General features: G+C 47.0%; 97 protein-coding genes and 1 tRNA gene (2 of these 98 running past the window's edge). 58 read left to right on the forward strand and 40 right to left on the reverse strand.

Annotated elements, in window-relative coordinates:
- On the reverse strand, positions 1-198 hold the start of the coding sequence (locus GCE9029_RS04900) for a carboxypeptidase M32 (RefSeq protein ID WP_062661322.1). 1296 nt of this gene lie to the left of the window's left edge; only the first 198 of its 1494 coding nucleotides appear in the window; it begins with the start codon at positions 196-198; the stop codon falls past the left edge of the window.
- 239 nt (positions 199-437) lie between these two features.
- Between GCE9029_RS04900 and GCE9029_RS04905 the strand changes: the two genes are divergently transcribed.
- The gene (locus tag GCE9029_RS04905) at positions 438-1004 is read left to right on the forward strand and encodes a gamma-glutamylcyclotransferase family protein (protein ID WP_062661323.1); all 567 of its coding nucleotides are present in this window, start codon (positions 438-440) and stop codon (positions 1002-1004) included.
- Between the two features lie 49 nt (positions 1005-1053).
- Here the strand turns inward: GCE9029_RS04905 and GCE9029_RS04910 are convergent, their stop codons facing one another.
- Positions 1054-2046 carry an OmpA family protein gene (locus GCE9029_RS04910; protein WP_062661325.1) on the reverse strand — a complete coding sequence of 331 codons (993 nt, stop codon included), beginning with the start codon at positions 2044-2046 and terminating at the stop codon, positions 1054-1056.
- A 300-nt stretch (positions 2047-2346) separates the two neighbouring features.
- Positions 2347-3036 carry a DUF2786 domain-containing protein gene (locus GCE9029_RS04915; RefSeq protein ID WP_062661326.1) on the reverse strand — a complete coding sequence of 230 codons (690 nt, stop codon included), beginning with the start codon at positions 3034-3036 and terminating at the stop codon, positions 2347-2349.
- A gap of 214 nt (positions 3037-3250) precedes the next feature.
- Here GCE9029_RS04915 and GCE9029_RS04920 point away from each other — a divergent pair, with 214 nt between their 5' ends.
- Entirely contained in the window at positions 3251-4162 is a 912-nt protein-coding gene (locus GCE9029_RS04920; protein ID WP_062661328.1) for a DMT family transporter, read from the forward strand.
- A gap of 16 nt (positions 4163-4178) precedes the next feature.
- Here the strand turns inward: GCE9029_RS04920 and GCE9029_RS04925 are convergent, their stop codons facing one another.
- The 6 genes from GCE9029_RS04925 to GCE9029_RS04950 form a co-directional block, all read right to left on the reverse strand.
- A complete protein-coding gene (locus tag GCE9029_RS04925; protein WP_231870040.1) occupies positions 4179-5051 on the reverse strand; it encodes a substrate-binding domain-containing protein in 873 nt (290 codons plus the stop codon).
- A gap of 44 nt (positions 5052-5095) precedes the next feature.
- Positions 5096-5893 carry an ATP-binding cassette domain-containing protein gene (locus GCE9029_RS04930; protein ID WP_062661331.1) on the reverse strand — a complete coding sequence of 266 codons (798 nt, stop codon included), beginning with the start codon at positions 5891-5893 and terminating at the stop codon, positions 5096-5098.
- Positions 5890-6930, reverse strand: a complete 1041-nt coding sequence (locus tag GCE9029_RS04935; RefSeq protein ID WP_002542253.1) for an ABC transporter permease — start codon at positions 6928-6930, stop codon at positions 5890-5892. Before GCE9029_RS04935 ends, GCE9029_RS04930 begins: the two co-directional genes overlap by 4 nt.
- Positions 6931-7017: 87 nt before the next feature.
- Positions 7018-8040, reverse strand: a complete 1023-nt coding sequence (locus GCE9029_RS04940) for a sugar ABC transporter substrate-binding protein (RefSeq protein WP_062661333.1) — start codon at positions 8038-8040, stop codon at positions 7018-7020.
- A 104-nt stretch (positions 8041-8144) separates the two neighbouring features.
- Positions 8145-10643 (reverse strand): PAS-domain containing protein, encoded by a 2499-nt coding sequence (locus GCE9029_RS04945; RefSeq protein WP_062661335.1) that lies wholly within the window; start codon positions 10641-10643, stop codon positions 8145-8147.
- On the reverse strand, positions 10643-11392 hold the full coding sequence (locus tag GCE9029_RS04950; RefSeq protein ID WP_231870041.1) for a winged helix-turn-helix domain-containing protein: 750 nt from the start codon (positions 11390-11392) through the stop codon (positions 10643-10645). Before GCE9029_RS04950 ends, GCE9029_RS04945 begins: the two co-directional genes overlap by 1 nt.
- Positions 11393-11550: 158 nt before the next feature.
- On the opposite strand from GCE9029_RS04950, the gene GCE9029_RS04955 reads away from it, so the two are divergent.
- Positions 11551-13908: a DNA polymerase II gene (locus GCE9029_RS04955; RefSeq protein WP_062663127.1), complete on the forward strand. Its 2358-nt coding sequence runs from the start codon at positions 11551-11553 to the stop codon at positions 13906-13908.
- A 70-nt stretch (positions 13909-13978) separates the two neighbouring features.
- Here GCE9029_RS04955 and GCE9029_RS04960 read toward each other — a convergent pair whose 3' ends face one another.
- The gene (locus GCE9029_RS04960) at positions 13979-14290 is read right to left on the reverse strand and encodes a hypothetical protein (RefSeq protein ID WP_062661337.1); all 312 of its coding nucleotides are present in this window, start codon (positions 14288-14290) and stop codon (positions 13979-13981) included.
- 264 nt (positions 14291-14554) lie between these two features.
- Between GCE9029_RS04960 and GCE9029_RS04965 the strand changes: the two genes are divergently transcribed.
- Positions 14555-14818 carry a DUF1289 domain-containing protein gene (locus tag GCE9029_RS04965; RefSeq protein ID WP_062663128.1) on the forward strand — a complete coding sequence of 88 codons (264 nt, stop codon included), beginning with the start codon at positions 14555-14557 and terminating at the stop codon, positions 14816-14818.
- Between the two features lie 73 nt (positions 14819-14891).
- Here the strand turns inward: GCE9029_RS04965 and rplY are convergent, their stop codons facing one another.
- From rplY to GCE9029_RS04980, 3 genes are all read right to left on the reverse strand, one after another.
- Positions 14892-15170: a 50S ribosomal protein L25 gene (gene rplY, locus GCE9029_RS04970; protein WP_062661339.1), complete on the reverse strand. Its 279-nt coding sequence runs from the start codon at positions 15168-15170 to the stop codon at positions 14892-14894.
- Positions 15171-15372: 202 nt separating this feature from the next.
- On the reverse strand, positions 15373-17148 hold the full coding sequence (radD, locus tag GCE9029_RS04975) for a DNA repair helicase RadD (RefSeq protein WP_062661341.1): 1776 nt from the start codon (positions 17146-17148) through the stop codon (positions 15373-15375).
- 59 nt (positions 17149-17207) lie between these two features.
- Positions 17208-17675: a GNAT family N-acetyltransferase gene (locus tag GCE9029_RS04980; protein WP_062661343.1), complete on the reverse strand. Its 468-nt coding sequence runs from the start codon at positions 17673-17675 to the stop codon at positions 17208-17210.
- 269 nt (positions 17676-17944) lie between these two features.
- On the opposite strand from GCE9029_RS04980, the gene rsuA reads away from it, so the two are divergent.
- The 3 genes from rsuA to GCE9029_RS04995 all read left to right on the forward strand — a co-directional run bounded on the left by rsuA (position 17945) and on the right by GCE9029_RS04995 (position 20762).
- The gene (rsuA, locus tag GCE9029_RS04985) at positions 17945-18649 is read left to right on the forward strand and encodes a 16S rRNA pseudouridine(516) synthase RsuA (protein ID WP_062661345.1); all 705 of its coding nucleotides are present in this window, start codon (positions 17945-17947) and stop codon (positions 18647-18649) included.
- A gap of 255 nt (positions 18650-18904) precedes the next feature.
- Complete coding sequence (locus GCE9029_RS04990; RefSeq protein WP_062661347.1) at positions 18905-20104, forward strand: Bcr/CflA family multidrug efflux MFS transporter; 1200 nt, start codon at positions 18905-18907, stop codon at positions 20102-20104.
- A 4-nt stretch (positions 20105-20108) separates the two neighbouring features.
- Positions 20109-20762, forward strand: a complete 654-nt coding sequence (locus tag GCE9029_RS04995) for a DUF2913 family protein (RefSeq protein ID WP_062661349.1) — start codon at positions 20109-20111, stop codon at positions 20760-20762.
- Between the two features lie 11 nt (positions 20763-20773).
- Here the strand turns inward: GCE9029_RS04995 and GCE9029_RS05000 are convergent, their stop codons facing one another.
- Positions 20774-22237 (reverse strand): DUF2867 domain-containing protein, encoded by a 1464-nt coding sequence (locus GCE9029_RS05000; protein WP_197475322.1) that lies wholly within the window; start codon positions 22235-22237, stop codon positions 20774-20776.
- Between the two features lie 395 nt (positions 22238-22632).
- Here GCE9029_RS05000 and GCE9029_RS05005 point away from each other — a divergent pair, with 395 nt between their 5' ends.
- The 12 genes from GCE9029_RS05005 (at position 22633) to GCE9029_RS05060 (ending at position 32777) form a co-directional block, all read left to right on the forward strand.
- A complete protein-coding gene (locus GCE9029_RS05005; RefSeq protein WP_062663129.1) occupies positions 22633-23304 on the forward strand; it encodes an ABC transporter ATP-binding protein in 672 nt (223 codons plus the stop codon).
- Entirely contained in the window at positions 23285-25744 is a 2460-nt protein-coding gene (locus GCE9029_RS05010) for an ABC transporter permease (protein ID WP_062661352.1), read from the forward strand. Before GCE9029_RS05005 ends, GCE9029_RS05010 begins: the two co-directional genes overlap by 20 nt.
- The gene (locus GCE9029_RS05015; RefSeq protein WP_062661354.1) at positions 25744-26859 is read left to right on the forward strand and encodes a lipocalin-like domain-containing protein; all 1116 of its coding nucleotides are present in this window, start codon (positions 25744-25746) and stop codon (positions 26857-26859) included. The genes GCE9029_RS05010 and GCE9029_RS05015 overlap by 1 nt, the downstream gene beginning before the upstream one ends.
- 182 nt (positions 26860-27041) lie before the next feature.
- Positions 27042-27911 (forward strand): aldo/keto reductase, encoded by an 870-nt coding sequence (locus GCE9029_RS05020; protein WP_062661356.1) that lies wholly within the window; start codon positions 27042-27044, stop codon positions 27909-27911.
- Between the two features lie 75 nt (positions 27912-27986).
- Positions 27987-28310: a hypothetical protein gene (locus GCE9029_RS05025; protein WP_062661358.1), complete on the forward strand. Its 324-nt coding sequence runs from the start codon at positions 27987-27989 to the stop codon at positions 28308-28310.
- A 12-nt stretch (positions 28311-28322) separates the two neighbouring features.
- The gene (locus tag GCE9029_RS05030) at positions 28323-28559 is read left to right on the forward strand and encodes a putative periplasmic lipoprotein (protein ID WP_002542498.1); all 237 of its coding nucleotides are present in this window, start codon (positions 28323-28325) and stop codon (positions 28557-28559) included.
- Positions 28560-29368: 809 nt separating this feature from the next.
- On the forward strand, positions 29369-29776 hold the full coding sequence (locus tag GCE9029_RS05040) for a hypothetical protein (RefSeq protein WP_157487771.1): 408 nt from the start codon (positions 29369-29371) through the stop codon (positions 29774-29776).
- A 286-nt stretch (positions 29777-30062) separates the two neighbouring features.
- Entirely contained in the window at positions 30063-30338 is a 276-nt protein-coding gene (locus tag GCE9029_RS26725) for a hypothetical protein (RefSeq protein WP_062661364.1), read from the forward strand.
- Between the two features lie 12 nt (positions 30339-30350).
- The gene (locus GCE9029_RS05050) at positions 30351-30713 is read left to right on the forward strand and encodes a hypothetical protein (protein WP_062661366.1); all 363 of its coding nucleotides are present in this window, start codon (positions 30351-30353) and stop codon (positions 30711-30713) included.
- Positions 30714-30787: 74 nt separating this feature from the next.
- Positions 30788-31150: a hypothetical protein gene (locus GCE9029_RS26490; protein WP_197475323.1), complete on the forward strand. Its 363-nt coding sequence runs from the start codon at positions 30788-30790 to the stop codon at positions 31148-31150.
- Positions 31151-31221: 71 nt separating this feature from the next.
- Positions 31222-32046, forward strand: a complete 825-nt coding sequence (locus tag GCE9029_RS05055; protein ID WP_062661368.1) for a hypothetical protein — start codon at positions 31222-31224, stop codon at positions 32044-32046.
- Positions 32047-32306: 260 nt separating this feature from the next.
- Positions 32307-32777 (forward strand): hypothetical protein, encoded by a 471-nt coding sequence (locus tag GCE9029_RS05060; protein WP_062661370.1) that lies wholly within the window; start codon positions 32307-32309, stop codon positions 32775-32777.
- A 7-nt stretch (positions 32778-32784) separates the two neighbouring features.
- Here GCE9029_RS05060 and cra read toward each other — a convergent pair whose 3' ends face one another.
- A complete protein-coding gene (gene cra, locus GCE9029_RS05065; protein WP_062661371.1) occupies positions 32785-33765 on the reverse strand; it encodes a catabolite repressor/activator in 981 nt (326 codons plus the stop codon).
- A 330-nt stretch (positions 33766-34095) separates the two neighbouring features.
- Here cra and fruB point away from each other — a divergent pair, with 330 nt between their 5' ends.
- Genes fruB through fruA form a run of 3 tightly spaced genes read left to right on the forward strand, consistent with a single transcriptional unit; the run spans position 34096 to position 37908 of the window.
- Positions 34096-35211, forward strand: coding sequence for a fused PTS fructose transporter subunit IIA/HPr protein (gene fruB / locus GCE9029_RS05070; protein WP_062663130.1), 1116 nt, complete (start codon positions 34096-34098; stop codon positions 35209-35211).
- Positions 35212-35214: 3 nt separating this feature from the next.
- Positions 35215-36162 (forward strand): 1-phosphofructokinase, encoded by a 948-nt coding sequence (gene pfkB, locus GCE9029_RS05075; RefSeq protein WP_062661373.1) that lies wholly within the window; start codon positions 35215-35217, stop codon positions 36160-36162.
- Positions 36163-36180: 18 nt separating this feature from the next.
- Positions 36181-37908, forward strand: coding sequence for a PTS fructose transporter subunit IIBC (gene fruA, locus GCE9029_RS05080; RefSeq protein WP_062661375.1), 1728 nt, complete (start codon positions 36181-36183; stop codon positions 37906-37908).
- A gap of 52 nt (positions 37909-37960) precedes the next feature.
- Here fruA and GCE9029_RS05085 read toward each other — a convergent pair whose 3' ends face one another.
- From GCE9029_RS05085 to GCE9029_RS05095, 3 genes are all read right to left on the reverse strand, one after another.
- On the reverse strand, positions 37961-38425 hold the full coding sequence (locus GCE9029_RS05085; protein ID WP_062661377.1) for a hypothetical protein: 465 nt from the start codon (positions 38423-38425) through the stop codon (positions 37961-37963).
- Between the two features lie 69 nt (positions 38426-38494).
- Positions 38495-39184 (reverse strand): DUF3334 family protein, encoded by a 690-nt coding sequence (locus tag GCE9029_RS05090; RefSeq protein WP_062661379.1) that lies wholly within the window; start codon positions 39182-39184, stop codon positions 38495-38497.
- 83 nt (positions 39185-39267) lie between these two features.
- Positions 39268-42528, reverse strand: a complete 3261-nt coding sequence (locus GCE9029_RS05095) for an ATP-binding protein (RefSeq protein ID WP_062661381.1) — start codon at positions 42526-42528, stop codon at positions 39268-39270.
- Between the two features lie 324 nt (positions 42529-42852).
- Here GCE9029_RS05095 and GCE9029_RS05100 point away from each other — a divergent pair, with 324 nt between their 5' ends.
- From GCE9029_RS05100 to GCE9029_RS05115, 4 genes are all read left to right on the forward strand, one after another.
- Complete coding sequence (locus tag GCE9029_RS05100) at positions 42853-43197, forward strand: DUF3802 family protein (RefSeq protein WP_062661382.1); 345 nt, start codon at positions 42853-42855, stop codon at positions 43195-43197.
- Between the two features lie 106 nt (positions 43198-43303).
- The gene (locus tag GCE9029_RS05105; protein WP_062661384.1) at positions 43304-44035 is read left to right on the forward strand and encodes a tRNA-uridine aminocarboxypropyltransferase; all 732 of its coding nucleotides are present in this window, start codon (positions 43304-43306) and stop codon (positions 44033-44035) included.
- A 160-nt stretch (positions 44036-44195) separates the two neighbouring features.
- Entirely contained in the window at positions 44196-45107 is a 912-nt protein-coding gene (gene nagK / locus GCE9029_RS05110) for an N-acetylglucosamine kinase (protein WP_062661386.1), read from the forward strand.
- Positions 45108-45321: 214 nt separating this feature from the next.
- Positions 45322-46575, forward strand: coding sequence for a GGDEF domain-containing protein (locus GCE9029_RS05115; protein WP_231870042.1), 1254 nt, complete (start codon positions 45322-45324; stop codon positions 46573-46575).
- A 65-nt stretch (positions 46576-46640) separates the two neighbouring features.
- On the opposite strand, the gene GCE9029_RS05120 is transcribed toward GCE9029_RS05115, so the two are convergent.
- The 4 genes from GCE9029_RS05120 to GCE9029_RS05135 all read right to left on the reverse strand — a co-directional run bounded on the left by GCE9029_RS05120 (position 46641) and on the right by GCE9029_RS05135 (position 51907).
- A complete protein-coding gene (locus GCE9029_RS05120; protein ID WP_062661388.1) occupies positions 46641-47723 on the reverse strand; it encodes a ketoacyl-ACP synthase III in 1083 nt (360 codons plus the stop codon).
- A 149-nt stretch (positions 47724-47872) separates the two neighbouring features.
- Complete coding sequence (locus GCE9029_RS05125) at positions 47873-49192, reverse strand: SLC13 family permease (protein WP_062661390.1); 1320 nt, start codon at positions 49190-49192, stop codon at positions 47873-47875.
- Positions 49193-49446: 254 nt separating this feature from the next.
- Positions 49447-50106 (reverse strand): SanA/YdcF family protein, encoded by a 660-nt coding sequence (locus GCE9029_RS05130; protein ID WP_062661392.1) that lies wholly within the window; start codon positions 50104-50106, stop codon positions 49447-49449.
- Positions 50107-50215: 109 nt separating this feature from the next.
- Positions 50216-51907, reverse strand: coding sequence for an NAD-dependent malic enzyme (locus GCE9029_RS05135; protein WP_062661394.1), 1692 nt, complete (start codon positions 51905-51907; stop codon positions 50216-50218).
- Positions 51908-52124: 217 nt separating this feature from the next.
- Between GCE9029_RS05135 and GCE9029_RS05140 the strand changes: the two genes are divergently transcribed.
- The gene (locus GCE9029_RS05140; protein WP_062661396.1) at positions 52125-54476 is read left to right on the forward strand and encodes a helicase-related protein; all 2352 of its coding nucleotides are present in this window, start codon (positions 52125-52127) and stop codon (positions 54474-54476) included.
- A gap of 55 nt (positions 54477-54531) precedes the next feature.
- Here GCE9029_RS05140 and GCE9029_RS05145 read toward each other — a convergent pair whose 3' ends face one another.
- The 3 genes from GCE9029_RS05145 to GCE9029_RS05155 form a co-directional block, all read right to left on the reverse strand.
- Complete coding sequence (locus GCE9029_RS05145; RefSeq protein ID WP_062661398.1) at positions 54532-55065, reverse strand: dihydrofolate reductase family protein; 534 nt, start codon at positions 55063-55065, stop codon at positions 54532-54534.
- A gap of 68 nt (positions 55066-55133) precedes the next feature.
- Positions 55134-55616 (reverse strand): YajQ family cyclic di-GMP-binding protein, encoded by a 483-nt coding sequence (locus GCE9029_RS05150; RefSeq protein ID WP_062661400.1) that lies wholly within the window; start codon positions 55614-55616, stop codon positions 55134-55136.
- Between the two features lie 50 nt (positions 55617-55666).
- The gene (locus GCE9029_RS05155) at positions 55667-56728 is read right to left on the reverse strand and encodes a 3-deoxy-7-phosphoheptulonate synthase (protein WP_062661401.1); all 1062 of its coding nucleotides are present in this window, start codon (positions 56726-56728) and stop codon (positions 55667-55669) included.
- 326 nt (positions 56729-57054) lie between these two features.
- Between GCE9029_RS05155 and GCE9029_RS05160 the strand changes: the two genes are divergently transcribed.
- Together GCE9029_RS05160 and GCE9029_RS05165 are read left to right on the forward strand one after the other, a co-directional pair.
- Positions 57055-57858: a putative PEP-binding protein gene (locus tag GCE9029_RS05160; RefSeq protein WP_062661403.1), complete on the forward strand. Its 804-nt coding sequence runs from the start codon at positions 57055-57057 to the stop codon at positions 57856-57858.
- Positions 57859-58036: 178 nt separating this feature from the next.
- Positions 58037-58873 (forward strand): CvfB family protein, encoded by an 837-nt coding sequence (locus GCE9029_RS05165; protein WP_062661405.1) that lies wholly within the window; start codon positions 58037-58039, stop codon positions 58871-58873.
- Between the two features lie 229 nt (positions 58874-59102).
- Here GCE9029_RS05165 and rsmF read toward each other — a convergent pair whose 3' ends face one another.
- The 3 genes from rsmF to GCE9029_RS05180 all read right to left on the reverse strand — a co-directional run bounded on the left by rsmF (position 59103) and on the right by GCE9029_RS05180 (position 64493).
- Positions 59103-60533, reverse strand: coding sequence for a 16S rRNA (cytosine(1407)-C(5))-methyltransferase RsmF (gene rsmF / locus GCE9029_RS05170; protein ID WP_062663132.1), 1431 nt, complete (start codon positions 60531-60533; stop codon positions 59103-59105).
- A gap of 134 nt (positions 60534-60667) precedes the next feature.
- Positions 60668-63292 (reverse strand): PqiB family protein, encoded by a 2625-nt coding sequence (locus tag GCE9029_RS05175; protein WP_062661407.1) that lies wholly within the window; start codon positions 63290-63292, stop codon positions 60668-60670.
- Complete coding sequence (locus GCE9029_RS05180; RefSeq protein ID WP_062661409.1) at positions 63279-64493, reverse strand: paraquat-inducible protein A; 1215 nt, start codon at positions 64491-64493, stop codon at positions 63279-63281. The genes GCE9029_RS05175 and GCE9029_RS05180 overlap by 14 nt, the downstream gene beginning before the upstream one ends.
- A 330-nt stretch (positions 64494-64823) precedes the next feature.
- On the opposite strand from GCE9029_RS05180, the gene GCE9029_RS05185 reads away from it, so the two are divergent.
- The 4 genes from GCE9029_RS05185 to GCE9029_RS05200 all read left to right on the forward strand — a co-directional run bounded on the left by GCE9029_RS05185 (position 64824) and on the right by GCE9029_RS05200 (position 69016).
- Positions 64824-65282 carry a GAF domain-containing protein gene (locus GCE9029_RS05185; RefSeq protein ID WP_062661411.1) on the forward strand — a complete coding sequence of 153 codons (459 nt, stop codon included), beginning with the start codon at positions 64824-64826 and terminating at the stop codon, positions 65280-65282.
- A 115-nt stretch (positions 65283-65397) separates the two neighbouring features.
- Positions 65398-66054 (forward strand): RNA chaperone ProQ, encoded by a 657-nt coding sequence (proQ, locus tag GCE9029_RS05190; protein WP_002539359.1) that lies wholly within the window; start codon positions 65398-65400, stop codon positions 66052-66054.
- Between the two features lie 17 nt (positions 66055-66071).
- Positions 66072-68075: a carboxy terminal-processing peptidase gene (prc, locus tag GCE9029_RS05195; protein WP_062661413.1), complete on the forward strand. Its 2004-nt coding sequence runs from the start codon at positions 66072-66074 to the stop codon at positions 68073-68075.
- Between the two features lie 275 nt (positions 68076-68350).
- Entirely contained in the window at positions 68351-69016 is a 666-nt protein-coding gene (locus tag GCE9029_RS05200) for a lipocalin family protein (protein ID WP_062661415.1), read from the forward strand.
- Positions 69017-69076: 60 nt separating this feature from the next.
- On the opposite strand, the gene pncB is transcribed toward GCE9029_RS05200, so the two are convergent.
- Complete coding sequence (pncB, locus tag GCE9029_RS05205; protein WP_062661417.1) at positions 69077-70237, reverse strand: nicotinate phosphoribosyltransferase; 1161 nt, start codon at positions 70235-70237, stop codon at positions 69077-69079.
- 703 nt (positions 70238-70940) lie between these two features.
- Here pncB and pepN point away from each other — a divergent pair.
- From pepN to rmf, 10 genes are all read left to right on the forward strand, one after another.
- Positions 70941-73550 (forward strand): aminopeptidase N, encoded by a 2610-nt coding sequence (gene pepN / locus GCE9029_RS05210; protein ID WP_062661419.1) that lies wholly within the window; start codon positions 70941-70943, stop codon positions 73548-73550.
- A 68-nt stretch (positions 73551-73618) separates the two neighbouring features.
- Positions 73619-73846: a DUF2835 domain-containing protein gene (locus tag GCE9029_RS05215; protein ID WP_062661421.1), complete on the forward strand. Its 228-nt coding sequence runs from the start codon at positions 73619-73621 to the stop codon at positions 73844-73846.
- Positions 73847-74001: 155 nt separating this feature from the next.
- Entirely contained in the window at positions 74002-78819 is a 4818-nt protein-coding gene (locus GCE9029_RS05220) for an NAD-glutamate dehydrogenase (RefSeq protein ID WP_062661423.1), read from the forward strand.
- A 58-nt stretch (positions 78820-78877) separates the two neighbouring features.
- Positions 78878-79888 (forward strand): quinone-dependent dihydroorotate dehydrogenase, encoded by a 1011-nt coding sequence (gene pyrD / locus GCE9029_RS05225; protein ID WP_062661425.1) that lies wholly within the window; start codon positions 78878-78880, stop codon positions 79886-79888.
- A gap of 141 nt (positions 79889-80029) precedes the next feature.
- Positions 80030-80578, forward strand: coding sequence for a cell division protein ZapC (locus tag GCE9029_RS05230; RefSeq protein ID WP_062661427.1), 549 nt, complete (start codon positions 80030-80032; stop codon positions 80576-80578).
- 992 nt (positions 80579-81570) lie between these two features.
- Positions 81571-83703 carry a bifunctional 23S rRNA (guanine(2069)-N(7))-methyltransferase RlmK/23S rRNA (guanine(2445)-N(2))-methyltransferase RlmL gene (gene rlmKL / locus GCE9029_RS05235; RefSeq protein ID WP_062661429.1) on the forward strand — a complete coding sequence of 711 codons (2133 nt, stop codon included), beginning with the start codon at positions 81571-81573 and terminating at the stop codon, positions 83701-83703.
- Positions 83703-83957: a glutaredoxin family protein gene (locus GCE9029_RS05240; RefSeq protein WP_062661431.1), complete on the forward strand. Its 255-nt coding sequence runs from the start codon at positions 83703-83705 to the stop codon at positions 83955-83957. Before rlmKL ends, GCE9029_RS05240 begins: the two co-directional genes overlap by 1 nt.
- Positions 83944-85863 (forward strand): ATP-binding cassette ATPase Uup, encoded by a 1920-nt coding sequence (uup, locus tag GCE9029_RS05245; RefSeq protein ID WP_062661433.1) that lies wholly within the window; start codon positions 83944-83946, stop codon positions 85861-85863. Before GCE9029_RS05240 ends, uup begins: the two co-directional genes overlap by 14 nt.
- Complete coding sequence (locus tag GCE9029_RS05250) at positions 85863-87698, forward strand: DUF3466 family protein (RefSeq protein ID WP_062661435.1); 1836 nt, start codon at positions 85863-85865, stop codon at positions 87696-87698. The genes uup and GCE9029_RS05250 overlap by 1 nt, the downstream gene beginning before the upstream one ends.
- A 165-nt stretch (positions 87699-87863) precedes the next feature.
- Entirely contained in the window at positions 87864-88034 is a 171-nt protein-coding gene (rmf, locus tag GCE9029_RS25790) for a ribosome modulation factor (RefSeq protein WP_082111327.1), read from the forward strand.
- A 218-nt stretch (positions 88035-88252) separates the two neighbouring features.
- Here rmf and fabA read toward each other — a convergent pair whose 3' ends face one another.
- Positions 88253-88771, reverse strand: coding sequence for a bifunctional 3-hydroxydecanoyl-ACP dehydratase/trans-2-decenoyl-ACP isomerase (fabA, locus tag GCE9029_RS05255; RefSeq protein WP_062661437.1), 519 nt, complete (start codon positions 88769-88771; stop codon positions 88253-88255).
- 63 nt (positions 88772-88834) lie between these two features.
- A complete protein-coding gene (locus tag GCE9029_RS05260) occupies positions 88835-90517 on the reverse strand; it encodes an AAA family ATPase (RefSeq protein WP_062661439.1) in 1683 nt (560 codons plus the stop codon).
- Between the two features lie 262 nt (positions 90518-90779).
- On the opposite strand from GCE9029_RS05260, the gene matP reads away from it, so the two are divergent.
- Genes matP through GCE9029_RS05275 form a run of 3 tightly spaced genes read left to right on the forward strand, consistent with a single transcriptional unit; the run spans position 90780 to position 91951 of the window.
- On the forward strand, positions 90780-91229 hold the full coding sequence (gene matP / locus GCE9029_RS05265) for a macrodomain Ter protein MatP (protein ID WP_062661441.1): 450 nt from the start codon (positions 90780-90782) through the stop codon (positions 91227-91229).
- A gap of 9 nt (positions 91230-91238) precedes the next feature.
- Complete coding sequence (locus GCE9029_RS05270; RefSeq protein ID WP_062661443.1) at positions 91239-91529, forward strand: DUF3634 family protein; 291 nt, start codon at positions 91239-91241, stop codon at positions 91527-91529.
- A gap of 17 nt (positions 91530-91546) precedes the next feature.
- Entirely contained in the window at positions 91547-91951 is a 405-nt protein-coding gene (locus GCE9029_RS05275; RefSeq protein ID WP_062661445.1) for a PPC domain-containing DNA-binding protein, read from the forward strand.
- A 188-nt stretch (positions 91952-92139) separates the two neighbouring features.
- Here the strand turns inward: GCE9029_RS05275 and rtcR are convergent, their stop codons facing one another.
- Complete coding sequence (gene rtcR, locus GCE9029_RS05280) at positions 92140-93747, reverse strand: RNA repair transcriptional activator RtcR (RefSeq protein WP_269449273.1); 1608 nt, start codon at positions 93745-93747, stop codon at positions 92140-92142.
- A gap of 293 nt (positions 93748-94040) precedes the next feature.
- On the opposite strand from rtcR, the gene GCE9029_RS05285 reads away from it, so the two are divergent.
- From GCE9029_RS05285 to GCE9029_RS05305, 5 genes are all read left to right on the forward strand, one after another.
- Positions 94041-94109, forward strand: a tRNA-His gene (locus GCE9029_RS05285).
- Between the two features lie 240 nt (positions 94110-94349).
- Positions 94350-95504 (forward strand): slipin family protein, encoded by a 1155-nt coding sequence (locus GCE9029_RS05290; protein WP_062661447.1) that lies wholly within the window; start codon positions 94350-94352, stop codon positions 95502-95504.
- 56 nt (positions 95505-95560) lie between these two features.
- Positions 95561-96787 carry an RtcB family protein gene (locus GCE9029_RS05295; protein ID WP_062661449.1) on the forward strand — a complete coding sequence of 409 codons (1227 nt, stop codon included), beginning with the start codon at positions 95561-95563 and terminating at the stop codon, positions 96785-96787.
- Positions 96788-96991: 204 nt separating this feature from the next.
- A complete protein-coding gene (locus tag GCE9029_RS05300) occupies positions 96992-99112 on the forward strand; it encodes a marine proteobacterial sortase target protein (protein WP_062661451.1) in 2121 nt (706 codons plus the stop codon).
- Positions 99113-99129: 17 nt separating this feature from the next.
- Positions 99130-99792 (forward strand): class GN sortase, encoded by a 663-nt coding sequence (locus GCE9029_RS05305; protein ID WP_062661454.1) that lies wholly within the window; start codon positions 99130-99132, stop codon positions 99790-99792.
- 179 nt (positions 99793-99971) lie between these two features.
- Here the strand turns inward: GCE9029_RS05305 and GCE9029_RS05310 are convergent, their stop codons facing one another.
- On the reverse strand, positions 99972-100538 hold the full coding sequence (locus GCE9029_RS05310; RefSeq protein ID WP_062661461.1) for a DJ-1/PfpI family protein: 567 nt from the start codon (positions 100536-100538) through the stop codon (positions 99972-99974).
- 338 nt (positions 100539-100876) lie between these two features.
- On the opposite strand from GCE9029_RS05310, the gene GCE9029_RS05315 reads away from it, so the two are divergent.
- The 4 genes from GCE9029_RS05315 (at position 100877) to GCE9029_RS05330 (ending at position 104260) form a co-directional block, all read left to right on the forward strand.
- Positions 100877-101410 carry a phosphotransferase-like protein gene (locus GCE9029_RS05315; RefSeq protein ID WP_062661463.1) on the forward strand — a complete coding sequence of 178 codons (534 nt, stop codon included), beginning with the start codon at positions 100877-100879 and terminating at the stop codon, positions 101408-101410.
- A gap of 38 nt (positions 101411-101448) precedes the next feature.
- On the forward strand, positions 101449-101706 hold the full coding sequence (locus tag GCE9029_RS05320; protein ID WP_062661465.1) for a hypothetical protein: 258 nt from the start codon (positions 101449-101451) through the stop codon (positions 101704-101706).
- Positions 101703-102164, forward strand: a complete 462-nt coding sequence (locus tag GCE9029_RS05325; RefSeq protein ID WP_062661467.1) for a GNAT family N-acetyltransferase — start codon at positions 101703-101705, stop codon at positions 102162-102164. The genes GCE9029_RS05320 and GCE9029_RS05325 overlap by 4 nt, the downstream gene beginning before the upstream one ends.
- A 215-nt stretch (positions 102165-102379) precedes the next feature.
- Positions 102380-104260, forward strand: coding sequence for a methyl-accepting chemotaxis protein (locus GCE9029_RS05330; RefSeq protein ID WP_082804281.1), 1881 nt, complete (start codon positions 102380-102382; stop codon positions 104258-104260).
- A 134-nt stretch (positions 104261-104394) separates the two neighbouring features.
- On the opposite strand, the gene GCE9029_RS05335 is transcribed toward GCE9029_RS05330, so the two are convergent.
- From GCE9029_RS05335 to GCE9029_RS05345, 3 genes are all read right to left on the reverse strand, one after another.
- Positions 104395-104937 carry a porin family protein gene (locus GCE9029_RS05335; RefSeq protein ID WP_062661469.1) on the reverse strand — a complete coding sequence of 181 codons (543 nt, stop codon included), beginning with the start codon at positions 104935-104937 and terminating at the stop codon, positions 104395-104397.
- 340 nt (positions 104938-105277) lie between these two features.
- Positions 105278-107479: a hypothetical protein gene (locus GCE9029_RS05340; RefSeq protein WP_062661471.1), complete on the reverse strand. Its 2202-nt coding sequence runs from the start codon at positions 107477-107479 to the stop codon at positions 105278-105280.
- A gap of 185 nt (positions 107480-107664) precedes the next feature.
- Entirely contained in the window at positions 107665-108852 is a 1188-nt protein-coding gene (locus tag GCE9029_RS05345) for an acyltransferase family protein (protein ID WP_062661473.1), read from the reverse strand.
- Between the two features lie 121 nt (positions 108853-108973).
- Between GCE9029_RS05345 and GCE9029_RS26290 the strand changes: the two genes are divergently transcribed.
- From GCE9029_RS26290 to GCE9029_RS05360, 3 genes are all read left to right on the forward strand, one after another.
- Positions 108974-109138 carry a hypothetical protein gene (locus GCE9029_RS26290; RefSeq protein ID WP_157487772.1) on the forward strand — a complete coding sequence of 55 codons (165 nt, stop codon included), beginning with the start codon at positions 108974-108976 and terminating at the stop codon, positions 109136-109138.
- Positions 109139-109546: 408 nt separating this feature from the next.
- Positions 109547-109870 (forward strand): hypothetical protein, encoded by a 324-nt coding sequence (locus GCE9029_RS05350; protein ID WP_062661475.1) that lies wholly within the window; start codon positions 109547-109549, stop codon positions 109868-109870.
- A gap of 1103 nt (positions 109871-110973) precedes the next feature.
- Entirely contained in the window at positions 110974-111888 is a 915-nt protein-coding gene (locus GCE9029_RS05360) for a LysR family transcriptional regulator (protein ID WP_062661479.1), read from the forward strand.
- Here the strand turns inward: GCE9029_RS05360 and GCE9029_RS05365 are convergent.
- The 4 genes in view from GCE9029_RS05365 to GCE9029_RS05380 are tightly spaced (at most 2 nt apart) and all read right to left on the reverse strand, a layout consistent with a single transcriptional unit that may run on beyond the window.
- Positions 111830-113326 (reverse strand): sensor histidine kinase, encoded by a 1497-nt coding sequence (locus GCE9029_RS05365; protein WP_062661481.1) that lies wholly within the window; start codon positions 113324-113326, stop codon positions 111830-111832. The genes GCE9029_RS05360 and GCE9029_RS05365 overlap by 59 nt on opposite strands.
- Positions 113323-113808: a hydrogenase maturation protease gene (locus GCE9029_RS05370; RefSeq protein WP_062661483.1), complete on the reverse strand. Its 486-nt coding sequence runs from the start codon at positions 113806-113808 to the stop codon at positions 113323-113325. Before GCE9029_RS05370 ends, GCE9029_RS05365 begins: the two co-directional genes overlap by 4 nt.
- A gap of 2 nt (positions 113809-113810) precedes the next feature.
- Positions 113811-115331, reverse strand: a complete 1521-nt coding sequence (locus tag GCE9029_RS05375; protein ID WP_062661485.1) for a nickel-dependent hydrogenase large subunit — start codon at positions 115329-115331, stop codon at positions 113811-113813.
- A protein-coding gene (locus tag GCE9029_RS05380) for an NADH-quinone oxidoreductase subunit B family protein (RefSeq protein WP_062661487.1) crosses the window boundary here: on the reverse strand, positions 115331-115343 show its 3' portion. 941 nt of this gene lie beyond the right edge of the window; only the last 13 of its 954 coding nucleotides appear in the window; the start codon falls outside the window, past its right edge; its stop codon occupies positions 115331-115333. Before GCE9029_RS05380 ends, GCE9029_RS05375 begins: the two co-directional genes overlap by 1 nt.

Below are 115343 nucleotides of genomic sequence, written 5' to 3' on the forward strand. Positions count from 1 at the left end.
TTCTGTTATCCACTGACCCATTTCAGGCGCTGTAAGGGTCTCATGGCAAAGCACGGCGAGTTCGCTCATGGCGTGAGCCCGGGCATCATTGCCACCATCAGGCATCATGGCAGCCTGATCCCAACCACAGATCGCGGCGAGGTGTTGGTAATTGGAGAGTTTCTTGAATTGCTTTTCTAAGCTTTTATAAGCAGTCATTGTTTTTATCCATGTCGTATCTTTGGAGGCACCGCAGGTAAATCCTTCGCACTGCGGTCGGCAGAATAGTGTTTTAAAAGTATTCTGAACGTAAAGAAATTTAGGAAAGATTGAGAGTTGCCATGCAGAGAACGCTGGTTTTTCTGAACAACAACCGATTCTCAGTTTACAACGTTGACAGTAGCACGTGTTGTTTGGATTAATCCAATTAACGCGTTAGGAGAATTGTTAACAAATTTATGTATATATTCGGATATGGAAGTTTAATCAATGCAGCTTCACGTCAACTCACGGGAGAGACGGGCATTGCCGTTCCTGCGGTTGTTAGTGGTCTGCAAAGACACTGGGGGCATACGGGGTCACCGGTAATGTCTCATTTGGTTGTTAAGGAAGGCGAAGGGCAATGTAACGGTGTATTGGTCCGAATAGATGATGATGCACTTGAGGTGTTTGATATCCGGGAAGCAGGTTATCAGCGCGTTCCTCTGGATTCTGAGCGAATTCAGGTGTTGGAAGTAGGCTTTGTTTTTGATGGACCTGTATTTGTGTATGTCACGGATGAAGTGATCGCACCATGCAGCAATCATCCTATCGCTCAAAGTTATGTCGACACTGTGCTTGCAGGATGTTTACGATACTCGGCTGATTTTGCAGAGAGCTTTATTACTTCAACATACGGCTGGAGTTTTCCGCGAATTGACGACCGACACTCGCCAGTCTATCAACGCGTAGCAGGTGTCGCCGACGAGGACAGGCACATGATCGACTTGATGCTGGTGGATTTACCGAATCACATAGAAAAGTAAAAGGAAAAGCCACGCAAATGCGTGGCTTTTTAGTCGATCAAGAGTGGGTTTACATTTCTTCGTAAACAAACTCTGGAGATTCGATTTCAACGCGGCGGTTTTTCGCACGGCCGTCTTCAGTATCGTTAGATGCGATAGGGTTCGTTTCACCTTCGCCCGTTACTGTTAAACGCTCAGCAGCGATACCATTGTCGATGAAGTAGTTTGCAACTGTTTGTGCACGCTCTTCAGACAGTTTTTGGTTGAATGCTTCAGAACCAACGCTGTCAGTGTGACCAATGATAACTGCAGTTGACTCTTCAAAGTCTTGCAGACGTTTCAGCATTGGCTCCAGATGTTGCGCTGCGCCATCTGAAAGTGAAGATTTACCGAATGCAAACAATTCAACTTCGTCTGCTTCAGAGAAGACGTACTTCTTGGCTTCTTCAACCACTTCTTCAACCACAACCACTTCTTCTACAACTACCGGCTCTGGCTCAGAGTGACGGCCGAAGTGGAAGGTAACACCTGCGGTAATCAGGTGGTTGTCTGCATCGAAATAATCTTTGTCCATGTCTGGAAGGTATTGGTATTCCAGTCGAACGTTAACCAGATCGTTTGCACGGTGGTCAACACCCAGTGCTGCTAAGATAGTGTAATCATCAACATCACCAGTGCCGACATTGCTGTTCCAGTTCCACCAAGCAACGCCCAGTTTACCGTAAATGTCAGTCAGGTCAGTCACACCTACGTTGAATTTTGGAGCCAGAGTCAATGCTGTCAAATCACCTGCGCCAGCGTTAACGCCAGTGAATGCCGTATCGAAACGACCCAGATAGTCGTAGGTCGATTCAATAGAAAAGTTATTACCGAAGTCATAACCAAGAATCAAACCACCAGCAACATCATCGTTGCTGCCACAGTCGCCAGCGTCACAGGCGTCTGTCAGTGTAGAAACACCGAAACGACCACCCAGATAAAAGTTTGAATCATCTTGGGCGAATACACTTGCCACTGGACTTAAGGCCACGATGAGTCCAAGGCTTGTCACTGCTTTTTTCATTTTGCTTTCTCCATTCCTTCTAGAGAGGGTTTGGAAGGTAGACTTTGGTATCTCTCATTGAGTCACCATCCTTGAGTTTGCTTTTCGCAAATCTTTTCAATCACCAACTGATATGATGATTTAATAAGCTAGGCTAGGGCTTGACACTCTGCAACACAATAGCGACATGAGAAAATCAGGCTTTTTTAATACAACAGTGTTCAAAAAGAAGTGGTTTTTCGGTGAGTTTATGTAAAGTCAGTAAGTTACAAGATTGTCAGTTACCATTCAGGGGATGGATCTCAATTGTAAAAAAAGCGCCTATCCTAGGCGCTTGACTGCTTGTGCTCCCGAAACTGGTCGGCTTACAGAGACCTGTTTTCCCTTCCGCATGCCTTTCTCGTAATCGTCAGTGATGTTTTTCATCGCTTCTTTCAACTGCTGCTTAAATGTTTCCCGATCGATATTTTCAAACTGCTTATCGATGTAGTCTTTGATTTTTTTGTCAGCATCACCGTCAGGGGCAATATTGGGCAGTTTTGCGAGTGCACCTTCAAGCCAGCCCATGGTGAAAGATTGAACGCGACGGTTTAATTCTACCTGCGACGTGCCTGAGCCCTGGAAACTGTTTCTGAACTGGCCAATGTGCTCGTTCATTTCTCGGTAGACGATATCGAAAGCAAAAGCGGCAAAGATGGCACGATCTGCATCGCCGATAAACTCTGCTTTCTTTAGACCTTTATAATTAGTCAGCACGCACTCCACGCCAAAGCGCGTATTGATGCCACGGATAATTTTGAGAATAGCGTCACTGATGGAAGTTGGCAGCAGGGTTTCTGACGTGGTTTTGCCCATACTGATAAAGTCGATGTCGTCTTGATCAAGCCCATACTTCTTCATCAACCGCTGAGCCATTTTGATGGCTTGCGCTGCTTCATTGATGTTAGAGGAATTACTTAGTTCCAGACACTTAGCAATTTTCTTTAGGGCTTTGCGTTTCGCTTCAGACATTCACTTCACCACTGAAAAAACGGGAGCAGTATTTTACCGCTTTCAGGCCGTTTTACCAAACTTCGCCGTATGCTTGAGCAAATATCAATCAGTTAAGGTAATTTGAAAAAGTTCAGGGGCATTTTGCAAAATATCCGGTTTTTCTCAAAGTTGTGAAAGTGGAAGTCGGCTAGGGCGGTCAGATTTAGCAAGTGATGAAATAAGGACGGCGAAGATGGTTCACATGACAAAGTTAACGCTGAAAAACCTGACGATGGCTTTGGTCGCGATGACCTTCTTTGCCGCCAATTCGGTATTGTGCCGAATGGCATTAGCGGAAAGCGATATAGATCCGGCGTCTTTCACTTCGATTCGTTTGGTATCGGGCGCGTTGGTGCTTTATATCCTCTCCTATATTTTTAGCTCCAAAGACAGTGAGTCATCGAAATGTGCATTGGTTCAACAACCGATGGAACATTGGCTCGCAGCAGCCATGCTATTTCTGTATGCAGCGACATTCTCCTTTGCCTATATGTATCTGGAAACCGGTATTGGCGCGCTCATTCTGTTCGCTTTCGTTCAACTTACCATGTTCGCATACAGCCACCACAAGGAAGGTGGCGCGAGTGGATTAGAGTATATCGGGGCATTAATTGCTGTCGCAGGACTCGGTTACATGGTTTCTCCTGGAATGAACGCGCCAGATACTTGGGGTGCAGGCTTGATGGCGATTTCTGGCGTGGCATGGGGCATTTACAGCGTGCTTGGAAAGGAAATGAAAGTGCCGCAGCTCCCAGCTAACTGTATTAACTTCCGTTTGAGTATCTTTTTCGTAGTCCCATTCTTTTTGCTCAACATTCCAATGAATACTGTGTCTTCGGCGGGTATTTGGTTGGCGGTTCTATCTGGTGCAGGGGCGTCTGCGATTGGTTATGCAATTTGGTATGGTGTCGTTCAGCAGTTCAAAGCGACTCAAGCTGGCGTTATGCAGTTATCAGTACCAATCATTGCGGCGATTGCTGGTTACATGCTGATGGATGAAACGCTGACATTGAGAATGGTCATCTCTGCTGCAGTGATTCTGTTCGGTATAACCGTGACCTTTCTGGGCAAAGAGAATAAGCAATCGTCATTGGCAAGGGACTAAGGTTAACGGGACTTGGTTACCACTCCTTAAAACTGGACGCATTTTCGGACGTCATCAATCGAGTGGGAATAAGCACGTTTACTTCTTCGATTTGTCCTTCTTTAAGCCACTTTGCAGCTATCTGAACGGCCTCACGACTCATCGTTTCCGGCGATTGAATAGAGGAGCCAATCCAGTTTGGTCTGCGTTCAAGAAAAGCGGTTTTTGCATCTGGACTGCCATCAACAGAAATAATCACTGCTTTGGAGTTAGCCTGAAGTAGCGCGCTTTCAGCCCCCAAAGCTGTACGATCATTGATGGCAAAAATGCCGTCAATATCATCATAAAGCTGCAAGGCATAAGCCATTTTCTCCAGTCCACCTTCAACACTGCCAGTGCCATTCAGTGAGTCTCCCAGTAAATGGAGTTTCGGATGTTTGGATAGTGCCTCTTTACAGCCCTGAACACGCTCTACAGCCGCAGACACCTGCGGCCCGTTAATGATAAGTACATTTCCTTGTCCGTCAAGAACACGAGCTAAGCCATCGCAGGCGACCTGTCCCGCACGGATGTTATCGGTCGTTACAGTGGCAGTTGCTCCATCAGCTCGCACGTCAATTGCGAACACCGGAATACCGGCATTGGAAAGTTTTTGAACGGTGGGACCAATTTTGTGTTCGTCTGAGGCAACAAGAAATACCACATCTACTTCTTCAGCCATAAATTCATCAAGTTGGCGAACTTGCCTTGGGTGGTCATAGGCACTTGAGCGAACAAGAAGGACGCTGTCATCACCAAAGCGATTGGAAACTTCCTCTTTGATCGTACGCACCACAGTAATGAAATAGGGATTAGTGAGATCAGTGACGCTGACTCCGGCTTTGATGGCAGCCGCGGCGGGCGGCTGCATCAAAATGAAAAGAATAACTATAAGTAGCGCTTTCGGCATGCAAGCTAAGCCTCAGACGTTTCGATGGTTTGCCCCGGTTCCATTGCCCCCGTCATGATTGCGACGGCATCATTCATAGTGTGGGTCTGCGGAGTGATGATGTCCACCCGCTTGCCCAGGCGGTGAATGTGGACACGATCAGCCACTTCAAAAACGTGAGGCATGTTATGGCTGATCAGCACCACAGGAAGCCCACGGTTTTTCACTTCGAGGATCAAATCCAACACCCGCCGGGATTCCTTCACGCCCAAAGCGGCGGTGGGTTCATCCATAATCACAACTTTTGAGCCAAACAGAGCAGAACGGGCCACGGCAACCCCTTGGCGTTGCCCTCCTGAGAGCGTTTCTACGGCCTGAGTGATGTCCTGAATCGTCATTAAACCAAGCTCTGTGAGCTTTTCCTTGGCTTTATCTCGCATCGCTTTCTTGTCCAGCATGCGGAACCATTTGCCGCGCCAGTCGGAATGACGAATTTCCCGACCCAAAAAGAGGTTGTCTGCGATATTGAGGGCAGGGGAAACCGCCAGGTTCTGGTAAACCGTTTCGATACCGGCTTCACGGGCTTGCATTGGGTTGGAGAACTTAACGCGCTCTCCATCCAAAATGATTTCCCCAGCGTCGGGGATCAGTGCGCCAGAAAGTGCTTTGATCAAACTGGATTTCCCGGCGCCGTTGTCGCCGATAACAGCCAGAATTTCTCCGGGCATCAAGTCGAAATCGGCGCCATCTAGCGCGGTAACGCGACCATAGCGCTTAACCAGCCCTCTGGCTTGAAGTACAGGCGTATTGTTTTCACTACTCATGATGCCACCCTCCGGATCCATTGGTCGATACTGACTGCCACGATGATGAGAATGCCGACAGTGAACTCCTGCCAGAGTACGTCAACACCCAGTAACGCCAGCCCGTTTCTAAATACGCCAACAATCAGCGCCCCAATTAAAGTGCCAAAGATAGAGCCTCGACCGCCAAAGAGACTGGTTCCGCCGATCACTACGGCGGTAATGGAGTCCAGATTGGCGGTGAAACCAGCTTGTGGACTGACTGAGCCGATTCGTCCAATCAGTACCCAGGCCGCAAGACCACATATCACGCCAGCGAGTATGTAAACTGACAGCAGAATTTTGCGTGTTCGGATACCGGCAAGTCGAGCCGCATCGGGGTCATCGCCCGTTGCGTAAACGTGCCGCCCCCAAGCTGTCCAGTTGAGGGCATACCAGATGATCACAAATAGCAGCAGCATAAAGATGGAACTGTAGGCGATGCGAGCACCAAAGAACTCAATAGTATTGCCAAGCCACTGTAACAGTGGAGCTTGCTGGTCAATGACTTGAGAGCGGATTGTCTGGCTGTTCGAATACCAAAGGTTCAAAGCAAAAAAGATGTTCCACGTACCCAATGTGGCAATAAACGGCGGGAGCTTAATCCGTGAGACTAAAAGGCCGTTGATTAAGCCGCATATTGCGCCGACGGATAATCCTGCCAACAAAGCAACGGGGGCGGAAAAGCCATAGTCTATGGCTGATCTTCCCATCACCACAGAAGTGAGGACCATGATGGCACCGACCGACAAATCAATGCCCGCGGTCAGAATAATCAGGGTTTGCGCGATTCCAATGACACCAATGATAGTAACTTGCTGTAGCACCAGAGAAAGATTAAACGGGTGGAAGAAACGATCGCCAACCAAGGTGGAAAATACCGCAACAGCAATGATCAGAACGAGAAAAGGGGCGGCTGTTGGGTGATTATGTAAATAGAGTTGAATACGCTGTCCAACGCTAAAACCTTGATGGAGTTGGTCTCCAAGGGTGCGGTTTTGTTCAGATGAAGATGACATTTATTGCTCCTGAGTGCGTCCGTGTCCAGACAGGAAATGTCCGAGATAAGAAAAGAGAGGGAATGGCTCCCTCTCGAAACAAAGGGGTTAGCCCCAGCACTTGCCTTTACCTTCTTTCGAGGTAGATGAAGACACACCGTTAACAGGCTCATCAGTGATAAGTTCTACGCCGGTATCAAAGAACGATTTGCCCGGTGTCGCACCCGGTTTTACGCCAGATTTCGCGTATTCCACCACCGCTTCGACACCCAGTGATGCCATCTTGAGAGGGAACTGCATAGACGTCGCGCCGATCACCCCTGCTTCGACGTTATCCACACCTGGGCAGCCGCCATCGACAGAAACAATAATTACGTCATCTTCACGGCCTACCGCTTTGAGGGCTTCATAAGCGCCAGCTGCAGCAGGTTCATTGATGGTGTAGACGAGGTTTACGCTGGGATCTTTCTGGAGCAGGTTTTCCATTGCGCGGCGGCCGCCTTCCTCTGAACCTTGGGTCACGTCGTTACCCACGATGCGAGAGTCATCTTCGTCGCGGTTAATATCGGGATTTTTAGTATCGATACCAAATCCTGTGAGAAATCCCTGATTACGCGCAACATCGACAGTGATGTTGGCGGTGCTCAAATCCAGCAGCGCGATTCGGGCGTCTTTTGCGTTGTCACCCAACTTTGCCTTCGCCCACTGTCCGATCATTTCGCCAGCCTTGAAATTGTCTGTTGCAAAGGTGGCATCAGCGACGCTGGCAGGGGAGAACGGGGTGTCCAGCGCGATAACAAGCACGCCTGCGTCACGGGCGCGTTTGACAACCGGTGCGAGTGCCTGTGGATCGCTAGGGGTGATGAGAATCCCTTTTGCACCGGCGGCAACCAGATTCTCAATTGCCTGAACCTGAGAGTCAGTATCACCGTCGAAACGGCCTGCGAATGAACTGACTTTTGCGCCCAAGTCACTTGCTTTTGCTTCAGCGCCTTCCTTCATTTTCACGAAAAATGGATTGGTATTGGTTTTGGTAATAAGACCAATTAGCACTTCTTCTGCGGAAGCCTGTGCCAGCGGCAAGGCTGCAAACATAGCGGCAATAGCGGTTTTGCGTAACAGCGTTTTCATAGCAGATCTCCTTGTGTCTTTGTCTTTTCAAATACACTGGCAAATGAAAACGAATGAACGGTTTCAATTCGTGAATCTTGCTGTTCACAATTGAAATAAAGCGGCTAACTGTTTGAATGTGTTGGAAAGAGAGATAAGTGAAGCTGACGATAACTTATTGGTTTTGTGATCAAAGGCCAGTCAGGTTGGTAGCCAAATTGCTCAGAAAGCTGGCTGGCAGGGAGTCCAGACATCAGAACAAAGTGAAGGTCAGGGAATAGATTAAGCGCTTTGCTGCGCAGCCAAATCCCGGTTTCTTTGCTGCCAAGATTGATGTCACTGAGTACACAATCGAAGGAGATATCTTGAAGTGTTGTCAGCGCTTCGCTCGCTGAATGAACCACTGTGACTTTTGCGCCGTCGTTTTCCAGAAGGGCTTTGATGGGTAGGGATACATCATCATCATCATCCACCAACAAAACCCTACGGTTGCCAACACGGGTAACGGTTTCAGGGAGCAATTCTGAAGCGTTATCGCTACGTTTTTCCTGCGTGAGGGGAAACATAATGCTGATTTGAGTGCCAACGCCCAACCGCGAGCTGATAGCAATTTCACCATGGGATTGCTCGACAAAGCCATACACCATGCTCAAGCCAAGGCCGCTGCCTTGCCCCTTTTCTTTGGTGGTGAAAAAGGGCTCCATCACTTTGGTCATCACATCCGCTGCAATGCCATTGCCGGTATCAGAAATCTCCAACAATACCGCTTCCTGATTACCATCGAGCATCTGACAGGCACGGCTAGAAAGGGTGACGATGCCACCTTCTGGCATCGCGGTATTGGCATTGAGAAGCATGTTGATCAACGCGTTCTCCAATCCACTTTTATCCAGGTAAACCCAGCTTTCATGTTCAGAAAGATCCAGTGACAGTCGGCTTGTGCCATCCAGCGTGTATTCCAGAAGATCGGCAAGTTCCCACAACGTTTGTTCTAGGTTTACGGGTTCTGGATGAAGCGGCTGTCGGCGGCTGAAAGCCAGTAGCCTGTCGACTAATTGTGTGCCTTTCTCTGTAACCGATAGGGCGCGGTTTAGATAGGTTCTGTTGTTTCCCTCAAGCGGGGCATTCATATCCAACAGTTCAAGGTTGCCACCAAGGGCTGAGAGCAGATTATTGAAGTCATGTGCGATGCCGCCAGTCAGCTGTCCCAGCGTTTCCATTTTCTGCGCCTGACGTAATTTCAGATCTATCTGACGGCTTTCGGTTAAATCTCGGTACAGGGTGATAAAGCCGCCCGAAGGAAGGGGTTGGCTTCGGTATTCGACGATTCTGCCGTCCTTGAATTGACGTTCAAACACCTGTGGCTCCATGTGGCGCTGTGCAATGGTCTCTTTTTCATCGAGAGATTCCTGATCACTTTGCAACAGTGAAGGCGTTATCAATGCCTGAACATCTTCAATATGCATGCCTTCATTTAACTTTTGGGGATTAATCCCCAGCAATGCAACATACTTGCGGTTCCAGACCAACAGGCGGTTGTCTTTGTCAAAGGCACTTAGTCCATCCTGCATATCGTGGAACAAGGTTTCTAACAGAAGCTTCTGGCGAGACAAGTCGCCTGTGACACGAGCTTTTTCGATTGCATTGTATTGGAACGCTTTGAAAGCACTCGCGAGCTTACCGATTTCATCCTGACGGGGAATGTTGATAGGTTCATGTTCTGTGTTACCACTGGCGAGGCTAATCATTTCATCAGTGACTCGTTGAAGGTCTTTTGCCATGCGATCATTAAAACGATAGAGGTAGAACACGCCAACGGTGAGAGAGAGTAGGATGAATGCCATAAGCAGCGCAACATGATTGATGGCTTTTCTTGCGAGGAGTTGCTGTTCGTTGACATCATTCTGATGGGTTTGAACAATCTCCGTCACGTAGTCAGCCATTCTCTCTGACTGCGCGCGAATAGAGGCCAGTAAGAAGGCGTTTTCTGAACGCAATGCGTTGATTTGTTCGTTACTGCGGGACAGGGTTGCCAGCACTGGTGAAACACTACGAGACAAAGTGGGATTGTTAACGGCTGCTTTTTCAATGCTGACCATCACCTGTTCTATCCATCCTGACTGGATCCGGGTGGGATCCTTGCGGAAAGCATCGACAAATCCTTTGCCAAATGAATAGGTTTCAAGTTCATCCAGCGAGAACTGCTGGGCCATCAAGTCTTCGCGAATAAACAATTCACTTTCGACGTTGGCCATCAGTTTGGTGAGCGTGTTTTCTACTTCTTGATAACGTTTCCCAAGCTCTAGGGCATAATCTGGATTTGTCAGTTTGGCGGCATTCTCCCGCAATGCTTTTGCTCTGGCGTAGAGCTGGGCTTTTTCGTTTTGTACCTGAAAAGGGCGAGCAGAGGAAGCGGTATAAGGCGCCATTGCTGCAATTTGAGCAACACCTTCAGAGAGATTCAATGCCGTTTGCGTATCGGTCAGAGTAGTTTCCGTGACGCGATCGAGCAGGTATTGATTCTGCCATAACGTAAACAGGGAAAAGCCCGCCATTAGTGTGGTGAGAAGCAATAACACCGACAGTGTTAGCATTAAATGCGGGCGAATACTTTGGCTTCGCATTACTGATCGCTTAATGCCGAATTCATGACTTGGACAACGGAGCAGTCAAAGCGATAACCGAGACCCCGCTCAGTTTTAATTAAGGAGGGAATTCGAGGGTTTGGTTCGATTTTCCGCCTGAGCCTAACCACTAATACATCTATAGTTCTGTCCATCGAATCACTGTCGAATCCATGTGTTTTCTCCATCAGTTGCTCACGGGTCAAGACTCGCTGGGGGGAGGAAATGAAGGCCTCGAGGAGAGAAAACTCACCATAAGTCAGGTCGGCTTGATACCCATTGGTATGAATGAGTTGGCGTCGGGAAAGGTTGAGCGTCCAATTAGAAAATTGATAGAGGGTTTCGTCACTCTCGACCGGTTTGGATTCAATCGCCTGTGATTTTTTGCTTCGACGAAGCAACGCATTCACCCGGGCGGTGAACTCGCGCAGGTTGAAGGGCTTCATCATGTAATCATCGGCGGCGACTTCCAGTCCAATAATCAAATCGGTAGCATCGCCTTTGCCAGTGAGCATCATAATGGGAATATCGCTGCTTTCCCTGAGTTGACGCGCTAATTGGAGACCATCTTCGTTGTTTAGACGGAGATCTATCACAGCCAAATCGATATCGCTGGCTGCCCTAAGCTGGTCACCATTACTTGCTTTAGTGACGTTGTAACCTACCTGAGTTAAGGCATCGGCTAGGACGTCTCTCACTTCCTGCTCGTCATCGACGACGACGATATGTGAGACCTGACTGCTCATCATACTTCCTCCATTGACTTAGGAACTATAGCAGTAGGCTACTGAATTGAATGGAGGAATTCTGAGAATGAATCAAATACTGTTTGTACGTACAGATAAAATCAACGATAGGCGACGAGCTGGGGTATACTGCACGTGAGATTGCTATTTCTGAGGCTAACTTGCAGTATCAAGACGGTTTTTTAATCAGTCGACACAGTCGTGATATCGGTGAACAGACTGAGCTGACATTCTGGGTTCAGACCGATAATGGGCCCGCGAAATTGATTGTCACGGGCGAAAAGCCAGTGTTTTTTGTTGCGTCCGTTCATGTGAATCAGGCTCAGACAATACTCAATACCGCAGGTATCGCCTTCACTTGCCGCGAACTGCCTTTGAAAGACTTTGCTCTTCAAACGGTATCTGGTTTTTACTTCAATACGATCAACGCTGCCAATCGTGCAAGCCGTCTTCTTCAGATGGAAGAGATTGATACCCTCGAATCAGATGTCCGTTTGCCTGATCGCTATCTGATGGAGAGGTTTATCTGCGGCGGCTTAACTTTCGCTGGTAAGGCGACCCAACGCAGAGGCTTTGTGGAATATCGCGAAGCCAAAACAAAATCATCGGATTATTCCACTGCACTTTCCCGCGTGTCACTCGATATCGAGTGCTCTGAGAAGGGCGTACTTTACTCAATAGGCCTGGATAGCGAGCGTGATAGCCGTGTCATCATGATTGGCGACAAGCCAGCCAATGCTGATGAATATCCTTGGATTCAGTGGGTACCATCAGAATATTACTTGCTGAAAGCCTTGAATGATTGGTTTGTCACCTTTGATCCCGATGTCATCGTGGGATGGAGTGTGATTGATTTTGACTTCAGGCTTCTGGTCAAACGCGCTGCATTCCACAAGCTGGATTTACGATTAGGACGCGGTGGCGAAAAGGCACATTGGCGAGATTCTTCAAACAGTCGACAAGGCTTTATCACTCTGCCAGGGCGTGTGGTGATTGATGGCATTGATGCGCTGAAAACGGCGACATACAGCTTTCGTTCCTGGTCGCTTGAATCTGTATCCCGTGAAATGTTCGGCGAAGGCAAAGCGATTGATAATCCCTACGATCGCATGGACTCCATCAACCGGATGTTCCGAGATGACAAACCAGCGCTTGCCAAATACAACCTACAGGACTGTGTGCTGGTAAACCGCATTTTTGAGCAAACCCACTTATTGGAATTTCTTATCCAGCGCAGCCGTTTAACGGGTATTGAACTGGACCGTATTGGTGGTTCAGTCGCTGCGTTTACCAATCTCTACATGCCAAGGTTGCATCGTGCTGGTTATATCGCGCCAACGCTAGCCAGCGAAAATTGGATTGCCAGCCCTGGTGGTTATGTGATGGACAGTAAGCCTGGCTTGTATGATTCAGTGCTGGTGTTGGATTTTAAATCTCTGTATCCCTCCATCATCCGTACATTCCTGATCGATCCACTAGGTTTGATTGAAGGGCTTCAAGCTCAGGAAACCAGTGTTCCAGGTTTCCGAGGTGGCGTTTTTCACCGCGAAAAACACTTCCTGCCGTCATTGATCGAAAACCTTTGGAAAGCCCGCGACGAAGCCAAGCAAAAAGGCGAAAAGGCGTTCTCACAGGCGATTAAGATCATCATGAACTCTTTTTACGGCGTCTTGGGTTCATCGGGCTGCCGCTTCTTTGATCATCGATTGGCTTCGTCGATCACCATGCGTGGTCATGAAATTATGAAGACCACCCGTGAGCTAATTGAAGCGAAAGGGTATGAAGTCATTTATGGTGATACTGACTCGACCTTTGTTTCGCTAGGAAGGCTCTATTCAAACGAAGAGGCGGATGAAGTAGGTCAAGCGCTGGTGGAACATATTAACGCGTGGTGGATTAACCACTTAACCGAAAACTATGAAATTAACTCCGCGCTTGAGATTGAGTACGAAACTCACTACCAGAAGTTCCTGATGCCAACGATTCGCGGACAGGATACGGGCAGTAAAAAGCGCTATGCGGGTTTGGTCAATAAAGATGGTGAGCGACGTATTGTCTATAAAGGATTGGAAACGGTTCGGACAGACTGGACGCCCTTGGCGCAGGCATTCCAACAAACCTTGTATCAGAAAGTTTTCGACGGGGAAGAGGTGGAAGAATACGTGCGAAATACGGTTGAAGATACATTACGTGGTAACAATGATTCGCAACTTATCTATCGTAAACGCCTTCGCCGTAAGCTTTCGGACTATGAGAAGAATGTGCCACCGCATGTGAAAGCGGCACGCAAAGCCGATGAAGCGAATAAGAAGTTAGGGCGTAATCTTCAGTACCAGCACGGGGGCTGGATTGAGTATGTGATCACAGTTAACGGCGCCGAGCCGTTAGAAGCATTGGACAGTCCTTATGACTATCAACATTACGTCGACAAGCAACTGAAGCCGATTGCAGACGGCATATTGCCCTTTATTGGTAAGAACTTTGATGATTTGGCGATGCCGCAGTTGGGGTTGTTCTAGTTTCATCAACGAATAAAAACAAAGAGCCGGGCAATAAATACCCGGCTCTTTGTATTCAAAATACTTCGTACTAGAAGAAATCGACGCTTGAAACGTAAGTGCGAGAGGCGACAACCGGGTCAAAGCAGACTGCACCACGGTTTGGTGTGCATACTTTATACACATCTCCACAATCAAAAATCGCGAGAATAACTTCATCGTCAGTGCCAAAGCAAGCTGGTAGTTTATCGCCAACTTTAGCCATCACTTCCTGACCTTCATGTTCCCACGTCAGGCTCTCAATGCGTGAATCGTTTACTGGGGCATCAACGTGTTTAGCAATGGCTAGGTAAATAGATTCTGCGTGATCTTGGGACTCAGCGGACGGGACGAAAAACGACATAACTCCTCCTAAATAACAATCATCCTTGCGCCTTCCAGAGTTGGAGCTCTGTACTGCAAAAAGGCGTTAACCCAAAAGGTTATGTGGTCAACTTAACAAATTTAGACCACTAAACGCAATGGAATTTTATTTCACTAGTAGAAATCACCTAAGCGGAAATGATTGGGTTTAAAGTTAATATCAGCGTGTTACAGAAGGAAATTTGCTTTTCGAGTGAAAACTCGCTTGAATGAAAACACAGACACAAACGACATCGGAGGGTGTATGGAACAACTCGATTTCTTTACCGTGCCCAGCCCTTGCATTGGTGTGTGTCAGGTGAATAACAAAGGCTATTGCAAAGGTTGCTTTCGAAGCAGGGAAGAGCGCTTTCACTGGAATGATTTTACCGGTGAGCAAAGACGCAACGTGATTCGACTTTGTAAGCAGCGTTACGTGCGTGTGATGCGGGCTAAATTGGCGAAAGAGGCTGAAGGAAATGTAGAAGAGGCCAGCCCACAACGGTCCCTGTTTGGTGATGAAGACTAATTAGCTGACGACAAACAGCGAATACAAAAAAAGCGCCTCGAGAGGCGCTTTTTCAATTCAAGCTCAAACGCAATTAGATGCGGATGAAATCCATGTGCATAACTTTTGGCTTGAACGGGTGACGTTGGATGTCCTGAGGCTTAACGTTAACTTCAGCACCGTCGATAACCAGAGTAATCGCTTCGTAGAACTCAGGCTTGTCCATTTGAGTGATCACTTTTTTGTGGTCCAGAGCGATTGCTACAGGAGCTGCTTCGCCACCGTAAACTACTGCTGGGAATTGATCAGTGTGACGCAGGCGGCGGCTCGCACCTTTACCCTGCTCAGTACGTACTACTGCTTCGAATTTCATAATAAATACTCTTAAATAGAGAGTTGAAAATAAGTACCTAGATTTGCGACCAAACTAAGTACCAAGTAAATCGAGCGCGGATACTAACATTGAGACTAGGTAATAACAAGCGTTACCAGTGATTTAATGCATGAATGCTGAGTACTTGTGCGTATTGAGTTTTTAATCATCAAGTTTGAGTTAGGTTTTGTGATTTTCCTGCCTAAGCCACGCTGGTTAGCATGGTCCTGATTTCCTGTTGCGAGGCAAACTGATTCAGGTCGAAGATTTTATCCCTAATCGCCCAAAACCGCCCATTCTTTCTCGCCACAATAAAGTCTGGAAATCTCAGCCTGTGCTCTGCACGCGCAACTTTAGATGGCGCAGTGTCGGTAAAAGGTCTGTGTCGGTCAACCAAATGTGGGTTAATGAACTTAGCGAGAAATTCGTCTTTTTGGCGTTTGGTCGAAAGGGGCCAGACTTCATGAATTTCCGCGCCATCCTGCCCGACGTAGGTGACTTTTAACTGTGGTTTATCGAACTTGTTTTTACCTGCCGTTAACCGCATATCAGCACAGGCCATGATCATGGCATCTTTGAGCTTTAAGGCGTCTCTCAGCTTTTTGTCAGGATCGACCAAAGCGTGGTCGCACTGATGACAGCGTCTCGCTGCGATGTCATTGTCTGCGCCACACTCGCTGCAGAACTTGGCGCGAAAACGATAGCCACAGATTTCACGTTCGCCATCATCGTCTTCAAAGAAGCCCTGACAGCGACGGCCATAGTGTTCAATGAGAAAACCATTGTTATCCAACTTGCCCCAGAAATTGTTGTTAAAGCCACAGGCGGGGCAGGGAACAGTAACGATTTCGCTGTCGCTATCCGGCTTAGGATCACCAATTTCAGGTTGGTATAGGTCGTAGACATTGCCTGCATAATCCAGAATCAAACAGTCAGTCTTACCGGGAGAGAGGCGTAATCCCCGTCCTGCGATTTGCTGATACAAGCTGACAGATTCTGTCGGACGCAAGATGGCAATGAGATCGACATGTGGCGCATCGAAGCCGGTTGTCAGCACTGAAACGTTGACCAGATACTTAATTTCCCGCTTTTTAAAGCGCTGAATTATGTTGTCACGTTCATCTTGCGCTGTATCACCGATGACGAGCGCCGATTCGTTCTCAGGCAATAGAGTGAGAATTTCTTGAGCGTGTTTTACCGTGGCGGCAAAGATCATCACACCATGCCGTTCTTTGGCGTAATCTAGAACCTGATTAATGATTTGAGGCGTTGCTCTTGGTGCGTTTTCTATCACGCGGTCCAAATCCGCTTCTTTATAGAATCCGGTTGGTGACGCTTTGAGTGATGAAAAATCGTAGCTCAATACAGGTGCATCGAGGATCTTTGCTTCCGTTAAAAAGCCTTCATCCAACAAGAACCGGATTGGAAGCTCGAAGATACAATCGCGGAAGAATCTGGGTTTCTCGCTGCGAACACGTCCAGCGGTGTGATATTGATAAATCCAGCCCATACCGAGTCGATATGGCGTAGCAGTTAGCCCCAATACCTTGATGCCAGGGTTAACGGTTTGAAGGTGGGAAATGACTTTGCGATAACTGCTGTCTTCGTTATCTGGTACGCGGTGGCATTCATCAATAACCAATAAAGAAAACTGGTCTTTGAAAGCGTCGAGATTTCGCACCACGGATTGCACAGAAGCAAACACGACTTTATCACCACTTTCTTTTCTGCCGAGGCCCGCAGAGAAAATCCCACCTTTCAGCCCATACCCTTCATACTTTTCGTGGTTTTGCTCGACGAGTTCTTTTACGTGGGCAAGCACCAAAACGCGACCACGTGCCAACTTCGCCAGTTCTGCGATAACCAGACTTTTCCCTGCACCGGTAGGAAGCACCGCAACGGCTGGGGTGGTGTTGTTTCGAAAGTAGTGGACGACTGCTTTAACAGCGTCAGCCTGATAGGGGCGGAGGGTATACATGGAATCAAAAAGGCAGCCAATTCAAGGCTGCCCAGTGTATCTGTCACACGATATAAAGGCTAGCGTGATAAACGCTTGGACATGATGCAATGCTGGCGACGGGCAATGTAGTCAAACTGCTCGTAAAACTCTCGGGCACCGCTGTTACCGATATTCACTTCGAGGATAACAGCCCTACATTCTTTCTCTTCAGCATGAGCCTCGATTTTTGGTAGCACATGGGAGCCAACACCTTGGCGACGCCAATCCTGTTGAAGGAATATTTGGTCAATCACCGCAATCTGACCGCCCAGCTCAATACTGAAGCTGTAACAAAGAACGACGAATCCGATCACTTCCTGTTCGTTTTCCTGATCAACGCTGATAAGGAAAACGTCGCCATGGTTAGGGTGTCCAATGAGGAAACTGAATGCGGAAGTCACATGTTCGACATCAAAAGTCAGTGCTTCGTGGTCGTGCATAAACTTTGAAAGTTCAAGTAGACGTGGCATTGACTCTACGGAAGGCGACTGCAGCGTAATTTTCATAAATGCTTCCCTGATCAATAAGTTAGTCGATGGGAGATTATAATCATATTTTAGAAGTCACGAGTTTAGACTGTGGCGTTTTTGTTAAGTTCGGCATCTCTTAGTTATAGACAGTGAATCCGAGAGTGCAATTTCAACAATTAGGAATGGGAACAGATATAGGGTTACGTCTTTTACTGACAAAACACTCGGTGCGCCGCTTTAAACGCTGCCTATAAAGAAAGTTTAAGTATATAATCCGCGCCCTAAGAAATATGTGGTGAGAAGCAATGATCAGGCTAGATAAATTCCTGTGCGAAACGGTAGGCGTAACGCGCAAACAAGCAGCTAAAGTTCTCAAAGAAGAACGTGTTACGGTTGACGGTGAAGTGATTAAAAACGGCGCCGTCAAAATTGCCGAAGATGCAGATGTAGAATTTGATGGTATGTTGCTGCGCCTGTCAGGTCCTCGTTACTACATGATGAACAAACCAGAGGGCTATGTTTGTTCTCACGACGACCCTTACAATCCAACGGTTTTTATCCTGCTGGATGAAATTGGCGCTGAGAAACTGCACATTGCTGGCCGTTTGGATTGTGATACCACAGGCCTCTTGCTGTTGACTGATGACGGCCAATGGTCGCACCGCGTGACGTCACCAAAGCATAAATGCGATAAAGTTTACCGTGTATGGTTAGATGATGCGGTGGAAGAGGGCGTAGCTGTGACTTTTGCCGAAGGCATTAAGCTTCGCGGAGAGAAGACTGAAACCTTACCTGCCCAGATGGAGCAGATTGACGAAAAAGAAGTACTTCTGACCATTCACGAAGGTAAATACCACCAGGTAAAACGTATGTTTGCGGCAGTAGGCAACAAGGTAGTTGGTCTTCATCGCGAATCCATTGGTGACCTCATTCTTGATGAAGAGCTTGAGCCAGGTGAGTACCGCGAGCTGACCGAAGAAGAGATTGCCCTGTTCTTACCTAAGCAGTAATAGTCCTATTCAAATAAAGCGCTGCAAAGTCAACTTTGCAGCGCTTTTTGATCTGAATAATAAATTGCTAATTCAGTAGATTAAGGTGTAATCGACTACATCCAGATAGAAAGGCATCATTTCCTCACTGGAATGAATCTTGATGTTAATATGTGATCTATACCCATTCACGCTGTGACGATTGGGTATAGGCGAATCTCTGAATCCGTTAGGGTAAGCAACTTTTTCTCTACCTCCTCTTTTACCAAGGCATACATGACGACGAATGCAGTAAACCAACAGCAGCAACAGCTGACTTTTCTCTTGATCCTTGTGCTCGGTGCCATTGCCGCGCTCACGCCTTTAGCTATTGATATGTACCTGCCGGCAATGCCCGAAATTGCCCGTGACTTGTCCGTCACCCCAGGGCAAGTTCAGCAGACATTGGCGGCATATACAGCAGGCTTTGCAGTTGGTCAGTTGATTCACGGCCCTATTTCTGACAGCTATGGCCGACGCCCTGTCCTGATTGGCGGTGTCGCATTTTTCTTGGTTGGTGCGGTTGTCAGTGCATTGGCGGTTGATATTGAAACCTTAACCTATGTTCGGGCTGCTCAAGGATTCTGTGGGGCAGCAGCCGCGGTTGTTATCCAAGCATTGGTACGCGATATGTTTGACCGCGAAGAATTTGCGCGCACCATGTCGTTTATCACCCTGGTGATGACGGTGGCTCCGCTGGCAGCGCCGATGATAGGTGGTTACCTGGCAGTTTGGTTTGGCTGGCGTTCGATTTTCTGGGTGTTAGCGGGCTTTGCTGCGTTGGTTATTGTTTTGGTGATTTCCTTGATTCCAGAAACTTTGCCTGTGCAGGGTAGGCCACCACTTCGTCTAGGTTCAACACTGCGCAATTATTTGAAAATCCTACGTTCAAGAAAGTCTGTCGGCTATATCTTTGCTTCCGGTTTTTCTTTCGCGGGCATGTTCTCATTCCTGACTGCCGGTGCATTCGTGTACATCGACTACTATGGCGTAAGTACCCAGAACTTTGGTTATCTGTTCGGCTTGAACGTCGTCTGTCTGATTGTGATGACCTCTTTTAATGGTAAGTTTGTGCGCAAAATCGGCAGTGAGAAGATGTTGCAAATCGGCCTGACGATTCAACTTCTGTCTGGTATCGCTCTGATTGCGGGACAAGCTTTTGAATGGGGCTTATGGGGAACAGTGATTCCCGTTATGTTCTTTGTCGGCACCATCTCTATTGTTGGCAGCAACTCCATGGCTTGTGTATTGAGTGCGTATCCCGAGCTTGCGGGCACTGCGTCCTCGCTGGCGGGAACATTGAGATTTGGTACGGGCACCATAGTTGGTGGTACAGTTGCGGTCATTCACGTGAATTCAGCCTGGCCGATGACTGGTGCTATGGCGGCGTGTGCGTTTTTATCCGCCCTGTTTTACTGGGGCTTAGCGAAAAAATAAGAAAATGAGCTACATCGAAGATATTAAATCCGTCGTGGATTCTGCCCTTGCTGAACTCGAAGAAGCAAAGGCCAACGGTAAATTACAAAGCAACCCAGTGAGTGAAGAGTCTTTCCTTTGCCGTTGGGTTGCCCAAGCAGTAAAAAAACAGCGCTTTGGAAATTCTGTTTCTAAAGAAATGACGGCCTGGGTGCAGCAGGGTCGTAGTATGGGCAAACACGCCAACATTAAAGGCCAAATGCAACATATCGCGAGCGTTTATCATCACCACTTCCCGCAAGGTGATGAGCACAGTGCGATTACTAAAAGCCAGTTTGACGCCTTAGTAGCCACGCTCGAAGGTGAGGATTGGATGATTCACATCGAATACGAGATCAACCGTAAGGTGCGTGTGATTTCAGACGGTCAGCATTCCTTTGCAGTTTGCAGTCTTGCTTTGGACAAAAGCTTCAATGAAGAAGGCGAGCTGATAAAACCAATGAGCCTTTATGTTCGTGGTCCAGAGCCTTGGTTTATTGAAACTGTTCGCGAGCACGGCATGCTGATGACCAAAGTAACTGACTACAAATCCATCGTGAAATACCACGGTGAATACCAGATTTGGCCAAAGAACCAGGCAGACCGACTACTTGTGTTGCCGGACAGCCTGAAGCCTTAAAGGCTGGCAGGTTAAGTGTGGCGCGAAGGAAGAGTTTTCTTTGCGCCACTACTTTTTGCCAGGGCGAAAGCCATGCCTTTAAAGATAAAAAGGTGAGCGGGCATCATCGCAAACCAATACAGCAGTCCGCTGAAACCCGCAGGGTGCCACCAGGCGCGGATATCCAACAAACGCGTTTCTCCCAAGTCCTTCACCGTAAATTCCAGACGGCCTAATCCCGGCGCTTTCATTCCAAACAAAAGGGAAAGGTGTTTATTAGGAGCGCACTGGATAACTTTCCAGCTATCGATATAGTCGCCGGTTTGAAGTGATTGCCTTTGCGGTCGGCGCTTTTTCAGCGCATTTCCACCAATTGCTGCATCCATGTAAGCCCGTATTTTCCAGAGCCAGTTCCCGAAGAAATAGCCTTCATCACCGCCGACTTTCTGAATGCTCGTCCATAGAGCTTCGGCAGAAGCATCCGTTTCAACGGTAAAGCCAGCGTGTTTAGGGTAGTAACCATAGTTGCGATGCCATCTGGCAATGGCATCGGGATCGAAGCCCCAGATATCATTTTTGACGACATCACTTTCATTACTGAGCGCGGATTCAACGGCTTGTTCAAAACCAAGTTGAGGCTCAGGAATAAGAGTGCTGATGTCTTTTCCGGTAGGGAGCAAGTCATACATAAGTCCATCAATCAGTGAGCTGGCAATGGGTTTGGGGACGGTCGTAACAAGTGTTAACCACATTGAGGAAATCTTGGGTGTTAACAAAGGCATCTTAACAATAAAGATCCGCTTGTTGATAATGCGCGCAAATCGGCGCATTTGGTCTTCGTAGCTGATGATTTCTGGGCCGCTCACATCAAAAATCGGTGAGCCTTCGATGGGCAGTTCAATGAGTTTAGTGAGGTAGCCAATCATGGTATCAAGCGCAACCGGGCTGGATTTGGAACGGACCCAGACTGGCGTGGTGATGACAGGAAGGTGGGAGACGATATCCCGCATCACTTCGAACGCCGCGGAGCCACTGCCAATAATGATGCCAGCGCGCAGTTCAATAACCTGCTTTCCGCAATCGCGCAGGATATTCCCAGTGACTTTTCTTGCGGCGAGGTGGGTGGAGCAGACGTTGCTCGGCTGCGTAGCACCCAGGTAGATAAGCCGAGACACATTACTTTTGGCTACCTGATTGGAAACATGCCGAGCCATGTTGAGCTCATGTTGATAGAAATCAGAACCTGATGCCATACCATGCACGAGATAAAATACCTCGGAAACGCTTTCTAGAATTGAGGAAAGATCGCCCTCATCCATAAGGTCTACTTCAGCGAGGGTGGCATGCGGGTGAGAATGCCAAGCGTGATGTTTTAGTGTCTCTAATGAGCGGCTGGTCGCGATAACCTGATAGCCCAAGGCTAACAAGTTTGGCACTAAATGACTGCCCACATAGCCCGTTGCACCGATCACTAGAATCTTTTTACTGGGCGTCATACTTTGAATCTCATCGCAAACTACTTCATTCCTATTGAGCGATCTCTGCGAGAGAGTTGCTCGTATTCTTTGTCATTGTCACAGATCTTCATCGCATTGAGCTTATTGAGAAATAAGACAATTTAGAAACCAAAAGCGTGACTGTCCGTTGTCAGCACTGTGTCAAGGAATCAAGGCTATCTGAAAAAAAGCGAAAAAACTGTGATTTACCGTGCCTTTAAAGCTGGATATTGATTGCATGAATTGATGGTTAAATAGGCGATTGTGATTAATTGTCAAAATGTGCTGTGGATTCAAACACCTTTCTTGACGCAGAAGATTGCGGTAAATTGCTTCACCTATCACAAAATCGCGCGACCTTTTTCGACGCTCGTTGGAAAAACCAAGGGGAAAAAATGCTAGAGCTGGTTGGACTTTGCAAAGGCTATCTTGATGGAGGGGAATTCCATCCAGTTTTGCAAGGCGCAGAGCTATCCTTGGCTAAGCATGACCAAGTGGCGTTGATGGGGGAGAGTGGTTCAGGCAAAAGTACGCTGCTCAACCTGATTGGTGGCCTGGATAATCCCGATTCGGGTGAGATCATTGTTGCCGGTACGCCTATCCATGACTTGAAAGAGCGGGATCGAACGCGTTTTCGCCGCCACAACATCGGCATGGTCTTCCAGCAATTCAACCTTCTCCCAACGCTCACTATTGCAGACAACATCCGTTTTTGCCGCCAACTGAAAGGGCTTCATGATGATGATGGCTTGTGGCGACAAATCCTCTCCGCTCTTGATTTGATGCCACTGCTGGGTAGGTATCCAGAGGAAGTGTCAGGTGGGCAGCAACAGCGCGCGGCAATTGCCCGCTCTCTTTATATGGAACCAAAGATCTTGCTAGCCGACGAACCTACGGGCAGCTTGGATGAACGCAATGCTGATGCGGTAATGCGACTTCTGACGACACTGACCAATTCGCTCGATTGCACTTTGCTTGTTGTCACGCACAGTGAAAAAGTGGCGGACTACCTCGGTCATCGTGTCACGCTACAAGGGGGCGTTCTAAATGTACGTACCCGTAGCTAAAGCGCTATTCGGGCACTACCGCCGACATCCGTTTCAGGTTCTTCTTGTCTGGCTGGGATTAACACTCGGCGTGGCCTTGTTGGTCGGCGTTATGTCGATCAATCAACATGCGCAGGACAGCTATCAAAAAGGCGCTAGCTTATTTACCAATCCGTTTCCTTATGTGCTGCATCACCGCGAGCGCGGCAAACGTATTGATGAACCTCTCTACATCTCTATGCGGCGGGCAGGGTTTAATCAGTGCGTGCCAGTAGATATTTACCGAACCTCGACACAGGATGGACACGACATTCAACTGATGGGTGTTGATACCGTTGCGATGTTCGCCTTTAACGTTGCCAACCCGGATTCTGCTGCGGCAAAACAGCCCTTACGGGATGGATTTTCTACCCAGTGGGTCAGCACAGAACTTGCGAGTCACCTTGGATGGGTTGATGGACAAAAAATCCGCCTCCAAGATGGCAGGGAAATTGGTCCAATCAAATTGGTTGAGGGCGGTCAGATTGGCTCAGGTACCCGTATTTTCGGCGACATGTCGGTAATTCGTGGTTTGTCAGATCATGACGGTTTCAAACTGATCTATTGTGGTGCGATGGACAAAGCTGAGAGAGACGCGTTGCGTGACGTTCTTCCATCAACTATCACACTATCCCGAACCGAAACAGCACAGCTGGGTCCTTTAACCCGCGCTTTCCACCTAAACCTGTTTGCCATGGGTTTGCTGGCTTTCGTTGTGGGTCTGTTCATTTTCTATCAGGCGATTTCCCTTTCAATGGCGCAACGCCAGCCGCTGGTCGGCTTGATGCGGGAATTAGGCGTTGGACGAAAATCGTTGGCTTGGGTTGTTAGCCTGGAAATGCTGGTTTGGCTCTTTATGGGTTTGATTGGCGGTAACATTGCAGGGCTAGTACTGGCGCAAAAACTCATGCCGACCGTAGCAACAACGCTGAGTGATCTTTATGGCGCCAACGTCGATCTTACCTTGCATTGGCAGTGGGAGTGGGGATTCTACAGCTTCCTTTTAGGCGTATGCGGTTTTGCTTTGGCATCAGGCTGGCCTTTGTACCGATTGCTGACAACGCCACCTGCGCGGTTATCAAAACGCATGTCACTTGTTAGCTTCTCTGGACGAGAATTCAGTTGGCAGGCCATCGTTGCGTCAATCTTAATTGTTATCGCGCTGTTGGTTTACAGTGCGCCCCAGAGCCAGGCTCAGGGTTTTACACTTATTGCGCTTATCCTTATCAGCGGTGGTTTATTGCTGCCATTTATGATGTGGAAATGCTTTCTGCTGCTTTCCGATAAAATCAAAATAGCGCGCCTTCGTTGGTTCTTATCCGATGCATCCGCGAGCCTGAGCTATCGTGGTATAGCGGCCATGGCATTTATGATGGCTATTGCTACGAACATTGGCATGGAAACCATGGTGGGTAGCTTTAGGACTACAACGGAAAGTTGGTTACAACAAAGACTCGCGGCAGACATCTATGTGAAGCCGGAAAAAGAAGTTGCCCAACAGCTTTCAGATTGGCTAGAAAATCAGGAAGAGGTGAAACGCAGTCTGGTCCAATGGCGACATGAAATAGACACCGCTCAGGGCATTGTTGAAATTCACAGTATTGGTACCAGCGCTGAAGAGCGTGAAGCTTTGGCGATTAAAGTGGCTGCGCCAGACTATTGGAACCATCTTCACCAAGGTAAATCCATGATGCTGAGCGAGTCTCTTGCGCTTAAATTTGACGCGCAGCCGGGAGACAGCATTTCACTGCCAGCACCTCTTGGAGATGGCTGGAAAGTCGCTGGCATTTACTTTGACTACGGCAACCCCTACAGTCAGGTCATCATTTCTAATCGCTCGTCATTAATTCCCTGGATTCAAGACTCAGGGCGGGTTGGCGTGGCGGCACTCTTTAATCAAGATGCGGATGAAAGCGTTCTGGTTGATCAGATGCGTAAGCAGTTTAACCTGCAGGAGACGCAGGTCAGCAATCAAAGAGATATTCTAGCAACGGCAATGCGTATCTTTGATCGCACATTCCTCGTCACAGACACACTTTGTACCCTAACTTTGATCATTGCGATTTGCGGGCTGTTTTTCTCGACGCTAGCAACGGAGTTATCTCGTCAACGTCAATACGCATTGCTCCGCTATATGGGAATATCTGGCAGAGAGCTGGCTTTCTTAGGTGGCGGTCAGCTAATGCTGATTGGCTTATTCTCCGCGCTCTTTGCCTTGCCACTTGGTCTTATCATTGCCGAAGTCTTGATCAACATTGTGCTGAAATATTCGTTTGGCTGGACGATGTCGGTGTCCTATTTCCCGACCAGTTATCTCATCACCTTGGGTGGCTCTTTGCTCACGTTGCTATTGGCAGGGTGTTGGCCTGTGTGGCGTTTGATTAAACGCTCAGCAATTCTCTCCTTGCGGGAAGCTCAGTAATGCGCGACATGAAACCACAACCCTTTATGCTGACAGTCATTGGCTGGAGCTTCGCCGTTTTGCTGTGTCTACTGGCGCTGTTTGGTTCCGTGCTTTTGAAAGACGATCCGCCGAATAGAAGCGCAGTTGCAGCTTTAGTCGCAGCCAATGCCGATGAGTTTGCGAAAGTTGTTCCCGGAACAGATATTCAGTTTCCAATAGATTACGGGTCACATGACGACTTTCGTCAGGAGTGGTGGTATGTCACCGGCAATCTTCAGGATGAATCCGGAAACCAATATGGCATACAGTGGACATTGTTCCGTTCAGCGCTTTCCCCAGCAATGGGAGAAGGCTGGGAAAACAATCAGATATTTATGGCACATGCTGTCGTGACCAGCAAAGAAGGCGTTTATTCTGCTGAACGCTTTTCACGAGGTGGTATTGGACAAGCGGGTGTTGCTGATAAGCCATTCAACGTATGGCTTGATAACTGGCAGTGGCGTGGAAAAGGCGATAAGCCATTTCCTGCAAAACTCCAAGCCGCGGACAAAGATTTCTCGTTTAAATTGGCAATGTCCCAGACCCTGCCGGAGATCCTTCAAGGCGACAATGGGTACAGCCAAAAACATGCAGAAAAAGGTGTTGCTTCTTACTACTTCAGCGTTCCTGCAGTCGCGATGGAAGGAGTGCTCGAATTAGGCGGTAAATCTGTTAAGGTTTCCGGAAAAGGCTGGGTTGACCGTGAATGGAGTACTGAGGCACTGAGCGAAGATCAGTTAGGCTGGGATTGGTTTTCTATCCACCTTGATGACGGACGATCATTAATGGTGGTCCAGGTTCGAGGGGAGCAAGCGCCTTATCGCTTCGGATCAATCACCAGTTCAACAGGACTCTCTACAACGCTTAATAACAGTGACATCGACTTGGTACCTATTGCATTTGCCAAAATGCCTACAGGACGTCATTTACCCATCAAATGGCAGGTCAAAGTTCCTTCGCATGATATTCTGTTGACCACTAAACCCGTTCATGAACAGAACTGGTTGCCGTTTACTTTTCCTTATTGGGAAGGGCCAATTTTGATCAATGGTTCTGCTAGTGGCATAGGATTTATGGAAGCAACCGGTTATTAGTTCCTAGCGGTTATCTACTTCACTATTCATCACGATGCTGTACAAGTTCTGAATCACCACAGTGATTTGAACTCCCGTGTATTGTTCTCTTTCCCCTCAAAGTCTATGGTTAATATGACTATTAACATAATTGCAACCTGTTGAGTTTGCTCGATAGGTTCGCGAACGCGAGGCGAGCGCATATGTTCCCCATCATTTTGGGTACAGCCAAGTTCGGTACATACACCAGTCGTGAAGAGAGCTTTTCGGTTCTTGATGGTTATCTGGAAATGGGGGGAAGGCGTCTGGACACCGCAAATAATTACGCTGTCTGGCACCCCGATGGAAAAGGTGGTGAAAGTGAAACGGTGATCGGAGAGTGGCTAAAATCCAAAAACCGTAATGATGTTGAAATCATGACAAAAATCGGTGCCCAGTCGGTGGACGGTTTCACTTATGATAAGCTGGATGGACTCTCGCCAAGCAATATTATGCAATCAATCGATGATTGCTTATCTCGCCTTCAAACTGACTACATTGATGTTCTCTACGCCCACGTTGATGATGAAAACACGCCGCTGATTGAAACCTGGAAAACGATGTCATCGCTTGTCGAACAGGGGACAGTCAAGGCGCTTGGCATTTCGAACTTTAAAGAGCCCCGAGTGTTGGAACTGCTCGACGTGATTAATCAAAACAGCCTTGAGCCATTCAAATACGTTCAGTATCGCTATACCTTGTTGTCTCCCAACATCGACGCCAAGTTTAGCCCGCAGATAGTGATGAATGAACACTTGTTCGGTGTGTTGAAGCACCTCGAATGTAAACCCGAAATCATTGGATACAGCCCTTTACTTGACGGCTGCTACGAGGTTTCTCCCGACGAACTGCCCAATGAATATGATAACTTGCTTAACGCTATCATGGTTGAAGAGCTACAAATGCAGGCAGAGGAGAGCGAAACGACAACCTCAGCTTTAGTGTTAAAAACCATTTCAGATTATGGCGTCACGCCCGTGACAGCCGCGTCCTCCATTGAACGCCTAAAAGATAACCTCAAACTTTTGATTTGAACCAAATCGCAATATGTCTTCACTATCCAGTCTGTGCTAATGTGTTGGAAGTGTTAAGTTTTGGGATTGAAACAGATGATGAAAAAGTTACTTGTGGCTTCTGGCGTTTTTCTGCTCGCAGCTTGTTCGTCTGCACCGGATCCTATGGACGAACGTATCGATGCGGCTATCAAGCTTTGTCAAAGCGACAGTGCCAAAGCCTATTCCCATACGGTTGATGGACTTCGTGTGATGTGTGATAGCGGTAGTTCATACATTATCCGTGGTGACATTTCTCTGGAACAAATATTCGAGATGGACAGGGTATATTGCTCTAGCATGGGCATCCGCGACTTCATCTCAAGTAAGAGCGGCGAAATTAAGCTCGCCTGCAATGATGGCTCTAACTACGTTTTATAAAGGCAGATGACAATGAAAAAAGTACTGATTTCTCTCACCGCAGCGGCTTTGATGGCGGGTTGCTCTTCAATTGAAACGGCGGAGTCAATGCCAAACCCAGATCAGCGTGTGGTTGATAGCCGTTTGAACATTTCTTCTGACTTGAACGCGACATATTGTGAAGGTAAAGGCTTTGAGAAGTACATGGAGCGTGAAAAGTACTACACGTTTACCTGTAAAGACGGTGCCTTCTTCAATATTGCGAAGTAAAAAGCCAATTTTGGGTAAGGTTTTGTGAAGCGCAGGGGTATCCCGGCGCTTTTTTGTTGAAATGAATAAAAATCTCCATTTTTTCCATTAATATTAGGAATTTATCACTTTTATTTTTTGTCTTTTTGATGGGTTTTTTGGGGCTTCTGAAACAGGTAAATACCTTTTTATCTCTACTTTTTCACTACTTTGGTGAGGCGCAATAAAAAGTTCCCTCCAAAATTCCTCCAAAACGATAGTGATGATCCGGTGGTATTGTCCCTTCATCCCTAGAAACGGGTTTTGGGTAACAACGTCTCAGTTTCGAAGGTGCTTTGACATAGACATATTCACTTCCACGTTCATCATGGTACTTGTCCGTCATTTTCCGGCTTTTATGCCCCCAGCAATACCTGCGTGTCATAACCGATGGCTACGGGAAATACATTCCATGTATCACCAAATTCATCCGGCAAAGGTATTGGCTTACGCCGTTCCCCCGGAGCGCCAAAACCACTGATGGATTGCTTTATGACGACGATATCAGCGTGTGCTCAGGGAGAAGACTTGTCATTCGATCTCCCCGCTGCGGTAACACTGAGGCAGGTCATGTGTGGAGCGAGGGTGTACGTGCCCCAGACGCCAAACCCGATTATCCCCTGGTACTGGGGCGCGAAACCGGCCCGATATTCTCGCGAGGGAGTACGGGATATCCTGGCGGCATGTGATGAATATTGTGAGGGTCTAATTTTCTTTACAGAGTGTTTGGCAGATTAGTCTTTAAGAGATAGGGTATTAATATGATGATTAATGCTTAAAGGAGTAAGCCTGTGAATATGCCACCAAATATCCCATCAGCCGAAAAACCAAGTTCTTTCTGGAACAAAGTCCCAACGATTGTGGGTTGGCTGTGCATTGTCAGCTCGGTTTTAGCGTCAGGCATGCTTTTTCTACTTCCGGTGGCCGTGGACAGACTTGAGGCGCCACAAGGTGTACTGGGCATTGACATCATCATTCATGCGGTCAACCTAGTGAAGGTTGTATTGGGAGTTTTCCTAATCAAAAAACAGCTTTGGGCTGCTGCAGCACTGTTCTTTCTTCATGCCGTCGATGTGGGTTATTCGTACTATTCAACTGGGACAGCTGGCAGTTTTGGATTAACGTTCCTCGCAATTTATTTCTTGGCAGCAAGGTGTGTTTATGACTATCACATGTCCCCTCAGTTAACTGCTAAATAGCGCTCAGAAACTGTAGCATTTCACCTGAATACATTGAACAATGCCGTGCCACAGGGAAAATACATCTAGGACCCGTTGCCATCCAATCAGTCGACGTCAGTTTCACGAACTCTCGCACTTGCCCATAAGGCTGCCCCGCGCAGCCTTTTGCGCAACATCTCTTGTTCGCTTGCGCTGATTCTTTGGCAGGGAAATGTCTATCACCACTACATGATTTTGTTGAGGAGGGGTTTTTGTGAACTACCTAGCTTATTGAATTCCAAATTGCTCGCATTATATTTCACACATGGTTTATGACATTGATAAGCGCACTTTTACCATTGAGTTGGTAGACAATGTGGAAGACTTCAATCCTCATACTAGGCTCGTATGCGAATCTGCTCGTACTTACAAGGAGAATATCGAGGATGAAGACTACGATGACGATCTTATCGATGGACTCATCGATTTTAATTGGAGTGAAGAGATGAAATCTGTATATGTTTTAACTGAACAGAAAGAGATTTTGCTTGAAGTTGAAAGGCAACCATATACTAAGAATGTTTCGCATGAATCTCTCTGAGAATTCTCAGCCATGAAATATAAAAACATAAAGTCGGCAATACACAACTTTGGCTATAGCTATCTGAGCTATGAAAACTATGTAGATGGAGACTTTGTTTTTAGGGAGCTGAAGGCCATTCATGCGAAAGGATATGATATCTCAATTGACTGGCTCTCAAGAACATTTGAACCTCGTCAGTTTTATAGCACTAGGATTGAGAAGTCTATAGGCTACTGGACTGATTCACTCAGGCAGCATCTTTTAAATCAGAATGTCAGCATAGAGTCTCTAACAGATCTGCATCTTAAATGGCCAGCCAAGCAAGGCCCATTTATCCACGCGCTTGATGACCGTAATGTTGAACACAAGAAAGAGATTAAATATCCAAGTTAACTCATACGCTGCGTAGGTTACTTCAGGACACATCACACTCCACACAGATAATCTCAAGTTATTGTTTCTATTCCTTGTGTTCAGTTGAGCGCTTCACACGTTCTTGTGTTTACAATGTAGCTGTTGATATCGAAACCAGTACCGTTGAGATAGAGTTCGGTTGGTACCTTGATAAGACTGAAGGTTTCAGACTCATAGGTTTGCTATCAATAACATATCTACCTGACTTCACAGATGAGCCGCCATGGGCTTGCCTTGACTTTAGTATTGAACTTATCAACTCGATGGATGAACTCGACCAAAGTGAAGTACTCTGGGAAAAGGGGGCAAATGCGTTAAAAGACCTCAGTTTTCCTTTATACCGTCTCCATGCAGGCTCTGCTGACTTTGTACTTTTTGCGGTTTGCCAAGAAATAGAACTGTCTCGGGATAGCTAATATTGTTATCTCTCCAGTCTTAGGATGCCCAACGCGGCCTGCCTACTACTAACAAACGCAAGGGAATGCAGATGAAAATTAAATCTTGGCTAGGCGTTCTGTTTTTAGCATGTATTTCGTCGGAGACGAGAGCAGAAGAGAGGGATGTTTATCGGGAGTATGTGGATAGAAGTATTGATCGCAGTATACCGCTGGCGGTAGAGAGCTGGGAAAAGAAACTCTTTGCCGAACAACCTGAAAAGAAGTTTTTACCTGTGATAGAAAATTTTATCGAAAGTGTTTACTCAGACTCTTTTCGTGAAAGAACTGCAACGACATATCGGAGGGTATTCAGCAAATCGGAGATGAAAATACTGGCTGATAACCTCCTGACTGAAACCTGTGCGTCGCTTTTTAACCGTGATTTTATTGAACGTATGGAAAGTGGCGCCAAAATGTCCAACGAAGACAAAGTATCTGCTGATAGGTGTTTCGATGGTCTAGAGGGCATTGATAATGTTGAAGAAAAGCTAAACAAGCTTGCGGTGGTGAATGGCGAATTATATGAAGCGTCTTTTACCGTTCACTTAGAAGAGTTTCTAGAGAAGCTCAAACAGCAAAAATTGATCTTCGATACGGCAGAAACAGTAAAAAAGACGTTGCCCAGAACGTTAGAGGATGGCTTTGATTGGGTCGATATTGTTGGAGAACATATGGTGTTGGAATTCCGATATTCGGTGAATGACTTCTTCGAAGAAGATGAAATCTATGAACTGGATACTGAAAGCATGTTTAAAGTTGCATGCGAACAATTCAAAGACCGATTTCAAGGCTATGTGTCCGTGCGCTATGCTGTGTTCGATTTGCATGACAGACTCGTCGGAGAAGCTACTGTTACCATCAGCGACTGTCATTGATATCTGATTGTTGCCTCAAATCTATTCGCTTGGAGGCGTAGGTGAATACAATGGCTCGAGTTAGTTTCAATTTTTCTGGTGAACCTATCATCGGTGATTAGTGAAAGAGATAAGGATGTCTATCGACGGTTTGTGGATGGTGATTACGATAAGATAATTCCAATACTACTTACTGACTCTAGCAATGAAATACTGAAAAACGGCGGAACTGGCGCTTCTTAGTTTTCGTATGGAATAGAAAATATATAGAGGGATCTATTATGCAAAAAGTGATTGTTTCGATACTTGCAGTCTTGATAGTGGGTTGCGCTTCTTCTCCAAAAGAGAGTGATTCCCAAATCGAAGCGAGAATTGTTGGTGAATGGGACTGTCACTCAGTTGCTCCCAGCGAAAACTACGTTAAATCTATTCAATCCAACTACCGTGAAAACAAGACTGCTTCCATTGTGATGAAATTGGATTTCCCCGCTCCAACTAATGAGCGGTTGCTTTCATATACCATTGAATCTGATTCAAGTTGGCGTGTCGGTAAAGGTAGACTTTATGAGTCCGACCAAGAGTTCTACATCGCTGCCAATAATGCTTTCTCGCTTGAGCACCTAGAGAGATTTAAAAAGGGGTTTAAATGGATCGGGACCGCAAAATGGCAACTATCATGGAAGTCCGATAACAACTTCATCAAGCGTGAAAATGACACTTCAATCGAGTGCTTAAGAAAGAGCAGTGAATAACGTGTTTTCAAACCCGCCACTTAGGCTCTCTCGGCACCACTTCAACACCGGTTTGATACCTTCCTGCAATGGCGTTTAGAGTGAGTTCCAGTGCATGTTCACTGATCAATTCAAACTGCTGAGGCAGTGATTGCACCTTCATTGGAATGAAGTCCAGCATGCGATTGTCACCAAACGTGGCAAACTTCACTTGCTCGCCAATCTCTGGTTCTTCCAAAATGGCATCAAGGACACCTTCAAACAACGCGTATGATGTCGTGAGTATGGCCTCGGGCATCATGCCGGCGTGATACCATTGCAGAATAAGCCGCTTGGCTTCTTTCTGGCTGAAATGGTCACCGTACGCAATTTGCGTACCTGCGGTCGCTTTTCTGGCAGCAGACAAAAATCCCTGCTCCCGCTCTTTTGATATACCCAATTCGGGTACCGCGCCAATCAGTCCGATGGTATTTGCGCCCATTTCAGCTAACTGAGTAGTCAATGAAAATGCGCCTTCCAGGTCTTCACTTATCACACAGGCGAAGTGTTCATCATCTAATGCACGGTCGATGGCGATCACTGGTGTACCGGAAGCTTGAATGGCAGGGTAGAAGTCATTCTCTGCAGGCAGTGAAGAGGCAACTATCAGCGCGTCAATCTTGCGTGCGACTAACATATTGACGACCTGCTTCTCTGTCTCAGGATTGTCGTCAGAACAACTAATGATCAATTGATAACCAGCCTGACGTGCATCCCGTTCCAATAACTTAGCGATTTTTGCGTAACTGCTGTTTTCCAAATCGGGGATCAGAAGGCCAAACGATCGCGTTGTACCTGCGCGAAGGGCGCTGGCTGCATGGTCTGGACGGTAGTTATACTTCTCGACAACTTCCATCACTTTCTGCTGGGTGCGCTCACTGATACGGTATTTAGCTGACTTGCCGTTAATTACGTAGCTCGCCGTTGTGCGTGAAACCCCAGCTAAGCGGGCTATCTCGTCCAGTTTCATTGAAATCTTTCCCCTTAAACCGAATCCGATTTGCTCATCAGATTGGGAACACTCTGTGCGCGTGATCATAAAAAGCGCAAAGGATCTTATCGATTCTTTGCATTATACGCTGAATGGATTCAGCATTGATAGCTGAAAGGTTTCAGCAAAGATAAAAACTGTGCGTGAAGCCTGTTTTTTGATTTAAATGCTGAAACGATTCAGTAAAGTTAAAGAGTACGCTTGAAGGTGCTTTACTGACTATGAATATTACGGCTTGGCTGCAGCAATGAATGTGTGGCGGGGCAAATGAAAAGTGGGCTCAGCCCACTGAAATCTGAGGTAAGAATGATGCTTGAACTCACGCAAAACGACGTGCAACTCGGCAAGAGCGCTGCAACAAAAGAAGAAGCGATACAACAGATTGCTAATGATTTGGTCGCTAACGGGCTTGTAGTTGAAGGGTATGGTTCAGGCATGCTTGCACGAGAAAACCAGAATTCAACGTATCTGGGGAATGGTATTGCGATTCCCCATGGCACCACTGACACCCGCGATTTGGTGAAGCAAACTGGCGTGCAAATTCATCACTTTGCTAACGGTGTGGACTGGGGAGACGGAAACACGGTTTACCTTGCAATTGGCATCGCGGCGAAATCTGATGAACACCTCGGCATATTGAAGCAACTCACCCATGTTCTTTCTGCTGACTCTGTGGAAGAAGCATTAAAGGCCGCGACCAGCGCAGAGCAGGTCCTTGCTGTGTTAACCGGTGCAAACCAGAAAGGTCTGCTTTTCGATGAAAGCACGATCACCCTGGGTTTTCCTTCAACAGATCTAGTTTCCATGAGTGCGGTATGTGCGGGCAAATTGAAAGCGGCGGATGCCGTTGGTCCGGGATTTGTCTCTTCACTTGTTGGTCAGTCACCGGTGTGTCTGGGGCAGGGATTGTGGCTGAATACTTCATCGGAGTCGGTAAATCAAACAGCAATAGCTTTTCTGTCTGTAGACCAAGTTTTCGAAGTCGATGGTCAAGCCGTGAAAGGGTTAATTGTTGTTGCGGCTAACAGCGCAGAGCACACCGACATCATGAACAACATCAGTGAGTTGGCGTTTGATGGAAAAATCGCAGAGGTATTTGCTTCTTCCCCAGAAGCTGTTGTTAAGGCTTTTTCCGAGGTCCGACAGGGCGGTCTAAGCCAAATCTTCAAAATTAAAAACGCCCATGGTCTTCATGCCCGACCTGGCGCCATGCTGGTAAGTGTTGCCAAGAAGTTCGACTCACAAATCTGGGTATCAAACCTGAATGGTGATGGTAAGCAAGTGAATGCCAAGAGCTTGATGAAGGTGATTGCGTTGGGTGTTAAGCAAGGCCATGAACTGGAATTTACCGCCGAAGGTGCTGATGCCCAAGTCGCCATTGATGCCATCGGTCAAGCCATTGAAGCTGGTCTGGGTGAGGGTTAAATCATGACGAATTTTCGTGTAGTCACAGTCACGCTCAATCCTGCGCTCGATATGACGGGCGGTATGACAGAGCTCAAAGCAGGTACCGTCAACCTTATTCAGTCTTCCAACCTGAATCCGGGCGGTAAGGGGATTAACGTTGCGAAGGTGCTCGCTGAATTGGGTGCAGAAGTGACGGTAACCGGCTTTTTGGGTGATGAAAATCAGGATCCGTTCGCACACCTTTTCGAGCAAAAAGGCATTCATGATGCCTTCATTCGTGTAGTAGGCGCATCGCGCATTAACGTCAAACTGGTGGAAGAATCAGGTCGTGTCACAGACCTGAATTTCCCGGGTGTTGCAGTATCTGAAGAGGATGTTCAACAGCTTGAAAGAAGCCTCAAGACATTGGCAGAGACGCACGATGTATTCGTAATTGCCGGAAGCTTACCATCAGGTATATCACCAGAAAAACTCGCATCTTGGATTTCCACGCTTCGGGAGCAAGGTAAAAAAGTTTTTTTTGACAGCAGTAACGCGGCACTGGCTGCCGGTTTGAAAGCCGCTCCTTGGTTGGTTAAGCCTAACGACGAAGAGCTCTCCCAATGGGCGGGTGAGCATCTTTCCAATGAATCTGAACTCCTCGAGGCGGGTAAAACCCTGAGTCAGACGGGTATCGATAATGTAGTGATTTCCCGCGGCTCAGAAGGTGTGTTGTGGCTGAAAGATGGCGTTTGGTTTGCCAGCCAGCCACCAAAAATAAAAGTGGTTAGCACAGTTGGGGCCGGCGATACGTTGGTTGCTGGCATGTGTTGGGCAGAACTGAATCAGTGGGATCGCGAAACCTCTCTGAGATTCGCTACCGCACTTTCTGCCCTGGCAGTCACCCAGGTCAATGTGGGTGTTGAAGATATTGCTCAATTAGAAGCGCTTCAGCATCAAGTCAACGTGAAGCAAATTAAAGATAGATAAAGGAACAGGGGTAGAGAGATGAAAGCAGTTATCGTGACATCGTGCCCAAGTGGTATTGCGAATACTATTATCGCCGCGGGGATGCTTGAAAAAGCAGTCGCAGCACTCCAATGGCAAGCGGTTATTGAATGCCAAAGCATAGTAAAACCATCGAAACCCGCCTCAGCATCTGACATCGAGTCAGCGGACCTCATTCTCACTGTCGGGCCAGTCGCTGATATGGAGCGATTCAATGGCAAAACTGTCTATCAGGCCTCTTTGGAAGCTTGCTACGCCGACGTTAAACAATTGCTGGTTGATGCGACCTCAAAAGCTAAGACCTTCAACTATGTTTCCTCTTCTGAAGTTATTGAACCGTCGGCCCAAAAACGAATTGTCGGTATTACGGCTTGTCCAACTGGCGTAGCCCACACATTTATGGCGGCTGAAGCTGTTGAAGAAGAAGCCAAGGCCCAGGGCATGTGGGTAAAAATTGAAACCCGTGGTTCTGTTGGGGCGAAAAACCAACTGACTGATGAAGAGGTTGCTGCGGCTGACTTGGTCTTTATTGGTGCGGATATTGAAGTCGACATGGCTCGTTTTGATGGCAAGCGCGTATATCGAACCAGTACCGGAGCTGCACTTAAGAAAACCAAGCAAGAGTTAGCCAATGCGTTTGAGCAAGCTGAGGTTTACAAACATGGCGTTGCAAAAGCGGATAACAGTGGGAAGAAAGAGCGTACCGGTGCATATAAACACTTGATGACGGGTGTTTCACACATGTTGCCATTGGTTGTTGCTGGTGGTCTGTGTATCGCTTTGTCTTTCGTCTTTGGAATTGAAGCGTTCAAGGAAGAGGGCACATTAGCGGCTGCACTCATGGAAATAGGTGGCGCGAGCGCGTTTGCGTTGATGGTACCAGTGTTGGCTGGCTTTATCGCATTTTCGATCGCTGACCGTCCGGGTCTTGCTCCTGGCCTTATTGGCGGTATGCTGGCAAGTTCTACTGGTGCTGGCTTCCTGGGCGGTATCGTTGCAGGTTTCCTGGCAGGTTATTCCGCAAAACTGATCGCTGATAAAGTCCAACTGCCGGACTCAATGGCAGCGCTTAAGCCAATCCTAATCATTCCACTACTGGCGAGCTTGGTGACGGGTCTAGTCATGATTTTCGTAGTAGGTGGTCCTGTCGCAGGGGTGATGAATAGTCTGACCGAGTTCCTGAACAGCATGGGTTCGACCAATGCTGTTCTACTGGGTGTCATCCTTGGTGCCATGATGTGCTTTGACTTGGGTGGCCCTGTCAACAAAGCTGCTTATACATTTGGTGTTGGCTTATTGGCGTCGCAAACTTACACACCAATGGCAGCAGTGATGGCTGCGGGTATGGTTCCGGCAATGGGTATGGGCCTGGCAACCTTGTTAGCACGCAGCAAGTTTAACCCTCAGGAACGTGAAGCGGGCAAGGCGTCGTTTGTGCTTGGACTGTGTTTTATCTCTGAGGGTGCGATTCCTTTCGCAGCTCGTGACCCAATGCGTGTCATTCCCGCCTGTATGGTGGGCGGTGCATTGACTGGTGCGTTTTCTATGTTGATTGGCGCGAAACTGATGGCTCCGCACGGTGGTATCTTTGTTCTGTTTATTCCAAATGCTATCACGCCAGTGCTGCTTTACCTCGGCGCAATTGCGGCAGGTACCTTGGTGACAGGGTTTATGTATGCGGCATTGAAGCAAAGCGAGGAATCGCAAGCTGTTGCTCAGCACGCATAGATGAAGTCTATGCAAGAGAAGAGAAAGCCGACCTAGGGTCGGCTTTTTGCGTTCAGTAGGGGCTAGCGGGTGCGCGTAAATTCAGGTCGTTCTGACCCATCATAAAGGTCACATGAAGCTCGACTAATTGTTCGCTCTCCCTTTGCCACGCTGCGTCTTTCTGTTGTTGGCAGAATTCCATCATGGCCACAATCAACATATCAAGCTTCTTAAGACTCCAACGCTTAATGTCAGGTTCCATGTCAGATCGCGAAGCCAACGCCTGAAGTTTTGCATAGCAAAACTGCAAATAGCTAAATGCTTCCTCAGTCTTACCCTCAAACTGATAGTGACGCTGCAGCTTAGTGCAGCCATCAACAAAATAAGCAATCGCGTCACTGCGTTTTAGGTCAATCGGCGGGTCAAATATCATAGCGGGGGTTTGCGAGACGATGGCAGCGAGTGATTCAACATTTCGGTGTTCAGTGTCTTCGTACCAATTTTGAATTTTCTTCATCCACGATTCGACGACGTCCACAGTATTCTCCCTGGCTATTTATTGTTTTTATGGCGGCATTGTGCCGCCATTGGGACTTAGGAAGGGGGGTTAGATGCCAAGATCATCCATTAAAGAATCAGCTTCTGCGGCTTTTTTTGAACGGCCCTTTTTCTTATCTTTACCTTCTAAGCTTTTGGCCACTTCTTCTTCCAGAATCTCATCTGGATTGATTTCCTCACCTTCTTCAAACTCTTCTAATTGAATGAACTCGGTGCGTTCCATGGAAAGCTCAAGATAGAAAATATTGTTGCCTTCAGTACTAAAACTAACGCGACGCGCTTGAGGACGATCAATATTGCTGTCCACTGTCACGTTAATATTCTTGTTGATTGCCATCATCTTCGGTTGGTTTTGCGTGATGTTGGTTTGTAGCGAGCGTTTAACTTTGCCAGTGAAATCTCCAACAATCTGGTTCATTAACTCGCCGAGTACATCTGCTACTTCATCTGAAGTATGAAGGGTTGCAAGCTCTTCTTTTGGAATCCCCATGTGGGACATGTATTTTTGATAGACTTCGAGCGCAGCTTTGGCTTCAAAATTAATGACCACCAACCCTGAAAAACCACCATCAAAAAGGACAAAACACCCAAAGTCGGGTTTCAAACTTGTTTTGGTGATTTTCTGAACCATCGCAGAATGATGGACTTGTGAGTCTGTGGCTTTGGAAAGTACCGCGGTAACTGACTGACAAAGTTTTAGCAGAATGTCTTCAGTAGTGATGATTTTTGTTTTTCTCATGACTGGCTCACTCGTTCTGATGTTGATTGAATCTTTACAAGTGTGGCACTAAATCCGGCATTCTGCTGAAATCTCTCTCGGTATTAGTTTTCTGCCGCGCGCTCTCCAAGTGATTGTAATAAATCAGCATGCTTACTGTGCACAGCGAGCAGGGTGGCATTCAAAACTGGTCTGAGGTCGTCTATCAATCCACCCGTATCTTGATTTTCAGCAGCCGCTGATTTTTCTATTTGCATACAAAGGTCTGAAAGCTCAATCGCGCCTATGCTTCGGGAGGAGGTTTTCAGTTTGTGGGAGAGCATTTTTACTTCAGTGAAATCATAGGGCGCCTGGAAGTCTGCCAAGGTGTTCAACTCTGGCTCGCAGTGTTTGATGAACTCTCCGAGCACTTCCGCATAGGTCTCCGTATCACCCCAGAAGAGCTTCTTTAGTACCTCGGGGTCCAATTCGATTATTGTGTGAGGAAGGATCGCTGGTACCTCCAGCTTTGTTGATGTTTCAACGCTGGACGCACTGTTTATAGCCGTTAGTGGCTCTTCTTTAGGTTCTTCGAAAGGCTTGCTTTGCGCACACCATTTTGCGAGTACCTTTTGGATAACGTCGATTTCTACCGGTTTGGCGATAAAGTCATTCATGCCGGTGTCAATGCAGCGCTCTGCTTCCCCGACCAAAGCATTGGCAGTAAGCGCAACAATAGGGACAAATTCAGCACGTTCTTTTTGGATCTCACGAATCGCTTTTGTGAGCTCATAGCCATCCATGTTAGGCATATGACAATCGGTTAGGACCAAAGTGAAGGCTTGGTTTCTGTATGCCCTCAGTGCTTCTTGACCATCTGCAGTCATCACCACGTGATAGCCAAGGTAGGTAAGCTGCTTTTCGATAACCGTTTGGTTTGTCACGTTGTCTTCAGCGACTAGAATGGTTCCCTGCATTTCCTCAGCGCGCTCGATAAAGGCTTCTTTGCCACGCGTGTCGATTACAGGGTAATCAGGGCTTTCAAGACCTACACAGATTCGCAAACCGCTCAGTAAACTGGCGAGCTTTAGCGGAGATGAAAAAATGGCAAACACATCGATACCACCATAACGGCGAACCGGCAGATTCATATCCAACTCCAGATAGCGAATATCTACCTTGGGAGGTACGAAGGCTGGCATCAATTGCTTCGTTTTGAGGTAATCGCGGCAAAGTACCACGTATTTAACATCTTCTCGCTCGAATTTCTGTAAGTGCAGCATTTCGATTGTGATGCTCTGAACAGCAATATTCATCGAGTGCAGATAATTATCGATACTGACTTTCAGCGCGCCATTTTCTAGGGAGTTAATGCAGATAACATTGTTGAGTGATGCAGCAGACTCTCTCAACAGTTCAATATTGCATTCATCCGGTGCCGTAATTTCCTGAGAATAGGGAAGGGTGAAGCTCACCATAAATGTAGAGCCGATACCCTCTTCACTGGTAGCTGAAATAGCGCCTCCCATTAGGGAAGCAATATTGCGGCTAATTGCAAGACCGAGACCGGAACCACCGTAGCGACGAGTCGTGGAGTACTCTGCCTGTGTGAACGGTTGGAAAATGGCTTCTAGCTTATCTTTGCTGATGCCTATCCCGTTGTCGCGAATTTCGATAAAGACTCTAGCAGCCCCTTCAAGCGTTGATTCCGATTTTATCCAGACTTGCACTTCACCTCGATGAGGCTGTCCGCCAGAGAACTTGATGCCATTACCAATGATATTGAACAGAATTTGCTTGATGCGAGTTGGGTCACCAATTAAAGAAGTGGGTACTTCCGGAGAAACAAATAGGGTGAGGGATACATTTTTTTCTGCCGCTTCCGTGGCGAGATTATCCATTACTTGTTCTGCGATATGTCTAAGAGAAATAGTGACATTATCGATGCGCATTTTACCGGCCTCTATGCGGGAAAAGTCGAGTATGTCATTAATAATAGACAGCAATGAGAGCGCTGATTCCCTAACTGTGTTGGCGACACTCATTTGAGACGTATCGAGTTTTGAACGCAACAGGATATCAATCATACCGATCACGCCATTCATCGGTGTACGGATTTCATGGCTCATCGCAGCAAGGAATTGTGCTTTGGCTTTTGATGCGGTCTCAGCCAACTCTTTTTGGTATAGAAGCTGCTCTCGTGCCTGATTACGCGAGATGATGTGGTCGCGGAATGAACTTAACGCATGAGAAATCTGGCCGACCTCGTCAGGACGATCTTTATATAAAATCGGAATTTCAGTATTCCCGTCAGCAAGATTTCGCATGGTGTCTGCTAGTCGTGCAATAGGCTGCGTTACTTTCTTGTAGATGTAGTAAGTCACGAAGATACTGACAACCGTCATGATGGCAAACAAGGCAAAGAACGATAGCTGGTTTGTCTTTAATACGTTCCGAAGGTTTGCCATAGAGTTAGCCGCGCTGAAGCTGGTCTCTCTGGAAAACTCAGTTAAAGATGTCTCCAGTGTTTTGTATTCATTACCATTGATGGCCTTCAATGATGAAATAGCATCCAGCTTTTTAGAAGGGTCGTACTGATTAAACACGCGGGTAATGCGATTGGAAAGGACACCACCCAACCGTTTAATCAAATCCAATTGTTCGATGATGGTATTGTCTGTGGAGTTTTTTCTTAGATAGTTGATGTGATTACGAAAGAAGGCTTCGTTAGCATCAAACCTGTCTTTTTGATTTTCTTCACCACTCAAATAGAAAAACAATGCCGACGTCATGTCATCGACTTCATCGCGGATAAGCCAGATATAGTGCTGTGTGTCTTGCTTTGTTAGCAAATCAGAAGTGTCTTTGCTGCTGTCTAGAAGACTGATAGATTCAAACAGCTCAGGGGCCAAAGTGGCAGAGATAATGCGTTTTTCGTTTAACGCCCAGACTTCTCTCTTCGGGTCGTACTCGTCAATCACATCGTTTTCTATCTTATCGATAAAGTTGTCGTAGACTGATTCAATACTCTTGAGGTGGCTGGTTTCTGTTCCATGAAGTTTTTTCAGTTCGTTTAGCGAAACTTCAAACTGGTTTTTGTTGCGGTAGTAGTTTTCCAAGGCGGTGCTCTCACCCAGCGCATAGCTGAGCATGCTTCGGTTCATTTCGCCGGCGTAACGAAGCATAGATACCGAAAGTAGGGCGCTCGGAATTTCCAGTCGACTGGTATTGTTGGTGTCTGTGCTGGCACTGTCGTGCATGACATATGTAGAAACCGAAAGGAGCATCGCACAGAGTGTCATCATCGCCATGATGAGACCGACTTTACCAACGATACTTTTTGAAAACGGGAACTGATTGGTGCGCTGAATCCGTTCGTCAGACATCTTAAATCCTTTAACTCACATCCGTGCACGACCAGAAATAGGCTTTGTGGCTGTAATCATTTGTATTTTTATTAATGAAGGCTTTGCCACTTGTGCAATAAACCATGAAATCAGCAGTTTAAGTTCGTATTGAGCAGGAAGTTTTAAAGCGCCTGCATTCGTTAAACCGGACTATCATGTTCTTGGGAACTTATAATGTAGACGGCCAAATCGCAATATGGAGACATTAGATTCAATAAAGTGACATGAGACGTAATTATTGGTACCAATTTTGTGCCAAGGGCAATAAAATTGCGGGAAGAGGATATTCACTGGAGGTAAAAAATGGTCGTTGAATCAGATGGATATGCGGCGCTGATTGAGTTCTTTGTCGATAACTTAGGGCAATTTTCCGCTCCGGGTGACAAAGTTGGCTCCGAAACCATCGACGATCTTGTTCATGAATTGGTTGCCAGCCAAATCATGGCGATCTGTGATCAAAACAAAGAGATGCCGCAGGCTCTTCGCTTTGAAATTATGCGTGAAGCAGACAAAATCGTGGCAGATTTGGAAGAGATCCTCAGCTCGGTCTGGCATCAAAAGCCGACTTACACCCAAATCAATATTCTCGAAGAATACATTGGTTTGGTGAAGAATTTGTTCGATGCCGCTGTCTCTGAGTTCGTTTAAGCGCCACGAATCTTAAACCACCTTTCACAAACAGTTGCACCACGCAAAACCGCAATTAAAATGCGCCTGTTCTTTACTGCTTTAATCACAATGCAAGGCGCATTTAATGAAACCTCACGCTCTACACCAGCTTTACCAAAAACGCTTAGCCCAGTCGACCCGTCCTTTTAAAGCACGGGGAGCGAGTGTGGATCGTTGTACGTGTTGTATGGTGGTTAGAAGGCTCTGTATTTGTGAAGAAAAGGTCACACATAGCACCAATGCGGCCTTTTTGTTGGTTATGTATGACGATGAGGTATTAAAGCCAAGCAATACTGGGCGTTTGATCGCTGATACTGTTCAAGATACTTATGCGTATATTTGGTCGCGCACAGAGCCAAATAAAGAAATGTTAGATTTGATCAACGATCCCAAATGGCAGCCTTATGTAGTCTTTCCAGACCAATATGCCGAACAAGGAAGAGTGAGTGAAGAACCCTTGGCTGAAGAGGGGAAACGTCCTCTATTTATCTTGATTGACGGAACCTGGCAGGAAGCGAAAAAGATTTTCAGAAAAAGTCCCTGGCTGGACAACTTTCCCGTACTGAGTGTTAAAGCGGAAACGCTATCAAGATATGGTGTTCGCGAAGCGAATGGTGAAAGCCAATTGGCAACAGCGGAAGTCGCGGCAAAAGTGTTGGCACTAAACGGAGATACATTGGCCAGTGAGAGCTTAGATGCTTGGTTTGATGTATTTCGAGAGCACTATCTCACTGGTAAGAAGCAACGCCAGTTACCCATTCCAGGGGCATTGGATAAATACCGGGAAGTGGTAAAAAGACAAACCGAGAGAAACTAGACTGAAGACCTTGCCAAAATTTGCGATGAGATGCGCAGAAATAGCGGAGATCATTGGGTTGCAGAGGAGGTATTTTGTTTTTAATCACATTCATACCTCGCTGAAACAGGGATAATTTGGGCAATTCAGCGAATTGAAAATTGGAACAATGGAGTAAAGGATGTATTACGGCTTTGACGTAGGCGGCACAAAGATAGAGTTTGGTGCGTTTGACAGTGATTTGAAGCGCCAAGCAACTGAACGTGTTCCTACACCAGGTGATGATTACGAGCAGTTGATTGAGACGCTCGCGGCGCTGGTGGCCAAGTACGACCAACAATTTGGTTGTGAAGGTACAGTAGGCATTGGTATCCCTGGTATTGAGAAAGCAGAAGACGGCACGGTACTGACAGTTAACGTGCCGGCAGCTAAAGGGCGCACGCTACGTACCGATCTTGAAGCAAAAATCGGTCGTGCGGTAGCGCTTAACAATGATGCGAACTGTTTTGCTCTTTCCGAAGCATGGGACGAAGAACTACGGGGTGAAAAAGTCGTTCTGGGTCTGATTCTGGGTACTGGCTTTGGCGGTGGTTTGATCGTCGACGGTAAAGTCGTATCAGGTAAAAACAACGTTGCGGGTGAGCTGGGCCATATGCGTATGCCTATTGACGCGTGGCTACACCTTGGCGAAAACGCACCGATTTTTGATTGCGGTTGTGAAAAGAAAGGTTGTATCGATAACTACCTATCTGGACGCGGCTTCGAAATGCTGTACACGCATTTCTATGGCGAAGAAAAGAAAGCCATTGAAATCATCAATGCATTCAAAGAAGGCGAAGAACAAGCTTCAGAGTTTGTTGAAAGGTACATGGAAATGCTTGCCATGGTATTTGCTGGCCTTTTCACTGGTATTGACCCAGATGTGGTTGTCCTTGGCGGCGGTTTGTCTAACTTTGAATACATTTATGAAGAAATGCCGAAACGCGTGCCTAAATACCTGTTGTCGATAGCAAACGCGCCTAAAATTATAAAGGCGAAACACGGTGATTCCGGTGGTGTGCGAGGTGCCGCATTCCTGAATATTCAACGATAGGTTCGATAGACTCATTTTCTAAGTCTTTGTAATCTTGAGTTAAATCGAGGCACCGCAACAGCGGTGCCTTTTGTTTAAAAAATGCCATCAAACTATGAGAAGGTGGCAGATTAAAACCAACTAGTCATAAGAGTCAGATAGACCATTGTTAAGTTATAAGTTTTCGCGAGCCTTAGTCGCAATATTCGTTTTGCTCTTCTTTTCCGTAGCCACTGTGGTTTGGTTTTTTATCGGTGGCGCTCAATCGAGCTATGTTATTTCGCCCACAGAGTTTCAATTCCGCTACATCGATGACACGCCAATGGGAGGAAATACCAAGGGACGTGTGTATACCAAAGATGATGGCAGTGTGGCGTTAGAGTGTGAGCTTGGATCAGCCTACCGTTGGCCGTTCTGTGAAGTGGCAATTAGTTTAAGCCCAAGTGTTACCCACGGGATAGATTTGGCGAATTATCACTCAATGGTCATAGAAGCAGCATACAAAGCGCCAGCGCCAGACCAACGTCTTCGTGTTTATCTGCGCAACTTCAATGACGCCTATTCGACAACCGAAGATCCGGTTTCCATGAAATTTAATGGCATTGAATACAATCCAACGGAAGAAATGTCTGAGATAGTACTTCCGCTCAATTCGTTTCAGGTGCTGTCATGGTGGATTTCCGATTTAGATATCCCTCTGGAGCATGCTGGGCCTGACATGAGCAATATTTCTCTCATAGAAATCGCCACAGGCAGTGCACCTACCATTGGGCAGCATGAATTGATCATTAAAAATATCAGATTTGAAGGAGTGATGGTCACTGAAGCGGGTTTGTTCCGTTCATTGACTTTTATCTGGCTAGCGACTGCGACAATCTTACTGGCGGTGAAGTACTTGCAGAGCCGTCGGGTTTATGATTTGGAAAGACGCCGTGCAAACAGATTGAAAGCCATCAACACTGCGTTAAAACAGCAAAGTGAAACGCTGTCTATTATGGCGACTACCGATGCGCTAACCGGGCTTCGTAATCGTATGGACATTTATCCCGAGCTAGAAAAGGCGTTGGCGTCCACAGGCGGTAAAAACTGCACTGCGCTTTGTTTGGATATTGACCACTTTAAAAAAATCAATGATACCTATGGTCACGATATGGGTGATCGATTGTTGATTTGTACAGCTGACGTTCTTCGCGACTCCGTGTCCACAAGCGATGTGATTATTCGTTGGGGGGGAGAAGAGTTTGTGATTTTCTGTCCAAACCGCAATCTGGCGCAAGCATCGTTTTTGGCAGAAAAAATCCGTGCGGCCTTCGAAACGACTGACTGGCCTCATGATGCTGAACTGTCATGCAGTGTTGGCGTTTCTTCGATGCGAGAGGGCAGTATTGCAGCGATGATAGCGGATGCTGATGACGCACTTTATCGGGCTAAACAGAATGGCCGTAACCGAGTCGAAGTTTTTGCTGAGTCGTTCATAGCGACTGTGTGATTTAAAGCCTTAACAAAAACAAAGAAGCCGCTGTGTAGCGGCTTCTTTGTTTGGGTATAAGAGACTTACTTTTCAGCGTTAGCTTTACAGAGTGCAATAGCCTCTTCAAGCAGACCCAACGCATTGGTTGCTGGTTCTGGAAGTGCAGCATCTGACTGACCAAGTGGAGTCACACGATCACCCCATCGCAGCACACCTGCACCCCAAGTTAGTCCTGCACCGAATGCTGCCATCAGAAGCGTGTTATTTGGCTGCACGCGACCTTCTTCAACCGCTTCACACAGTGCGATTGGAATGGTGGCAGCAGAGGTGTTGCCATACTTGTGAATGTTGATAAACGCTTTCTCAAGAGGGATCTTAGCGTGGTCACACAAGGCTTCAATGATGCGCTTATTCGCTTGGTGCGGAATTACTACATTGATGTCTTCAGGCGTCATACTGGAACGTGAAAGTACAGTGCCTGCAGCCGAACCCATACCTTTTACTGCACGCTTGAAGATCTCGCGACCGACAAAGTTAAAGTCAAAATAACCGTTGTCTTGCTCAAAACGAGGCATCGCGGTACCAAACTCCGGAATAGCCAGAACATCACGGCCTTCTGAGTCACAGCCAAGCTGAGCATCCAGGAGGCCAACTTCTTTGTCTGTTTTACTGAGAATCACAGCACCCGCACCATCACCGAAAAGCACTGCCGTATCGCGTTTGCTCCAGTCCAGATACCAGGTCAGGCGCTCAGCACCAATCACCAACGCATGTTGATAATTGCCTGACTGAATCATGCGGGTTGCGGTTTCTAATGAATACAGAAAGCCAGTACAAGCAGCGTTAAGATCAAAAGCTGCTGCTTTTTTAGCGCCTAATTCAAGCTGTACTTTAGAGGCAATGTTTGGAATGAGTGTGTCGGGAGAGCATGTGGCAACGATGATGAGGTCGAGATCTTTGCCTTCAATGCCCGCAGCAGCCAGCGCATGTTTGCCAGCAACGGCAGCCATGTCTGATGTATTAACATGGCTGATTCTGCGAGCGCTGATGCCGGTTCTGCTTGAAATCCATTCGTCGGAGGTTTCGATGAAGGTGCTGAGGTCGTTGTTAGTAAGTTCTGCCTGAGGTAAACATTTTCCCCAGCCAGTAATTTCTGCAAATGGCATGAGTTTCTCTTTTTCTCGTAATAATGAAAGCAGTTTACTCCCGTTAAGGAGGTGAAACAAACAGGTGAAGCAGGGAAGTGATTTAAAACAAGAAAGTGGCCCGAAGGCCACTTTTAGAGAAAGGTATTTGGGTTTGAATCGCTGTCGTATTACCAAAATATCCAGGCGAAAAGAGCGAGCACTATGATGGCGACGACGTTCAAATAACTACCTGCACGCATCATTTCTGACTGTTTGATATGACCCGAACCAAACACAATGGCATTAGGAGGGGTCGCGACCGGTAGCATAAATGCACAAGACGCAGCGACCGCAATAAGAGCAGACAGAATGACGGGAGATACGCCAAGTGCTTCTGCAACCGTTGCAAAGACAGGCACCAACAGGGCAGCGCTCGCAGTGTTACTTGCGAATTCAGTCAGGAATACAACGAAGGCCACCACTGTCAGTAGTGTGAAGAAAACGCCTGCACTTGAAAGGAAACCACTCAGAGATTCAGCAAGAAATACACTGGTTCCTGTTGCTTTCAGTACGTTGCTAAGTGTTAGACCACCACCGAACAGCAATAAGATGCCCCAGTCTGTTGTCTTCTCGATATCCTTCCATTTCACTACACGGCTCGCACCCAAAAGAACAATAGCGGTCAGCGCTACCAGTGAATCAAACTTGCTCAGGCCGCCCAACATTTGGTTAATAGGCTTGCTAAATATCCAGCAGAAAGCGGTGAAAGCAAAGATAGCCAGTGTTAAGCGACGGCCGTTTGTCCATTCGATGGGCTTGTGGTTGAGCTCAAATGTGTGGTTCAAGTTTGGCTTGGTTAGGAAATACAGCACAGCAATAGTCAGTGGAAGTAGTGTAAGGGTGATTGGCAAACCCAACTTCATCCAGTCTGCAAAGTTCAAATTCACTTCCGCCGCAGCGATGGCATTTGGTGGGCTGCCGACAATAGTCGCGATACCACCGATACTGGCGCAGTAAGCAATCCCAAGAAGAACGAAGACAAAAGTACCGCGTTCAGACTTTGCGTTGACCTTGCTAAGAACGCCCAATACCAATGGCAGCATCATCGCTGTTGTTGCTGTGTTTGAAATCCACATGGAAAGGCCAGCAGTAACGCCAAACAGCATCAAAACCGCGACGCTCATTCGGCCTTTAGCCATTAGAAGAACTTTATCAGCAATGGCTTGGTCAAGCTTCTGCACATGTAGAGCTGCTGCAAGCGCAAAACCGCCAAGGAAAAGGAAAATGATCGGGTTGGCGAAGTTTGCTAAAGCTGCAGGTGTTTTGAACACGCCCAATCCGACTGCTAACAAAGGCACAAGTAAGGCAGTAATGCTGACATGCAATGCCTCAGTGAGCCAAAGTACCGCAATGAATACCAGCATGGATAAGCCGATAACGACGTTTTCTTCAAAAGGTAAGACATTCATGAGAATGAAAAAGAGTGCAATGTCTGCAAGGAGGATCATGCTGTCATTTGGGCTTCCTTAATCTATGGGTAGGGCAACTTTCTTGTTTTGGTGGGTTCGTCTGATAGGACGTTCCCATAGTGAGCAATCCGCTCTTTGTGAGCCGCATTATTGCCGAAAGATCGAATAGATTTGAGAGGCGGAAGCCACAGGATTAACAAGATGTTGCGTGGATGTTTAAAACTGGGAGCTGATGATTTTGGAATGGGTGGAAACCGACCCATTCCTTTAGGAACAGGGGTTACGCGGGGTGTCTAATTGTCAGAAAGTGTTTCGGTTGGAATGCTCTCTTTCGGTCCAAGGAACTTAGGTTGTTCGTTTAACACATAGATATCCAACACCGCTTTAACACGTGCGAGTGTTTCTCGAGCTCGGATTTTCATGCCCGCTGTTCCACCAGGACTTGGAACAGCCAGGCAGATTGCATCGATGTCATAGTAGTCGGCAATGAAAAGGGCGCGTTCGCAGTGGAATGCTTGCGTAACTAGGGTGAATTCGTCTGCGTCAAATACTTTCTTCGCACGAATGATGGAGTCCAGCGTGCGAAAGCCAGCATAGTCGAGGAAAATGCGATCGTCAGGGATCCCTGCTTTCAGCAAGTCGCGCTTCATTGTCCAAGGCTCGTTGTATGAGCGATGTGCGTTGTCACCACTGAGGAGCATCACGTCGACCTTGTTGTTGAGATACAGTTGCTGTGCAGCTTCGATTCGGTAGGTGTAATAGGGGTTGAGTGTTCTGCCAATGTATTTACTGGTTCCCAGTACCAAACCGATATGTCGGTTTGGTGTATTGTCTACCGTTCTGTATATGCGGTCTTTTGCCTGGAACGTCACCCAGAAATCCATTGCTGCAATGGCAACAAGTGAGGCGACAACAACAGTAATGATTACAAAAGACGCTTTACGCAATGACATCACAGTAAGGGGAAACAAATATCAGCGGAAGAAACAGCAGGTTAAACCAAATCGTGGGAAATAACAAAAACAACCTCCGCAAAAGCGGAGGTTGTTTCAAGGCGTGAGATTAGAATGATGTACGTTTGTACTGACGATACTTAGGTTGCCAGAAAATTGCATCGATACGCTCTTGCAACGCATCCTCCGCCAACTCGAGTGCAACACCTTGTTCAATTGCTTTCTTAGCAACAGCCAGCGCGATATGACGTGACACTGAATGAATCTCTTCAAGTGCAGGAAGTAGAGGGCCACGACCAAACTTCGCCAGCGGCGAACACTCTGCGAGTGCGCGGCTTGATTCCATCAACATTTCATCAGTGACGCGCTTGGCTTCAACAGCAAGTACGCCCAAACCAATGCCCGGGAAGATATAGCTGTTATTGCATTGCGCAATCGTGAAGGTCTTGCCACCGTCCAGAACCACGGGTTCGAATGGGCTGCCAGTCGCAACAAGCGCTTCACCGTTAGTCCAACGTAGGATATCAAACGGCGTAGCTTCTACGCGGCTTGTTGGGTTGGACAATGGGAATACGATTGGGCGTTCGCAATTGGCATGCATCGCCTTAATCACTTCTTCACTGAACAGACCTGGCGCACCGGATACACCAATCAGAACGGTTGGTTTCGCGTTTTGAACGACATCCAAAAGTGAAACGTTTTGGTCTTGCAGTTCCCAATCATTGATGGCCGAAGACTTTTGTACCAGTTTTTGTTGGAAGTCGAGAAGGTTTGGCATGGAGTCCAACAACAGGCCCCAACGGTCGACCATGAACACACGCTCGCGAGCTTCTTTGTCGGTAATACCTTCTGACACCATTTGCGCGATGATGGCTTCCGCAATGCCACAGCCTGCAGAACCTGCACCCAAGAAGGTAATGCGCTGCTCTGCGAGGGTTGTGCCTGCTGCTTTACAAGCGGCGATCAGTGAACCAACGGTAACAGCAGCAGTGCCCTGAATATCATCATTGAAGCAACATACGCGGTCTTTATAGCGCTCAAGAATAGGCATCGCGTTTTTCTGCGCGAAATCCTCAAATTGAATCAGCGCATCAGGCCAGCGGCGCTGAACTGCCTGGATAAACTCTTCGATGAAGTCGTCGTAATCCTGACCAGTCACACGGGTATGACGCCAGCCCATGTACATTGGGTCAGAAAGTCGCTGCGGGTTATTGGTGCCAACATCCAGCACGATCGGAAGCGTATAAGCCGGGCTGATACCACCACACGCGGTATATAGCGCCAGTTTACCGATTGGAATGCCCATGCCGCCGATACCTTGGTCACCAAGACCCAAAATTCGTTCACCGTCTGTGACAACAATAACTTTCACGTTGTGTCGTGACGCGTTGTTAAGCATGTCATCAATGCGGTAGCGGTTTGGATATGAAATGAACAAACCACGGCCACGACGATAGATTTCAGAGAAGTTTTCACATGCTGCACCAACCGTAGGGGTGTAGATGATAGGCATCATCTCAGAGATGTGATTGTTTACCAGTCGGTAGAACAGGGTTTCGTTAGTGTCCTGGATATTGCGCAGGTAGATATGCTTGTCCATATCGTTTTCGAAACGCAGGTATTGCTTATAGGCGCGTTCAGCCTGCTCTTCGATAGACTCAATAGCTTCCGGTAAAAGGCCTTCAAGGTTAAAGAACATGCGTTCTTCGACAGAAAATGCACTTCCTTTGTTCAGAAGGGGCGTTTCGAGCAATGCTGGGCCCGCGTAAGGAATGTAGAGAGGACGTTTTTGATTATGCATGGAGAGACAACTCTGTTCTTTCAGAATGTAATTAATACTAAAGTATAAGGCGTCAAAGTGTAGTGTCGTTAACCTTTGGTATTCAAGTGCATTTTGTTTTAAACGAGCTACCGAGCAGGAAAAGGTGAGGTGGTGCGAGCACAAGGGGTGGAAAACGACACATACACATAAACACTAGGGTACACTCTCAACAAACCAGAAATACATATCAAAAGTCATGACCGACGGACAAAATCTCACGCTGCCTATCGACAGCATTCAGCAAGACGTTGAACAAATCCTCTTCGAATCCAACTTAATTGTTCAGGCCGATACAGGAACAGGTAAATCGACGCGGCTACCAGTTTGGGCCGCCAAGATGGGTCGTGTGTTAGTGATTGAACCCAGACGTGTTGCTTGTACAACCTTAGCAGGGTTTGTTGCAGAAACGCTCGAAAGCGAGGTAGGTGAGCGGGTTGGCTACGCCATAAAGTTTGATTACCGCTTTTCTGACGATTCGGAGGTGGTGTTTGCCACACCAGGTGTTGTGTTGCGCTGGTTCAGCGAGGACAAACTGAAAGGCTTCGATGTGGTGATGATTGATGAGTTTCATGAACGCCGGGCAGAGACGGATTTACTCGCCGCATTGTTGGTAAAGCAAGATCATCATCGTTTGATCGTCACTTCAGCCACGTTGGATAACCAGCGATTGGAAGCCTATTTCAATGCCAAAGCGATCATCGCAAATGCCAAGAGTTACGGTGTCACTACCGTTCATCATTCTAGAGACTCTCAGCATATGCCCTCAGGTAGGTCGATTGAAGATAGGGTTAAACCTGTTGTGGAACAAGCATTGGCACGAGGTGGTGATGTGTTGGTCTTCCTGCCAGGGAAGAAAGAAATTAGCCAGTGCCAGTCAATGTTAAAATCGCTGGAAGCGGAGGTGATTCCTCTTCACGCTTCAGTGTCTGATTTTGATAGATACCGCGCTTTACACCAGTCAGATAACCAACGTGTGGTACTAGCGACCAACGTAGCCGAAACCTCGCTCACCATTCCAGGGATTGTCACCGTTGTCGATTCGGGCATGGAACGTCGTACTCATCAAAGAAACGGTCGTACAGCTCTGGCACTGCATGCAATATCGAAAGCCAGTGCTAAACAGCGAGCTGGGCGTGCAGGACGAATTTCAGCGGGATATTGTGAACGGCTCTTCGGGGAACATGCACCTTTAGAAGCTTTCACTCCACCAGAACTTGAAAGGGAAGATCTAACAGAAACCATGTTAGCAGCTGCATGTTGTGGTTATGTTCTGGAACAACTGCCATTCCTATCAAACCTTCCAGAGAAATCATTGAACATAGCGAAGGCGCGACTCTCAGAAATGGGGGCTCTAGATGAACAAGGCGCAGTCACTGAACATGGCAAGCGCCTGTATCCGTTGCCGATTGATAGTATTTTCGCTCACCTGATTTCGGGAATGGATACAAAATCAAACACCGAAGCCATGGTAGATCTTGCAGCAGTGCTTCAAACACCAATGACAGTGTGGAAGCGCAAAGGCGGTGAGCTTGCCTTAGACAATTACCAAAGATGGAATGTTCTTTCCTGTGACGTTGTCACATCAGTTGCAGTACTTCGTGGTGAGCAACCCACTGAAATTATTGATGTTGATGAATTGGCCCTCGAAGAAGCGAGGAAATTGTCATCATCTATCCGTGAAGCGTTGGAATTACCCGACTGGGACGTTGCCAGCCGATTTTCACGCGAAGCATTCCTGAAAAGCGTCCTGTCAGTTGCTCCCGAGCTTGCTTATGTACGCCGCGAAAAACGTCAACAAGCGTTTGGCAATGGCTTCAACGAAGTTACTTTGAGTCGCGATAGTGATTTTCCTGCAAAGCCTCAGTCGGCGATTGTCTTCGACCAGTTTCACCTGGCAGGCCGAGGCGTGAAGCAAACTACCTCATACGCAACATGTATGGCTCCTGTTTCCTTTGCTTGGCTTGTTGACGCTGGGTTAGGAGAAGAGTCCATTTCTGAATTCGATGACAGTGATGGCGTAGTGGTCGACGTTATTGAACGGATCTACGCGGGACGGGTAATTGGTGAATACAGACAAGCGGCGAAAGGAGAGAGCCTTATTCGGGCGTTGGCCACACAAATCATTAATGGTGAACTTTTAAAAGGCACCGGTGAGCGCCTTGTGAGAGAAGTAAAGTACTGGAATCTTTATCAGTCTTTAGAAGATGCCGCGAAAAGTACCGAGGTTGATGTATTAGCCTGGCTTGAGCAAGCTCTGCAGGATTTGGGTGTGGAAGCCGCAGAAGATTTAGAGTTGATCGAGGGCGACGACTTTGTCTTTGATGGTATTCCGTCTTGGGAGTTTGATGATTTTGCAGAAAAGTACCCGCTAGAGCTGAATTTGGCCGAGTTAAAGCTGGATGTGGAATACCAAAAAGGGAAGCGCACTGTGGTTGTGCACCACGCTGGCGGTAATAGAAAAGATGGCCCCAAGCGTTGGGAGTTACCATCATGGTCTGGGTGGAAAGTTCAGTACAAGAAAGCCAGTCGCGTGATTGACGTGAGATGAAATTTTGATCCTCAGAAAGAGGCCAACAATTGGCACTGGCCTATTTCTTTAGGTCTTATCTCACACGTTTGAAGTGAGATTTGACCATGGCGTTAATCAGCACTTCACTCTTTACCAGTTCAAATTGCTGGCGATGTTCCAAATCGCCAAACAGCTTGGCGCCGCCGCCTAGCAATACCGGAATTTGGGTGATTATTAGCTCATCAATTAAATCCTCTGACATGAAGCTTTGCACCGTCTTACCACCATCGATATAGAGATTCTTGAATCCTTGCTCATTAAGATTTTTAAGGATCTCTGACAGGTCCCCTGAAACCAAAGAGGCTTTATCTTTGTGGGAGTCAGGGATTTGATTCATGGTATTACTGAGAACGAACACTGGCTTGGCATAGGGCCAGTCACAGTCAAACCCCAGTACTGTTTCAAAGGTGGTTCTGCCCATCACCAGCCCATCAATGCCAGACATAAACTCGGCCCAGCCGAAATCTGACTGGTCTGGGTTTGGAATGCTGTGCAGCCAATCCAAACCACCATCTTTATCTGCAATGTAACCATCTAAACTGGTTGCGATATATACGATATTTGACATGGGGTCTCCAAAGAAACAAAAAGCCATTTACCGGGTGGCAAATGGCTTTTCTCGCTCATTAGGTGTAATTAGTCGCGGAAGTTATCGAACTGGAAAGGTTGACCCAAGTCCGCTTCACGCACTGCTTGCATTGCGGCTTGAAGGTCATCTCGCTTCTTACCGGTGACACGAAGTTTTTCACCTTGGATCTGAGCCTGAACTTTGATTTTGGCTTCTTTAATCAGTTTAACGATTTTCTTGGCAACATCGGCTTCGATGCCGTTTTTAAAATGCACATCACTAAAGAAAGTCTTGCCGGAGTGAACCATGTCTTTTGGTTCCATCGCTCGCGCATCAACACCACGTTTAGCGAGGTTTCCGCGCAGGATGTCCATCATCTGATTAACCTGAAAATCTGACTCAGCAGCAACTTTCACGACTTCTTTATTGAGTTCGAAGCTGGCTTCAACGTTGCGGAAGTCAAAGCGGGTAGACAGTTCACGCTTCGCGTTGTCTACGGCGTTTTTCAGCTCTACGGTATCGATTTCTGAGACGATATCAAAAGAAGGCATAGTAATTTCCTGATATTTAACTGAAGTTCGAGCTTATCACACAGACTTGTTTAGCGTGAGTTACGTTTCGCAACGGCGTCAGAAAGCATCTGAAGCATCTTGGCCGTATCATCCCAGCCCAAACATGGGTCAGTGATAGATTGGCCATAAGTGAGGCCGCAAATGTTGTCTTTTTCTACTGCCTGGTTGCCTTCTTCAATGAAGCTCTCGGCCATGATGCCAGCGATGAAAGTATCGCCTTCGACTAATTGATTGCAAATATCTGTGGCAACGTCCAATTGGCGACGGTGTTGCTTCTCACAGTTTGCGTGACTGAAATCAACCACTAAGCGAGGTGTCAGATTAAATGCTGAGAGATTTTCAGCCGCGCTTTCAACATCAGCTTTATAGTAGTTAGGCTGGTGTCCGCCGCGCAAAATGACGTGACCATAAGGGTTACCACTGGTGCGGTAAATAGTCATTACACCATTCTTGTCAGGAGAGCAGAACAGGTGAGAAGTCTGGCTGGATCGAATGGCATCAATGGCGATCTTGATGTTGCCGTCAGTGCCATTTTTAAAGCCAACAGGGCACGAAAGTGCAGACGCCATTTCACGGTGAATTTGCGATTCTGTCGTGCGCGCGCCGATGGCACCCCAGGTGACCAAATCAGCAATGTATTGACCAGTGATCATGTCGAGAAACTCGGTCGCAGTAGGCAGACCCAGCTTGTTCACATCCAGCAGGAATTTACGTGCTTTGAATAAGCCTTTTCGAAGGTTGCAGCTACCATCGAGGTCAGGATCATTGATCATACCTTTCCAGCCCACAACAGTACGTGGTTTTTCAAAGTATGTGCGCATAACAACGTGCAGCGTGTCTTTGTGCTGCTCAGCAAGCACCTTTAGGCGCTTTGCGTACTCGAGGCCAGCTTCTGGGTCGTGGATAGAGCAAGGGCCGACCACAACAAGTAAACGGTTGTCGCGGCCAGTGAGAATATCTTCCGCTTGTTTGCGGGCATCTGCGATGTCTTGGGCAACACTGTCTGTAAGTGGAGATTCTGCTTCCAGTTCTGCAGGGGTTGGCAGAGTGTCAACAGGTTGCGTTCTTAGTTCGTCAGTTTTAATCGGCATGGACTCTGCCTTCCTTACGTCGGTGTTGTTGCGAAGGCTGTAAGATAGCAAAAAATCGGAGTCAGAAAAGCCATGATGTGATCTTTCAGCGATTTATTCTCTCTATCGCCTTTGTTTTAACCGGAAAGATTCTTAAACAGCCAAGTTTTATTCTGAAGGGAAAAATCGACATTTCCTTTCGGATTTCTCTTGTAACAAAAAGGCTCTGTGGTATGTTTTCTCAGTGATGGATGAAAATCAGGCGCTTGCAAAGAATCTGCGTCGATTTTCCATCATTTTCTCGCCGCAACAGGCACTTAAGTTTCACAAGGCAGTATTGGTGCGCTATGTCTCAAATGGATTTGACCTACTCTCACGTTTTAAAAAATCCCGCTCAATTGGAAGGCAACGACACGTCATTTGGACTGGTCTCTTTGGGTGAATTGTATATCAACGCGATCGGAACTCACCCGTCAGCACTGGATGACAGTAATGCGATCAAGGACAAATTGGTGTCGTTATTGGAAGGTGCACACAAGTCGAACAGCGAAAGACCGTTTCGTGTGATGCTAAACGACCAAAGTGCGCTCGCATTGAAACAAATGAAAGGGGCTGATTCAGAACCAGAAGAAGCAAATCCTGCTATGGGCTTGCGTGGCGTTTCGCGCTATGCAAGTGAAGCAGGTAAACCTGGTTTCGTGTTTGAATGCGAAGTACTGAAAAAGGCAATTGAAGAAAAGCAACTTCCCGTTGAGATCGTGGTGCCGTTTGTACGTACTTCGAGCGAAGCAGCAACCATGATTGATTTGTTGGCAGAGCAGGGGCTTTGTCGCGGAGCAAATGGCTTGAAAGTACTTCTGGCGTGCCAATTGCCCGCGAATGCAGTGCTCGCGGAAGCTTTGTTGGCATATTTCGACGGTATCATTATTGATGTCGATAATCTCGCCGCGTTCACCTTGGCAGTGGATTTTGGTGATGAGGCTTTGCCTTACACCTTCAACAAGCATAATGAAGCGGTGAAAAGCTTGATTCGCGACACTATCCGTAAAACGCAACTGGCCGATAAGCCCGTGCAGGTGTTAGCTCAAGAATCAGATAAAGCGATCATCGAGCTGGCAGAAGGTGCGAATGTTGAGCTGGTGTATCAATAACCCCATAGCCTCCGCTTAGTGAATTTGAACGCCACGCATTGTCGTGGCGTTTTTCGTTTGGGTATAGTTCTCGCCCAATAAAGAACCAATCAAGCTTTTGTCATCAAATTACTGCAACCATCACGGCGTAAATCTCGTATACTGCGCATCAGTTAGAAAACCAATGAGCAACGCATCAATGATTAAAATCGGTCAGTTGAACCATCTTACCGTGGTGAAAGAAGTCGAGTTCGGCGTATTTGTCGACGGTGGACATGAGTACGGCAATATCCTTCTGCCAAAACGCTATGTGCCAAAAGGCACTCAACTTGGCGATGAGATTGAGGTGTTCATCTACTTTGACTCTGAAGACGATGTGATTGCGACAACTGAGAAGCCATTGGCGCAGGTTGGACAATTTGCAAAGCTGAAATGTGTAAATACCACGAGTGTTGGCGCATTTTTGAATTGGGGCCTGCCTAAAGATCTGCTGGTTCCGTTCAGCGAGCAGCGTATTAAAATGCAGGAAGGAAGAGACTACCTGGTTTTCCTGTACGTTGATAACGCATCAGGGCGTATCGTTGGTTCGACTAAGTTTAATAAGTTTCTCGACAATACCCCTGCACGCTACAAGAAGGGCGATCAGGTACACGTAACCGTGGCAGAAGAGACTGAACTGGGGTACAAGTGCGCCGTTAATGATGCTCACTGGGGTCTGCTGTTCAAATCAGAAGTATTTGGCAAGCTGTTCATTGGTAAAAATCTGAAGGCATATATCAAGCAGATTCGAGAAGACGGTAAGATCGACTTGTCATTGCAAAAATTGGGCAAAGGCAAAGTGGATGATCTTTCAGAGAAGATTGTTCGCACACTGGACCGCAAAGGTGGGTTTCTGCCAGTGAATGACAAGAGCAGCCCGGATCAGATTTTTGAGCTATTCCGCACCAGTAAGGCTACTTTCAAGAAAACCATCGGTGGGCTGTACAAAGAGCGCAGAATACGCATCGAGAAAGATGGTATCTACCTAATCAAGTAATATAGGTCGAAAGCAATTAAACAAAGGTCGCGGGAGCGGCCTTTTTTGTGACTGATCATATGTGAAGAGTGTCAGACAAAAAGAGCCCGGAACGATTCCTGTTCCGGGCTTAGGGGAATGGCTCGTAAGAGCCTTGCGCTAACTGGTTTAAATGGAGATTTGTAACACTTCAAAATTTAGTTGGCGCTAGGCTCTTTCGGCGTTTCATGGTTGAGAATTTAAGGATCGTCTATTCGATAAATAAATTGACGTCTCTAACTAACTCTCTTGGAAGGCCATTTTTGATTCGATTGCTAACCCATTTACCAATGCCAATGGGTTGACGGCGATAACAGACAATGACTTCACCTGAACCGCTAAGTCCTTCTGGTCGAATATCTCGGCCCATATACCATTCTTTAGCGTCTTCTACTGAAAGCTCAATACACTTCGGTTCATTGCCTTTCGCTAATGCCATGATGGTTTCGTGTTGCCAGCGATAACCCTTTTTGTGCGATTCAGCGAGCTTCAAACCAATGCGGTCAAATTTGATCTCGGGAAGAATGTCTTCCACCTGCTCTGGGAAAATCCATACTTCTTTATCACGTAGCCAAACATTGGAAGAATGGGGAACAGAAAGCCCCAGCGTTTCATCCAGTGATTTTACGACGTCGTCGGCCTCTTTGGGTTTGGCTTTTTGGAACGGGAACTTACGAGGGCGTTTTTTCACCATTTCAGATCCGACGCTTTCCGTTTTTTTCAGTCGAGCGACAAAGAAGCCTTCACTGTCAAAAATCTGCGGGAATACATGCAGGAAGCCTTCCTCTGTGCAAGCCGCATCGGCACCTTCAAAAAGCTCATTGAGCGGTTGGAATTCAACAGCTTCACCAAAGGTATCTTTAATGAAATGGCAGATGTGCTGGTTTTCATCATGGTTGAGTGTGCATGTCGAATAAACCATGGTGCCTCCTGGTTTCAAAGCATGGAAGGCACTAACAATTAAATCGCGCTGTGTATTCGATATGTCCTGAACAGATTCAAGACTCCAGTTACTGAATGCATCTGCATCTTTGCGAATTGTGCCTTCGCCGGAGCATGGAGCGTCCAGCAAAATAGCATCAAAGGTCTCTGGCAACCAATCCCCAAATACGCGGCCATCGTAGTTTGTCAGGGCGGAATTTACGACGCCACAACGAAGTAGGTTAGCGTGTAATACCTTAACTCGGCTTGCTGAGTATTCATTGGCAACCAAAAGGCCTTCGTTGTTGAGCACGGCGGCAATTTGAGTGGTTTTGGAACCCGGCGCTGCGGCCATATCCAAAACTCGGTTTAGTTCGATATCGTTTTCTAGCAGCGCCGTGACGGGCAACATTGAGCTGGCTTCCTGAATGTAGAACAAACCAGCCATATGCTCAGCGGTGTTGCCCAGAGGAACGGTATTCTCGTCGTAGTCATCCAGCCAGAACCCGGTATCGCACCATGGCACAGGCGAAAGCTTCCAGCCTTTTTCTTTGGCACGTTCAAGAAAATCTTCCACCGAGATTTTCAGTGTATTCACGCGAAGGCTTCTACGCAGAGGGCGTTTACATGCCTCAACAAAATCGGTCATTGAAAGGTGGGAAGGCAGAATCTGTTCAATTTGGTTTAGGAAGGATTCTGGAATCTTGATGTTTTGATGCACCTGAAAGGTCTCTTGCTGGCGTTTACTGAATTGCGAAGTGTAAAAGGAATAGGGGCCAGAAACCAGTAAGAACAGAGGTTGGTTAAACAAAAAAGCGCGGGTTAATACCCGCGCCTGCTTTTATTCGACTGTAATTAGAAGTACGGAATTGCTGTACGCCATGACGTCCACTCTTCTTCTGGCGTCTTGTGCAACAGATAGTGTTGGTCAGAGCGCGCTGGTTTAGCCAGTTTGTCTCCAGGAGGCGTCGCAAAAGCAATTCCTCCTTTGAGAATGCTTTCCAGCGTACCGCTACGGATATTGGCACCTGTGATGCCGATTGAAACATCGACGCCGGATTGATTCCAGAAGACGGTATTGTTGCGCACCAGATGTTTGTAATCATCACTGATTTTCACTTCAATCAGAACACGATCTGCAAATCGGCCCAGACGCACGTTGGTCACTGCCCCAACTTCGAAGTCACGGAAAAGAATTGGGGTACCGACGGCCACGGAACCGCGGTTTTCGCTTTCCAGAACCAACGACAAGCCGCCTGAGTATTCCGCAGATTTGTGGAGTTGAAAGTTCTCGCGTTTTTCACCTTTGCCTGGAACCACTGAAATGTAAGAGCCGAACAGGGAATCCAGGTTCTCTGTTTTCGTCAGACTCAATGATGGCTGAGCAACCCAAAAGTAGCTGGTGGCGCGTGCAAGTTGTCCTGCAAACTCTGGGTATACCATCGCTTTAATGGTCACCCCTTCAGTTTGGAAAGCTGGTGCTAGTGATGTGACTTCACCTACATCAACGCCTTGGAACTTAATCTTACTGCCCTTAGACAGGCCACTGGCATCATCTGCGGAGAAGGTGAGTTTCAAGCCATAGTTTTGAGCATCGGTGAGGCTGTCATAGAGCTTCCAGTCGTTGCCACTGCGGTTTTCAATACCGGTTATATCGCCAAAGGATATACCGCCAGAGACAATTGATTTGAGTGATCCCGTATCAATTTTTACGCCACCCAAGCCAGCTTCAATATCAACACCAGAGTGATTCCAGAAGACAGTGTTGTTTGTCACTAAGTGGCGATAGCGGTTTTCAACCTGAACAGTAACTTCAATGCGCGATTTGGTGAGCTCAAAGCTTTTTACCTTACCCACTGTGAAGTTTTTGTACATGACCGGGCTACCTTCGGAAACAGAAGGCAGTTTGTCGGCGACCAATGTGAAGCTTTGGAAGCCTTTTTTCGCATTCAGCGCATTGCGGGCTTGAATGTCAGACTTGAACAAGGTGTATTCGTCGCGTGGCTTAGTTTCGCCAGCGCTTGTGAAGCTAATAGCAGGTTCCACCATCTGTGCAACAGTAGGGACGCTGAATTCAATGCCTTCAGAGTTGATTTGTCCAGTTGCACCGCCAAGGATGAAGAATTTAGAACCGCTCTTGACCAGATGCTTGTAATCCGGGTAAACCACCAACTCCAGCTTCACTTCCTGATCACTTAGCATTGTGCCTTTCACAAAACCCACTTGAACGCCGCGATAGAGAACTTTGGTGCCTTCTTTTAGTCCCCAACTGGTTTCAGAAGTAACGGTTACAACCAATGAGCGCGGATCTTCAACAACCAAGTCGCTTTGTGTTTTGGCTGAAAAGAAATCTGCATCTTCGCCTTGTCCTGGCTTAATAGTGAGGGTGTTACCTGTTATAAGGTTGGAAAGTCGCTTAACTCCGGCGAGGCTGATTTCCGGTTTCTCAATAATAAATTCGCTGTCAGATTTTAACAGCCAAGCCATTGAAGGATTGATATTGGCAGATGCTTCTGTGCCGCTGAAGTCTTTGTTGAATTGGATACCGCTCAGGCGACCAACTTCCAATCCTTGGAAGAGAATAGGGGCTTCAGGATTGGTGATGCCATGGTTATCAGGAAGATTTACCGTAATCGCGATGCCACGATCCGTGTCATTGATAGAGTTGTATAGATTGAACATTTCCAGCGGGTCTGCTGGCGTGCTGTCTTGTGGGGAGTCGAAAGCGATTCCGCCAGCAATGACAGAAGCCAGATTCTCAATACTCACCTCAAAACCACCGATACCGATATCGGCCTCTACGCCGCTTACGTTCCAAAATTTGGTGTTTTTGGTCACCAACTTGGCATATTCGTCTTTGATATTGAGTGACAGTGTCACTCCTTGTTTGTCGGTCGTTAAGCGATAGTCGATAACCTCACCAACACGGATTTTTTTATAGTAAACACCAGAGCCTACACTGAGTGAGCCCAAATCAGGCGCTTGGAGTTGAATGCGGAGACCATCGTCGCCAAAGGCATTTACTGGCGGCTCATCGGCAGCGACAAACGTTGTTCTTTCGTCTCCTGTGCCTGGTTGAACTGCGATGTAGTTACCCGTTACCAAGGCGTCTAAACCACTTATGCCTGTGATTGACGCACGCGGCCGCACTACCCAGAAAACCGTGTTCTGGCGCAGGATTTTCTTTGCTTCAGGGTAGATCTCTGCTTGTGCCGAAATACTCTTTAGATCATCGGAAAGGGTAACTTTACGAATAATACCGACTTCAAGTCCTTGATAGCGAATTGTCGTTCTTCCGGCTTCAATTCCTTGTGCATCGGTGAAGTATATTTCGATGCGCTCCCCGGCTTCATTAACCGATTTGTAAAGCAGCCAGCCAGCCAAAACAAAGGCTAAAAGAGTGAAAATCCATAGCGGCGAGATGCTTTTATCTTTTTTAATGACAGGGTCTTTGACTTGTGAGTCTTCAATGTTGCTCATACTTGTCCCAAATAAGTCGAGAATCCAGACTTTCAGCGGCAATCATAGTGAGTACCACAACGAGCCCAAAGGCGATGGCACCAGGTCCTGGTGTGAAATCAAGAAGGTTTCCGCGATCAATAAGGGAAACCATGATGGCAATGACGCAAAGATCCATCATTGACCATTTACCAATCCATTTAACAAACCGGTACAACTTCATCCGAAGTTTTCTGCCAGATTCCACTTTGAAGTGAATACATAGCAGGATGTAAGCCAGACAAATGATTTTTGCCACAGGCACAATGATACTGGCCGTAAAGATAATAATGGCGATGCCGTACATTCCCTGCTTAATGAGAGATGCGACACCCGAGAAAATCGTGTCCTCAAGCCTTTTGCCATTCGTCAGCAGAATCGAAATCGGATAGAAGTTGGCAGGGAAGATAAACACAACGGCAGCGAGCAGTGACGCCCAAGTTTTCTGGATGCTCTGATAGACGCGGTGTTCCATCTTGCTGCCACAGCGGGTGCAGTGCTCATGGTCTTTTGGCTGAGTTAATCCACACAGCTTGCAAGAGGCGAGTTCACTTTCTTGTCCACAAATTTCAATCGATTCTTTACGCTCTTCGTCTGTTTCCCCGAAGGCGTCCCAGTATCGCTTGGGTGAAACACGAGATAGCAAAACAGCGGTTAAGATCTGGAGCAGCACGAAGCTTAAAAGCCCTGCGTCAACACTGACTTCTGCAAAATCACGCACTTTAAAACAACCCACCGCCAAGCTGACGAGAAATACATCAACCATGACCCAATGCCGAATGTATTTAAGCACTCTAGTGCTGTAGTAGAGCGCTTTGGCATTGCGGATATATAGCGCAAGGTTTGAGGTAAGTATTGTGAGTAGATATAAAAGAGGGGCAACCGCGACGCAGAAAATGACCAGACTGCCAACAAAAGGGAAGGTATCCAAAAGGATTATGCTGCCACTGGTGACTGTGGTCGAAAAAGGAACACCAAACAGATTAATGGTCACCAAAGGGTAAATTTGGGCTGGGATAAACAGAACTAACGCTGCAAGCGCGATAGCTAACTCACCGGATAAGCTTATCGAAGAGTTCTTAATGACACGGGTGCCACAATGCGGACAGCGCGCGCTGAAGCCACGAGCAACGGGTATTTCATGTAGCAACAGATCGCATGACGCACATCTCAGTACATGCATAGCGTATCTTTCCCCTTCAATAGAATTACTGGTGTAGATATACCCAATCCCTGGGAGCTAACTGTGATGACTGACTATTGCAGGTTAGCGTCACTTTGCTCATCTGCATAATCTGCAACTGAGTGAATCCCGAATACAATGTGCATCTTAATCAATCTGTTATACCCAAACAACCGGAATTCATTTCACTCGAACAGGAAACTGCATTCCCATTTCTCTGAATCAATGTCCGTAATTGGTGATAAAACTGTCATATGACGATGCCACGATTGAATCGCCAAGAGTTTCAACATATCGTAGGCCATCCGACTTTAAGGAAGTAGTCTACATATGGAAAACAAAGCGAATTTCTACGCGCTTCTGACTCGCCAAGCTGTTGCTCTTATAGAGGGTGAGCCAAATCTTATCGCCAATTTGTCAAATGTCAGCGCACTGTTGTTTCAGGAATTGGACGGCATTAACTGGGCAGGCTTATATCTTGATGATGGTAAAGAGCTAGTCTTGGGTCCCTTTCAGGGGAAACCAGCATGCGTGAGAATTCCATATGGTCGTGGTGTCTGTGGAAGCGCTTTTTCTAAAGATGCCGTTGAACGTGTAGAAGACGTTCATCAATTCGAAGGGCACATTGCCTGTGATGCTGCAAGTAATTCTGAGATTGTTTTGCCTCTTTATCAAGGCAGCAAATTGATAGGTGTGTTGGACATAGATTCACCAAAAAAAGCAAGATTTGATCAAGAGGATGAAACCGGACTCACTTTATTGGTCAATGAATTGCAAAAACACCTCTAAATTTAAGCTTCTCTGTGGTTTTTCAATCACAGGTCTCTATAATACGCAGCACTTAATTTGTTAACTCGTACACACTCTCTATTGCCTTTGTTTGAGCAAAGAGACAGGAAGAAAAATGGAAAACACTGAAAAACTGGCCAACAGCAAACAAGTCATTGCCTATATCGCTGAACGTTTCCCGCAATGCTTTACTCTTGAAGGTGAAGCTCGTCCTCTGAAAATCGGCATTTTCCAAGACTTGGCAGAGCGTCTTGCTGATGACCCGAAAGTAAGTAAGACTCAACTCCGTGCCGCACTGCGTCAATATACCTCTTCCTGGCGTTACCTATACGGCGTGAAGGCTGGTGCTATTCGCGTTGACTTGGATGGCAACGATTGTGGCGAGCTTGAGCAAGAGCACATCGACCACGCACAGACCGCACTTGCAGAGAGCAAAGCGCGTGCTGCTGAGCGTCGTAAAGAGCAAGCTGCAAAAAATGGCGACAAAAAATCTGACGCAAAAGCGAAAAGAGCGCCAAAATCAAATAAATCAACAGCTAACCCATCAAAACCTCGACCAGCTAAGTCAAAAAATACTAAGCTAGATAAGAAGCCTGTTGAACCGCGTCGCGAACTCAAGGCTGAAGACATTGTCGTAGGTAAAGACGTCAACGTTAATATGGGCAATGGCAACATGCCTGCCACCATCGTAGAACTCAACAAGGACGAGGTTCGCGTTCGTTTAAGTAATGGCCTGACCATGCTGGTAAAAGCGGAGCACCTCAGTTCGTAAAGGAGAACCCTCGACGCATGATCTGTCGATTCCGCTTTTCCGCGATTGCTGCCAGCTTCTTGCTGGCGGCATCCGCCCAAGCCCTAGAGGCTAATTACGATGCTGCTGACCTTCCTACTTTGGTATCTGAACCTCAGCATGAAACTGCTAGCAAACGCATCACTCGCCGCTTTGAAAAGTCTCACTACAAGCAATTTCAGCTTGATGACGAATTCTCTGCCAACGTCTTTGACCGTTATCTGGAAACCCTCGATTTTAATCGACTTTTCCTGACCCAGCAGGAAGTTGATGCGTTGTCAAAATGGCGACTGACACTAGACGACCAGCTTCGCTCTGGTGATACATCAGCAGCTTACGACATTTTCAATACTTCGCTGCGCAGCCGCTACAACCGTTACCAATATGCTCTTGAACTGCTTGATAAGGAAATTACCTTTGAAGTGGATGAAGACATGGTGATTGATCGCAGCGAGCAGCCATGGGCAAAAAACGAAGCGGAGCTCAATGAGCTTTGGCGTCAGCGTGTTAAAAACGATGCGCTAAATCTGAAGCTGGCAGGTAAAACCTGGCCAGAAATTCAGGAAACGCTGTCGAAACGATACAACAACGCGCTTAAGCGACTGACTCAAACCAAGAGCGAAGATGTATTCCAGATTTACCTGAATGCATTTGCGCGTGAGGTTGACCCTCATACCAGTTATCTTTCCCCGCGCAATGCTGAGCAATTCCAGTCTGAGATGAATCTTTCTCTCGAAGGGATCGGTGCAGTGCTTCAGGTGGAAGATGATTTCACCGTTATTCGCTCGCTGGTTGCCGGTGGTCCTGCGTCCAAATCGAAAAAACTTTCCCCAGGGGATCGCATTATCGGTGTAGGGCAGGATAAAGAGAAAGTTATCGATGTTATCGGCTGGCGCTTAGATGATGTTGTTCAACTTATTAAAGGTCCCAAAGGCAGTAAAGTTCTGCTGGAAATTCTGCCTGACAGTACCAATGCAAAGAGTTACACCGTCACTCTGGTGAGAGATAAAATCCGCCTCGAAGACCGTGCAGTGAAGTCTGAAGTTATCGAGCAGGACAACAAGAAAGTGGGCGTTATTTCAGTGCCTAGCTTCTATGTTGGACTTGCCGAAGACACCAAGAAAGAAATTGCCAAATTAAAAGCTGACAAGGTTACCGGCCTTGTTATCGATCTTCGTAACAATGGCGGTGGTGCACTGAGCGAGGCGTCTGCGCTCACGGGCTTATTCATTGAAAACGGCCCTGTAGTTCAGGTGCGTGACAGCTATGGTCGCGTAAAAGTGAACAGTGACAGTGATAACACCATCTACTACGATGGCCCGTTAACTGTGCTGATCAACCGATACTCAGCGTCAGCGTCGGAGATTTTCGCGGCAGCGCTTCAAGACTACGGTCGCGCAGTGATAGTTGGCGAACAATCTTTCGGTAAAGGTACGGTTCAACAGCACCGCTCATTGAATCACATCTACGATCTGTTCGATAAGCCACTGGGTCATGTGCAGTACACGATTCAGAAGTTCTACCGTATTGATGGCGGTAGTACTCAGCACTTGGGCGTTGTCCCTGACATTCCTTTCCCTACTGCGATTGATCCGTCTGAAACGGGTGAGAGTGTTGAAGACAATGCTTTGCCTTGGGACAGCATCAATCCAGCTGCATACCAATCGACGGATACTATCAATCGTTTGGTGGCAGTCTTGGATAAAGCGCACCAGCAACGTATCAAACAAGACGCTGAATTTGGTTTTATCATGAGTGATATTGCCGAATATAAAGCGGATAAAGATAACAATGTTATCTCTTTGAGTGAGAAGGCGCGTATTGCTGAACAGGAAGAGGCGGATAAGAAACGCCTTGCCCGTTTGAACGATCGTCAAAAAATGCTTGGTGAAAACCCATTTAAGACGCTGGACGATGTACCGAACGATTATGAAGAGCCAGATGCTTATCTCGATGAGGCAGCGGCTATTACATTGGATTTAGCTAAGAAGCTGAATAGTTAAGCTCTGATTCGAAGACAAAACCAAAAGCGGGCACATTGTGCCCGCTTTTTCTATTTCCGATTTTCTTTTCTCGCTGAATCCTGCATCTTCAGGTTGCTTGGGTATAGGTGGGAGATAACCCACCAATATTGCACCTGTGTTTCATTTTCTTGAATTGGATGACCGCTCATTCAGGAAATTTCAATATGTTATGCATCAAAAATTGTCACATTAGCATTCGATCATCGTGATATGCGTCTAAAATTAAACAGTCATCCTAAAAATAGGGGAAGCCTATGAAGAAGTGGATATGCCTGTTTACCGTGTTCTTCTCCTTGTCGATGCCTGCTAAGGCATCAGATCTCACTCAATTCGATTTCCCTTTGCTCCTCGGTGATTGGTATTGGTTTAGTCCGGATCAGCAAGAGGCAGAAGGTGTCGACAACCAATACAAAGCGATCAATATTTCGTTCAACTCAGACTATCGGTTTAATGTAAAACTGCTGAAGCGTGACGGCACTGTCGAAGAGGCGAACGGTTTTTATGACCTTGACGAATCTACCTTAGTATTGAATGACGATCAGGGCGAAGCCCAACATCATGAATACAAATTGAATCACAATCAACTGATGTTGCGTGGTGCAAGATTTACCAAAATTTTACCAAACAATCTTTCTGGTGCCTGGTATAGCGATGTGATTCAAGGACACGATGTGGATGACGATGTAGCAGAACTCGCACTGATGCTTCGCCCGGATTTTCTGTTTTCAGTCAGAATTTCCGGAACGGAAGGACAAACCGTGACACACCGTGGGGTGTATTTTCTGGAAGACGACCATCTGGTACTGATTTACCGTGGTGGGCAACAAGATTCTCAGTTTGAACTTGATGCTGACACGCTGACTTTAACTAATAACCAGTTTGGTATGGAAGCGGTACTCAAGCGTCAACAAACTCCCTGAGGGACCGAAACGAAAAAACAAAGGGCGCTTATTTGCGCCCTTTGTTTTTTTGTTGCTCGATTAGATGTTGAATGCTTTTCTCAGAGCATCGAGATAAGAGTCATCCCGGCAGATTGATTTCCCTGGCTCATCGGAAATTTTAGCGACAGGTTTACCGTTGCACGTCACAAGCTTGATGACGATGTTAAGCGTTTTCACATTTGGTAAGTGGCAGGTAAGTTGAGTACCAATACCGAAAGAAGTATTAATACGACCAGTAAAGTGGGCGTGAATCGCCAAGGCTTTCTCCAACGTGAGTCCGTCAGAGAAAATCAGAGTTTTTTCCATTGGGTTGATATCAAGACTTTCGTAGTGACGAATAGCTTTTTCTCCCCACTCGATCGGGTCACCGCTGTCATGGCGTAAACCTGCGAACCTTTGGCTGAGGTGAAGGTTGAAGTCTTTTAAAAACGCATCCATGTTGATGCAATCTGTTAGGGCAACGCCTAAGCGATCTGGATACTCTTGTAACCAGCGATTTAGTGCCAGTTGTTGTGAATCCGCAAGATCACCCGTCAGCTGTTGGTGTGCTTGAAACCACTCATGTGCCTGAGTACCGACCGCCGGAATACCGTACTTTTTAGCCAGAAACAGATTTGAAGTTCCTGAGAAGTGCGGGCAGTGGAGGGTGAGATGATCAACAATCGCGTGATGAACTTCCTTTGAAAAACGGCGACGGGTGCCGAAATCGACAAAATGAAAATCGTCACTGATCTTTTCTAAAGCACCAAGTTTTTCCTTCAGTAGTTCAACAGCATCAATGGATGTTGAACTTGGATATTTTCCGTGACACCGTAACTCGCAAATAATCGCAAGTAAAGGTACTTCCCATAGGATGACGTCCAGCCAGGAACCATCAATACGAATCGCAATTTGGTCGTCTAAAATAGTAACGGTGACTTGGTTAGCTTTTAATGAAAACGAGCTAAGGAAATCAAGATAGTCAGCTTGGTAATGTCCAAGACTGGCGAGATAAGTAATTTCATCTTCAGCAAATTTTAAATCTGCCAAAGCGTGGATTTCAAACTCTAAACGTTCTTTAAGCGCAGCAAGGCTTTCATCGCTTCGGCAATGAAACTCAGCAGAAACCACCACATCTTGATAGTGGTGGAAAATCGCTTGCTGCATATTCAGTTTGTAGGCATCCGTGTCTAGTAATGACGAAATGATTGGCGTAAGCATGCCTGATAAATAACCTCAAGGGTCTGTTGCCCTTTGGTGATGATTTTTGCAGCAGTTTGTGGGAGCTTTCTGCAAGGCAGAGGCTTCGATGTGTAGCTAGCCTACATGAGAAGCCGATAACGCAGGAGAAAGTTGTCACAAACGCTGCCCGAAGGGTTCGACTGCGCGTCCCGTACCCTAAGCGTTTTATGCTTTGTTGAGGTGTATTTGCTTAGAATGACTAGGCGGCACACACCTCGCCGCGCCTAAAACGCTTAGGGCTAGAACAAAACTAAACCACCAAAGGCCAACAGACCCTAGGTCGGGTTTTGTCTGAACGTTTACTGGCCTCAGATTTTACGTCGATGTAAATCGAGTCCAAAGGAAGAAATTTAACGCCAAATGCAGCTATCTAGTCAACCTGAATAGGGGATTTCGACCGCTATTGAGCATGAAATCGTCGGTTTCGTGTCACTCTATTCATTAAAAGAATCCATAGTGTGATTAAGGGCTTTTCTATTGAGAACTAAATATGCGTATCGAAACTCTGTTTTAAATAGGATGTCCCTCTACAAATTGACTTAAACGAAGCGAGTTTGATTCGCATTTAACCGTTTGGCGTGTGGTAAGGCGCTTGTGATGCGAGTATCCTAGATGATTGTCCCATTTCTATTACAGGCGGCGAAGTTCGTCTGATTACGTTATGCAATAAAAGGAATCTGACATGACGCAACAACCTCAGGCCAAATATCGCAAAGACTATAAGGCACCTGAATACACGATTACTCATATTGACCTGGATTTTGACTTACACGAGTCGACAACACGTGTGATTGCGAAGAGCAAAGTGGTGCAGCAGGTTGCTGGCTCAGATTCTATGATGTTGGATGGTGAAGGACTTTCGCTGAAGCGTGTTGAAGTGAACGGAGAAGCCTGGAGCCAATACCAAGAAAGCAAAGAAGGATTGTTGCTTTCCAACCTGCCGACAGAATTTGATTTGCTGATCGAAACTGAAATCGACCCAGCCGCTAATACATCACTGGAGGGACTTTACCTTTCTGATGGTGCGTATTGCACACAGTGTGAAGCAGAAGGCTTCCGCCGTATTACTTACTATCTGGATCGCCCGGATGTACTGGCGAAATTCACCACCAAAATTACGGCGGATAAATCTGCATTCCCATTCTTATTGAGCAACGGTAACAAAATTGGCTCAGGTGAAGCGGAAGGTGGTCGCCACTGGGTGCAATGGGAAGATCCATATGCAAAACCAAGCTACCTCTTTGCTTTGGTCGGTGGTGACTTCGATTTGCTGGAAGATACCTTTACGACTCGTAGCGGTCGTAATGTGGCGCTTGAAATTTTTGTCGACAAGGGCAATCTAGACCGTGCTACCCACGCGATGACTTCTTTGAAAAACTCCATGAAGTGGGATGAAGATCGTTTCGACCTTGAATACGACCTTGATATCTACATGATCGTCGCAGTTGATTTCTTCAATATGGGCGCGATGGAAAACAAAGGTCTTAACGTCTTTAACTCTAAATACGTGCTGGCAAATTCTGATACCGCAACTGACATTGACTATCTCGGCATTGAAGCGGTTATCGGTCACGAGTACTTCCATAACTGGTCAGGTAACCGTGTCACTTGCCGTGACTGGTTCCAGCTGAGCTTGAAAGAAGGTTTGACTGTTTTCCGAGATCAGGAATTTTCATCTGACCTGGGTTCTCGAGCAGTAAACCGCATCAGCAATGTTCGTGTGATGCGTGGCCCTCAGTTTGCGGAAGATTGTAGCCCAATGGCGCATCCGATCCGTCCTGACAAAGTGATCGAAATGAATAACTTCTACACCCTGACCGTTTACGAAAAGGGAAGCGAAGTGATTCGTATGATGCATACATTGCTTGGTGAAGCGAAATTCCAAAAAGGCATCAAGCTTTACTTCGAACGCCATGATGGAACAGCAGCGACTTGCGAAGATTTCGTGAAAGCTATGGAAGATGCGTCCGGCACTGACCTCGGCCAATTCCGTTTGTGGTACAGCCAATCTGGTACGCCGGTATTGGATGTGACTAGCGAATACAACGAATCAAACCAGACTTTTGCATTGACAGTGAAACAACACACTGCGCCAACAGCAGATCAAAAAGAGAAGCAGCCATTGCTGATTCCATTTGATGTTGAGCTCTATGACGCAAAAGGTGGTGTGATTGAGTTACAACGTAACGGTAAAAATGTGCATCATGTTCTGCACGTTACTGAAGCAGAACAAACCTTCGTGTTTGACAACGTCATTGAGAACCCTGTGGTTTCCATGCTGCGCGAATTCTCTGCGCCAGTAAAACTCAACTACAACTACTCTGATGATGAGCTGACTTTCTTGATGGTTCACGCTCGTAATGAGTTTGCGCGTTGGGATGCCGGTCAGATGTTGTTGGCGAAACATATCAAAGCAAACGTCGCACGTGTCCAACAGGGCGAGGGTGTGGAACTGCCAAATGAAGTTGTTGATGCATTCCGTGGCGTGTTGCTCAACAAAGAATTGGATGTGGCGTTGATTGCAGAAGTACTCACACTGCCGAGTGAAAATGAAATAGGTGGTTGGTTCGATGTGGTCGACGTTGATGCTATCAACAGGGTGCGTAGTGAAATCAAACATCGTCTCGCGGCAGAACTTGCTGATGAGTTCAGTGCGATTTACCACACGTTAAAACAAGACCAATACACTATCGACCATGCAGCAATTGGAAAGCGGTCATTGCGTAATGTTTGTTTGAGTTATTTAGCTTCAGTCGAACTGGGCGAAGCATTAGTGACTGCACATTTTGAAGATTCTAACAACATGACCGACACCGCGGCAGCGCTGGCAGCTGCAAATCACGCAGAACTGTCAAACCGCGATGCTCTGATGAAGTCTTTCAGCGATAAGTGGCAACATGATGGTTTGGTGATGGACAAGTGGTTTGTACTGCAAGGTTGTAACCCTGCAGCTAACGCACTTGAAAATCTCAAGGCGCAAATGAGTCACCCAGCATTTAGCTTGAAGAACCCGAACCGTACTCGTTCACTGGTCGGCTCTTTCTGTAATGCGAACCCAGTGCATTTCCATGCGAAAGATGGTTCTGGATATGCGTTTTTGACGGAAATACTGCTTAAATTGAACGAATCTAACCCGCAAGTAGCTTCCCGATTAATTGATCCTTTGCTGAAATTTAAGCGATTCGATAAAGATCGTCAGAAATTAATGCGTGATCAACTTGAACGTTTAGGTAGCCTTGATAACCTCGCGAAAGATCTTTTCGAGAAAATCAACAAAGCGCTGGAAGCTTAAACCGTACGCTTGCTAATTAATACCGATTAGGTAATTTAAAAGCCGTCTAAAAGGAGACGGCTTTTTTTATGAACTCGAGTGTCTATTTATTTTCTGTGGATATCGATTACCACATTTTTCAACAGCACTATAGCGGTGCTGCGTCGACCGTAGTTGTTAGGACGGACAATGGTTTAACCTTGCAACTACCTGCATCGCGCCTGCGTCCATATTTGAGTCAACTGGGTGTAAAAGGGCGATTCAGGTTAACAGTTGACGAACAAAATCGCTTTAAATCTCTTGAACAAATCGGCTAAACCGTACGGCAATCACATAACTAAAAACTCGAATCTAATTAACGAAAATTGATGTAACGAAATTATAAATGACGCCGTAAACTACTCCATGAGTCGCAAAGACTATTTAACCTCTATACTCATAGCGATCACATAAAAAATATATGGAGTAAACCATGACCGCGCGTGACCCTATTGTGCCGGTGTTACTTGAGAAGGTTTATCATCTTATTGCTGAAAAACTGGACAAGACACAACAACCGCTTGTAGAAACTTTGGCAAAAAGGATTTTGGGTCCCATCTCAGATGATGATTTGCAGGAAAGGAATGAATCCGACCTCTACGGCGCTGTTATCAGCCTGTGGCATCATTTGAACGCTTTCGAACAAGACAAAATTTTCGTTAAAGTTTTTAACCCTACACTGAGTGGCGACGGATGGCAGTCCACTCACACCATCGTTGAAATCCTCACTCCTGATGCACCATTCCTTGTCGACTCTGTCCGCATGGCGCTCAACCGTCTGGACATTGCATCGCACCTTATGCTCAACGGACCTTTGTCTGTAGAGAAAGATGCGAAGGGCAACGTGAAAGCAATCGGTGATGATAAAGGAGTAAGACAAACTGTCTTCCATCTCGAAATCGACCGTATGCGTTCGAAAAAGGAGATGTCGGCTCTTGAGAAAGAGTTAACTGAAACTCTAACTGACGTTGCGTTAATCGTTAACGACTGGCAACCGATGCAGGAAAAGATCAAGTCCGTCATCGCATCACTTAAGAAAGACAAACCGCCGGTCAGTAAAGACCTCCAAGAAGAAGCCGTCGACTTTCTGCAGTGGATTGCGTCTCACAACTTTACCTTTATGGCTTATAAGTATTACGACCTCAAAGCCATAGAGGGTGACCACGAACTGATTGCTTCGTCTCAACAAGGGTTAGGTCTCGCGAAGAAGCTGGATCCAAAACGTCCTGGTCTCAAGTTATCTGAAATGCCAGAATCCGCCCGTGCGACTGCACTGCGTAAAGATTTGCTGGTCATTAATAAGGCCAGCAGTAAATCGCGCGTTCACCGTCCTGCATACATGGATTACATCGGTATCAAATGCTTTGATAAGAAGGGCAATGTTATCGGTGAGCATCGTTTCCATGGTCTCTATGCCTCTTCTGCGTACAACCAGTCAACCACCAGCATTCCTGTTCTGAAGAACAAAGTTCGCCGGATCCTCGAGATCAGCGGTTACTACGAGGGATCGCACTCGTGGAAGGCATTGGCAAACATCATCGAGAACTTCCCGCGTGATGAACTGTTTCAGGCGAGCGAGTCTGAAATGCTCGATATCGGTATGGGTATTGTGCAGGTTCAAGACCGTGACATGCTGAGAATCTTTGTGCGCCGTGACCCATTCGGCCGTTTCTTTTCATGCATGGTTTACGTTTCTCGTGAGCGTTACAACACCGAGTTCCGCCGCGCAACTCAACGTATTTTGGGCAACTACTTTGGTTCAGATCAAGATGTTGAGTTCAATACTTTCTTCTCTGAAAGTCCGTTGGCGAGAACCCATTACATTGTGCGTGTAGATAACAACAACTTTGACATTGATGTGAAGAAATTGGAGCAGAATCTGACTGAAGCAGCATCAACGTGGGATGATCGCCTGCAGGAAGCAGTGATTACAACTTTTGGTGAAAACCTGGGTACACCTGTTGCGAAACGCTACCTTGGTGCATTCCCTCGTTCTTACAAAGAGGCTATGTTGCCAGGTTCGGCAGTGGCAGATATCGAACGCCTTGAAGGGCTGAGTGAAGAGAAAAAGCTGGATATGCTTTTCTACCGTCCTCAGGAAGAACCTCAAGATTCGCGTTCAGTTCGCCTTAAACTGTTCCAGAAAGATGAAGCTATTCACTTGTCAGACGTGATGCCAATGCTCGAAAACCTCGGTCTTCGTGTTATTGGTGAAGCGCCATATAAAGTAGAAACCACATCAGGTGATGTTTTCTGGATCCTCGACTTCTCTATGCTCCACAGTGCTGACAAAGGCTTTGTGCTTTCCGAAGCTCGTGATCGTTTCCAAGATGCCTTCGCAGGTATCTGGCACGGCAAGCTAGAGAACGATGGCTTCAATCGCTTGGTACTGAATGCTGGCTTGAGTGGTCGCGAAGTTACGATCCTACGTTCTTATGCGCGTTACATGCGTCAGGTCGCGTTCCCTTTCAGTCAGTCATACATCGAAGAGACACTGGCTTCCCATGCGGACTTGGCTCAGTTGTTGGTTCAGCTATTCAGTAAGCGATTCAATCCGAACAAGAATAGCGAAAAAGAACAAAAGCAAATCATCGGCAAGATCGAGGAAGAGCTGGAGCAGGTTGAGAGTCTGGATGATGACCGTATTATTCGTCGCTACATGGAAATGATTCTGGCGACGCTTCGTACGAACTTCTATCAGAAAGACAAAGAAACAGGCGAGTGTAAAGATTACCTGTCTCTGAAACTTCAGCCTTCCAACATCCCTGAAATTCCTAAGCCAGTACCTTTCTTCGAGATCTTTGTGTACTCGCCAGACATTGAGGGTGTTCACCTTCGTGGTGGTAAAGTTGCACGCGGTGGCCTGCGTTGGTCCGACCGTCAGGAAGACTTTCGTACAGAAGTACTTGGCCTGGTGAAAGCACAGCAGGTTAAGAACACCGTTATCGTACCCGTTGGTGCCAAAGGTGGCTTTGTCTGTAAGAAGCAGCATTCATTGAGCGGTCGTGATGAGATTTTCGCTGAAGGTCAGCGTTGCTACCGCATGTTTATCCGTGGTCTGCTTGATATTACTGACAACATCGTTGAAGGAGAGCTGACGCCGCCAGTGAACGTTGTTCGTCATGATGAAGACGACCCGTATTTGGTTGTTGCAGCGGACAAAGGTACAGCGACGTTCTCAGATCTCGCGAACTCTGTATCAGAAGAATATAACTTCTGGTTGGGTGATGCATTTGCATCTGGTGGTTCAAACGGTTACGACCATAAAGCCATGGGTATCACGGCGAAAGGTGGTTGGGAATCTGTGAAACGCCACTTCCGCGAAATAGGTATCGATTGCCAGGAAACTGATTTCACTTGTGTGGCAGTGGGCGACATGGCGGGTGATGTATTCGGTAACGGTATGTTGTTGTCTAAACACATCAAACTACTTTCTGCATTCAACCACCTACACATCTTCATCGATCCTAACCCGGATTCAGCGAAATCTTGGGTAGAACGTGATCGTCTATTCAAGCTGCCACGTTCAAGCTGGGAAGATTACAATCCCAAGTTGATCTCGAAGGGCGGTGGTGTGTTCTCGCGTAAAGCGAAATCTATCGAGCTGACACCTGAAATCCAGAAAATGCTGGGCGTTCGCAAACAAACTATGACGCCTAACGAGTTGATCAAACAGATCCTGAAAACAAATGTGGATCTGTTCTGGAACGGTGGTATCGGTACTTATACCAAAGCAGAATCTGAAACTCATACTGATGTTGGTGACCGCGCGAACGACGCATTACGTGTTAACGGAAATGAGTTGGGTGCCCGTATTGTCGGCGAGGGTGGTAACCTGGGTATGACGCAACTTGGTCGTATCGAATACGCGATGAATGGTGGCCGAGTTAATACTGACTTTATTGATAACGTCGGCGGCGTAGACTGTTCGGACAATGAAGTTAACATCAAGATCTTGCTAAATGGTCTGGTGGCAGCGGGGGATCTGACATACAAGCAACGCAATGAGCTACTTGAGCGTATGGAAGATGAAGTTTCTGACATCGTGCTCGATGATGCTTATTGCCAGAGTGAATCTATCTCTGTCACATCCGAGCAGCAGGCTTCCTTGCTCAAAGAGCAGATCCGCTTTATCCATTACCTGGAAAAAGATGGCAAACTCGATCGTGCGCTGGAATACCTGCCAGACGATGAAACACTCGCCGAGCGTCAACTGCGAGGTGTCGGGCTGACCCGTCCTGAAATCGCGGTGCTTGTGGCGTATGGCAAGATGGTACTGAAAGAACAACTGGTGATTGAACAAATCACTGAAGATCCTCACTTCGGTAAACTATTGCCAGCCTATTTCCCACAAGAGTTACAACGTAACTATCGCGATGCGATGGAAACGCACCCTCTACGTGGCGAAATTATTGCAACCAGCCTGGCAAACCAAATGTCGAATGACATGGGCTTTAACTTCGTAACCCGAATGCAAGATGAAACCGGCGCTAGCGTCGGAGACATTGCTGCGGCTTACGCGATAGCCCGTGAAGTGTTCGATTTCGGTCAGACGTTTGAAGAAGTTCGCGCGCTGGATAACAAACTTCCTGCTCAGGTTCAGTATGCAGTGATGTATCGCTGCAGACGAATGATGCGCCGTACCACCCGTTGGATTCTGCGCAATCCAATGAAAGGTAAGGGGCTTGAAGAACAAGTGGCATTCTACAAACCTGCGGTTAAGAACCTGGCGGATAACCTTGAGAAATATCTGGTTCCAGCAGAAATCAAAGAGCACGAAGAACAAGCGGAAGAATACATTATTCAGGGTGTGCCAAAAGACATCTCTAATAAAGTTGCCCGCTTGACCAGCCTGTATGCAGGTTTGGATTTGGCTCAGGTTTCGGATCAGATGAAGAAACCATTCGACGTGGTTGCCCGTTTGTACTTTGTATTGGGTGACACACTGTCGTTGCACTGGTTCCTCAAGCAAATCACTAACCAACCAGTGGAAAACCACTGGCAAGCGTTGGCTCGAGCATCATTCCGTGAAGATCTGGATTGGCAGCAACGTATGTTGACTGCGCACATCCTTGAAGGAATGAACAAAGGCGAGAGTGCAGAGCTTGGTTTAGAAGCGTGGATGGTTGAGCATGCAGTGAGTTTAGGTCGTTGGGAAAGTATTGTTGCTGAGTTTAAAGTCGGCTCCGCCCACGAATTTGCTAAATTCTCCGTTGCATTGCGGGAACTTACGCTTTTAAATTTGAATTAAGTCGATAAAGCGTTAATAATACAGCCCCGTTTATTCGGGGCTTTTTTTTGGAGGTTACATGATGTACCGCCTCGCCAGATCGGCAATTTTTCAGTTGGATCCAGAACATGCTCATGATCTGGCAATGAAGAACTTATCTCGTTTCACCGGCACTCCTCTCGATATCTTTTATCGTCAGCATCTTCCTCCTCGTCCTGTTCAAGTCATGGGACTGCATTTCAAAAACCCAGTTGGCCTAGCGGCCGGCCTTGATAAAAACGGCGAATGTATTGATGCATTTGGCGCAATGGGGTTTGGCTTCGTTGAAGTAGGGACGGTAACACCGCGCCCACAGGATGGTAACGACAAGCCGCGTTTGTTCCGCGTTCTTCCTGCTGAAGGCATTATCAATCGCATGGGTTTCAACAACCATGGTGTTGATGCGCTGGTGGAGAATGTAAAGAAGGCCAAGTACGAAGGTATCATTGGCATCAACATTGGTAAGAACAAAGACACGCCATTAGAAAATGGTAAAGACGATTACCTTATCTGTATGGACAAAGTCTATGACCATGCAGGGTACATCGCGGTAAACATTTCTTCGCCAAACACGCCAGGACTTCGTTCGCTGCAATATGGTGAAGCGTTGGATGATCTGCTTTCTTCTCTGAAAGAGCGTCAGAACAAACTGGCTGAAGAGAAGGGCAAGTATGTACCTCTCGCACTGAAGATTGCACCAGATATGACGGAAGAAGAATTAGTCCAAGTCGCTGACTCTTTAGTTCGTCATGGTATTGATGGTGTGATTGCGACTAACACGACACTTGACCGCTCTTTGGTAGAAGGCATGCCACATGCACACGAAGCGGGTGGTTTGAGTGGCCGACCTGTTCAGAATAAGAGCACTGAAGTGATTCGTCGTCTGCATCAGGAACTGAATGGCAAACTGCCAATCATCGGTGTTGGCGGTGTTGACTCTGTGATGGCGGCAAAAGAGAAGATGATGGCAGGTGCGGAACTTGTTCAGGTTTACTCTGGATTCATCTATCACGGGCCGCGTTTAGTGAAAGATATAGTTCGAAATATTTAAGCTGAAAAATTAAGTAATTTGAAAGAGAAGGGGAATTTGTTTCCCCTTTTTTTTTATCTCCTGCCGATTACACTTCTCCGAAAGCACCTTTAATTTCGATGGTCACGGACCGAATCTCAAGTTGTCGCAGGAGCGAAAACGATGTTGAAGCCAAATAACGCGTGGAAGTGGTACTTCGATTCCGAAGCTCAAACGCTGATGCTGGATTTGGGTCAGGAGATGGTTTTCCGGGTTGCCATTGAAAGAAAGCACCTCATCCCCGATGCGTTTGTTGATACCCCATTTTCAGTCGACGACGCATCACTCTTTCAAGCTTACTCTGATGCAGTAAGTGTTCTACCTATAACTGGCCCTAGAAAGGCCGAACTCGTTTTGAACGCAGTGGCAGCAAAACGCTTCCATAAACCGCTTCTACCTAAAAGCTGGTTTTTTCAGGCCCAGGAAGGGAACCTCTCTCCAGAACTAGGTTCCATCATTGAACTGAAAACCGAATACGGCAGCGAAGCTTTCTTGGTGATTGAAAACGCTGGCTGCGCATCCTTGTGCATGCATGCTAGCGAAACACCGCTTACGCTGAACGACACTAAAAATATGCGGTTTTGCGAAGCTATAAAAGTAATGAATGACCGGTTATCGACATACCAACAGCAATACGATAGCGGCAGTGGTCATTATGCGTTAGTGGGCTGATAGAGCGGCTTCTATCAGCCCCATTTTCTTTCTTATCATATCTACCTATTTATTCTCGTTCCGATACTTTATTCCTGAGTTGTGCTTTTGGCATTCGCTGTAAAGCCATTGGAGTTTAGCGTGTCCATTCTGTCTACCTACTTACACCTCTTTTGATAGATCCCACCATTGTACTCCCGTTCACTTGCGACCAATTAATCGTCCAAAGATGAGCATCAATATAGGCAATGAAAAGGGCATGAGTTAAAGCACGTTTTCACACAAAATTGCTTTCAAAAACGCCGAGCCTGGTGCTCATCATTCTCAAATTTATTGCTAAATTTTCTGACAGTGAAGGTAAGAAAAGTGCCCGCGACAGTCAGAAAATAGTGCCTCTGCATGTAGTACGTATAGTGATTAATGTCACATAAATAGATTCTATCTGCTGTATTTTTACTCTTTGTTTATCCCTCAATTACGTCAAATTTAGTTCAAATTCATAAACGACATAGAGGCCATTTCCTCTTTTTAGCGCGGTATTCTGAGTAAATCTGGCTTCTGGTATATACCAGATATTATGGATTTATTTAGTTTCCCATTCGGAAAGAGTGTTCCAGATTTCGATAAACTAAGCCCTTTATTTAATTAGCTCTGTGGATAAGTATGTGCTTACTTCTTATTCCAAAAACAGCAGAATAGTTGGCATTGTTTGAGCTAGGAGGGCGGCATGATTGGCTTGAGTGCTAATGTTTCCATGTGGAAACGTAATTTCTCATTGTGGGTAAGTGATTTGATAGAGGTTACTTGATGCTGTACGGGAGATGCATGCACTTGACCAATCGCCTTCTTTGGAGAAATCGAAATCTGTAGGAACCGAGTTGATTTGATGAGCCATAGTGCTTGAACGACGAAGTTTGTTATCAAGGAAAATAGTGAGATAAATCACCCTTGATAGAGCGTTGACGTCTGAATTCGTTTATAATCGCGCGCAACATTCCTCAGAATCCATATCCATGAATCAATATTTAGCAATTACCTCCCGCGGTTTAGAAAACCTGTTAGCAGAAGAACTCGAAAAGCTGGGTGCCAGCAGCGTGAAAGCTGTGAGTGCTGGTGTACGCTTCCGCGCGGATGAGAAAACTCTTTACACGTGCTGTTTATGGAGCCGCACGGCGTCACGTTTCATTCTTGTTCTGGGTGAATTCGCTGTACGTGACGACATGGACCTGTATCTGGGCGCTTCGGCTATTAACTGGCCGCAGTATTTCAGTGAGAGAAAACGTATCGCAGTTGATTTCAATGGTACAAACCGAGAAATCCGAAATAGCCAATATGGCGCGTTGAAAGTCAAAGATGCGATTGTTGACCGTTTCGTGAAAGCGGATTTGGATCGTCCCAGCATCGACCGTGAGCAGCCAGATCTGCGGATTCACATGCGCCTTTCTAAAGAGCAAGGCCTATTGGGTATCGATATGGTGGGTTCTGGCTTGCACCAACGCGGCTATCGCACAGAATCTGGTGCCGCACCGCTTCGTGAAACCAACGCTGCAGCATTGGTCATGAAAAGTGGCTGGACCTTTGACAAGCCTTTGCTGGACCCAATGTGTGGTTCGGGAACCTTGCTGATCGAAGCGGCAATGATGGCTGCAGAAGTAGCGCCTGGCCTAAAACGCAAGCGTTGGGGTTTTGAGGCGCTTAAATCGTTCAATCGTGAAGAGTGGATGGAAGTGCACGCAGAAGTGACTTTCAAATCAAAGAAAGGCCCTGCGAAGTGCGAAAGTCAGTTTTTCGGTTTCGATAATGACCGTCGTGTTCTGGAAACGGCTAAAGCAAACGCCCGTCGTGCTGGCGTAGCTGACCTGATTCAGTTTGAGTTAGGTGACGCAGCGGAACTGATGCGACCAGAAGGCTTCGGAGAGGGCAATATCATCTGTAACCCTCCATACGGTGAGCGTCTGGGGACTACGCCAGGTCTTATCGCGCTATACACTCAGCTTGGCGTTCAATTGAAAAGCCAATTTAAAGGCTCTATAGCATCCATCTACTCGGGTTCTGACGAGTTGCTGAGCTGCTTGCGCATGCGAGCTGATAATACTTACAAGCTTCGTAATGGCGCGCTTGATTGTGTGATGAAGACTTATCACATCACCGCTCGCGGTGAGGTGACAACGTCACAGGGTGAGCCAGCGCCGGTCGCAGATGTTGCGCCTGAATTCACCAACCGTCTTCGCAAAAACATTAAGAAACTGGATAAATGGGCGAAACAACAAGGTGTTGAATGTTACCGTCTATACGATTCAGACCTGCCTGAGTATAACGCGGCGATAGACCGCTACAGCGACAACATTGTTATTCAGGAATATGCGCCACCTAAAACCGTTCCAGAAGAGAAAGCACGTCGTCGTCTGCTGGACATGGTTCGCGCAACCATCGCTGTAACTGGCGTGAATGCCAACAATGTGGTTCTGAAAACCCGAGAGAAGCAGAAAGGTACCAACCAGTACGAGAAGTTAGGTGAAGCCAAGCGCTTTATGAAGGTTCATGAGTACGGTGTGACGCTGGAAGTGAATCTCTATGATTATCTCGATACGGGTCTGTTTCTGGATCACCGCTATACACGCAAAATGTTGGGTGAAAAAGCGAAAGGTAAAGATTTCCTCAACCTGTTTGCTTACACCGGTACAGCGACCGTTCACGCGGCTGTAGGTGGTGCTAAATCTACGACAACGGTAGATATGTCGAAGACCTATCTTGCTTGGGCAGAGCGCAACATGAAGCTTAACGGCAAAGTAGGGCGCCAGCACATGTTTGAGCAAGCTGACTGTTTGAAGTGGCTGTCGTTGGCAAAAGGCCAATATGATCTGATTTTTATCGATCCGCCGACCTTCTCTAATTCTAAGCGAATGCTCGATACGTTTGATGTCCAACGTGATCACATCAAACTGATGACAGAGCTTAAGCGCCTGCTACGTGAAGGCGGAGAAATCGTCTTCTCTAACAACAAGCGTAACTTCAAAATGGATGTTGACGCGTTGGCAGAGCTGGGCCTTCAAGCTCTGAACATCACAAACCGCTCAATCCCGATGGACTTTGAGCGTAACAAACAGATTCACAACTGTTGGATTATCACACACAAGGAAGGTTAATGGCCTTAATCCTCTACAGCACGGAAGGGTGTCACTTATGTGAAGAGGCATTGGCGCTATATCAGGCAGCGGGTAAAACCGCTGCCTTGCGCGTTGTAGACATAGCGTTTGATGACGCACTGTTTAAGCGTTACGGCGTCACTATTCCGGTGCTTTCTCTCCAAAATAATGACGGCTCAGTCGACGATGAACTGGGCTGGCCATTCGATTCTTCAGCTTTAAACATTTGGTTAGTAAAACATGGCATTGATTAACATCACTAACGCACAACTGGCTTATGGTGATAACCCGTTGCTGGATGGCGCAGAGTTTATCCTGCAGCAGGGTGAACGGGTTTGTTTGGTTGGGCGTAATGGCGCTGGTAAATCAACCTTAATGAAGGTGATTCATGGCAACGTCCAACTTGATGACGGCAGCATTAACCGCCAACAAGATCTGAAGGTTTCCCGCTTAGAGCAGGATCCTCCGCGAGACGCAGAGGGAAGTGTTGTTGATTATGTCGCTGAGGGATTGGCAGAAGTCGGTGCGCAACTCAAAGAGTATCACGACCTTCTGGGCTTAATTGAGCATGATCCAAGCGAGAAGAACATTAATCGCTTGGCACGCGTGCAGGAACAATTGGAGCATTCAGGCGCGTGGCGTTTCGAGAACCAACTGACCACCGTATTGGGCGCATTGAAACTGGATGGCACTAAAAAGCTTTCCGAGCTCTCAGGTGGCTGGCAGCGCAAAGCGGCACTGGCTCGCGCGCTGGTGTGTGATCCAGACGTTCTGCTGCTTGATGAGCCAACCAACCACCTTGATGTGGCGACTATCATCTGGCTGGAAACCTTCCTGAAAGATTTCAAAGGTGCCATCGTCTTCATCTCGCACGATCGCGCTTTTATCCGTTCTATGGCAACCCGTATTGTCGATTTAGATCGTGGCCAACTGACATCCTGGCCGGGCGACTACGAGAAGTATCTCGAAGGCAAGGAAGAGATGTTGCGCGTGGAAGCCGAGCAGAATGCCGAATTTGATAAGAAACTGGCTCAGGAAGAAACCTGGATTCGCCAGGGCATCAAAGCACGCCGTACCCGCAATGAAGGCCGTGTGCGCGCTCTGAAACAGCTTCGTCGTGAGCGTGCAGATCGCGTAGAAGTGCAGGGCAATGCAAACATTCAACTGGATGAAGCTGTGCGCTCGGGCAAGATTGTGTTTGAAGCCAGTGACATCGACTATCACTGGGATGGTAAAAAGATCATCGGTGATTTCAGTTTCAATGTAATGCGTGGTGACCGTATCGCGCTGATCGGCCCCAATGGCTGTGGTAAAAGCACGCTTTTGAAGCTGATGCTGGAAAAAATCGCTCCAGATTCAGGTAAGTTCCATGTGGGTACCAAGTTGGAAGTGGCTTACTTTGACCAGTACCGCGAAAAACTGGATCCGGAAAAGACGGTTATTGACAACCTGGCTGAAGGAAAAATGGAAGTAGAAGTAGGGGGCCGTAAGCGACATGTGCTCGGTTACCTGCAAGACTTCTTATTCCATCCACGCCGTGCCCGTACGCCGGTAAAAGCGCTGTCAGGTGGCGAGAAGAACAGGCTTCTGTTGGCACGAATTTTTCTAAAGCCCTGCAACCTTTTGGTACTCGATGAACCAACCAACGATTTGGACATCGAAACTCTGGAACTTTTGGAAGAATTGCTTGCCAATTATCAGGGTACGTTACTGTTGGTGAGCCACGATCGTCAGTTCGTCGACAATACCGTTACCCATAGCTGGATTTTTGAAGGCGATGGTGTCATCCGTAAATTCGTTGGTGGCTATCACGATGCGATGCAGCAACGTGAGAACTACCTAAAGACCATCGAGTCAGAAAAGCCGAAAGCGAAGGAAGCTCCAAAGGAAGAAGCGCCTAAAAAACAGGCAAATAACAATAAGCCGGGCAAAAAACTGTCTTACAAGTTGCAAAGAGAGCTTGAAGCACTTCCACAGCTTATTGAAAACCTAGAGAATGAAATCGCGCAAATACAGGAATCGGTAAACGATCCTGCGTTCTTCCAGAAAAGTACGGAAGAAACACAGCCTGTCCTGCAGCGTTTGAGCGACGCAGAAGCTGAGTTGGAAACCGCCTTTGAAAGATGGGAAGAACTCGAAGAGATGCAAAAGGAATCGTAATGCAGTTCAACAAATTCAAACTATCAGCTATCGCACTTGCTGTGGCTGGTATCCCTGCGGTAGCAAATGCTGCCCTGTACCAAGTCCAGTTGATGGATGCACCTTCAAGTAATTCATCTCAAACAACAGCAATTTCTTCTGATTCATCGAAGGTTTCTGTTGAAGGTTTGAGTGGTCCGGTTGGTCTGAACTACTCAGAAGAACTGCCCTATATGGTAGATGTCGAGCATTTCATTAACAGTCAGGACGATCTGTACCGGTACTGCCGCGATTTTCTGGGTTACAACACCTGTGAAGAGTGGGCTGATGAAAGATGGTACGGTGTTCAAGCTACCGGGGCTGTCTGTGATAGTGAAGATAGTACGCAAAACTGCCTTGGTGGTTTGAAGAAAGAAATTGATGCATGGAGTAATGGCTTCAGCAGCAATAGTGTTGCCACAGTAAACGGAACGTCTGTTAATCCTTTTGGTAATGGTGTTAATGGCACTGAACCTCCGGGTAGTCCAGATCCCGCGTCGACCAATGTAGTTGTTAACTCTGTGACAGATGGAGGCGTTCCAGTTGGTGCTTCAAGTGGTCCTTACACCAACTCTGGCGCTATTCACGCACGAGCATTCCAACGCAGAGGCTTTTACGGAGAAGCTGAAATGTTGCCTCCATCAGGTTCAAGCACAGTCATAGAAGCGATTGGACAAACCAACGCCAACGGCGTAATTGAAGCAGCAAGTCAGACTATTGTTTTTGGCTCAGCTTCAGTAGCAAACATGGCTGATGTGGGTAACGGAAATAAAGTTCCTGAAGACACTGGTCTAGCAAATCTTTCAAGCTGTGCAACTAACCTGAATTACTCGGATCGCGCTTGCCAGTACTTCCAATTTGCCAATCAGGCTTCTATTTGGTTGGCATCAGGCTCTGGTGCGGCTGATGCCGTCAATGCTTTTGCTATTGCAGATTTTCCAAATGGAGCGACGGGCAACACTGACGATACCGCGCAGGGCAGCGTAAATGCAGCTGCTATTGTAAGTAACAGTGCCCCAACCATGGTTGGTTTTAACACTTATAACGACAGTGGCTTTTATGCACGAGCTGTAAAATACACACCAGTTGCCGACTTCGCTACCTGTATAACAGGAACAACCAAACGCTGCTGGGATATGTCGCTGATACCTGGTGTCGATATTCGTCAGAGCGGAGACATCATTTATCAATACACCGAAGCGACTGATATTAACAGTAGTGGCGTTGTTGTTGGGGTAGCAAAGAATGCACGCCTGAATAACGGTGCTTATGCAGAAACCGTATTCGTTAACAATGGCAGTTCCACCACGCTTCTGGGTACGTCACAGAGTGCTCTGTTCTTTAACGGGTACAACGCGACTGCTGCCGCTATCAACGACAATAACGAGCTGGTCGGTAAGGTTGATATCGAGAATTCACGTGATCGATCACGTCGTCAACGTGGCTACATCTATGCGCACGGTACACTGAGTGCGGACTTTGACGGCACTCGTGGTTGGCGTCTGGACGATTTGACTAACGATGACAATCCGACCGGAAATGCTAACCAGTTCCGTATTGCCGAAGCATTTGATATTGCAGCAAATGGCGATATTGCCGCTTCAGCTTTCTACTGTGCTGGTGGATATAGCTCAGTAGCGCATAATGCAAGATGTAACGGAACCGAAGAGCTGGTAGCTGTAAAACTGGTTCGCCAGTCGGGTGATATTTCTCCTCGTCCAGAAGAAAGAAATGTTATCGAACGTAGCGGTGGTGGTATGGGTGCACTAGGTCTCGGCCTATTGGCACTGGGCGGAATTTTCCGCCGTAAAAAGTAATTTCACTTTCTGGCTCATCTTCACAAATTTCTGTTGGATGAGCCTTTCGATGCTTGATTATTTATTAACCATGCGTGAATCTTAATTGGTGAGGGTCATAAAAGATCAACTTGAATGAAACCTCACTGAAAAGATACAACCATCTTAGGATAAGAGGGCGAATATATGAAAAGACAGAAGCGAGATCGTTTAGAGCGAGCACAGGCGAAAGGCTACCAAGCTGGTGTAAACGGTCGATCCTCTGAGACATGTCCCTATCAAGCCATGGACGCGCGCAGCCAATGGCTAGGAGGTTGGCGCGAAGGCAGAGATACGAAAGTATCGATGTTGAAGTAACTTTTTAACCCACACATAAACCTACACATGAGCCCCGGTTTACGGGGCTTTTGTTTAACCTTTAATGCACTATAACTTGTTTATGTGGTTCAAAATGCTCTACTCCAATAGGGGGCGTTTAGACAGAGCTTATCGCTGGGGAGAAAAAGGAAAGTAAGGCGTATAGAGAACAAAAAACCGCCCGGAGGCGGTTTGGAATTTGGCGTGTCGATGACGACTTAGAAAGAAGAGGTGTCTTGGAACAAACCAACTTTCAGGTCTTTCGCTACGTAGATTTCTTTGCCATCTACCAATACGCGGCCGTCAGCCAGACCCATCACGAGTTTGCGGTTAATAACGCGCTTCATCTGGATTTCATACGTCACTTTCTTCGCGGTAGGCAGAATTTGACCGGTAAATTTCACTTCGCCCACACCCAGTGCACGACCTTTACCTTCACCGCCAGACCAACCGAGGAAGAAACCTACCAGTTGCCACATCGCGTCAAGACCAAGACAACCAGGCATCACTGGGTCGCCAGGGAAGTGGCAGTCGAAGAACCACAGGTCTGGAGTGATATCTAGTTCAGCGATGATAAAGCCTTTGCCATGGTCACCACCTTCGTCCGTGATGTTTGCAATGCGGTCCATCATCAGCATGTTAGGTGCTGGTAGCTGTGGACGACCTGGTCCGAAAAGCTCTCCTTGGCTAGAGGCTAGGAGGTCGTCTCTGTCATAAGAGTGGCGTTTCATTAGCATTAAACTGCTCCTGCAAAAAGTTAGGAGCAGATTAGCGTACACGTGTAAGCTAAACAACTCGGATCAGTTGTGGTTTAACCAGTGTTTAAGCTTATTTATTAAGGATGTGTGACGGGTCTCACCGTGATGAAAAACATCTATTCTTTGGGCGATCTTCCCGAGAAGTGTCTCAGTTTCAACGCCATCTTCTTCATTCTCATCACCACTAAACGGTAGGCCAGTGATCAGTGGGAAAGCTTCCTCTACATGCTCGACGGCCCAGATATGGAATTTACCGGCGCGGATTGCTTCAGTGACGTCTTTACTCAAACACAGTGCATTGAGGTTAGTCTTCGGCAAAATCACGCCCTGATCGCCGCTGAGGCCGCGGTGCTCACAGATGTGATAGAAGCCTTCGATTTTCTCATTGATGCCGCCAACGGCCTGTACGCGACCGAATTGGTCAACAGCACCAGTAATGGCAATGCTCTGATTGATTGGGGTTTGAGACAGGGCACTGACAAATGCACAAAGCTCAGCGAGAGAAGCGCTGTCGCCATCTACTTCACAGTAAGACTGCTCAAACACTATGGATGCGGAATATGGCAAAGGCTCGTCCAAATCCAGCGCAGCGCTAACGAACGCCTGCATGATCATCATCCCTTTGGCGTGAATGTTACCACCGAGCTCTGCTTTACGCTCAACGTCAGCAATGTCGCCGTCACCAAAGTGGACCACACAAGAAATACGAGCGGGCTCACCGTAAGCCATCGGGTGGCCCGGCATTTCAATCACTGTCAGGCCGTTGACCTGACCTATATGTTCGCCGCGGGTATCAATGAATACCTGACCTTTATGAATGTCATCAACTGCGCGCAATGGCAGGTAAGATTCTCTGAAGTATTTAGCCTCGATAGCCGCATCAACATCTGCTGCCACAATGGTCTCGCCAGTACTTTGGTAGTCTGCTTCACGCAACAAGGTTTGCGTCCAGAGCGGGCAGAGCGGCAACCTTTCCTGATCTTCGGTATATCTCGCACCAGCCTGCATCACACGTTGAGCGGCTTCTGGATCGAGAGGCTTGATACCGAAAGCTTGTTGATGACCTTTGAGCACCGACAGGTAGGTACCAACGTTCTCTTCAGTCAGATACATGTCCTGTTCGAATTCGGTGTAGCTTGCCAAACCATGTAATTCAGGTTCGCCAGCTTCAAAGTCAGACATCAATGCGCGATCGCCAACGACGATAACTCTGACAGAAATTTCTGAAGGCGGTGGTAGCTCGCAGTAAACATCTGGTTTTGCGCTTTTCCAGCCCAGCTTGTTCGTTGAAAGTAGAGACTTCAATCGGCTCCAAACGTTGGGTTGAGCGAGAATGCAGCCAAGAGAAATGAGAAGCACGCCGCCATTTGCTTGATGAAGGAGACCATTCACCGTTCGTGACGTTGTCACATCTGAATTGTTCGGATACACTGCGCCAAACAGCTGAACTTCATCGATATTCTCTGCGATGACCACAGGCATATCATCTGACGGTAGCGCCGCTTTCGTCATGTTCTCGAGCAATTTCAGGTAGTCATAAACATCTGGTGCTGTCACCAGAAGAAGACGCGGGAAGTGATGCTCATGAACGAGACGTTCAATGCTGCTTTTTAATCTCGGTTGCAATGCACAAGGAGAGGTCGCTTCGATAGCGGCGTATCGACGAATGTGCGCTTCAACATGAGAAAACTGCGGCACGACGGACTGCCAGGAAACTTCTTGCATACGTTTGGGTATCAACTTTTTCAGTGTATTAATTACCGATGAGTATAAATGAATACGCTCCTTCAAAGTAGCGAAGATAACCAGTTGTCGGTGTTAAAGAAACGAAGTGAATAGAGCCTCGATACAAAAGAGTTCACTTTTGATGCCCAAGTAGAAAAGATCAAAGAGATACGCAGAGTTGATTTGATTAAAAAGTAAACTACTGTTACGCTGTCACTGTATTTCACATTTATTTTGCTCTCAACCAAATAAAACTCGAATTATGAAATATCAACAACTTGAAAACCTCGAAGCCGGATGGAAATGGAGCTATCTGGTCAAAAAGCATAAAGAAGGTGCGAACGTTACACGTTATGTCGACACCAGCGAGGTCGAAGCCGTAGTGAAGTCACTGTTAGCGCTCGAACATGAGCCTACAAAAGTGATCGAATGGATCGGCGAGCACATGTCCTCAGAGCTTGATACCAAGCTTAAGCAGGCAATTCGTGCGAAGCGTAAGCGTCACTTCAATGCTGAACAAGAACACACGCGCAAAAAGTCGATTGATCTGGACTTCCGAGTTTGGGAAAAATTGTCTTTGAAAGCGCAAGAACTCGATGCAACGCTCTCGGACACGATTGAATACCTGATTGGTGAAGCTAACCGTTCCCAGAATGCGAACAAGAAAGTCGATGCGCTTAAGAAAGATTTGAGTAGTTTGCTCGACATGTAAGGAATGCGCATGGAGTACTTTCTCGCTGTTAGCTTTATCGCTTTATTCGCTTACCTTTTGGTTGACCGTCCTATTATTCTTATCAAGTTTAAGGACGGTCAGCTTGTTAGTAAGAAAGGTAAGATTCCGCATGGTTTTCTCCATGACTGTGAAGAAATCAACAAGCGCACACCTTTCTCCGGCACCATTAAGGTTTATCGAAACCGCTTTAATCCTGCCAAGCTGGTTCTATCAAAAGATATTGACCACAAAGTGCAGCAACGAATCCGCAACGTCTTTCCGCACAAGTCTTTTAAGTAATCATCATTTAAGTCGCCATGTCATCTGTTGAACCCATTGCATTTCGTCTTACCAGAGGCGCAGATCTCAAGCAGTCAATTCTCCATGCAGTGAAAGCGCACCACATTCAAGCTGGCTGTGTTGCATCGCTGGTGGGATGTCTGTCTGAACTAAAAATTCGTGTGGCGGATGGAAAATCTACGCTGAGCAAAATCGAGCCATTTGAAATTCTTTCTGTGTCAGGCACGCTGACGCCAGAGCATGTTCATCTGCATATTTCGGTCGCGGATAAACAGGGCGCAGTGATCGGCGGGCACTTGATGGAAGGCTGTATTGTCAGTCACACCGCGGAAGCATGTTTACTGAAGTTTGATGGTTACGGGTTCAGTCGAGAGCATGATCCCGATACTGGCTACACCGAGCTGGTGGTGAGCAAAGATTAAATGCAAAAATGGACGCCTATGAAGCGTCCATTTTGTATTCGCGCAGTTTTACGTCTTTTATTCATTGAATTGAATGACTTATCACTAAAGTGAAAAATTTCCCGAGGGAAGTAAAATAGTTCATGCGTAAGTATTCATGATTCTGAATTTACCATCGGAATTTCATGACGTTACAAGAAGTTTATTGCTCATTTCTTCTTCAAGTCCTTCCAAGAAACCCCAAACTTTGCCAGATACTTTTGAAGCCTCGCTGAATCGTTAGACTGAACTTTTTTCGTGCGACTGATATTGAACAATTCACGTCCTGCAGACGCCATCGAATCATGTCGGTCACACACGCTCAACACATAGTTGAGCTGGTGCGCGTCAAAGGTATCCAAATCTTCCCTGACCCCGTCATCTAGAAGAGACAGGAAGGAGCGTTCATCTTCATCTGATGAGCCACTCCACATACCAGAGAGACGCGCTATTTCATCGTTTACATCTTCAACTGCAATTCTCGAGGAATCCGCCAATGTGCCCAAGCGGGTCACCGCAGAGCTTAAGTCCCGGAAGTTACTGTTCCAGGTGGCCTGATGAGAGAGTGCAAAGGAGAGAAATTTATCGCGCGCTTCTTTGTTAAAGCGGATGCGATCACCATGTTTCTCCGCGAAGGCCATTACTTCATAATCCAGATTAGGCTCAATATCCTCTTTGCGATTTTTTAGCCCAGGAAGTGGATACGTCCACAGGTTAATTCTTGCAAGCAAATCCTCACGAAATGCGCCTTCAACCACCATGGCCTTCAAATCACGGTTTGTGCCGGCGATGAGTTGAAAATCGCTGTGTACGTCTTTGTCGCTGCCAACAGGGTGAAACCGCTTGTATTCGATCGCATGAAGCAACATAGCTTGCTCCTCAAGCCCGAGTTCGCCAATTTCATCCAGAAACAGAAGCCCCTTGTCGGCGGCGCGTAAAAAACCTTCACGCGCCGCAGAAGCGCCCGTGAAAGCGCCCTTAGTATGTCCAAACAGCGCCGCCATCGCGTTCATGCCTTTAAGCGTTGCGCAGTTCACAGTGACAAGTTCCCCTTTGAGCAAGGCGCGGCGCTTTTTGAGCTGATAGATACGCTGAGCGAGTTGGCTTTTCCCGGCGCCTGTTGGGCCGGTCAGCAGGATAGGGGCAGTAGAGCGAATCGCGACCTTTTCGATCTGCGAAATCATCCGGTTGAAGGCTTCATTGCGTGTTTCTATGCCTCCTTTCAGAAAAGTTTCGTCTTCAATTCGCGCATTATCAAAGCGCGTGGCGAGCTGGTCATAGCGGGACAGATCCAGATCGATAATCTGCACTCGGCCAATGGTCTTATCTTCCTTGGACAGATCAGGCGCAGACTGGATCAGCTTCCCCGGAAAGTGACGACTCTCCGTCAGCAGGTAGCTACAAATCTGTGCAACGTGAGTACCCGTGGTGATGTGAAAAAGGTAATCATGATTATCGATGTCGAAATCCATGGCTTCACAAAAGTCATAGAGCTTGGCGTACACCTCTTCAAAATCCCACGGATCGGCGAAGTTCATCTGGCATAAGGCAACACTTGTTTCTGGCGATACGGACTCGATATCTACCGCAACGTTATTGGCAAGGCGCCTGGAGTGGTTGTCATGCAGTAAATAAAGCGTGTGGATAGGCAGGTTCTCTTGTTGAACCAATCCGACATTCGGCCTCCAGCGTGTCCACCTATCAACCCGTTTTCCAATTCTGTCTAGCTGTGTGCCCAAAAGGCTGACAACAATCGTTTTCTTCATCACCACTTTCATATCCAAAAAGATATATCCATATCTATAAGTATCGAAAGTATGAATGTATATGGCAATAGATCTGGCGACTGATATTCGCCTGAAAAGATTTTAATTCAATAAAAACAATAAAATAAAAATTAACTCTTACTCTTTTTTTAAAACTGGCACGTGACTTGGAATAACAAGTTCGTGGTTAGCGGCGTGTGGTTCTGAATGCCACCCCGGTGCATCTCACACTGTGAATGTGTATACCAACCACGCTTCCCCTGGGAGGGAGCAGGAAACTGCCGAGGGTTCGATTCCCTAAAACTACTAGATAGCTAAACGGTAAAGCAGCGGACATGTTCCGTCATCTGCGGGTTCGATTCCCGCTCTAGTCACCTTAACTGATAGTTCAATTGGTAGAACGGCGAAGTTAATTCGTATGTCGTGGGTTCGAGTCCCACTCAGATAACGCATAGAAATGGAAACAAGGAAACGAACGGAGCAACCAATGAGATGAAGACGCAACCGCGCAGAGGGGTAAAGCAGGCAGGAAGCTCCCTTTACCAAGAGTGACAGTTGCCACTGCATCTTCACGCTGTGTCCTTTCGTTTCTCACTTAAACAAGGAAAAAGATTATGTTTCGTAAAACCATCAAAATTGCAGAAAACGAACGCGCACTGGTTTTTCAAAACCAGAAACTGACCCAAGTGCTTATGCCGGGTTTACACAAAGTTTGGGACATGAAAGACGACGTTGAATTCGAAGTTTTCGATATCGACGAGCTGTATTTCTCCCAGAAAAACGGAGAGCGTTTATACCAAGGCTCTGCCTCGTTGAAGGAGCACATCCAACACGAGAAACTTCAGGATACAGAAGTAGGCATGTTGTATCTTGATGGCATGTTGCGTGGTGTGGTGGCACCGGGAGAGCGTCTGTTTATGTGGAAAGACGCCGGTGACATCCGATTGGATCGTATCGACATTGCAGATACACCGCTGGTGGAAGATAAGACGCTGTATTTGATCAACAAAGCCGGTGTGAACCTGGCGACGCGTTTGATCCGCAGTGAATCGACGGTCGCAGTGAAACCTGTGGCGGTGGCGACAGTAAAAAACAGCCATGTTGGTCTGCTGTACATCGACGGTAAGCTGTCGGAAAAATTGTCTCCGGGCACTTATGGCTACTGGCAGTTCAACCGCGAGTTTCAGTTGAAAAGCTATGACACGCGTACCCAGATTCTGGAAGTCTCAGGTCAGGAAATCATGACCAAAGATCGCGTTAGCCTGCGCATCAACTTAACAGCCAACATCCGTATCCTGGATGCTGAAACAGCAGCTAACAGCGTGGATGATGTTGAGCAATACGCCTACAAACTGCTGCAGTTGGCGCTGCGTGAAGCCATTGGCACCAAAGCATTGGATGATTTGCTGTTGGACAAGCTCTACGTGGGTGAAACCGTGAAAGAGCTGGTGGCAGAAAATCTGAAAGCGGTCGGTGTCGAGTTAGGCAACGTGGGTATGAAAGACATCATTTTACCCGGTGAAATCAAAGCGATTCTCAACCAGGTGGTTGAAGCGCAAAAAGCGGCAGAGGCCAACGTGATCAAACGTCGTGAGGAAACGGCAGCGACGCGAAGCCTGCATAACACCGCCAAAGTGATGGAAAACAACCCAACACTGATGCGCTTGAAAGAGCTGGAAGCACTTGAAAAAGTGGCAGACAAAATCAGCAACCTCAACGTCTATGGTGGCCTGGAAGGACTCATGCAAGGCGTGGTGAAAATGACATAGAAAACGCGTCTTTCCGTGAAGCAAATACGGTAAGGCGCGTCATCAAGGAAAGCATAATGTGTACTGAAAACTACATCGAAATTAAAAACGAAAACAAAGCAACGATAAAAGCGTGGACCAAAGGCGTACCGTTTGAAGATAAGGCACGCCAACAGCTGAATAACATCGCATCTATGGATATTGTTCACTCCCATATTGCCGTGATGCCGGATGTCCACCTTGGTATGGGAGCAACGATTGGTAGTGTCATTCCCTCGGTCAAAGCCGTGATACCGGCGGCAGTGGGAGTGGATATCGGCTGCGGGATGCTCGCGACTAAAACTTCGCTGAAAGCCTCACAGCTACCGGATAACCTTAGTGGTATCCGACATGCTTTTGAGTCGGCGATTCCACATGGAAGAACGTCTGGGCGAGGAAAAACCGACCGTGGCGCGTGGCATAACATCCCTGAAGTGGTGGCGAAAGAATGGAAGAAGCTGGAACTGCGCTTCGAGGCAATCTGCCATAAGCATCCGGCCATCAGGAAAAGCAACCACGTTAACCATCTTGGCACTATGGGAACGGGGAACCACTTTCTGGAGTTGTGTCTGGATGAAAACGACGCCGTTTGGATCATGCTTCACTCAGGCAGCCGCGGAGTAGGAAACCGCATTGGTACCTACTTTATTGAACTGGCCAAGAAAGAGATGGAACGCCACCAAATCCACCTTCCCGATCAGGATCTCGCGTATCTGGAAGAGGGTAGCGACTACTTTAACGATTACGTGGAAGCCGTCGAATGGGCGCAGGATTTCGCCGCCAAGAACCGTGAAATCATGATGATCAATGCGATTACAGCGCTGAGAAAACAAATCCCAGTGCCATTTGAAACGGCCGACGTGGCGGTGAATTGTCACCACAACTATATCTCGCGGGAAACGCACTTTGGTAAGTCGTGCTATGTCACTCGTAAAGGCGCGGTGAGAGCTGGCAAGGGCGAACTGGGGATCATCCCGGGTAACATGGGGGCGAAGTCCTTCATCGTTCGAGGGCTAGGTAATCCAGAAAGCTTCGAAAGCTGTAGCCATGGTGCAGGGCGTGTGATGTCGAGAACGCAGGCGAAAAAGGTTTATAGCATCAAAGATCAGGTGGCTGCGACGGAAGGTGTTGAGTGCCGAAAAGATGCAGCAGTGATCGATGAAATCCCGCACGCTTACAAAGATATCGACAAAGTCATGGAAGCGCAGAAAGACCTTGTCGAAGTGGTGCATACCCTGAAGCAAGTGGTTTGTGTGAAAGGGTAAATACGATAGACCACACATTAAATCAATAAGATAAGCAGGAGCATGTCTCCTGCTGTTTTATATCATTTAATGCACTATAACTTATAGATGTTGCGCTGCCATAATCTTGCCACAATTGGTCTGAATTGGCCTCAGTTGCTACCCGGAACCGACAGATTGATTTGGTGTAATGCCAGTCAATAACAACAGGTCAAGGAAGTGGCAATGTACACCCTGAACATCTCCAAAGTCTCATTCAAAGCGCCATTGGCAGATTGGTTGCTGACAGCGCTTTTCATCATGTTCCTCCCTGCGATCGCCTTTGCCAGTGAGGAAGAAGGCGGCTTGTATATACAAACGCAAAACAGCGAAGACAAACTCTGGACGGCAGCGCCTCAGCTTTCTACCAGTGCTGAAATGGTGATAAATGGTCTGGTGAATCGCGTGAAGGTCGAACAGCGTTTTACCAATCCCACGGACGATTGGATTAACGCCCGTTATCTGTTTCCGCTACCTCAGAATGCAGCGGTTGATCATCTGACGATTCAAATCGGTGAGCGCATCATTGAAGGTGAAATCCAAAAGAAACAGCAAGCGAGGGAAACGTTCAATCGCGCCGCTGAGCAGGGCAAAAAGGCCTCATTGGTGGAACAGCACCGAGCGAACTTGTTCTCTACGCAGATTGCCAATGTCGCGCCTGGTGAAACCATAGTGGTGAATATCCAATATCAGGAGACGGTTCACTATGAAGATGGCGAGTTCAGCCTTCGTTTCCCAACCACCTTTACGCATCGCTATATTCCGGGTCTGCCCGATTCGACGGCACTGCAGGCAAGAGGTGACACAGAAGCCCCATTCGCAGAAGAAGGCGACCAACGCGTTGAAGAAGTGGTAACGCCGTTACAGGAAATGCAAAACGGATGGGCGGTGGCAACGCGTCAGGTGCCGGATGCCAATGAAATCACGCCGGAGTATCGTGATCCGTTGCTGGAAGACGAAATCGCTTTTACCTTGGAAGCCGACATCAACATGGGTTTGCCCCTTGATTTTGTCGAAAGCACCACAGCTTCCATTAATGTCCAGAAAGTCTCTGAGAGCCGCTATTCCATCACACTGAGCGAAATGGAAATCGCCAATAAGGACTTTGTACTCAAGTGGCGACCAGCAGCTGCCAGCATGCCGGTAGCAGCCTTATTTGTGCAGGAAAAAGAGGGCGAGAAATACGGCCTTTTGATGGCGATGCCGCCGCAATCTAAACAGAGCAACAGCATCCCACAAAACATCACCTTGGTGTTGGATATCTCCGGCTCTATGTACGGTGAATCCATCGAGCAAGCCAAAGAGGCTGTCATCTATGCGCTTCACAGTCTTGAAGCCGACGACTACTTCAACCTGATAATTTTCAACCATGAAGCGCGCCGCTATTCGTCAGTACCTGTGCAAGCAACCCTCAAAAATATCGGTTTAGTCAGCAGTATTGTTCGTGGCATTGAAGCAGATGGCGGCACCGAAATGGCGACAGCTTTAGAGTTGGCCTATGCGTCTGAACCAATGACTGGTTACCTGAACCAAATTGTCTTTATGACAGACGGTGCCATTGGCAATGAAGATGAGCTGTACGGCTTAATCAGCAAAGGATTGAAAGACCGAAGACTGTTTACCGTAGGGATCGGCTCTGCGCCAAACAGTGCATTTATGCAGCGCGCCGCCGTATCAGGTAAAGGAAGCTTCACCCATATCAGTAACCTCAGCGAAGTTTCTACATCCCTAAAGCCACTGTTTGAAAAGCTTTCAAGCCCAGTAATGAAAGACATCACCGTGAAATGGGATAACGGCGAGCCTGTCGATGCGTGGCCAAACCCAGTGCCGGATCTATACAAAACCCAGCCTTTGGATTTGGCGTTTACCATCCCTGAAAATGCAAACACATTAAAGCTAACAGGCATTCAAAGTGACGCACCCTGGCAGCTGGATATTGATCTTGAAGCCATTCAAGCGGGCGCTGCGACAGGTATCGATGTGCTTTGGGCGCGCAAACAAATCGAAAGTATCACACTCAATCAAAGTTTGAGTGCAGATGAGAAAGAAAACCGAATCACAGAGCTAGGTTTAAATCATCACATTGTCACCAAGCATACGTCGCTGGTCGCTGTTGATAACAACCCAAGTCGACCGCTGGATGAGAAAGCAAAGCCACATCAAATCAATCCACATGCACCCAAAAACAACACCGCCATGCTGCAAAGTGGTTTGGGAAGCACCTTCATGATGTTACTGGGTGGGTTATTGCTGGCAATCAGTGCGGTAGGGATTCGCTTTAGCCGTGCTTCGCGTGACGTTTTCTAGCGAAAGGGAATCTAAATATGGACGTTATTCAACGCTATTTTCCTCAGAAAGCCTGGCAGCTAGTGTTTGTCGCCAGCTTTCTGTGCGGAGGTGTCATCATGGCAAATGGCCTTTACATCAAAGCCAAAGCGCAACTTGCCCAGTTAATGATTTCCCATGCATGGGAGAAGCAAAAAGAAACCGGTGAAAACCAAGCCCCTTGGCCTTGGGCTGATACTTATCCCATCGCCAAGATTGCGCTCAAAAACAACAAACCTCAGTGGGTGCTGTCGGGTGCTAACATGCGAAATCTGGCGTTCGGACCGACATTACAAATGCAAACAGCCTTGCCGGGAAGGAGGGGAAATGTGGTTATCTATGGCCATAACGATACTCACTTCTCGGGGCTGTCTGAGCTAAAACCGGGTGATACCATGAACATTGAGACCCGTGCAGGCACTCAAGTTTACTACCAAGTGGAAGAGGTCAGCATCGCACATGAGTCGGATACACAGTGGATAGAGCAAACTGAGGATGATCGTGTCACGTTAGTAACCTGCTATCCTTTCGATGCAATGACATTCAACGGGCCGTTACGCTATGTTGTCGTAGCGAAACCTCAGCTTACTCCAGATTCACTCAGCGATTTCGCGCCGGAAGTCTTTTATTCTTCCAATACCAAAACGGAACAATGGTTATAGTGGATTGTGATACCTTTAGTGCACTATAACTTTAAATTGATTTCACGAAAGTTCAACCACGCTATTCGTACTATCTCATTCATATCACACTGATATTAAACGGTTTAAAGAAGGAAAGCGGCTTGATAAAAAAAGGGCGCTGATAGCGCCCAAATGGGAGGCTTAGTGATGGATCATTATTATTGTTGAGTGAGCAAAGTGTGGAATTGTTTCAGCCAAGCAGGGTGTGCAGGCCATGCAGGTGCGGTAACGAGATTGCCATCGGTAATGGCTTCGTCCATTGCAATGTTTGTAAATTCTCCGCCTGCTAATCGTACTTCTGGGGCGCAGGCCGGGTAAGCAGAAATCGCGCGATTTGAAACCACGTAAGATGCGGTGAGTAATTGTGCGCCGTGGCATATGGCGGCAATCGGTTTGTTCTTGTTGTTGAACGCAGTAATGAGGTTCAGCACGTCCTCGTTCAATCGAAGGTATTCTGGAGAACGTCCACCCGGAAGAAGCAGACCCTCAAACGAAATTTCTGATACAGAATCGAAGTCCGCGTTCAGCGTGAAATTATGCCCAGGTTTTTCTGTGTACGTTTGGTCGCCTTCGAAATCATGGATAGCCGTTTTGATGGTTTCATCTTTAGACTTTCCAGGGCAAACCACTGAAACAGAGTGTCCCAGAACTTGAAGCGCCTGGAAGGGCACCATGATTTCATAATCCTCTACGAAATCACCGGCGATGATAAGAACTCTAGCCATTGTCATTTCCCTAATGCTTTTACTGACGTTATTGATGTACTTGCCCAATAAGTCGGGCTTTTTATAAATGTTTTTCAGAACATTAGTACAGAGAGGACGGGCTACAAGGTGATTGTGAAGTAATTCGAGCCATGTCCATTTCGCATGAAATACGTATACCTGTCAGTTACAAAGCCCCTTCAGTTTGCAATGATTTTGCGTTGAAAATGTGTGCCTCATCATTGAAACAGAGTGCGTATGGATCGCATTTTTCTGCCCGATAAACCATTAAAACTTCCCTCCGAAAGCCAGAACAAGAATGATGTCGCCAACAAAAACAACAAAGAGGCAATTTGTTTATGAGCCCAAACTTAATCGTTTTCGATGGCGCCTCTGGAGCGGGTAAAACCACGCTGGCAAAAGCTCTCCAGGAGCAGTTTCTTCCAGAAAACTGGCTCTATTTTTCGATCGATACATTGGTCTATTCACTTCCTCCGTCAGTGCTAAAGCGCTGCAATGAGGAAAACGATTGGCGTTCACTTGACCCAAATGCCCTGATGAACGGGGCATTCTCTTGCGTTAATGCGTTGCTGGATGCTGGCAACAAAGTCATTTTTGATGCTGTGATTTCAACGCCCCAGCGTGCACTGAAAATGGATCTGGCTTTCGAACGCCATGAGCGTTTATATGTTGGTCTTGTCTGCGATCTTCCAGAGTTAGAGAGACGCACATTTGATCGAGGAGATAGAACGTTAGATGAAGTGAGGCATGGTTTCTATACATCACCACATCACCTGAAATATGATCTCAAACTTGATAGCACCAAAACGCCTGCGACTGAACTCGCAACAATCATTGCAGCAACTTTGCAGGAGAAAGTCAGAGAGGCATAAACCAAGCATGACTTAACTATCATGCGTGTGAGCCGATCGTGACCAATCCAGAAGATCTAAAGAAACTTGAACAAAAAGTCGCGATGGGGATGCCCAAACACATACTGATTTACGGGGTGTTGTTATGGGGAATTCCTACCGCGATTTTTTATGCTGCTATTACACCGCTTTTTACCGGTAAAGGCTTCATAGAAGCGCTCTCATTCTCGCTTTGGGCATTTCCATTAGGCGGTATCTTCTATGGTCTGTATTCTTGGTTAAAAACCAAGAACCTTCTGGAAAAGGCCAAATCATGAAATTCGTCTTCCTAGCAGATAAGCCAGAAACACTGCCTACCGTTGCTCAGTGGTTTCTCAATGAATGGGGGCACCTGAACCCCGAAGCCACGCTAGAGCGCAATCAAGCCAAGCTCAGTGAGTACCTGAACCGAGATAAACTCCCGCTGATGATCTATGCCGTTGAAGGTGATGAAATCCTCGGTTGTTCTTACCTCTGTTATCACGAAATGAGCATCTACACCGACAAGGAACATTGGGTCGGTGGTGTCTATGTGGAAAAAGCGCATCGTGGCAAGAAGGTCGCATCTCAGATGGTTGGTGAGCTAGAGCGCTTGGCGAGAGGCTTGGGTATTGAAAAACTTCACCTTCAGACCGAGCAGTTAGACGGAGGTTTATATGGCCGTATTGGGTTTAAGGAAATAGAGCAAGTAGAGTACCGCGGAGTAAAGGTCTCAGTCAGGGTGAAAAGTCTATAAAAATAGGCGACTTACTTTGCCATGCTTCAACTTCAATACACTGAAAGTTCGAGGAAAAAACACTAAGTGTAAAATATACTGACACTTTCAGCTCATAAAGTTTACAAATAACACGATAATCATTAACAAGTCCTAGCTTGAGACTAAAGGGTCTGCTTCAGTGAGTGATACATATAAGAAAAATTGATCCACCTAATCAATTACGGGTATCGCAAATGAAAGTCTCTTATCGTGTTGCTCTACTTTCTACAACAGTTGTTATCGGAGTACTCTCGGCGCTTTCTTGGTTTCAATACCAGAGCGTCAAACAAGAAGAGCTGATCAGCTCACAACGAAACACCCTTGAAACCACTGCCGCCATGGGTGAGCAGATAACCAACTGGCTCAATGGAAAACTTGCCCTCATCGATATGATGGCAGAGACCATTAATGCCGACTTCAGTCCTCAAACCATCCAAACCACCTTTGATCTTCCCATTCTTAAAGACGAGTTCATCCTGATATTTGGAGGACTCGACACAGACGGAAAAAGGATTACCAACGACCCAAGCTGGAATCCTGAAAACTGGGATGCCAGAAAACGTCCTTGGTATCCCTTCGCAAAAAAAAACAGTTCTGCGATGCTGACCGACCCATACCCGGATGCCGGGACCAAAGAAATCCTCATCTCCGCTGTTGCCAATCTTTATGACAACGGCGAATCAAAAGGGGCCTTTGGTGGTGACCTTAGCTTGAAAACCGTGTCAGAAGCGCTTAACACCCTCAACTTCAACAATGCAGGTTACGCCTTTTTGTTGAGTGCAGATGGCACCATCATCAGCCACCCAAATGGCGAGTTAAATGGCCTCAAATTGGGTGAACTCTTCAAAGGAACCTTACCCGTGCTGGATGACACTTTTCAGGAAGTTGAAGTCGATGCCGGCACGGCATTTACTGCATTTCAGCCGCTAGAAGGATTGCAAGGCAGTGACTGGTTGATTGGTGTTGTGCTTGATAAATCCATTGTCATGGCGCACAGCGATAATTTTGGGTTCACTGCAGCGGCTACCACAGCGGGCTGTGCCATTCTTATCGGGCTTTTACTCAGTTTGCTGATTTCTCGCCAGCTTAGACCGCTTGATAACCTGCGCCAAAGCCTGGAAGAAATTAACAGTGGCGATGGCGACCTCACCAAACGTCTTACCATAAAAAGTAATGACGAGTTTGGTGGCGTTTCTAACGAGTTCAACGGTTTTATCAAGTACCTGCAAGCACTTGTCACCAATATCAAAACCACCTCGGATGAAGTTTCTAACAACGTCAGCCTGACTGTTTCGACCGCTAAAAATGCGGCACAGGGTGCTGATCATCAGCTCAATGAAATCAACTTGGTTTCTAACGCCATTCAGGAAATGACGGAGATTTCCAACGATGTTGCTGAGCGGGCACGCCATGCTGCCGAAGCCGTTGCTGAAAGTAGCGAAGCGACAAACAAAGGCGGTCACTCTGTAGAACAAACCAAAGCTTCTATTGATGTACTGATGGGCGAAATGGAAACCGCGGTTTCTAAGGTCAACGAACTGGCCAACTACAGTGCCAATATCGAATCCATCCTTACCGTGATCACCGATATCGCCGAACAGACCAACTTGTTGGCGTTGAATGCAGCGATTGAAGCAGCACGAGCGGGAGAAATGGGTCGCGGATTCGCCGTGGTAGCTGACGAAGTCCGAGCCTTGGCTTCACGCACACAAACTTCGACGGAAGAAATCAAGAACATGATTTCACAGCTTCAGGCCGGTGTTGGTGAAGCAGAAAGTGTGATCATTCAAAGCCGCAATACCGCTTCAAGTACACAGGAAGAAGTGCTGGGCGCAAATGAGGCATTGACTCACATCCATAACCATATTTACCGCATCAACGACTTGATCACTGAGATCTCTAACTCTTCGTTCAGACAACGAGATACCGCCGCCGATATCCAGCAAAACACGGATAACATTCGTGGTATCAGTGAAACACTCTCACTGCAGGCAAAAGAACAGGAATCACTTTGTATTGCGATTTCGGATCTGGCTGGTCAGCAGGAAAGTGAGTTGAATAAATTTAAAGTTTGAGTAGACACAACTCGTAAGAAAATGCCCTCGAAAGAGGGCTTTATTTTTGAAATCACCAGCAGAAATACAAAGTAAGCCAACCTAAAGAGCCCCAGATTCAGCCCCTTTAAAGATAAAGCTTATAGCGGAAGTTATTAGCTAAATCGGTAACCCAGATTCAACCCCCACCAACTGTCACTGGCTGGGCTGGACATGAGATAGGTGTTGTATTCCATCCTGGCGAACACGTTACCTTCAGAAGGCAAACTCATCTCAACACCTAAGCCCAAATGAGGTCTGAACTCACTATCACGGGATGACATTTGTCCAGGACTGAAGGTGCTAGTCATGTCCGATTTTCCAACATTGTAAGCGAGCCCCGTTTTAGCAAACGGGATGAAGTAGGGCGACATCTCCTTACTCCATACCGCATCAATGTGCGTGGAGTGATAAGTGACATTAACCTTATTTCGATAGGTAACCTTGTTGCCTTCAAACTCATAGAAACTCTCATCACCGCCATAGGCGTAAGAGGCTTCGAAGCCTAAGCTTTCACTGAGTTGATAGCCAGCCCCCAGAGTAAAACCGTTGCGATCACCGCCTTTGTATCCGCCGAAAAGATAAGTATCGTCTGACGTATCAGACGCAAAAGTGGGTGCGGATAATGCGACAACCAATGCGATAGTCATTTTCTTCATCGTAAAGCCTTTTGTTGCTGTTTATATAGGCTTCCTTGCAAAACGCTCCCTGTTTTAATCCATTGCTGATAGCCAGACTACTCCAAGAGAATGTAAACATTCCGTCGCAATAATACAGTGTTCGATTAGTGTTTCCATCAATGCATTCCTTAGAGCTGTAACAATGTGTGTAACGATGGGGCAAGCTAATAGACCGTAAAGGAAGGATTGGTTTCTGGAATCATTCAAAACCCGCGGAGCATCTATACCCAACCAACTACAGGTTGTTTGGGTATAGACATCAGAGCCCGCTTGATTGAATAGCTCATTGTTCACATTAGAAGTGTCAATCAAGTCAGCGCTATCCCACAGACATGCATGAGGTGTTATGCCTGTCGTTAGCGAACACGTCCCAGCTAAAACTGTTTTTCAGGGAGCGGGTCCAATAACCAAACCAACCTCGATCCGTTGAGTAATAGTGCCAGAGCCCCGGCCAGCCATAGTTGATGTGCATATCACCGAGTTGAGAGTGAAGATCTTTCAATTGACTGTCATTAGGCATTTTCCAGTTTTTGCGACCAGCAAATTCCAGACGATTGAGCCAGCTACACCAAGCATTTGATTCTTGATAATTCAAAGATATGAAGTTCCCCTGAGGGCCCCGATGACCCATTTCCCAATAGGTAGTGCCTGAGATAGGGAATTCGAAATCAATGACAGCCTGAGCACTGGGAGCTGACGTAAACCAGGTACCTTGTCCGGTTTCGGCAATTTTAACGCAGCCGCCGGCCGCATTAGCACTATCTCTATCGTTCGCAGCGTACTGGAACGGCTGGCTGAATTTATGGCCGCAAACTAATTCTTTACCCGTTAAAAATGCCTCGTTGCTGGATATGCCGTCCAGCTTGGCGGAAACCTTAATCGAGCCTTCATTGTAGAGGGTTGCCAATCCATTGCTATCGAGATCTCCAATGTTGCTATTGGAAGAATTCCATAATACCTGTTGGGTAATATCTTCCGTTGAGCCGTCGTCATAAGTACCCGTCGCTGTGAATTGAACCGTGCCAAAAAAAACAACGGATGAGTAGGGTGCGAGTTCAATTTTTGTCAGGCGTTTTGTCGGTGTAGCTTCAGCACTTTCAGTGGCGGTGTTGGCGCCCTCTATTGCTTCAACCAATGCAGCCACAAAAGCTTCTGATTCTGTTGTCACGTCCGGCAGGACTTCAATACTTGATGAGGTTTCAGAGCTACCAGCGTTGCTAGACGAGCTTTCAGTTGTCATGGACGCTGTCAACGTAGTGTCTTCTTCTACTAGCGCCTCGCTTTCTTCAACATTTTCCTTTGATTGGTCTGTCACTTCGGCCGTCGTGTGATTTGTCGATGTACCACTCCCAGCGTCTGTGTTTTCGTCAGTCGCTAAAGTAGATTTACTTTCTGTGTTTGTCGTTGTTGTGCTTTCGCCAGCTGCTTTTGTCTCTCTGGCTGCGTTCGTATCTGTGGTTGATGTTTCTGAGGTGCGCTTATCAGCATCAACAGAGCTTTCTGTTAGTGAAGCAGTCGAGATTGCTGAATCTGAGCTCGTTCCTTCCGTCGTTGTTTCAGCTTGGCCTGAAGCTTCACTGCCTGTCGATAGAGCAGTGTGGCTTTCACCAGTGGCGCTTTCTGACGTTCCGCTATCGGTAGCCGTCGATGGTGTGTCTTGTTCTGCGGTGCCATCGGCGTTTGCTATCTCAATCGTCGAACTCGGATCTGGAGTTTGTGTTTCTGGGGCACTCTCATCAGTATCAGCGGTGTTATCTGTTAGTGACACAGTTGACGTTAATGAATCTGAACTATTTCCTTGCGCCACCGTTTCAAGCTGACCTGAAGTTTCACTGCCTACTGTCGAGAGAGCTGTATCGCTTCCCACTTCCGCGCTTTCTGATGTTCCTTTACCAGCTTCTGTCGATACTGATTGTTGTTCTGAGGTGGTGCCAGTTTCTGAGGTTCCGGTGGCTTCTGTGGTCAAAGAGGCCTCTGACACCTGCGAGCTTGCTACTGGTTGCGTTTCATTCGCGTTGCCTGTCGTTCCTGCAGAAGTCGTTGTTTGTTTAATATCCGACGATCCAGCGTTTACCGACGCTGGGCCAACACTTGCTGCATCAGTGGTCTCATTGGAGGTTTTTTCTGTGTTAGTACTAGCGGTTTGTGTTGATGACACATTAGAGGGAGGTGGGGTGGATTCCGGCGAGTTGGATGATGCTGTGTTCGATGGATTGCTCGTGCCGGAGTTTGCTGGTCTGGACGCGCTTGTGACGTTTCCTGAGGAGCCTGAGAGATTGACGGTTTTGTTGGTACCTTTATCGTCGTCGTTATTGGTGGCTTGGGCTCCCAGAAATTGAAAGCCTTTAATACCTTCTTGGCTGCTTGGCGTTGTTGATTCGAGTGCGTTGGCTTGAGATGCATCCTTATTTTTACTGGTACTTTGATTCGTTGTGCCAGAGCCGCCATCACAACCCAGTAGCATAAAGGCCGTTACAAGTGGATAAGCAATACGCCATCTGAAGGTGTTCCAATTCTTCATTACAAACTCCTTATGGTGTGTTGTTCGGTAAACGCAATTAGGCACCGAAAAGTATGGAGTCTGATTTTTAAGTAAAACGAGAATATGCTATCAATCTAATTCATTTGATTCATATGCAATGCATTGGTGTTGGTTAATTTTACAGTTAAGTCAAAAAGGCCCTGAATATCAGGGCCTATTGTTATCTAAGCTTTCACCGATTCAAGCTGACTTGGCTTTTTGGAAAAATGGCGAAGCCATTTCAGCATCGGTCTTTCCAGACCGTAATAGGTCAATGAAGAGAGGGCGATCATCACTACTGCAAAGCCGACCATTGCGCCTATCAATGCGCTTGCAGAGGTTTGCGCATACCACCAGTTTGTAATGTCGGGATTGATGTAGTGAATAGCATCCACACCGACCAACAATACCACTGCGTGCCATAGGTAAACGGAATATGAAATGTCACCCAGAAAGCGCGTCGCACGGTTATCAAACACCGCCAGAAACAGTGAGCGACGTTCTACCTGATTCGCACCAAACAAGACCAGCACAGCGAACAGCAGATAGACGATCATCGCTTGCTGCACAGCCGCGCCTTGGTGAAGTAAATAGAGAATCCCAGCCACAATCGCAAACATCGTGATGTCGTTATTGGCAAAGCGCTTAACCACGCTTGGCAACACAATCAGGCTCATCCACATTCCAATCGAGAAGCCGCATAAAGCGCGGAATAGGGCGTTCAACCCGTTAGTCAGGTCAACCGTTCCCAACTGGCTAGCCATGCTGAAAAACACCAGTATCATCAACAAAGGTAACCAGAACCCACGCTTTGCACTCTTACCCAACATCGCCGCAATCAGCGGGAACAAAATATAGCTCAGCCATTCCACACTGAGCGACCAGGCAGGAAAGTTCCAGGTCAGCGAGCTGTGGGTCGAAATCCCTTGCACCAAAAACAGGTTTGCAAGCAGGGCGTCTCCGCGGTTAAACGGTCCTTCAAACGCCGAAATCCCATTGATTCCCCAAGCGCCCAATAACGGGCCACCATAGAAGCTCACGTTATTTACGTGCTTAAACGACTCCCACAACACCAGAACCAGCACGGTCGCCAGAAACAGCGGATAAATTCTGCTGAAACGCAGCCATATAAAGCTGCGCCAGTTTCCTTGGGTTGTGCCGCCGTCGAAATAGTTTCGGTAAACGTGCATCATCACAAAGCCACTCAGGATGAAAAACAAATCCACCCAGATAAATCCGACTTCAAGAAATTGAGTGCTGCTGGCAATCGAGCCCCGCCATTGTGGAAACAACACCAAACGGGCATGAAAAAACGCGACAATCAAGGCGGCAAAGCCCCGCATCGACGTCAAAGTAGGCAATTCCTGACGCATAAAAGAGTCCTTTTAATCATTAGAACTTGGGCAATAAAAAAATGGATGAAATGGATTTAGAAGGCCGCCAGACGAGGCTTAAAGGGAAGGGCACGTAACAACAGTAAACGGGTCTCATGCGATGACAGAAATGTTATTTGGTGGGTTTGTGATTGATGATGAAGTGGCCGTTGATTTTGGAAGAGAACGACCCTCCAACTTACGGATTGAGCGCGAGAATAACAAAGGTGTTGTGCAGCAAAGAGGCGATAAGGCAAACCTAGGGAAAACGAAGCACGTCGTTTAATAACGTGCTTCGGCAGAGTTTATTGAACAGGCATCATGGGATATTGAGGATCCACCACTTTTACAAAATAGATTCTGACAATTCTATTTCAAGGCTCTCAACCTACGGACATTGGAGGTGAGGTGTAGCCACGTCAACCAAGTCTCTCACGGTGAAAACACGTAAGTAAACAGAGCGGTCAGGCCACGGCGCGCAAGTGAAAAATGACCGTAAATATTTGCGACCACCATGCGCAAGAAACTGAGCGCAGCAGGTAAGCAAGGCGAAAAGTCCCGCAAGCAGAGAAAGCTGATTTAGTTAGCGCCTAGTTAAATGATAAAAAGCCCGTAATTGCGGACTTTTGTTGATTCCCAATACCATAACGCATCTGGCACAATATGCATCTGTATGTATTTCATTGAGTTGTGAATGATTAGAGTGCTTAGGCGACGATTTAGGAGAAAGGTCGTCTTACTTGTTAGGGATGACAAACTAAAAAAAGCTGCTTTTCTTTTATCTTGGCCGTGGTTCCTTAGTGCAGCAGTGCTCACTTTTAGTCTTTTAAATTTCTTATCAAAAAATAGCATTGAAGATGGAATTTTATTTTGGACTTCCATACTAACAATTATAGCTAAGATGGCTTACACACCATTAAATTTCCTTAGTAATGTTGAAACTTGTCGTGATGTGAAGTTAAAGCAAGAATGGGTAGAAACAAGAAGGGAAAGCAAAGGGAATACCAATGAAAATTAACTTAAAGATTATATTTATATAGATTGCTTTCCTATTACCTTTAGCATTATAAGCCCGCAATCGCGGGCTTTTTTATTACTTTATCTTATCCGGTTCGGCACCCAAGGCGCGTGGGCTGTGCGTTTGGGACCACGATACACAGTCACGGGTGCACGGGCTGGCCGCATGGGTGCCGAAGAGATACGCCCAAATTTTTCCCTGAGCGCGTAATACTCAGACTTCCATATAGGGAACGTCACGAGCTCATAGGGATGAAATTCACGGCCATCAGGGGTAATGAGCACGGCGCGGTCTTTATTAACTTAACCGTCCCAGTTTATGTCGTTGGGCAAATAGCCACGGGATTGGGCGACGTGACGAAAACAGAGAGACATTTGAGGAAACGCAGAATCAATTTTGTCAGAATGATGCCAACCAAGAGTGACATAGAAAGCTGACAGTCATGATTCGATATGAGCAAACTGAAGCTCAATCTGGGACTATGTTGGGTTGTTAAATCTCAACCTTTTAATACGCATTATGTATATTATGTTAAATATGATATGCAGCTACGCCAAATCTGACTCTCCTACGTCTGTCATTCCCACTTTCTTCAAAGATTTCAGTCTATTGAACGTAATTATCTATTTACCATAAAATAGATAATTACCAATTCTCTAAGACGCTCATATTGGATCATTCTGTTCCAACAGAGTTCTTCTAGCTTTGGTGAATTATCCGGACAGCCACTAGGATTTGCTTTTGGTCATTACCCTGAATACAGTCTGGTAGATTGCATAGTATCTGGCTTCTTTTTCAGCCTCTAAGACTGCTTTTTCAAACATTTCATTTAGGGTTCCCATTTCCACGATAACACCCTTATCTATCAACAATATAGATAAGAAAAGCTTAGTTCGCCTCCCTGGCTTTCAATGACTATATTGTTGGAATCCTTACCGCAAAGTCAGCTTCCAAACTGGAATCTTTCTTTCCAATTCAATTCGCTTTCATTCCTAATAAATCATCTAGGATTGGGAAATAATTCATATTAAAACAATAAGATAGATTTTTTGGCAGGCTCTGTGCTAAGTATCCCTAACCTTTGCTGTAATTAAGGGATATCCATGCACATTACCCTGCGCCAACTTCATATCTTTCAGTGTGTCGCGACGCAACTCAGTTTTACTAAGGCGGCTGAACAGTTGTTTCTCACTCAGCCGGCGGTATCCATGCAGGTTCGTCAACTGGAAGAGAACGTTGGCCTTCCTCTGTTTGAAATGCTGGGAAAGTCTTTGTATCTCACATCTGCCGGCGATGAAATGTTGTTCCACTGCAACCGAATTCTGCAAAACTTCAGCGATGCAAAACAGGCTATTGATAATCTTAAGACTCTGAAGTCAGGGAAGTTACGGATATCGGTAGCCAGTACGGCTAACTATTTTTCAGCCAATCTGTTGGCGGCTTTCTTAAAGCAAAATCCGAACGTACATGTTTCCCTTAACGTGACTAACCGCGAACAACTGCTGAAAGATTTAAAGAGTAACGACTGTGATTTGCTGATTATGGGAAAGCCACCCACGGACATTGATGTCCAGGCAAAACCTTTTATGGGTAACCCTTTAGTGGTTATTGCCCCTCCTGATCATCCGCTAGGGCTTGAAAAAGGAATTCCTTTAGATCGTATTGCCGAGGAATCGATGGTAATTAGGGAGCTGGGTTCTGGTACACGATTCGCGATTGAACGCTTCTTTCACGTCAACAAACTGGCTTTGAATGTGGGTGCAGAAATGAGTGCGACGGAAGCAATAAAACAAGCCGTATCTGCGGGTCTATATCTTGGTATTGTTTCCCGTCATTCAATAGAACAAGAGTTAGAAACTGGTAGATTGATAGAGCTAGATGTAAGGGGAATGCCAATTACACGCCATTGGTACCTTGTTCATCGTAAAGATAAAAAACTCACGCCAATTGCCCAGTCATTCAGGGATTTTCTGTTTGAACAGACTGCTGTTCAGTCGATAGCGGCAGAAGAACTGTAAACTTAGCGCCACCTTCAGCAATGTTCTCCACGTTTAATTCACCTTCATGTTCAGAGATGATGCGGTAACTGATCGCGAGTCCAAGCCCACTGCCCTCGCCGACTTCTTTTGTGGTGAAGAAAGGATCGAAGATCTTGCTGATTGTTGACTCCTCCAAGCCAGTGCCATTGTCTGAAACACAGAGCCAGGCCTGGCTTTTGTTTTGACCAATTCCGATTCGCACATTGGGCTGCTCGGCATTTCTGCAGGCATGAAGTGCATTGTTGAGAAGATTAACGATAACCTGCACCAACTGGCCTTTGTGACCCCAAACCATCACGCTGTTGGAAGAGTCAATCTGGATCGTTTGTCTGTAGTCGTAGTTAGCAGATACCCATTTAACGGATAGAGCAACAATATCTCGCAAATCTACTGAAGACTTTTTGGCTTGTTCAGCAGAGGAGTCCCGAAGTGCTTCCACAATCCCACCTACCCGCCCCGCAGCTTCAAGCACATCTTCGACGGTAGGCTTTAGATCTTTGGTTACCGCATCAATCCGTAAAGAATCTCGCAGGTCTGAAAGGTCTTGCTCATCATTTGCATGCACCGCTTGTAGATACGTTTGTAGTCGCTCTGCATTGCGCTTTAACACGTGAGCATTGCCAATGATAAAACTGATGGGGTTGTTGATCTCATGGGCGACGCCCGCCACCAATTGACCCAGAGAGGCGAGCTTTTCAGCCTGTACCAATTGTTGCTGAGACGCTTTTAATTGCTCCAGGGTTTCTGCCAGCTCGCTATTACGGCTTTCAAGTGTTTGCTGGCTTTGTTGAAGCGCGATTTCTCGATCACGAAGCTCTGAAATGTCAGTCGCTGTCAGTAAGATACCCTGCAGTTTGCCCTGATGACTGTAGAATCGCTCCCCCTTCACTAAGTAGATTGCTTGTGTTGGTTTACCGTTACTTTTGTACAGTGCAGTTTCAATCTCTAGATGACTAAATTGGGTAATGTATGAAACCACCACTGAACCGTGATATTGGTGAACGGCTTTACTCATGCTTGAGAGCGTTTCTCTTTGAAACAGCATGTCGACATGCAGCTGTGGCAGTTCCTCTTCTGTCCATCGTAAATCTTGCGAAAATACTCGGTTTGCCTGTGTTACTTGTCCATCAATGCCCACGACTATTAAAACGCTATTCATGGCGTCATTGATACTGCGAATGTACGCATTCAATTCGAGCAATTGCTTATTCTTTTTTTTGAGCGCATTGCGTTGGGACTCGACTTCCAGAAGGATGTCATCCATCGCGTGTGTTGCTGCTAGAAGTTGCTGTTCCCTCGCCTCTGCAGCGGCATATAGCGCGTCAATTTCTTTTCGAAGCTGTTCATTTTCTGCATTGGTAGAAAGGGAGTTTTGTTTTTCGTTTCTCGCAGTGAGCTTTCGAGAAGGCATCGTCATGAGGACAATTCCTGCACATTCTGGTTCACCAGCGCATGGAGTCCGGCATATTCAACCAATGTGTCGACTACCGCTTCTAAGGCATCCAGCAGGGCGATAGAAAGCTGGGGCTCGAAGCGTTGAATTCGTTCGGGTTGTATAGCCAAAATATCAATCTTTGGCTTGGGTTGAGAGACTGCCTCTACGGCTTGGAGCAGGTACCCAACACCGCCCATGTGATCATCATGTTCAGTTGCGTAGATCTCACTACGCTTAACAAACCGAAAGCTGCCTGGCGACAATGCTAAGTCTGCGGCGTCTACGACCAGCACCTTCGAGCAGTTCTCGAACAACGGCATGGCGTTTAACCCCGCAATACCCACATCAAACACTTCGACACATTCAGGAAGTGCCGAGGCTTTTAACCTTGAAGCGATCGCGGAGCCAATACCATCATCGCAGTGCAAAGTGTTACCGAAACAGAGGATTCTGAGTACTTGCATGGCTAAACTCCAAAACGTTTTCTTTTCCCTGTGGGCAGCATATGTACGGTGCAGACTAGACAGGGGTCATGAGAACGGATGACGTGTCCTACCATAAGAGGGTTCTCCACATCTTCGACAGGTAAACCAATCACGCTTTGCTCCCAATGACCGTGTTGACCATGGGAATCCCGTGGAGAAGCATTCCATGCGGTCGGGGTGATGATCTGATATCTGTCTATTACGCCATCTTTAATGCTGATCCAATGCCCCAGTCCACCCCTTGCGGCCTGAATCATGCCAAAACCTTTACCGTCGATTTCATCTTCAGGATTGGGTGGAAGGAAGAAATCTCCATTGACGTTCTGGCTGAGCGCTTCAACGGTTTGTTTCATTTGTATGAGGCTGTACCCGATTCGACGAAGCCTTGAAAATTGTCGAAGCCAGGTGGAAGCGCCCTCTTTCTGGTGAAACGCTGCTACCAAAGGATCGCCGCCGATAATCAGCTCTGCCATCGGACCGGTTTGCATGACATTACCGTTATACCTTGGTGCTTTCGCCCATGTGTATCGGTCAGATTCGCTTTGATAATCCGGTATGGTTTCTCCTTTGTGCGGGTGCCTTCCACCCTGATATTGGCGGAACCATGAATAGCGGACGTGTTCTTCAATCAGTGATTGGTCCAAAGGTTGGATTTCACCGCTTGCTGCATCATAAACGCCGGAGCTCATCGCATAATTTCCGGGATTGAGCGGGTCACTGACAGCACCGAAACTCAGCATATTTCCGGTGCCAAAACCGGTGTTGTGCAAACCAATAGAGCGCGAAAAGCGGGTGAAAAGCCCCAGCGCACTTTGAGATCTGCTCTGATTGTTATCCAAAGATGCGAGAAATGTGTCGGCTGAGCTTTCTGCCATCCAGTTTTCCAGCGAATCACCAATGACTGCGCTTTCGTACCAGCGTATGAGCTTATTAATAATGTCGCGGGATTCGATGACTTTCCGGATGCTGGGTTTACCCACCACGCCGCCAGGTAACATGTAAGAAGAATGCGGCCACTGGCCGCCGAAAAGCGCGATGATGCCAACCGCATCTCGGCTTTGTTCCAGTGCGCCGAGATGGTGCCTGCCTTTGAAAGGCTCAAAGGCAGTCATGATGTCTTGATATAAAGGATGAGAGCGGTAAGCATCGTGACAGAAATCGACCAGAAACATCAGAAAACTCTGGCGGATGTCATTTTGAATCCCCTCTGTCAGTAGGCAAAGGTTACGAATGTAGGTGGCATTTGGTGGCACTTTAACATTCCAGATCTGCTCCAGCGCCAACGTTGCAGCGTATAAATGGGCGGTGCCACAAATGCCGCAGACACGTGGCGTAATCACTGCCGCATCTCTTGGTGTCCGCCCTATCATGATTTGCTCAAAGCCACGGTACATCACACCAATGCAGCGGGCATCGATCACTTTGCCATCTTCGACATCCAGTTCGAATTCCAAATCCCCTTCGACACGATTCAGGTCGATGTTGAGTGTCTTCTGCACCATCACGGCTCCATC

Origin of the sequence: Grimontia celer (genome assembly GCF_900055185.1) — a bacterium.
GTDB lineage: Bacteria > Pseudomonadota > Gammaproteobacteria > Enterobacterales > Vibrionaceae > Enterovibrio > Enterovibrio celer.

Bases quoted from the DNA above. Each gene is read 5' to 3' on its own strand.
- proQ (WP_002539359.1), top strand. From the start codon at position 65,398: ATGGAAAACACTGAAAAACTGGCCAACAGCAAACAAGTCATTGCCTAT.
- GCE9029_RS05270 (WP_062661443.1), top strand. From the start codon at position 91,239: ATGGAGTACTTTCTCGCTGTTAGCTTTATCGCTTTATTCGCTTACCTT.
- GCE9029_RS05060 (WP_062661370.1), top strand. From the start codon at position 32,307: ATGCAAAAAGTGATTGTTTCGATACTTGCAGTCTTGATAGTGGGTTGC.
- GCE9029_RS04965 (WP_062663128.1), top strand. From the start codon at position 14,555: ATGGAACAACTCGATTTCTTTACCGTGCCCAGCCCTTGCATTGGTGTG.
- GCE9029_RS04990 (WP_062661347.1), top strand. From the start codon at position 18,905: ATGACGACGAATGCAGTAAACCAACAGCAGCAACAGCTGACTTTTCTC.
- GCE9029_RS05370 (WP_062661483.1), bottom strand. From the start codon at position 113,808: ATGCAAGTACTCAGAATCCTCTGTTTCGGTAACACTTTGCACTGCGAT.
- GCE9029_RS05030 (WP_002542498.1), top strand. From the start codon at position 28,323: ATGAAAAAAGTACTGATTTCTCTCACCGCAGCGGCTTTGATGGCGGGT.
- GCE9029_RS05275 (WP_062661445.1), top strand. From the start codon at position 91,547: ATGTCATCTGTTGAACCCATTGCATTTCGTCTTACCAGAGGCGCAGAT.
- GCE9029_RS05010 (WP_062661352.1), top strand. From the start codon at position 23,285: ATGTACGTACCCGTAGCTAAAGCGCTATTCGGGCACTACCGCCGACAT.
- GCE9029_RS05215 (WP_062661421.1), top strand. From the start codon at position 73,619: ATGAACTCGAGTGTCTATTTATTTTCTGTGGATATCGATTACCACATT.
- GCE9029_RS04995 (WP_062661349.1), top strand. From the start codon at position 20,109: ATGAGCTACATCGAAGATATTAAATCCGTCGTGGATTCTGCCCTTGCT.
- GCE9029_RS05125 (WP_062661390.1), bottom strand. From the start codon at position 49,192: ATGATCCTCCTTGCAGACATTGCACTCTTTTTCATTCTCATGAATGTC.
- GCE9029_RS05175 (WP_062661407.1), bottom strand. From the start codon at position 63,292: ATGAGCAACATTGAAGACTCACAAGTCAAAGACCCTGTCATTAAAAAA.
- GCE9029_RS05325 (WP_062661467.1), top strand. From the start codon at position 101,703: ATGAAATTCGTCTTCCTAGCAGATAAGCCAGAAACACTGCCTACCGTT.
- GCE9029_RS05350 (WP_062661475.1), top strand. From the start codon at position 109,547: ATGATTAGAGTGCTTAGGCGACGATTTAGGAGAAAGGTCGTCTTACTT.
- GCE9029_RS05300 (WP_062661451.1), top strand. From the start codon at position 96,992: ATGTACACCCTGAACATCTCCAAAGTCTCATTCAAAGCGCCATTGGCA.
- GCE9029_RS26725 (WP_062661364.1), top strand. From the start codon at position 30,063: ATGGTTTATGACATTGATAAGCGCACTTTTACCATTGAGTTGGTAGAC.
- rtcR (WP_269449273.1), bottom strand. From the start codon at position 93,747: ATGAAAGTGGTGATGAAGAAAACGATTGTTGTCAGCCTTTTGGGCACA.
- GCE9029_RS05005 (WP_062663129.1), top strand. From the start codon at position 22,633: ATGCTAGAGCTGGTTGGACTTTGCAAAGGCTATCTTGATGGAGGGGAA.
- GCE9029_RS05345 (WP_062661473.1), bottom strand. From the start codon at position 108,852: ATGCGTCAGGAATTGCCTACTTTGACGTCGATGCGGGGCTTTGCCGCC.
- pfkB (WP_062661373.1), top strand. From the start codon at position 35,215: ATGACGAATTTTCGTGTAGTCACAGTCACGCTCAATCCTGCGCTCGAT.
- GCE9029_RS04925 (WP_231870040.1), bottom strand. From the start codon at position 5,051: ATGCAGCCGCCCGCCGCGGCTGCCATCAAAGCCGGAGTCAGCGTCACT.
- GCE9029_RS05250 (WP_062661435.1), top strand. From the start codon at position 85,863: ATGCAGTTCAACAAATTCAAACTATCAGCTATCGCACTTGCTGTGGCT.
- GCE9029_RS05365 (WP_062661481.1), bottom strand. From the start codon at position 113,326: ATGACGATGCCTTCTCGAAAGCTCACTGCGAGAAACGAAAAACAAAAC.
- GCE9029_RS05340 (WP_062661471.1), bottom strand. From the start codon at position 107,479: ATGAAGAATTGGAACACCTTCAGATGGCGTATTGCTTATCCACTTGTA.
- GCE9029_RS05335 (WP_062661469.1), bottom strand. From the start codon at position 104,937: ATGAAGAAAATGACTATCGCATTGGTTGTCGCATTATCCGCACCCACT.
- GCE9029_RS05165 (WP_062661405.1), top strand. From the start codon at position 58,037: ATGATTAAAATCGGTCAGTTGAACCATCTTACCGTGGTGAAAGAAGTC.
- GCE9029_RS05310 (WP_062661461.1), bottom strand. From the start codon at position 100,538: ATGGCTAGAGTTCTTATCATCGCCGGTGATTTCGTAGAGGATTATGAA.
- GCE9029_RS04910 (WP_062661325.1), bottom strand. From the start codon at position 2,046: ATGAAAAAAGCAGTGACAAGCCTTGGACTCATCGTGGCCTTAAGTCCA.
- GCE9029_RS05140 (WP_062661396.1), top strand. From the start codon at position 52,125: ATGACCGACGGACAAAATCTCACGCTGCCTATCGACAGCATTCAGCAA.
- GCE9029_RS04980 (WP_062661343.1), bottom strand. From the start codon at position 17,675: ATGAAAATTACGCTGCAGTCGCCTTCCGTAGAGTCAATGCCACGTCTA.
- GCE9029_RS05155 (WP_062661401.1), bottom strand. From the start codon at position 56,728: ATGCCGATTAAAACTGACGAACTAAGAACGCAACCTGTTGACACTCTG.
- GCE9029_RS05290 (WP_062661447.1), top strand. From the start codon at position 94,350: ATGTTTCGTAAAACCATCAAAATTGCAGAAAACGAACGCGCACTGGTT.
- pepN (WP_062661419.1), top strand. From the start codon at position 70,941: ATGACGCAACAACCTCAGGCCAAATATCGCAAAGACTATAAGGCACCT.
- GCE9029_RS04940 (WP_062661333.1), bottom strand. From the start codon at position 8,040: ATGAAAACGCTGTTACGCAAAACCGCTATTGCCGCTATGTTTGCAGCC.
- radD (WP_062661341.1), bottom strand. From the start codon at position 17,148: ATGTATACCCTCCGCCCCTATCAGGCTGACGCTGTTAAAGCAGTCGTC.
- GCE9029_RS05015 (WP_062661354.1), top strand. From the start codon at position 25,744: ATGCGCGACATGAAACCACAACCCTTTATGCTGACAGTCATTGGCTGG.
- GCE9029_RS05375 (WP_062661485.1), bottom strand. From the start codon at position 115,331: ATGGTGCAGAAGACACTCAACATCGACCTGAATCGTGTCGAAGGGGAT.
- GCE9029_RS05000 (WP_197475322.1), bottom strand. From the start codon at position 22,237: ATGACGCCCAGTAAAAAGATTCTAGTGATCGGTGCAACGGGCTATGTG.
- GCE9029_RS05200 (WP_062661415.1), top strand. From the start codon at position 68,351: ATGAAGAAGTGGATATGCCTGTTTACCGTGTTCTTCTCCTTGTCGATG.
- GCE9029_RS05105 (WP_062661384.1), top strand. From the start codon at position 43,304: ATGAAACCTCACGCTCTACACCAGCTTTACCAAAAACGCTTAGCCCAG.
- GCE9029_RS26290 (WP_157487772.1), top strand. From the start codon at position 108,974: ATGACAGAAATGTTATTTGGTGGGTTTGTGATTGATGATGAAGTGGCC.
- matP (WP_062661441.1), top strand. From the start codon at position 90,780: ATGAAATATCAACAACTTGAAAACCTCGAAGCCGGATGGAAATGGAGC.
- GCE9029_RS05240 (WP_062661431.1), top strand. From the start codon at position 83,703: ATGGCCTTAATCCTCTACAGCACGGAAGGGTGTCACTTATGTGAAGAG.
- GCE9029_RS04935 (WP_002542253.1), bottom strand. From the start codon at position 6,930: ATGTCATCTTCATCTGAACAAAACCGCACCCTTGGAGACCAACTCCAT.
- GCE9029_RS05330 (WP_082804281.1), top strand. From the start codon at position 102,380: ATGAAAGTCTCTTATCGTGTTGCTCTACTTTCTACAACAGTTGTTATC.
- GCE9029_RS05145 (WP_062661398.1), bottom strand. From the start codon at position 55,065: ATGTCAAATATCGTATATATCGCAACCAGTTTAGATGGTTACATTGCA.
- cra (WP_062661371.1), bottom strand. From the start codon at position 33,765: ATGAAACTGGACGAGATAGCCCGCTTAGCTGGGGTTTCACGCACAACG.
- GCE9029_RS05095 (WP_062661381.1), bottom strand. From the start codon at position 42,528: ATGTCTGACGAACGGATTCAGCGCACCAATCAGTTCCCGTTTTCAAAA.
- rmf (WP_082111327.1), top strand. From the start codon at position 87,864: ATGAAAAGACAGAAGCGAGATCGTTTAGAGCGAGCACAGGCGAAAGGC.
- pncB (WP_062661417.1), bottom strand. From the start codon at position 70,237: ATGCTTACGCCAATCATTTCGTCATTACTAGACACGGATGCCTACAAA.
- GCE9029_RS05185 (WP_062661411.1), top strand. From the start codon at position 64,824: ATGGAAAACAAAGCGAATTTCTACGCGCTTCTGACTCGCCAAGCTGTT.
- fruA (WP_062661375.1), top strand. From the start codon at position 36,181: ATGAAAGCAGTTATCGTGACATCGTGCCCAAGTGGTATTGCGAATACT.
- GCE9029_RS04950 (WP_231870041.1), bottom strand. From the start codon at position 11,392: ATGATGAGCAGTCAGGTCTCACATATCGTCGTCGTCGATGACGAGCAG.
- GCE9029_RS05050 (WP_062661366.1), top strand. From the start codon at position 30,351: ATGAAATATAAAAACATAAAGTCGGCAATACACAACTTTGGCTATAGC.
- GCE9029_RS05295 (WP_062661449.1), top strand. From the start codon at position 95,561: ATGTGTACTGAAAACTACATCGAAATTAAAAACGAAAACAAAGCAACG.
- GCE9029_RS04905 (WP_062661323.1), top strand. From the start codon at position 438: ATGTATATATTCGGATATGGAAGTTTAATCAATGCAGCTTCACGTCAA.
- GCE9029_RS05230 (WP_062661427.1), top strand. From the start codon at position 80,030: ATGTTGAAGCCAAATAACGCGTGGAAGTGGTACTTCGATTCCGAAGCT.
- nagK (WP_062661386.1), top strand. From the start codon at position 44,196: ATGTATTACGGCTTTGACGTAGGCGGCACAAAGATAGAGTTTGGTGCG.
- GCE9029_RS05100 (WP_062661382.1), top strand. From the start codon at position 42,853: ATGGTCGTTGAATCAGATGGATATGCGGCGCTGATTGAGTTCTTTGTC.
- GCE9029_RS05150 (WP_062661400.1), bottom strand. From the start codon at position 55,616: ATGCCTTCTTTTGATATCGTCTCAGAAATCGATACCGTAGAGCTGAAA.
- GCE9029_RS05315 (WP_062661463.1), top strand. From the start codon at position 100,877: ATGAGCCCAAACTTAATCGTTTTCGATGGCGCCTCTGGAGCGGGTAAA.
- pyrD (WP_062661425.1), top strand. From the start codon at position 78,878: ATGATGTACCGCCTCGCCAGATCGGCAATTTTTCAGTTGGATCCAGAA.
- GCE9029_RS05305 (WP_062661454.1), top strand. From the start codon at position 99,130: ATGGACGTTATTCAACGCTATTTTCCTCAGAAAGCCTGGCAGCTAGTG.
- GCE9029_RS05025 (WP_062661358.1), top strand. From the start codon at position 27,987: ATGATGAAAAAGTTACTTGTGGCTTCTGGCGTTTTTCTGCTCGCAGCT.
- fabA (WP_062661437.1), bottom strand. From the start codon at position 88,771: ATGCTAATGAAACGCCACTCTTATGACAGAGACGACCTCCTAGCCTCT.
- GCE9029_RS05120 (WP_062661388.1), bottom strand. From the start codon at position 47,723: ATGCCATTTGCAGAAATTACTGGCTGGGGAAAATGTTTACCTCAGGCA.
- GCE9029_RS04930 (WP_062661331.1), bottom strand. From the start codon at position 5,893: ATGAGTAGTGAAAACAATACGCCTGTACTTCAAGCCAGAGGGCTGGTT.
- GCE9029_RS05090 (WP_062661379.1), bottom strand. From the start codon at position 39,184: ATGAGAAAAACAAAAATCATCACTACTGAAGACATTCTGCTAAAACTT.
- GCE9029_RS05160 (WP_062661403.1), top strand. From the start codon at position 57,055: ATGTCTCAAATGGATTTGACCTACTCTCACGTTTTAAAAAATCCCGCT.
- GCE9029_RS05260 (WP_062661439.1), bottom strand. From the start codon at position 90,517: ATGCAAGAAGTTTCCTGGCAGTCCGTCGTGCCGCAGTTTTCTCATGTT.
- GCE9029_RS04960 (WP_062661337.1), bottom strand. From the start codon at position 14,290: ATGTCGTTTTTCGTCCCGTCCGCTGAGTCCCAAGATCACGCAGAATCT.
- GCE9029_RS05220 (WP_062661423.1), top strand. From the start codon at position 74,002: ATGACCGCGCGTGACCCTATTGTGCCGGTGTTACTTGAGAAGGTTTAT.
- prc (WP_062661413.1), top strand. From the start codon at position 66,072: ATGATCTGTCGATTCCGCTTTTCCGCGATTGCTGCCAGCTTCTTGCTG.
- fruB (WP_062663130.1), top strand. From the start codon at position 34,096: ATGCTTGAACTCACGCAAAACGACGTGCAACTCGGCAAGAGCGCTGCA.
- GCE9029_RS04945 (WP_062661335.1), bottom strand. From the start codon at position 10,643: ATGCGAAGCCAAAGTATTCGCCCGCATTTAATGCTAACACTGTCGGTG.
- rplY (WP_062661339.1), bottom strand. From the start codon at position 15,170: ATGAAATTCGAAGCAGTAGTACGTACTGAGCAGGGTAAAGGTGCGAGC.
- rlmKL (WP_062661429.1), top strand. From the start codon at position 81,571: ATGAATCAATATTTAGCAATTACCTCCCGCGGTTTAGAAAACCTGTTA.
- GCE9029_RS04915 (WP_062661326.1), bottom strand. From the start codon at position 3,036: ATGTCTGAAGCGAAACGCAAAGCCCTAAAGAAAATTGCTAAGTGTCTG.
- GCE9029_RS05360 (WP_062661479.1), top strand. From the start codon at position 110,974: ATGCACATTACCCTGCGCCAACTTCATATCTTTCAGTGTGTCGCGACG.
- GCE9029_RS05130 (WP_062661392.1), bottom strand. From the start codon at position 50,106: ATGTCATTGCGTAAAGCGTCTTTTGTAATCATTACTGTTGTTGTCGCC.
- GCE9029_RS05055 (WP_062661368.1), top strand. From the start codon at position 31,222: ATGAAAATTAAATCTTGGCTAGGCGTTCTGTTTTTAGCATGTATTTCG.
- rsuA (WP_062661345.1), top strand. From the start codon at position 17,945: ATGATCAGGCTAGATAAATTCCTGTGCGAAACGGTAGGCGTAACGCGC.
- uup (WP_062661433.1), top strand. From the start codon at position 83,944: ATGGCATTGATTAACATCACTAACGCACAACTGGCTTATGGTGATAAC.
- GCE9029_RS04920 (WP_062661328.1), top strand. From the start codon at position 3,251: ATGGTTCACATGACAAAGTTAACGCTGAAAAACCTGACGATGGCTTTG.
- GCE9029_RS05180 (WP_062661409.1), bottom strand. From the start codon at position 64,493: ATGCATGTACTGAGATGTGCGTCATGCGATCTGTTGCTACATGAAATA.
- GCE9029_RS05020 (WP_062661356.1), top strand. From the start codon at position 27,042: ATGTTCCCCATCATTTTGGGTACAGCCAAGTTCGGTACATACACCAGT.
- GCE9029_RS05135 (WP_062661394.1), bottom strand. From the start codon at position 51,907: ATGCATAATCAAAAACGTCCTCTCTACATTCCTTACGCGGGCCCAGCA.